Genomic DNA, 115343 nt, shown 5'->3' with positions numbered 1-115343 from the left:
TCTGGAGTTAATTTTTTGAATTGTTCAATTGCTTCTTTGCCATTTTTAGCAGTTCCAACAACATTGATTTTACATATATCTAACAAATCTACAAAAGTGTTCAATACATTCTGATCATCATCAACAACTAGAGCCTGTATTGTCATGATTTTCCAGTATGAGATTTACTTAAAAATGTGTATAACAAATGATGGAAAAATAATGGAATTGTATCTGTAATTAAATTGCTAAAATAATAATTTAAAAAATTGAGGTTATTTTGGGCACATTTTATTCAAGATTCCTGGACTTTTGGCAAATTCCAATTATACTTCATTGCAAGTAATCTAATTGCAGTTGTGATAGATATGCCAACAACGGACGCAGTTTGAATATCTATATCAGATGAAAGTATTGCATAAAACACTACAATACCAATTACACTTGCTACAGCATACACTTCTTTTACAAAAACAATTGGGATCTCTCTGACAAATACATCACGTAGTATTCCACCACCAATTGCAGTTATTACTCCAGCTAACAACATTGGAAGAAATTCCAGACCAACTACTTGATGTGCAATTGAAGCTCCCAAAATCGAAAAGACACCCAATCCAACTGCATCAAAGACTAACCAAGTACCCATTCGTTTTTGGAGTTTTCTATACAAAAAGAACATTGCAATTCCAACTGCTACAGTTAATCCAATGTATATTGGATCAGAGAAGGCATTAGGAAATCTTCCAAATGTCACATCACGTGTTATTCCACCTGCAACTCCAACTACAGTTGCCAAAACAATTATTCCAAAAATGTCAGCTCTATGTGCAATTGCTTTTGAAGCTCCAGTTACTGCAAAAGCAATTGTTCCCAAATAATCTAAAATGGTGATAAACGATCCAAGTTCAGAAGAATAATCTACCATTCAATGCAAACATCGAGATATTGGTAATTAAGAATTGATAAAAATGGAGATCAAAAATAGATTTTGAGAAAAGTAAACTCGTTTAGCCAAATAATGAAGATAATCCTTCCATGGCTGCTTCTTCGGTTTTACCTTCTTCTTTAGGTTTTTCCTCTTTCTTTGCTTCACCACCGGCTGCTGCATCTCCGCCATCTGCGGCTGGTGCGGCTGCTGCTGCGACTGCTACAGGTGCGGCTTTAACTGCCTCATCGATGTTAACATCGGCTAAGGCTGCAACTAGTGCTTTAACTTGGGCTTCATTAACTTCAGCACCAGATGCTTTAACAACTGAGCTGACGTTTGCCTCGTTAACTTCTTTCTCTAGCTTGTGAAGAAGTAAAGCAGCGTAAACATATTCCATTGTATCGGGATTTTCATGCTCGATAATATAAAACTACTGTGAACTTGTGCCTAATTTAGAATTTTGAGGCTTCGACAAACAGAATAAAGTGTTCGTTTTAAATTCTTGTCAATCAGAGTATCCATTCTATTTTTGAGTACACGTTTTGCCTCATCACGTTCTGCACCTGGAGGCAAAGACAAGACAGTATTGATAAACTCAGGTAGGGATTCACGAATCCATCCATCTAGCATAGTATAGACCTTAGGTGGAATGAGATCACATTTGTCTTGGTCAAGATCCAATACATCTGCAAAGTTTTCATGTTCAACTCTGTACACTAGAGCCAAAACAACATTGTCTGGAGTGGGATTCTTTAGAATTTCCAATGAACGTTCTCCAGTCTTTCCTTGTTCTATTTTGTTTTTCAGACCAACTGGATTTACTAGAACTCCACTGACCCCAACTTTTCTGCCCTCAACACCTGTAACTGTTGCAAAGATAAAGTCCTTGAAATCACCATTATCTCTTACAGAAAATACATGAACTCCTTCTTTGAGTTGAGGTTTTCTACCAAACATGCATACATTGTGTCATGTTCTGTATTTATGGGTATCAAAAAGGATTCAATTTATACGGTTTAAAAAAAAGATAGTGTAGATGAAAAAGGCCAAAAACCCATGGGGTTTGATCATATTTTCCATTATTGCAATTATAGTTATTGGAAGTTGGGTATTAGTTGCAACACAAATACTGAAAAATAGTCCTGCAACATTTGAGAATGTTCAGCAATATATTGGAGAAGTTAGATATGCAGGAGAAATAGGAAGAGAATTATCAAAACCAGTTATCTCAAATGATTTTTCAGAAGATAAAATTGTAAATCAAAATGGAAACATCCTGGAAATAGAATCATCTTACGTTGTCACAAACGTCATTACAAGTGAAACAATAGGTGAAAATGAAAATACATACTATGTTGATGTCAACACAAGAAAACATGCAGATAACAACCAATGGTATTTCAAATTTCCACCAAACGTACAAAAACAAGATTATGTTCTATTCCACCCAAATATGGGGGTCCCAGCTATGTTTGTTTTTGAAGGAACAAAGGAGATAAACGATGTTGAGCTTTACAATTTTTCATGTCAAAGTATGAGAGATGATTTTTCTCATGCATATGAAAGGTTTTTACCAGAAATTGTGTATGGTGATCAAACATGCATAACTAGCATAGAACCAGTAACAGGTAAAACTATAGAATTTACAATTTCATGGGATCTGTATGTGATTAGAGATGGAGAATATATTTCAGTTGAACAAGGTGAATCAGAAACTTCAGAATTTTCAAAGAGTACGCAATTACAATCAGCATTAGATACAAAGCAATTATTTTTCATCTATGATTATGTTGTTCCAGTATTTTTGGTTCTAGTCTTTGTATCAGTATTTTTTACAATAATGTACATTAACAAATCAAGCGAGAGAGGACAAATTATCATAGAGCAATTAGAAGAGATGCAAAAAACTGAAAAGATTACTACAATAGGACATTTAGCATCACGTCTTGCACATGACATCCGAAATCCACTATCAGTTATCCAAATGACTACGGATATTCTAAGTAATAACCCAGATATTTCAGAGAAATTCCAAAAATATGCAGGCTCAATTACTGAGTCCATACAGAGAATAAGCCATCAAGTAAACAACGTACTTGATTATGTACAACAAAAGCCTCTAAATCTAACAAAGATACCAGTATCAAGAATAATTGATTCAGCAGAAGGCAGCATAAAGATTCCAGAAAACATAACAATTGAAAAAACCACAACAGATGACGAAATAGTATGTGATTATCATCTAATCGAAATTGTTGTTATCAACATTATAACAAATGCAATCTACGCAATAACTCCTGAAACTGGAAAAATAAAAATCGAGATAAGACGTGAACATCATTTAATCAAAATAGAAATTAGTAATACAGGTGAACCAATACCAGAAGAATCACTAGAGAAAATCTTTGAACCATTATACACTACTAAGCAAGAAGGAACTGGACTTGGACTCGCAAGCTGTAAGAGCATCATAGATCAACATAAAGGAACTATTTCAGTTAAAAACGACCCTACCACATTCACAATAAAGTTACCAAGGAATCTAGAAAATTGATAAAAGTCACAGACTGTTATAATTTGGCAAATAACTAAAATGAATTCTTAATGTATGATAAGATAGATAAGCACAGTATGAGAAACATCATCTTTGTTGTATCTATAATGATTTTACTTGGAGGTACAAGTGCATATGCAGAATCTTTTCCAGAGATTGGGGTAAAAGTTGATGTGATTGCAGACAACCTCAAAATTCCATGGGGAATTGACTTTGCACAAGATGGACGAATTTTCTTTACAGAAAGACCAGGTACAGTAAATGTGATTGAAGATGGACAAGTAAGCCAGATCATGTCTCGAGGTGTGGGAGGAGGAGAAGGCGGAATGCTAGGAATTGCACTAGATCCAGAATTTGAGAAAAATCACTACGTCTATGTGTACTATACGTATAATGAACTACTTGGAATCAAGAACAGATTAGTACAATATGTTGAATCAGACAACAAACTAAATCATGAGAAAATTTTGCTTGAAGATATTCCTGGTGCACCGTATCACGATGGTGGTCGAATAAAATTCGGACCAGATGAAATGTTGTATGTTACAACAGGGGATGCAGTAGAACCAGAACTTTCACAAAACTTGAATTCAGTTGCAGGAAAAATCTTGAGAATCAAGTCAGATGGAACAATTCCTGAAGATAATCCGTTTGGTTCAGCAATCTACTCCATTGGACATCGTAATCCGCAAGGAATTGCATGGGACAAGTCTGGAAATTTAATTGCAACAGAACATGGACCTTCTGGATGGCGTGGAGTTGCACATGATGAAATCAATTGGATAGTATCAGGTGCAAACTATGGATGGCCAGATGTTATTGGTGATGAAACATTAGAAGGTGCAACAAATCCAATTTTGCATTCAGGTGATGATACTTGGGCTCCTTCAGGTTCTACATTTTACTATGGAGACGACATGCCAATGTTTGATGGAAAATATTTTGTTGCAGCACTTAAAGGACAACATATTCACGTCATAGAATTTGATGAGAGTTACAATGTGTTATTTCACGGAGAATTATTTTCAGGAGAGTTTGGAAGAATTAGAGATGTTGCAAATGGTCCGGATGGATTATACTTTATGACAAGTAATCAAGATGGAAGAGGCAATCCAAATCTCTACGATGATAAAATTTTGAGAATTTCTCCATTGTATAACTATGAAAACAATTCATGGGTACAAAACATCTCAGAATGGTACATGAAAGGAGAAATTTCAAAGGAAGAATCAATTAATGCTCATTCATATCTAATTGAAAGAGGAACAATTTCTCAAAATTAAAGACTATCAAATTCAGACCAATCACGACCTAATTTGTTTAGAATATCCCAGGCAAATCGGTCTATGTTTATGCCAGGATTTGCCATTACCAGTACAATATATTTTCCAAAGGGAAAACTCAACATGACTGCATTTTCTCTTCTTGATGCAGAATATTTTACCCTGCCAAGATCTGCATCAAATCCTTGTCTATTTGCAACTCTGTGTGCTAGTTCTTGATACAGATGCTGTCTTTGTTTATCATTTAACATTGGAACTATATTACTAGCAAATCCACCTGCAATCAATTCACCTTTAGGATCAATTAATCCGCAAAATCTAATCTCAGAGTCTAACAAAACGTTATCCATTCTTTTTCGGACATCATCAAGTGAAAATTCTCCCATCATAAGAGATAATCACATTTTTCTATATTTAATGAATGCCTAATTCCAGTTATGGTTTTAAGAATACTTTGAGTGTGTCTGGTTTTTTTGCATGTTGTATAGCATCAGAGAATTTCTCTAATGGAAAAGTAGAATACACCATAGAGTCAACGGATACAATTCCAGTTGCAAGGGCATCAATTGCAGGTTTGAATAATCCACAACGAGAACCAATCAAAGTAATCTCATTTACTACAGTTGGAGTCAAATCAAGATTTTCTCGTGATGCAATTGTTGATTTTAGTATTACAGTCCCACGTGGTTTGACTAGTTTCATAGTGTCTGCAAACCCAGAATTACTTCCAGTAGCTTCTACTACCAAATCATATGATTGTAAATCAGAGTCAATGATTCCAATTTTAGTTTGAATCTTAAATTTTTCCAAATGTGACAGTTTGGTTTCATGTCTTCCAAAACAAGTAACATTAGGACAAGATAATTTTAAGACTTGACAGATCATCTGTGCCAATCTCCCATCACCCACAACTGCAACTTTCCAATCAGGATTTAATGACACTTGTTCTTTGATTTCAAATGCAGCAGCTAATGGTTCTACAAATACTGCTTGTTCATCTGAAATTGAATCGGGAATCACATGTAGATTCTCTTCAGGCAATGACAAAAATTCAGCAAATGCTCCATCTCTTTTCAAAATACCTAAAACAGTTCTATTAGGACAGTGTCTTTGTAACCCCTTTTTGCAAGAATCACACCTATTACATCCAGCATTAATTTCACCCACAACTCTCTTTCCAAGCAAATCAGAATTTTTTGATTTTTCTACCACACCAACAAATTCATGACCCAATACACCATTGTATGCCATATACCCATCTAGAATCTCCAAATCAGTTCCACAGATTCCAGCAAGACTAACTCGTACCAAAGACTCACCAGGTTTTGGGTCTGGGTAATTTTCATCATAGATCATTTTATTTCCATCAAAGGATGTGGCTTTCATATGATTATTTTTCATTCATTCCATTTTAAAATATAGAGATGAGTATTAATCGACAGTTCTTAATATTGGAATATGGCAGGCATCAACGTTGGACAAAAAAGAGATTCTAAAAGAATTTTCAGCAGATCCTGACAAATATTATAATGTCAAACTATTCCAAGAACAGGGATTTATCAGAAAGTCTTGTGCCAAATGTGGCAGATTTTTTTGGACTCTAAATGCAGACAGAGACTTGTGTCCTGATGACGGATTGGATACTTATTCATTCATCGGAGAACCACCAACTTCAAAGCGATTTGATTATACACAATCATGGAAACAAGTTGAAGAGTTTTTTGTAAAAAATAATCACACTTCAGTTAGCAGGTATCCTGTTGTTTGTCGTTGGCGTGATGACTTGTACTTTACAATTGCATCAGTTGTTGATTTTCAAAGAGTAATGGGAAGCAAAGTTGTCTTTGAGTTTCCTGCAAATCCTTTGGTAGTACCACAGACATGTTTAAGATTCAAGGATTTGGAGAATGTGGGTGTAACTGGAAGACATTTTTCATCATTTTGTATGATAGGACAACACAGTGTTCCTGATTTGGGTGGATACTGGAAAGATGAATGTGTTGATTTGGATTATAGGTTACTAACAGAACAATTTGGAATTAACAAAGACGAAGTAGTCTTTGTTGAAGATGTATGGGCAGGTGGGGGTTCATTTGGTCCATCATTAGAATATTTTGTGCAAGGATTAGAGCTTGGAAATGCAGTCTTTACTGAATTCCAAGGCGAATTAGGAAAACATACCACCCTTGACCAAAGGGTAATCGATATGGGTGCAGGTCTTGAGAGATTTGCATGGATTACCATGGGAACACCTACTGCATATGATTGCTGTTTTGGTCCAATTAATGAGAAACTGTTTGGAACAATTGGAATTGATTCGGATTCAGAAATTTTAAGAAAATACTTTACAGAAATTGCAAAAGAGATTGATCATTACGATGACCTCAATCAAGTAAGACGTCTTGCAGTAAAGAATGCAGGAATTACAGATGAGCAGATGCAAAAGATGATCACACCACTAGAAGGAATGTATCTAATTGCAGATCATCTAAGAACTTTGATTTTTGCAATTACTGATGGAGCTCTACCAAGTAATGTAGGTGGAGGATACAACTTGAGAATGATGTTGCGAAGAATCAATGCAACCATATCAAAACTAAATTTGAAATTAAACATTGATGACTTGATTGATTTGCATGTTGATTATCTCAAGGACACATATCCAGAACTTGATGAAAAGCGCGATGATGTGAAATCTATTCTCAAGCTAGAATCTGCAAGATATGAAGAGTCCAAAGTTCACATGAAGAAAAAAGCAGACAAGATCAAAGAGAAAGGAGCACCATCAGTTGATGAATTAATCACATACTACGAATCTGATGGTATTACACCTGAATATCTTAAAGAAGTGGATGCAATTTCAGAAATTCCATCATCATTTTACTCAAAACTATCTGATTTACACCAATCAGACAAGAAAAAGGCAATTGCAGAACTCCCACTAGAAGGATTACCAGAAACTGAAACTCTATTCTACCAAGATGACCCAATGGAGTTTTCAGCCAAGGTTCTCAAAGTGATTGATGATATGATAGTACTTGATAGAACCTCATTCTATGCACGAGGTGGAGGTCAAGAGCCTGACTTTGGCAGTATTGCAGGATTCAAAGTGATTAATGTCGATAAACATGCAGACATTATTGTTCATCAGTTAGAAGGTGGAGTTCCAAAAGAAGGAGAAACTGTTTCATGTAAAGTTGATGAGACAAGACGGTCCAACATTACAAAGAATCACACTAGTACACACATCATCAATGCATCATCACGTAAAGTATTGGGTTCATGGATTTGGCAGCATTCAGCTTTTAAAGACGATGATCATGCCAGATTAGATATTACACATCACTCTTCTCTAAGTAATGACGAAGTGCAAAAAATTGAAGATGAGGCAAATGACATGATAAAGAAAAACTATCCAGTAAAAATCAATTATTATGATAGAGGAACAGCAGAACAAAAGTACGGATTTAGAATTTACCAGGGAGGTGTTGTTCCAGTAAAGTCTGTAAGGATTGTATCAATTGAGGATAAAGATATTGAAGCTTGTGGTGGGACACATGTCAAAAAAACTGGAGACATTGAACTAATTAAAATTACAAAGACTAAACGTATTCAAGATGGTGTAGTTCGTTTAGAATTTGTATCAGGTCCTAATGCATTTGAATATGAAAAACAACAAGAACAAGAATCAAAACGCAAAGCTGAAGAGGCAGTTGCAAAAGAGCAATTAGAAAAACAAAGAGAGGAAAACAAATCTAAAGCTAGAGAAAAAATTCCAGTTCTATTGGAAAAAGTTCTTGCTGGAGAAGATGTAGAATCTGATGGAATCAATACCAAAGGAAAATTGTGTTTTACAGCAAGTTCAGATTATGACGATTATTTTCATCAAAACTTTGGAAAGAAGCTAGTAGGCAAAGATAGTACTGCTGCATTTTGTGGGGTTTTCGAAGCAGGTCCTACAATTCGAGTCATGGTGTTCTCAGGAGAGCAATCAGGCGTAAATGCAGGCGAAATTGCCAAGAAAATAGCCTCAATTTTGGGAGGTTCTGGTGGAGGAGATGCCAAATTTGCTCAAGGAGGAGGAAAAGACACATCTAAAAAAGACGAGGCAATATCCAAAGCAAAATCTATGATTTTAGGGTAAGAAACAATGACGATTAACTGGACTGATATTGAAACAAAGTGGAGAAACAAGTGGCAAGAAAACAAAGACTTTGAAACAAATCCAAATGACAAGCCAAAAAAATTCATTACAGTAGCTTATCCATATCCAAACTCACCACAACACATTGGACATGGAAGAACTTACACACTAGCTGATGTTCATGCAAGATTTTACAGGATGAAAGGATACAATGTGTTGTTCCCAATGGGATTCCATTACACTGGAACTCCAGTACTTGGTATGGCAAAGAGAATTGAAGCTGGGGAGAAAGAAATTCTAGACGGTTTACGAAATATTTACCATGTTCCTGAAGATGCAATCAAAACATTTGTTGAACCAATAAAGATTGCAGATTATTTCCATGAAGAGATTAAATCTGGAATGATTGAGATGGGTTACTCTATTGATTGGAGACGAGAATTTACCACGATAGTTCCAGGTTATCAAAAGTTCATTGAATGGCAGATTACAACACTCAAAGAAAAGGGTAGAATCATTCAAGGTAGTCATCCAGTTGGGTGGTGTCCCGTTGATCAAAACCCAGTATCACAACACGATACAATGGGTGATGTTGAACCAAAAATTGATGATAAGAATTTCTTGATTAAATTCAAGTTGGGTGATTCAATATTTCCAATTACAACATTACGTCCTGAAACAATCTTTGGCATTACGAATCTTTGGGTCAATCCAAACACTGTTTACAAAAAAGTTTCAGTTGATGGAGAAGAGTGGATTGTGTCTGAAGAATGTGCAAAAAAGATTTCGTTCTTTGAGAAAAAAGTAGAGATTACAGGTGAAATTCCAGGTTCCGAGATTATTGGCAAAACTGCAACTAATCATGATGGACGAGAGATTCCAGTATTGCCTGCTGAATTTGTAGAGCCTAGCATGGGTACAGGATTGGTAATGTCCGTGCCGGCACATGCACCTAAAGACTATCAAGCACTAATGGATTTGAAGGCCAAAAATCACGAACTAGCCTCAAAATTAGAGCCTATTCCGATAATAGTTACAGAAGGATACGGTTCCATTCCTGCAAAAGAGATTTGTGAAAAGATGGGAGTCTCTGACCAGTCTGATGACAAGTTAGAAGAAGCCACCAAGGAATTGTATCTTAAAGAATTCACTGACGGAAAACTCAACGACAAATGTTTACAGTTTGATGGAGAAAAAGTACAGTTTGGACGAGACAAGATTAGAGCTTGGCTGCAAGAAAATAATCATTTAGAAAAATTCCCAGTATTAGAGAATGCGCCAGTTAGATGTCGTTGTGGAGCTGAATGTGTTGTTAAAGTATTGAACAATCAATGGTTCTTGAATTACGGTGATGAAGAATGGAAAGAATTGGCTCGCAATTGTCTTGATGAGATGAATATTCTACCTAACAACATCAAGACAGAGTTTGTTGAAGTAATTGATTGGTTGCATGAACGAGCTTGTGCAAGACAACAGGGATTAGGTACTAAACTTCCATGGGATAATGATTGGATTGTTGAATCCCTTTCGGACTCTGTAATCTACATGGCATATTATACATTGTCTAGATTTGTAAATGATGGAACAGTACAGCCAGAGAATCTTACTAAGGAATTATTTGATTATCTGTTGTTAGATAAAGGAGATGTTTCACTGGCTACAAGCACATCAAAACTTTCTGAAGACATAATCAATACAATGAAAAAAGAATTTACATATTTTTATCCAGTTGATTCAAGACATTCAGGTCGTGATTTGGTTCAGAATCACTTGTCATTTTTTGTTTTAAATCATGTTGCAATATTTGAAAAGAATTTGTGGCCACAAGAGATTGTTGTTAATGGTAGTGTAATGATGGATGGAGCTAAAATGTCAAAGAGTATGGGAAACATCATTCCATTACGAGCTGCAATCAAAGATCATGGTGCAGACCCAATCAGATTAGCTATAATTTCATCAGCTGAATTGCTCCAAGATGCTGATTTTAACATGGAATCAGTTTCAGGTATTCAAAGCAAGCTTGAATCGCTTTTAGAGGCATGTTCTAGCCTCAAAACAAGCGAAATTGGTGAGTTGCAGGCTGAAGACAGGTGGATTCTCTCCAAAACTCAGAGCAAGATTGCAGAAATTACAGAAGCAGTTGAGAAGATGAGATTACGTGAAGCACTACACGATATCCTCTTTACATTTGAAACTGATTTGAGTTGGTATCAAAAGAGAATTGCAGCTAAAGGTCGTGATGATGTTTCTGGAATTTTACATCAAATCAACTCATCTCGAGTTGCAATGTTGTCTCCATTTGCACCGCATGTAGCCGAAGAGATGTGGAAAAATCTTGGAAACTCGGAACTAGTTTCAAAATCACAGTGGCCGGAATATTCAGCAGACAAAGTAGATGCTGCATCAATTCAAGCTGAAGAGTTATTGAAGAATACAATTGACGATATTGCAAACATTATCAAAGTTACAAAAATTACTCCAAAAAAGATTGTAATCTATGTAAATTCAGATGAAACAAAGTCCAAAATCTATCGCAAGATGCTAAGCATTATGGTGGGAGGTCAAAACAACATGGGAGTTGTAATGAAAGAACTCATTGCAGATCCAAATACTACAGATGCCAAGAAAATGCCAGACTTTGTACAGAAAACAATTAAGGATTTGCATTCAGAGTCAGAGGAAATCAAAAAGATGAAGCTTGAAGCAGAAAGCTTTGATGAAAAAGAGTTCCTAAAATCAGAAATTGCAAGTATGGGACAAAAAGAGTTTGGAGTAGATATTGAAGTTTATTCAGAAAGTGATTCTAACATTTATGATCCTAAAGGAAAAGCTAGACATGCAAGGCCTTTCAAACCAGCAATACTAATTGAATAAAATTCAAAAAAAATGAAAATAGAAACTCTCAATAAAAAAATAAAATCATGTCAAAGATGTACAAGATTATCGGCATACATTAGAGATGTTGCCAAAAACAAAGTTAGGCGATTTAAAGATGAAACATACTATGGTAGACCTCTATCAGGATTTGGGGACATCAATGCTAAATTACTCATTGTAGGATTAGCTCCTGCAGCTCATGGCGGAAACAGAACAGGCAGGATGTTTACGGGAGATTCTTCAGGAGACTGGCTTGCCAAAGTAATGCATAAGACAGGATTTGCAAATATTCCAACTAGTCAAACCAGTGATGACGGACTAACACTAAACAATGCCTACATTACAGCTGCAGTAAGATGTGCCCCACCTCAAAACAAGCCAACTAAAGAAGAGATGCAAAATTGCTTTTCATTCCTAGAGCAAGAGCTCCAAATTCTAAATAATGTTACAACAATCCTGTGTCTAGGAAAAATTGCATATGATGCAACCTGTAAGCTGTTAGATGTAAAGCCAGGAAAATTTGGGCATAATCAAGTGTTCAAATATAATGAAATGCAAGTTATTACATCATATCATCCATCAAAGCAAAACACACAGACAGGAAGACTACTTTGGAAAGATTGGCATGCAGTTTTCAAAAGAGCAAAAAAATTGTGTACATAATTACGTGAATTAGAAATTTAAATTAATAGGATAATTTTCAAATCACAAGAAACCACAAAACCAATCAAATTAGAAAGACGCGTATCATTATACATGTCAGCAATACCAAATAAAAAAATCAAAAAATCATCAGATTACAAATCCTTGGTAATCATAATAGGAATAGTTTCAAGTATTGGACTTGCAGGATTTGCATACCTGATGTATTATGTTGAACCAGTTGAAGTACTAGAGACCGTAAAAATAGTTGCAGTTACTGATAGTGGCTGTATCGCTGAAACTCTAGACGGTCATGCAGTAAACATTGGAGAATGTAATGCAGAACCTGGTCAATACATTAGTGCTCTAGTTGATCAAAAGGTCAAAGAAAGAGCAGAACTAATGAACCCAACAAACTAATTTTTTCTTTTTTAATTTTCTTTTATTCTTATTTCATCCATACATACAGGACAAATCTTTTCATTCTCATATTCAATCAAATTTCCTCTCATATGAGCAGGTTTGCCACATTTTGCACAAGTAATGGAATAATATTCATCAATCTCTGAAATGCAAGCAGAACAAAGTAGTTTGTCTACTTCATGTTTGTTATATCTAGCAGTTTCATCTACGGATTTACTGCATCTCTCACAGATTTCAGCCATAAATCAAATATCAAAAATTTACAAGATAAAGGCTAGAGTTAATTCTCATCAGTGGTATTTTCTACATCATATCCGCCAAGTGTAGTGTGTGCATCTTTCTCTATTACAAATCTTTTAGATTTTAGAGCATCTTCTGAAATAATCTCTAATCTACCAATTATGATATAGTCTGTCATGTTTTGATAAGTTTTAGAATCTGCAGGATCAGTAGCATATACAATCTGAATGTATGCCCGTAGAGGATTCCACATTGAAGATTTTTTTTCAATCATCTGTTTTATTTTGCCATAGGTTCCTGTCTGACTCATACCAGATCGATAAAGTCCAATATTTTCACCCGAATCAGCCTCTTGGTAGATACAAATGGCATAATTGCCATCATCTTTTTCAATGAATGTAAGATGGATGTCTTTTGGCTTCCATGTTTTAATAATATCTGCAATTTTTTGAGATTCATCTTGTTTTACAAACAATGGAACTGCAATTGGATTTCCAGCATGAGTTCTCCAAGCAATTCCATAAAAGTTACCATACCATGAGAATTTTGCATCAGCCATTAATCATACTAGGAAAAACTGTTAACTTAAGATTGTTGATCATCTATTGCATCTTGGATAGAATCAACCCAACCACCTACATTAAACACACCAAACTTGTAGGTTTTCTCACCATCAGTGGTTCTAGCAGAGATACAAGCTTTTTTCATCAATAATCATTCACGCCAGGTATGAGATATATCATTCAATGGAATGTCAAGTATTGTCTCACCCATGTGTTTTGAAAAATCCATAATTCGAGACCTAGTTTTATCAAATGCAATTCTTTTGTTAGTTAGTGTAAGAACTCCTTGACCAATACCATCCTCATGACAGTCTTCTTGTTTGAGTTTTTTCTCATCCATGTCTTTCCTTGATAATTCTTGTAACTTCAGATACCAGTTCTTCATCTTTTTTCACTAATTCTTGCAAAGCCTGTCGATATTCTTCATCACCCCATTTGTTTTGGGCAAACATTTGTTTTACCAAATTTACGATATCGGATTTATTTTTCTGGTGATCATGTTTTGCGTTATCTAGATTATCCATAATTCTCACACAAACTTAATCAGATTAAATTCCTTCTTCATTGACATCAGGTTCAGGATGCACACTCTCAAAAGTCATTTCTTTTTTCTGACATGATTCACATTTTTCCCACATACCAAACTCGTTTCGTACTTTTCCTTTCCCATCACAACGTAGACAGGGCATAAATTCTATAGAACAATTTTGAACTTAAGGATTTAGGCACAAAAACCTCATCAAATTTCTCATAGATAATAAAAGATCCTCTACAAAGATACGCATCTCTTTATATCAAAAACCCTAAAAAAATTCAATGAATAGTACACAACTTCTAAGCGTTGTTTTATCCATGATTTTGGTACTTGGTGTATCTGCAGGTCCTGCTTTTGCACAAGTAGATGATGACATGGATGATGATAGATACGATGACGATGATAGATACGATGACGATGATAGATACGATGACGATGATAGATACGATGACGATGATAGATACGATGACGATGATAGATACGATGACGATGATAGATACGATGACGATGATAGATACGATGACGATGATAGATACGATAAACATGCAGATCTTGATGACAGATTAGAGCATTTCTGTGAGATGACTGATGAGGAAAAACGTCAGTTCTTTGCAGACCATCCAAGGATTGAACAGTTTGCAGACAGATTAGCAAATTATTGTGAAATGTCTGAAGATGAAAGAGATGATGCCATTGATGAATTTATCAGAGAGAATTTCCCTGGAGAAAAAGAACATGATGGTGAATATGATCTTGGAGATTTGTTAGACAGATTTTGTGCAGCTACCGATGAGGATAAACGCAAATTATTTGCAGACCGTCCCATACTTGAGCAATTCAGAGATAGACTAACAAACTATTGTGAAATGTCTGATGAAGAACAAGATGCAGTTGAGGATCTTTTGGAAAATTACAAAGGAGAAATCAAAACTGCCATCAAAAAATATGCAGCTGACTACAAAAGAGATCATGCAGTAGATTTTAGAGAAAAACTAGAGAATTATTGTGTAATGTCTGATGAAGACAAAAAGGCATACATTGCTGAGCATGACAAAACCGAAGAGCACCAAACAAAGATGAATACATATTGTGAAGCTGACGAAGCTGAACGAAAAACATTCATCAAAGATAATCTAGAGACATACAAAGCACACATGAAAGAAAAAATGCATGAGAAAAAACATCATATGAATTATGACAAACTATGTGCAATGTCTGAATCAGATCGTGCTGCAGAAATTACAGATGCAGTAAAACTCGATAGAATTTCTAATTGGTGTTCTATGACTCCTGAAGAAAAAGCAGACTACAAAAAGAAACATCATGATTCCATGAAGGAGAAAATGATGGAAAAACATCATGACATGAAATTTTCAGAAAAATCTAAACATCTCAAAGCAATGATCATGACAAAATATGACATCTCAGATGAAAGAATGGATGAAATCAAGAAAAAATATCGTGAAAAATATGGTGATCTTGACAAGAAACATTCTGAATTAAAGATGAAGTTCAAAGAACACATGAAAAAGATGAAACACAGTGTCTCTGATGAAAGAAAATCTATGATTCATGATAGAATTGCAGAGATGAAGGCTTTCAAATCAGAACTTCGTGAAAGAGCAGCAGAGATGACTAGTGAAGAGAAACAACAACTTAGAGAAGAATTCATTGAAAAGGCAAAAGACATGCAACTAGCATGGATTTCTCCACGAATTCAGATTGCAGCTGGTGTTGATGCATCAGAGGTAGAATGTCGTGAAGGATACAGTCTTGTCATGAAAACATCAAATGGTGTAGCAATGTGTCTAAAAGCTGATACTGCACTAAAGATGATAGATAGAGGTATTGCAGTTCCTGCAAACTAATCTTTTTTTCTTATTTTTTAAAATCAAACTTTTTGCCAGCAGTTAGTTGCATTACAATGACTGCAACTTGCCTTTTCATTCCATTTTTGAAATGGTTTGTTAGATGGAATTTTGACTACAGTGATTCTTTGGCATCCAGTACATTGTACTTTAACTGGAATGTTCTCAGAATTTCCACCAACAAAAAGGTCCTTGAATCCCATGGTTTAGTTTACACCCTTTCTTCTAGAAAGTTTTTCGCCTGAAAACTTGCTAGTTCTCTCAAACTCTTCAGCTTTTGCCTTGATCTCATCTCTCTCTTCTTGAGTTTGTTCTCTAATAATCACATCCTCAGCATCAGCATAATTTTGACATTTGTTGCATAACCACAAAGTTCCCTTGTCGTCTGCGCTATACTGAGGATAGCGTCTCTCTTCACATTGTTTACAATAAAGGGGCATGTTTCGGGTAAAATATTTCTCAAATTAAGCGTATTGGATTCAATCTAGTTCAGATAAGATGAGGGCACGCTTTTTGTGCAGATTATCCAAGTTTTTCTCCAGTCTACATAATGTTTCAGAATCAGAGTCTGGTTTTTTACTCTCAGATTCTTTATGTTCCTCAAGTTTCTTGATTCTAGAATCAGTGTCATTCAGAGCTTCTCTTAGCGCCGTTACATCCTTTTCAAAAGACAAGTTACAAAAAGTGAATCAATTATCAAATTAAGAGTTTATGGATAAATGTCTCTTTGACTCCATTGCTCCTTTTGATATTCAGTTCCAAATACATCAAGGGATTTTGTAATACATTCTTCCTGATTTATTCCCTGTGGGAATAATTTCTTGCAATCATCTACTGCGAGTTGAAGATTTCTCTGATCACGTTCTGCAACATACACATCATAGTTTGAGCTGCCTAGAATTCCAACAATAGCTGCAACGACAATTACAATAGATAACGGGATTATTGGTCTCATCGTCCTGAAATATAGGCCACATACAATGCTATGGAAACAACACTGGAAATACCAATAATAATTCCAAGTTCCTTTTTAGAAAAAACTGCAGTTCTATAACTCAATGACTAATTTACATCCTAACAGAATTTAGGGTTTAGGGTTCATTGTATTATTTGTGAATTTTTCAATTATGATGATTTAGAAAGAATTTTCAAATGCAATCTCGTTCAAAGGTAGCTGGCCTCCACGTTGCGCTGCATCTTCAGATCTTTTTCCAACTACAACCATCATTACAATCAAGTGATTTTCTGGCAGATTGATTACTTTAGCAAGTTCATCATACTCAAAACCAACCATTGGGCAAGAATCAAGTCCCATATCTCTAGCAGATAACATTATAGTTTGAGCTGCCATTCCACATGAACGAATTGCTTCATCTCTTTGAGCTTGAGTGTCAGTAGAGTATTTTCTTTCAAGACTAGCTTTTACTAGTTCTTGTTTTTCAGTTGGATGATTCTTCCAATAACGTAATGGTTCAGTCTTCCATGCGGTCATATCACCACACAATACAATAACCAAAGAACCGTCTTTTGGTTGTGCTTGTCCACGAGCAGCTTCTGATATTTTCTCTTTGACGTCTTGATCAGTAACATAAACAAATCTCCAGTTTTGTTGGTTGTAGCTAGTTGGAGACAGTATAACATGCTCCATGAGTTTCTTTACGTCATCAGAACTCATCTTGTGATTTGGATCAAACTTTTTGATTGCACGTCTTGTTGATACAGCTTCGAAAACATCCATAGAATCAATTCAAAATTAATCTAAAATAAATTAAACGAAAAGACAATCGAGATTAAGACCAAGACCAAAAGTGTCTTGATGACATCTCTTATCACTTAAGATCAGAAACGGTTGTCCTCTGATGACAGTGATTTCATCTTAAGGTCTGAAACGATTGTTTTCAGACGACAGACTTGTCTTTTCTTAATCAGTTTATGTGAATTTGATATTTAACAGGTACTGATAATTTCTACTAGTGGCAAATAACCTGAACAAATTCAGATAGTCTATTTATTACACCCCAGAGATTCAGAAAATATCTTGAAGATTGCAGTAATGGGAATGGGTGTAGCAGGTTCCTATCTAATGGCCAGGCTCAAAGACTCAGAACATGACGTTACAGGATATGAACTAAATCCAAAAGAAAGGCATGATTCTATTTGCGCATGGGGTACAATCAAACCAATACTTACTGAATACTGCAAAAAAACTGGCAGAGATTTTAACGACTTTCTAATCCACGATGGAAAAAATATGCATGTTAAGATGAACAATGATGTAAAGTTTGACATTGGATTACATGGATTGTGTACATATGACAAGATTGGTTTAATCAAAGATTTTATCAAAGATTCAAAAATTATCTACGGTAAACCACCATCACTTGAAGAATTAGAAAAAGAGTACGACATGATAGTGGATTGTACTGGATTTCATAGAGTGTACTTACCAAAACTCAAGGAAGATTTCTTTTTGCCAACATACGAATACAAAGTAGAATATGAAAATGGAGTTCCATATGATGACTTTTACATTGAACCATTTCCTGGAATGTCAGGATATTTCTGGTATTTCCCTCTAGGAGAAAAATGGGCTCATATTGGAGCAGGGGATTACAATAAAAATCACATCAAAGCAACTGATGACTTTTTGAAAAAACATGGTGGCAAAGTTCTCAAAACAAAAGGAAGACCAATCAGACTTGCAACTCCTGATAGATGCAAACCATACTATTCAGGAAAAGTTGTTGGTGTTGGAGAATCAATTGGGACAGTCTATGCATTATTAGGTGAAGGAATCATTCCATCAATGCAATGTGTTGAATTATTCCTGAAGAACATGAATGATTTCAAAGCATATGAAAAAGCAGTTGAAGAACACTACAAAGTATATGCCAAAGTCTTTAATTTTGTTAGAGCTAAAATCAAGAAAGACTTCAATTTCTTCAAATCATTGCCAGACTTTCTTGCAATCTTCCGTTACATGAAAAAGAATGAAGACAGGTTTGGAATGGATATCAAAATTGCCGATTTGATGAAAGTAGCTAAAGCATAACTTAGAGATTCTTGGTAAAAGAAAGCGAAGATTGTTCAAATCCTAGATGTTTGTAGAATTTGTGAGATTCTTTACGTTGATTTCCAGATTCTAGTCTAATTCTATGACATTTTTTCTCAATAGCAAAAGTAATGCAGGAATTGATCAGTTTTTTCCCTATTCCCTTACCTTGATATTTTTCAAGAACAATTAGTTCTGGAACATACATTTCCAAGGTATCACGATTAAGTCTTGGCAAGAGCATCATACTAATCATACCAACAATTTTCATATCATCAAGAATTGCAACAAGAAGTTTTTTGTCAGATTCTTGAATGTAGGTCTTTACAAGTTTTCTAAATGAATCAACATCAGAATCTTGTTGGGGTTTTGGACGTCCAAGTTCATATAACAATCCAAGAATTATTGGAATGTCTTTATCTGTTGCTTCTCTAATCGTCACGTTTGTCATTTCAACTAAAACTTACAGAACCAAAACCCTCTCTGTTTGTTCTATTTGATGCCATATTGTAATCATAGATTATCTTCGAGTATTCTTTGAACTCTTCTTTCATTGGTTCCAAGTCTTCTGCCAAATAAAATCCAGGACAGTCTCCTGTGAATTGATATGTTGCATGAACACGTGGTTTTCCTTTCTCATTTTCAAGCCAGCTGGAAAATGGATACAGGTAACACACACCAGGTCGGTCTGGATGCATAGAACATCCACCTTCATCATTCAAGAACCTACAAGAAATGTGGGTACCATCATCTGCTTCAGTTTCATCTGTTTTTCTTTTGAGATTTATTGTAGTCATTGTAGTCATCTGCCCAGAAGGTCCTGGCTCAGAATAAGTGACAGTCAAAGTTTCATTTTTAATAAACTCTGAAGGTTTTTGGTATTTCAAACCCTTGCCAATTGTAATCAAATCATCAGAAGTCAGTGGCAATCTTCCTTGTCTATCACAACAATTATGGCAATCAGGCCAAAAACACTTCCACAAAATGAATTTTTTTTCAGAATTTAGATAAGGTACATGAAATACAACATCTTTTACTTTAATTGGTCTATCAGAAACATCGGTAATTTTCCCTAGCATAAAATTTCGAAGTGTTGGATCAACATCCCAATCTTTTTGCAGTAAATCTAATGATTCCTCAATCTCTTTTTGGGACAATAAGTTATAACATCTTTTGCAGATGTTATTAATGTTGAGTGAAAAAGGCAAATATGCTTCAGCTACAGAAAACAGAAGATTTGTTTGGTCAGAAATAATTTGGCCTTTAATTTTAGAATTAAACGATGTTGTGTTTACTCTAAAACAATTCCAGGACAGACGTGATAAAATTTGTCAACAACACAATCTATCAATCAATGTTCCATCACGAGGATTAGCATCATTACAACAAAAAGGAATCATACTCAAAGAAGGAACAATATACTCTATCCACTACAAATTAATTCCATATATGAGATTAAGAGCAAGATGTGATTATGCAACTGCAATTAGAGAAGTTAGACTAAAGTAATTACAACAAATGATTATATTCTGAACATTCAAAATTTCTTTCAAGTAGCCCGATAGTCTAGCGGTCAAGGATTCTGCCCTCTGGATCTCACAAAGTGGATATAGGCGGAGACGGCAGTTCGAATCTGCCTCGGGCTACTGGAATAATTTTTAAAAATTCTATCTTGATGCTTGTGCGATTCTTTCTAATTCATTCTTCTTCTTTACAGAAGGAGCATTAGGATCGTTTTCTGCAGCCAAGATTAGTTGTTCTGCCATGTGTTCTTCAATTGGTTTTGGATTGGAGAATGTTGATTCTTTGATTGCATCAGCAATGAATCTCAAAGCCAAGTCAACTCTTCTAATTGGTGCAACATCAACTGATACGTGGTAAACAGTACCACCATAAACAATTCTAGTTGTATCTTCATTAGGAGCTGAATTTTCAACTGCTCTAACTAATACTTCTACGGGATTTTTACCAGTTTTGAGTTCAATAATTGTAAATGCTGTTCTAACTGTGTTGAGAACTTTGGTTTTCTTTCCAGTCATTCTACCAGTGTTCTTTGCATATTTTTTACCAAAGTGCATTGTCTTGTTGATTAATCTCTCAACAATGTTGACATCTGCCTTGTTGAATCTTTTGAGTGCAGAACGACCAAAAGTGTATGGTAGGATTTGTTTTCTTAGGGAAATTGCAGTTTTAAGACCTGGGTCCTTGACTTCGATGTCAGACAAATCCCATTTTCTAAATAGTAACAAGTTTTTTGTTTGTGCCATTTCTATCTCCTTGGTTTCTCCTTCTTTCCGATTACTAATTCATGAAGTGAAGTACCATTTACTTTGAATACTTTGAATCTAACACCAGGAATATCACCCATTGCACCACCTTGAGTTGCACCCATTCCTTGAATGTGAACTTCATCGTGTTCATCAATAAAGTTCATTGCACCGTCTCTTGGCAAGAAGGCTGTAACTGTTTTACCATTTTTAATTAATTGTACTCGAACACATTTTCTAATTGCAGAGTTTGGCTGTTTTGCTGCAACACCAACTTTTTCTAAAACGATGCCTCTTGCTTGTGGAGCACCACCAAGAGGGTCTGCTTTTTTATCAATACCTAATTCTCTTCTCTTGTAAGTAGAGATTGCCCATCTCTGTCTTTTCTTTTTAGTAGTTAGAACTCTGCCTGCAAATAATCCAAGTGGTGATTTTCTCATATTCTACATCTCCAAAGTTTGTCTTTCAGGACTGTTAATCAAGACACTAGTAATATCAAAATATCGTTTTGCAAGCATTCTTGCCTTCTCAGCATTTCTGCCTTCTCTTCCAACAACAATACCTTTCTTTCTTGGGTCTACCATAACAATTGCCTGTTTTGTCCCGTCTGCCCGTGTATTTATTTTTACTTCAGATACTAGTTTGGAATTAAGCAAATTGGACAAAAATTTTGCAGGATCTTCATCAAATTCGACTAGTTCAACATTTCTTTTTACAATGTTTTGTAATGATTTGATATGCATTCCACCCTTGCCAATTGCAAGTCCCATTTTTCCGGTATTTACTACAAAAATTACTCTATCTTGTTTTTCATCTTCAACGCAATCACGTGCTGTTGCACCAGTAACATTTTGGAACAAAGACATCATTCTCATTTGATCCGTTGTTAGTTTGATTGATTGTGTCATAATTCTTAATGTCTCCAAACAAAAAATGTCTCATTTAAACTTTCAATAGTTCTAATCATTTTTTTCCTCAGCTTCTGTATCTTTTAAAATTGATTTGATGTTTGCGTCATCAATTGATGTGAATGAAATTGTTGAAATTCTAAATTGTAAGCCACACAATCTACCCAATGCGACTGAAGTTCCTTGGAAGTTCACTAAAGGTATTTTTTCTTTTTTTGCATCTGTTTCAATTTGCTCAATCATTTCTTTCTCTACAGATTGAGACAATACAATTAGCTTGGAATTTTTTACAGAGTTCAAGACTTGTTTAGTACCCATTGTTAATTTACCTTCTTTATGGGCATCCTTCAAAGATTTTTCAAGTATCTTACTCATGTTTTTCCTTATGAGCATCGTCTCAACAGGGCTTTATAGGTTTATGGAAAAATTACGCACGCAAAAAACAAAGATCACTCAGTAAAACCAAACAAAGATGAAAATACACGAGTTAATTCTTCAAAAAAGTTTGATTGTGTTTCATTTTTGTTTTCTGTTGAGATTGTTTTTTCAGGGAAAATGTTTTCAGGTGAAGTATTTTCAGGTGAAGTTTCAATTTCAGATTTAACAGTACTTATCACATCAGAAGTTTCAGAAGTTTCAGATTTTAGTAATAATGCAGTATTGAGATTTGTTCTTGCAGTATAGTAATTCGTATTTTCCTCTAAGATTTCATTGTAGAGTAAAATGGCATCATCAAGATTTCCAAGATTAGCCAAGGCATTTGCTTTGTTATTTTTTGCAGGCAGGTATTGGGGATCAAGAGAGATAGCATGATCATAATATGCTATTGCTTCAGAAACAAATCCAATTTTTCCTAGTGTAGACCCTTTATTGACAAGAATTTCAACATTATCAGGATCACTAGTCAAAGACTCATTAAAAAAATTCAAAGAACTATCAAATTGACATAATCTGTAAAGTGCAGGACCCATACCATCATAGTAAGAAATAGTATCAACAAAAGTGCTAGAATCACAATCGAGATTAATTTGATTTAATAATTTTCCAAGCTCAATATCTTCTACAGAAAGATTATCATGTTCTTCATTTTCTAAAATATTTTCAGAATCATTTTTTGTTTGAGTTTCTTTTGTAATAATTTTTGTTTCAGTTTCTGTTTTTTCATTTATTGTTTCAGTTATTGCTTCATTTTGTGAAACTATTTTTTCTTCAACAGATTCTCTAGGTATATTGTCTTCAGTTGTTTGTGTTGTGTCTTCAGTTGTTTGTGTTGTGTCTTCAGTTGTTTGTGTTGTGTCTTCAGTTGTTTGTGTTGTGTCTTCAGTTGTTTGTGTTGTGTCTTCAGTTGTTTGTGTTGTGTCTTCAGTTGTTTGTGTTGTGTCTTCAGTTGTTTGTGTTGTGTCTTCAGTTGTTTGTGTTTCTGTAGATGATTCTGCAGAATATTCAAAGAAGTATTCTACACTAGTTTCAGCATAATGAGCTTTAATCGAGTAAGTTCCTTCAGCTTTAAAATTCACTCCATCTTTGATTAGAAAGTTTGTGGAAAACTCCAAGTTATTGTTTATATTTCCAAAATAAAATCCAGCAGGAGTTCCAAATGGATCATGAACTCCTATGAGAATAGTAGGAGAATCTATGGATGACACAGTTCCAAAAATGTTGACTGTATCACCATCAAAGTAATGCTCTTTTTCAGTATAGAGAGACATAATTTCAAGTGCAACAACCTCCTGAGGAGCAATTTCAGATTCAGAAATAATGTCACCAATTACAAAGTTATGTTCTTCAGTGACTTGTCCATAGTCTAATTTTATGAGATAATCTCCAGACATTTCATAAAATGGAGACTCTAAAGGAATGGTTTTTGAGAAACTACCATCAGAAGAAAGTTCTAAACTATTTGCAGTGAGGATTTTTTCATCAGGATCAAATATACTCATAGCAATGACAGGCATTCCAAAATCAATTATTTGACCAGAAATTACTAGTGTGTCACCAGTTTGATAACTATCCTGATTAAAACTCACATTAAATGAATCAGCAAAAACATCATTGAATGCAAGTGGTGTAAAAGCTGTTAACACTAGGGTGATTCCTAAGATTAATCGCATTACACCAAAAAACACATAATTTTCTATTTAATAATCACGTATAATTGATACTTTTTCATTCAACTGAAATTAATCTTGTAAGTGGATCAGACAATGCAGTTGGATCTTTTAGTGAAGTCCAAACAAATGTTTCAACAAAGTAGTCTCCAGAATTTTTTGGGATCCAAGATTGAGATACATCAAGATTTTGTCCATATGATAATTGACCTTGAATCCAAGAGAGGGATTCAATATAGTTTTGAGAGTTTTTTATTTGAAAGAGATAAACGAATTTTTGATCAAATTCTTGCATGTTTGATAAACTTCCGACAATCTGAATTTGCTGATTAGAAGAAAATGAAGTGAGATAATTTCCAAAACTATCAGAAATATTAATTTCAGAATTTTCCAATCTCATTGTTGAAGGAACAGATGATTCAACTCTTGATTGAGCCTGAATTTCCAAATTATCAGATTCAGAATAGGGCTTTGGTAAAGTATGATCACTGTATCTAGCAGAAATTTCATCTCCAGGAACAGCGTAGAGTCTGTTTCCGCTTGATGCAGAGTTTTGAGTAAGTGATATTGTAGCTACAAAATAACCAGAGCTTTCAGAGGTTTCTATTGCATTTGCAGTAATTCCACCAACATCAGAATCTGAAAAAACTTCTACAGGAACATGATCAATCGCTTCAGGGTTTAGATTCATGTCAAGATCAATTATTCTAACTGTAACAGATTCATCATTAAAGAAAACATCATTTTCAAATTCTATTGTTCCAAGATTCCAAGACACAGGTACAGATTCAGATAGCACTACACCATCAGCAAACTCAAAAGATACCGTAATTGCTGAATCTCTTTCAACCTCCAAAAACCCGCTAGTAGGACCGGTACCAATAGTCCTAGGAGTTGTGTCATAGTCACCATCACCATCTGCATCATGTAAGAAACCAGTTAGGATAATTTCGCCAGTAAATATTCCACTTGACACATCTGTTTCAGTTAGTCTGTATGGTTCTAGCGAGTGACTTCGTGTTGATATTTTTATGGGATTATCATTGTTATCGCCAATTGAATCAATCAAGTCTTTGTCTGTGTTCCAACTAGGAGCAATTATTTTGATTTGTATTTTATCAGTCCAAGAGTAAATTGGTTTATCAAAGAATATTGGAGCATACGGTTTGTCATAATCAGGAATTTCCTGAGCTGTTGCAAATGGCAAAATAAAAATTAAAAATAAAAAATCAAACAATACTTTTCATATAGAAGGTTTCAGATTTATGGTTTGTTAGTTGGATTCTTCCTCAGGAAGAGAAATTGCTAAAATATTATCGCCACGAAGCAAGACTTTGCCTATAGGATTGGGTTTTTCTTCAGAAACATCCTCAGCGTTTTCTAATGTAAGATTCATGTGAATATCAAAATCTTTGAGAGTTCCTTGAACTGTTTTATTATTTCTTAGTCGAAGCAATACAACTTTGTCTTTGGAGTTTGTCATTAGTGTTGAGATTTCATCAGCCATAATTTTCATCCAACTATTTCTTCTTGCTTACTTGCATGTACAAATCAACTGTACCACTTCCAATTGGAATGTTACTACCAACAATTACGTTTTCAGTAATACCTTTGAGTTGTTCAATTTCTCCACCAAGTGCAGCATGTGCAATTGTTGGAACAGTAATCTCAAATGCAGCTCTTGCTAAGACACTATCTTTGGTTCCAGCAATTCCATGTCTTCCAATTTGTTGCATGTAACCGCGTGAACACATCAAGTCAGCTACTAACATGATGTATCTATTATCAACTTCAAGTCCTTGGTCTTCCAGAGTACTGTTAAGTTCATTGATTAATGCATTTCTTGCAGCTTCAATTCCAAGAGTTCCGGCAATCTCAAAGACGTTGTTTGTTCTAACGTTTCTCTTATCAATTCCTTTGACCTCTAAGACTTTGGCAACATTAGAACCAGTTGTTTGAATAACCCACTCATCATCTTTTTGGACAAGGGTTACACGTTCAATGTCAGGTACACCTTTGACAGTGGTGTTGAGAACCTTGTTTCTGATTGCAATTACTGTAGCAGTATCAGATTCCTCAACTAGTTTTAGGGTGATTAGTTCGCCAGTTGTTTCCATCTTGAATTTCTTGTTAGAGGACAAGGCAGCTTCAACTTCTGCAATAGAGCATCCTCTTTCTCTGAGCCTATTTTCACTCAAAATTAGTTTGATTTCAGTAGCATAATCAGTCTCACTATCTGCAATCAAGGCGCTAACTTTGGTTTGCAAAACATTTCTTGCAACCTCAATTGCTTTTTCTCTTGATTTCTTTGATTCATCATCAAGATAAATATCCATAGTTGGTGTTACTGGTTTCTTTCTTGCATCAACGAGTTCAATTAATCTTGGAAGACCTAATGTTACGTTTCTTTCTTTAATTCCTGCAAAGTGGAATGTTCTTAATGTCATCTGAGTACCAGGTTCACCGATTGACTGTGCAGTGATAATTCCAACTGCTTGTCCTGGTTCTACTTTTGCTTTGTTGTAAAGTAACAGTCCTTTCTTACATACTGCTTCAACACCATCTTTGCTTAATTCAGAATTTTGTAATGCATCAGTTACAAGTTTAGTTAATCTTGGATTGAATGTCTTTGTGTATTTCTTAGCTAGTGTTTCAATCTCTTCTTTTGTTGCCTTTTTGCCAGAATCAATAATTTTTTGAGATTCAATTAATCTGCTTGGGTTAAATGCTTCACCGTGATCACTCTTTTGCACATCAATTCCATCTTCACCATAAAGGAATTGTACAATGTGGCCGTGTGGATCTCTTACTGTTCCATCATATTCTAATCTAATGTGCTCTAATGCGTTGATTAATCTACGCTGCATGTAACCACTTTGTTGTGTTCTAACTGCAGTGTCTACAAGTCCTTCACGACCTCCCATTGCGTGGAAGAAGAATTCAAGTGCAGATAGACCCTCTCTGTAATTGGATTTTACAAATCCATGTGCATCAGGATTATCATCATGTTCTTGATAGTGAGTTAATGCTCTGTTGTTGTAACCCTCATGGAGTCTGTTTCCTCTTCTTGATTGTTGTCCAAGAGCCCCGGCCATCTGACCTACGTTAAGTGATGAACCTCTTGCACCTGTTGTAGCCATGATTTTTCCTGCATTGTCTGCTGGAAGACAGTCATTTGCAGAAGAGCCTGCCTTGTCTCTTGCTTTACCTAATTCATTTACAATGTATGCCTCTAAGGCTTCTTCAGGTTTCATACCTCTAGTAAGCTTGAGTGTTCCTTTCTTGTATTGATCAGTCAAATCACTTACAATATCATAAGTTCCTTGAATATCATCAAGAATCTGTTGTTTGTCTTTGTCAGGAACAATAAGGTCACCATAACCATAACTGAAGCCATAGTGGGTGATGAATTGTTTTACCATAATGAGAATAGAGTTGAGGAAACTTTTTCCAACTGCATTACCGTAATCTTTTGCAATTCTGTGAAGAACACTTTCTGGTTCTTCTGCACCAATTGAAGATTTGTCAATGACACCGCTGATTAGTTCACCATTTTTAATTACAACATCTTTTGCTTGTCCTTTTGTTCCCTTTGACCATTTTGATGTAATTACATAGTTGAAGTCTTTTGGTAAGAACAACGAGAAAAGTTGTTTACCAGTGTATGCCGGACCGTCTTTGGTTTTGGTTCCGGGTTTTGGTAAAGGATCTGTATAACCACCAAGCATTGCAAGGTTTGAGAATTCTTGAACAGTCAATACTGTATCGTCTTTAGTTAGAAGATATGCACCAGTTACAAAGTCTCTTAGTGCACCAATAATTGGACCACCATATCTTGGTGAGATTAATTGGTCTTGAACTCTCATTAAGAGAATTGCTTCTGCTCTTGCTTCCTCACTTTGAGGAACGTGGAGGTTCATTTCATCACCATCAAAGTCTGCGTTGTAAGGAGGACAAACGGATGGATGTAATCTGAATGTTTTTCCTGGGAGTACACGGACATAGTGCGCCATGATAGACATTTGGTGAAGTGATGGTTGTCTGTTGAACATGACAATGTCACCATCTGCAAGATGTCTTTCTACCAAGTAACCAATCTCAAGTGTTTCAGCAATTGTAGAGCGATCCTCTACGAAATCAAGTCTAATCTTTACACCATCGGGTCTGACGATATAGTTTACGCCTGGGAATTTCTCAGGTCCATTAATTACAAGTTTTCTCATTCTTTCAATATTCCATTCTGTAACGATTTCAGGAATGGTTAGTTTCATGGCTACTGCTTCTGGGACACCAACCTCACTCAAGTCCAAGTTAGGATCAGGAGAGATTACAGTTCTACTAGAAAAGTCAACTCTCTTTCCAGATAGTGAACCTCTGAATCTTCCTTCTTTTCCTTTGAGTCTTTGAGTTAAGGTTTTGAGAGGACGTCCAGAACGATGATGAGCTTGTGGAATTCCAGATACTTCGTTATCAAAGTATGTTGTAGTGTGATATTGTAATAGGTCGACCAAGTCTTGAACGATTAGTGGAGGGGTACCAGCATCTTTACTTTCTTTTAATCTCTGATTAACTCTGATGATATCTACCATCTTGTGAGTCAAATCATCTTCAGATCTAATTCCAGTTTCTAGAATGATTGAGGGTCTAACAGTTACTGGGGGAACAGGGAATGCTTGTAAGACAAACCATTCAGGTCTTGCAGTTACTGGATCATATGATAATAATTCTAAATCTTCATCAATGATTTGTGAGAATCTTTCTCTGATTGTTATTGGGAGTAATCTGTGCTCTCCAATTTCTGTTTTTTCTACAAAGATAGTTGGTTTTGTAAAGATTAGTTCGTATTGTGTTTTACCACAGTGAGGACATTCTTTTGCTTTCTTTGCTTTTTCAATAATTTGTTCTGGAATACGTTTTTGAGAAATTACAGTATAAGCTGCGTGTTTCTCTTTAATAGTTTTGAAAACATTAAGATCTTCTTGTGGAACTTTTAATCTTGCACAAGAACGGCAAGTTGATTGTAGTAATTTGTAGATGTTATCAATAAATGCAATATGTAATACTGGTTCTGCTAATTCCAAATGTCCAAAGTGTCCAGGACATCTTGCTGCAGTGTTTCCACAAGTGAGACATTTTTGTCCAGGTTCAAGTGTTCCAAGTCTGCCATCCATCAAACCTCCTTGAACAGGCATTCCATCTTCATCATAAGTTTCTGGAGCAGTGATTTCTGCAACAGAGTATTTTCTGATTTCAGTTGGAGACCAAACAGAGAATCTGATTCCATCAATTGCTTTTACTGCTTGAATCGACATTATAGTTTCTCCTTGATTAACAATCTTGGTGCGACGTTGAGGCTCTGCATCTCTTGTAAGAGTAGTTTGAATGCATAAGCAACTGAAACTGATGAGACTTTGGCTTTATCACCACAAACTCTGCAAACATATTTTCTTTGTTTAACATCATGATAAGCAACAAGACCACACCTCTCACATACAAAAATATCAGATTTATCAGACTCGTCAAGTAATCTGTCTTTAAGAATCATAGAAGCGCCATAAGCAATAAGACAATCTCTCTCCATTTCACCGAATCTAAGGCCACCACCTCTTGCTCTTCCTTCTGTTGGTTGTTTTGTTAACATTTGAACTTGTCCACGTGCTCTTGCATGAATCTTGTCTGCAACCATGTGGTGTAATTTTTGATAATATACAACTCCGATGAAAACTTCGACTGGGAATGATTTTCCAGTTCTTCCATCATACATTATTTCTTTACCAGAATATTCAAAGCCATGTGCATCCATTACTTCTCTTACTTCATCCATTTTTTCTCCAACAAATGCAGAACCATCAAATCTCTTTCCACGTAATGCGGCAGATTTTCCACATATGGATTCCATCATCATACCAACAGTCATTCTAGATGGGAATGCATGAGGATTAATCAAAACATCAGGAGACATTCCACTTGCAGTATATGGCAAATCTTCTGCTTTAGCTAAAATTCCTAAGACACCTTTTTGTCCATGTCTTGATGCAAACTTGTCACCAATTTCGGGAATTCTCATATCTCTTGCTCTAATCTTGTACATCTTTCCACCTTCATTTGATTGGGTCATAACTACAGTATCAACAACACCAGTTTCTGAAGGTCTAACACCAATTGATGTATCTCTTCTGTAAGGACCAGATGATTCAAACTCTCGGTATTCTTCCATAAATCTTGGAGGACTAGTTTTTCCAATTAAAATATCTCCACCTTTTACTGGAGCTTCTGTTGCAACAACACCATCTTCTTCTAAGAGTCTGTATGCACGTTCTCCCTTGTAACCTCTGATGTTATCTTCAGCATTTGGAATTTCAAATGCGTCACGCATTCCACCAGGATATTGTTTTGCTTCAGCATCATAGATTCTAAAGAAGAATGTTCTTCCTAATCCTCTATCAACTGATGCTTTACTAAGAACGATGGCATCCTCAATGTTGTAACCATCAAATGGTAACACTGCTACCACACAGTTCTGACCTGCAGGTCTATCTTCTAATCCCAAAAGTTTCATTGCTTTTGTGTTAACTATTGGAACCTGAGGATATAGCATAAAGTGTTGTCTAACATATGTACTTGTATTCATCATAGGGGTTGAGAATCCTAAACTCTGTTTTGCCATTGCAGACTCGTATGTGTTTCTTGGAGATTGGTTGTGTTCAGGATATGGAATGATTGAAGCACCTGCACCAAGGATTGCTGGTGGGAAGACTTCAAGGTGAGTGTGTTTCTTTGTATCCTTTTCATCTAGTGTGACATAACAGTTCTCTTCTTCATTTGCATCAATCATTTCCAAAACACCCATTCTCAAGAGATCAGTCCACGAGATGAGTTTCTTTGAAATTTTGTCTAGTAAATCAGCAGTAAGTAATGGTTTGTTATCTTTAATGATGATTAGTGGTCTTAAAACACGTCCTGCATTACAGTTTACGTAAAGTCTTCGGGTTGAACCTTCAATTTCAGATTTGTGGAAGGATACACCAACATGTGGATGAATCTTTGAGTTTCTTCTTAAGTCTCTAAGAGATTCTGCTAGTTGTTCACCATCTTTGTAATATCCAATTAGTCTACCATCAACAAAGATTCTAGTTCCGTCTTTCTTCAAATCTTCTTTTGCATCAAAGAAGTGGACAGTTCCAAGATCATAGAGTTTCTCTACAATTTCTTCAGATGGTACGTTTACAGAAATTATTCCAGATAATGCAAGATTCTTTACAAGACCACAGTTAGAGCCTTCAGGAGTTTCACTTGGACAAATTCTTCCAAAGTGTGTTGCATGCAGGTCTCTTGCTTCAAAGTTTGGCTGAGTTCTACTTAGTGGAGACTGAATTCTTCTAAGGTGACTAATTGTAGAAAGATAGTTTGTTCTATCAAGTAATTGAGTAACACCTACTCTGCCTCGACCCCAGTTTCCAGTGGCAATTGCGTTGTTTAGTTTATCAGTAATAATTCCTGGACGAATTGCAGCAGCTACTGCATTAATTCCACGTTTTTGTCCAGAACGTTCTAATTGATATTTCATATCACGGACAAGATTTCTAAATGCAGTTCTAAACAAGTCTGCAAGCATCTGTCCTGCAAATTTAATGACTTTGTTTCCATAGTGGTCTTTGTCATCAGGTCTAATCCAGTCAAGTTTTAGTTCTAATAATTTACAAGCTGCTTCTCCCAAGAATTGCGCTTTTTCTTTTCTATTTTCAGGGTGTTTGCCCAAGTGAGGCAACAAACCCCAATCAAGTAAAGTCTCAGCACGTTTAATCTGAAATTCTTCAAGCATTCCAGGGGCAATTCTCTTACTGATGTAAACAATGGCATCTTTTGCAGTTGGAACATCTCCTGCTTTTTCAAAAGATGCTTCTAGTTCATCTTGGAGTTCATCTACCAATGAAACTGCTGCTGCAATCTCTCTATCAGATTCTAAACCTAGAGCTCTCATCAAAGTAACTACTGGAATATCAACTGGAGAACCAGGAATTCTGGCAACAATTAGTCCATCATTTTTCATGACAAGTTCTAATTTTGCACGATAGCCAACAATTGAAGAATAAACTTTGGCTTTGTGTACAATGTTTCCACCTACTGTTTCTCTATCAACAATGATTTTGTTGTAAGAAAGATCTTCTAATCCAACAATTACTCTCTCAGAACCATTAATGATAAAGTAACCACCAGGATCGTTTGGATCCTCACCATGTTCAACTAGTTTTTGAGTAGAAAAATTGTGTAAGATACAAGCGTTTGATTTTGCCATAACGGGAACATCACCAATGTGGACAAATCTTGATTCAAGGATTTTTCCATCTTCAACAACACTTGCTTCCATCATTACAGGTGCAGAATAAGATACGTTTCTCAATCTAGCTTCTGCAGGAGTGATATGAGTAATAGAACCATCAAGTTCCATCATTCTTGGTTGTTGTAATTTGACTTTACCTAGTTGAATTTTGTAAGGGTACTCAGCATTTTCAATATCGATCTGACCAACCTCGTTGATAATACTTTGTAATCCTCTTTCTAAAAATTCATCAAATGAGTTTAGGTGCTGACGTGCAATACCCTCTCTTTTCAAAATATCTTGAATTACTGGCCAACGTTTTGTGGATGAATCTGCCATCTATACTTCCACCACGTATCTATAATAGAGACCTTCACCGGCAGTTGGACTTTTTCTTGTGATCTTTATCATATCACCTGGTTTTACACCAAGTCCCAAAATTGCAGGATCGTTTACAAAGATTAATGGTAATTCGGTTGGTTTACAATTGTATTTTTTTAAAACTTCTTCAGCTTCTGTTTTTGAAATGATTTCATGTTTTGGAACATAGATATGATCAGGTACAAGAATTTGATTTTTCTTAGTTGCCAATTACAAAACCCCCACGTCGAACATTAAATGTAACAGTAATGAATACACACAAACTGTCAAAATCTCACGCTCAGGTTAATATATATCTAATCTGAAATTCGTCAAGAAAGTAGTTATTTTTCTATTTAGTCAATTAATCTTTTCACAACCTTAAATAGGATAAATTCAAGCGTAAAATCAATGAAATCACAATTGATGGTGTTTGCCTTATCAGCAATTCTAGTTGCAAGTATTGGTATGGCACCAGCATTTGGACAAATACAAAGTACGATTATTGTTACTACAGATAAGACATCCTATTCAGAGGGTGAAACTATCATGGTAACAGGTGAAGTCAGAGATCTATATGCAGGAACTCCTGTTAGCCTAATTGTTACATCTCCTAATGGCAGCATTGTAGCCATTGATCAAATAACAGTAGGTGCAGATAAGAAATTCAGTGCTGAAATTACTGCTGGAGGAACAATGAAAGTGGAAGGAACTTACACAGTAATTGTAACATATGGAAGTGAGAATAGATCCGCAGAGACCACATTTGAATTTGGAGGTTCAACAGCACCACCAGTTGAAAATGTAGTCAATCCAGATGTCACAGATACAACCGCTGCAGTACAGGGTTCATCTGATTTGGTAGGATATGAAATCACAGGTGGTAAATTACTTGGAATTATGCCTGATGTGGATGCAAATTCACTAATCGTTTCAATTGATGGTACGGAAGATGGATCAATCACACTGACAATTCCTAGATCGGTGTTGGATGCAACTTTCCCAGATGGTGCAGATGATGATTTCTTTGTCTTAATTGACGGAGAAGAAGTTGAGTTTGATGAAACAAAATCAACAACAGATAGAACACTAACCATATCATTCCCAGCAGGAACTGAACAAATTGAAATTATTGGTACCTTTGTAGTCCCAGAGTTTGGCACAATTGCAGCCATGATTCTAGCAGTAGCAATTATCTCAATAATTGCAGTATCTGCAAAATCAAGACTTAGCATTATGCCAAGATACTAAAATTTCATCTTTTTTCATTTTTTAAATATACATAAATACCAAGGTAACTTGGGGAAAATTAGGATGAATTTTAAACGTTCTACAACATCAATGGCAATAGCCCTTTTGGCAGTGTCATTAATTTCAGTGACCTCAATTCAACAAGATGCATTTGCTCAAACACAAGGAATGACCCTAACAGCTATGGCAGACAGTGGATCTAAAACAATTACCGTAACAGGTAAAACGATTTCAACATTCACTGATGTTTCATTTACTGTAAAGTCCCCAAGTGGAAATAATGTAGTTGCTATTGGTCAGACAACACCAGATGCAGAAGGAATGTTTGGTACTGAATTCAAGATAGGCCCAACATGGACCGAAGATGGATTCTATGAAATCAAAGCACAACAAGGCAGCGCAGCACTATACACAATGGAAGTTCTTGTTGAAGTAAATGGTGGAATGGCAGAAAAAACTGCTGTGACTGAATCCAGTTATAGTTCAGATATCTTTGAACCAATAAAACCAGTTGTTACAATAGATGCAGGAATTGAAATTAGTACCGCCAAAACTGAAATGGGATCTGATACAATTGTAGTTACAGGAAATACAGATAGAGTAAGTGCAGACATTACATTAACCGTAACTGCTCCAAATGGAAATGTAGTATCAGTTGATCAAGTATCACCAATGCTTGATGGAAAGTTTACAGCAACAATCACAACAGGTGGACCATTATGGACACAAGATGGTTTTTACACTGTTACAGCACAACAATTTAACGATCCAAAATATACTGCTTCAGCTGAGGTAGATATTCAAGACGGCGTGGTAGTCCCAGAGTTTGGCACAATTGCAGCCATGATTCTAGCAGTAGCAATTATCTCAATAATTGCAGTATCTGCAAAATCAAGACTTAGCATTATGCCAAGATACTAAAATCACATCTTTTTTCATTTTTTAAATATACATAAATAGAGACAGGTTCAAATCGCAACAAGATGAACAGCCGTACGTCGTTCGCGCTACTAGCCGTTTTGACTGCAGTCGGTACTTTAACCATGTCAGCAGCATATGCAGATGAAATTCCACAAGCATGTGTTGGATGTACCATGGCAGATGCAAGAGCAACAGCAAATGAAATGTTGCGTGCAGATATCCCAGTATCTGTTTGGACAGATAAAACAGGGTATGACCAAGGAGACATGATTTCAGTACAAGGGCAAGTAGCAAATGTAGCATCTGGATTTCCAGTTACAATTACTGTTGTGAGTCCTCTAAACTCAATCATCACAGTTGATCAAATCGCTGTAACAGATGAGGGTAGTTTTGAGACAACATTAAACACAGCAGGTGCAATGTGGAAATACAGCGGTACCTACACCATTAAAGCAAACTATGGCAGTGCTGAAAAGAGCAATAGTGTCAAAGTTCAATTAATGGGAGGAGTTGCATATACACCAACCTATGAAACACCACAAAAGTCCAAACAATGTGGAGCTAATGAGATTACTGCAAATGGTTATTGTGTACCATTTAGTATTTCAGGTGGTGCAGTTACAAGTGCAACTCTCAATACAAATGACAACTCAATTGTTGTCAACATCAGCTCTACTGATGATGGAACATTAACTGTAACACCATCAAAAACAGTCCAAGATGGTATCTTCATGGTACTAGTTGACGGAGAAGAATGGGATGATGTTGAGATTGTTGCAAACAAAGTAACAGTCATGTTCCCAGCAGGAACTGAACAAATTGAAATTATTGGTACCTTTGTAGTCCCAGAGTTTGGCACAATTGCAGCCATGATTCTAGCAGTAGCAATTATCTCAATAATTGCAGTATCTGCAAAATCAAGACTTAGCATTATGCCAAGATACTAAAATCACATCTTTTTTCATTTTTTCATTTTTGATAGTAAAAGAAATATACAAACATACCATTCAAAACTTGTGAATTCTAAAATATTTTATGGTGTAATTTCCTTATTGATAATTTCTACAAGTTTTGTGTATGCACAAGAATCTCCAATTACTGTACAAACAGATGATAATAATTATGATGAAGGAGACACAATTGTTGTTTCAGGAAAAGTAAATACAAAGATAGCAGGGGTAGATGTAGTACTGCAATTATTTAGAGAAGGAAACATGTTAGAAATTGCTCAAATAAAAGTAGCCCAAGATGGAACATTTTCACACACAATTCTTGCAGAAGGACCATTATGGACCAATTCAGGAACAATACTAGTAAGAGCATCATATGAAGTAGCAGGTGGAACTATAGCTGAAACTGAATTTAGTTACACTCCAAAATCAGAAGTGGTGACAACTACAACCAATTTTGAAGTTGACGCTGGAAGTCATGGGACATTTGATGTAGAATATTCAATTAAAGGAGGAGAAGTTGAAGACATGGTGGTCGAATCAGAGAATTTTGCACTAGCAATAAGCATCAATTCTACAGATGAAGGTTCAATCACATTAGAATTACCAAGAGAATTCATAGGTGCTGAAAAACAAGATGGGAAAGATGAAAAATTTATTATCTTAATTTCAAGTCCAGATAATCCAAATGGAATCGAGGCAGATTATGAGGAAGCACCAGTCCATTCAGATCATAGAACAATTACAATTAATTTTGAGCAAGGAGATACAGATATTCTAATTATTGGAACTTATGTTGTCCCAGAGTTTGGAACAATTGCAATGATTGTTTTGCTAGTCGGAATTATGACAGCAATTATTCTAACAAGAAACAAATTTCAGATTAAAATTTAGTTTTTTGAGAAAGAATATTTTTCTTTAAATGGAGACACAGATCTTAGTTCTTCAACAACTCTTTTCAAAATTTCCACAGTTTGTTCAATTTCTTTTTGATCATTAAATATTCCAGTTGTCAATCTTAATGAGCCAGTAATTTGCTCGTGTGAAAATCCCATTGCTTGTAATACATGAGATGCCTTTTGAGTATGAACAGAACATGCCGAACCAGTAGATGCAGCAACACCATACTCATCAAGTTTTATAATCAGATCTTCGCCATTTACACCAAGAAAAGTAAAATGAGCATTATTTGGCAAATGACGTTCAGGATGACCATTAACAGTTACTTGAGAAATTTCATCAGATACAGTTTGGACCAAAAGATTTCTGAGTTTTTTCATATGAGAAATATTCTCATCCAAATTTGATTTAGCAATATCACATGCCTTACCAAAACCAACAATATTTGCAACATTTTCAGTACCAGAGCGTAATCCATGTTCTTGCCCACCACCTAAAATCATTGGATTAAGAAGAGTGTCTTTTTTGATATACAGAGCACCTATTCCCTTTGGTCCATATAGCTTATGAGATGAAATTGATAGTAAATCCACCCCTAATTCATGAACATCAATTGGTACTTTCCCTATTGCCTGTACAGCATCAGTATGAAGTACCACATCGTGTTCATGACATAATTTGGCAATTTCTGCAATTGGTTGAATTGTACCAACTTCATTATTACCAAACATAATTGAAACAACTCTAGTTTTTTCAGATAGAGAATCTTTAAGGTTAGAGAGACTAATCATACCAAAGTTATCTACAGGAAGGTAAACTACATCAAATTCTTCTTGAGATAATTTTTTACATGGCTCTAAAATTGCATCATGTTCAATTGAAGAAGTTATGATTTGACCTGAAGAGTATTTTGTTGCAATTCCTCGTAACGCAGTATTATTTGATTCGGTACCACCAGAGGTGATAAAAATTTCAGAAGGATCTGCATTAATCAAAGACGCAATTTGTTTTCTTGCCTTTTCAATTGCCTTCCGAGATAATCTGCCATAACGATGAATGGAGGAAGGATTTCCATATTGCTCTTTAAGATATGGAAGCATTGACTCTAGTACATCATCGTGAATTTGAGTTGATGCTGCATTATCAAGATAAATCAATCTGCAATCACGTTAATTTTTCCTGGTTTATACCCTTCTGGATCAATTTCAACTGAAGTAAATCCAATCAGCTTTAGTTTTTCTGTGATTTTATCTAATACAAGATTATTAAATTCAGAAATATCGTTTTTTTCTACTTCAATTTTTGCAGAACCATTAAAATCACGAACACGAACTTGTTTAACTTTGGTTAGTTGTTTGACAACAGTCTCACCAAATTCAATTCTAGCTAATCTCTCAGCAGTAACTCTTTGACCCCAAGGTATACGTGAAGCCAAACAAGAGTTTGAAGGTTTGTCATGAACTGATAGTCCGACTGACTTTGCAATGTGTCTAATTTGTGATTTTGAAAGATTTGTTTCAACAAGAGGACTTCTAATTCCATTTTGACGTAAGGCATCAATTCCTGGCCTATATTCACCTAAATCATCTAAATTAGTTCCATCAACAATTACATCTACGTGATGTTCTTTTGCCAATTTTAAGAGATGAACTCCTAATTCGAGCCTACAGTGAAAACATCTAGTTGAATCATTTTTTGTAAATTCTTCATTTTCAAGTTCGTCATAATCTAAGAAAAATTGAGTTATTCCTATTTCAGAGCAAATTTGTTTAGCAGTTTGAAGTTCTTCCTCAGAAAGGGTTTTGTAATCAGCAGTTACCGCAATTGCAAAATCACCTAATTTTTGATAAGCAGCATATGCAACAAGAGCACTATCTACACCACCAGATAATGCAATCATGACTTTATTTTTATCAGCAAACCAATTTTCTAGTTCATTTAATTTTGTCATTTAGTTCTCCAACTTTTCAATTTCTTTTCGAAGTAATGATTCTATTTCTTTAATTGATTTTTCAACGGTGTTTGAAATATCCTTAAGATCATCAAATTCTATTTTGAAATCAGTTTTTCCCTTAAATGTTGATTTTTTGTATCTCACATCAAAGGAATTTCCATCAATTGTTAATGAAATGTTTTCATTTGTTCTTGGTACAACAAATCTATTTGATTCAGATATCCTAATTCCCAAAGTACCAGTTTCTAATACCAATGTATCAACAATTTCATCAATATTTTGATCATCACATATTACAGATACCAAATTTGTAGGTCTTCCTTTTTTTGTAATTCCATGATAAATTGAAACATCTCTAGCACCTTTTTGCATGATCTTTTCAATTAGATTTCCAAGTATTTCTCCTGAAATATCATCAACGTTAGTTTCAAGAATTTTTACTGAGTCACTTTCCAAGTTATTTGTAGAGCCTCTAACTAGTTTTAGCACGTTTGAAAAATTTTGAAAATCTTTTTGCCCTGCACCATAACCAATTGAATCAATTTTCATTGCAGGATAATAATCCATACAAGTATTTGTCAGATTAGCCAAAATACACGCCCCCGTTGGAGTGGTCAATTCCGCATTTGCATCATTACCTTTAATTTTCAGATAAGAATCTTTGAAAATCTCTAAAATTGCACTGGCAGGATTAGACATAGTGCCATGGGAAAAAGTTACGCTTCCACCACCTACAGAAACAGGCATGCAAATAATTTTTTCATCAAATAATCCCAAATCATCTAAGGCAATTGTAATTCCGACAATGTCAACTAGGGTATCAATGCTAGAGGCCTCATGAAAATGCACAGAATCCTCTGGAACACCATGAATTTTAGATTCTGAAGAAATGAGTGAATTGATACATGATTCAGCAAATATCTTTGCTTTATCTGATAGATCTAAATTTGATGTAGAGTCATTAATTGCTTTTTTTATTTCAGAGCCTTTTTTTTCATGAGAATGTTCATCTATTTCTAAAACGAGTTGAATAGCTTCGATTCCTCTTTTTTTGGTTTTTTGAAAATCGATTTTTGTAATAGTAGAATCTGAAAAAAATTGTTCAGATTTTTTAATTCCATCAATTATCTTTCCCTTATCTGCGCCCAAATCAATTAATGAAGAAAGAAGCATATCCCCAGATATTCCTGCAATTTGAGGATCAATTACCAAAACCATTGATTAAAAATTATTGAAAATGCTTATAAATTCGTCTGATCGGTCTGAAATTTCATTAGATTTAATTATTGAAAATTAACAGCGATTTTTATGATTACTATAATTGGTTCAGGAAAAGTAGGCGGAGATGCTGCATTGTTTTCAGCACTAAAACGATTAGATGATCAAATTTTGTTATTAGATGTTGCTGAAGGACTTCCTCAAGGCGAAGCAATGGATATCAACCATATGCTTTCAGAACAAGGAATTGATGTTGAAGTAAAAGGTTCCAATAATTTTGAAGATATGAAAGGTTCCAATATTGTAGTAGTAGTTGCAGGTTCTGGACGAAAACCAGGAATGACCCGTATGGATCTTTTGAAGATTAATGCATCAATTGTAAAAAGCGTGGTAGAAAATGTGAAAAAATATGCAGATGATTCCATGATTATTCCAGTAACTAATCCATTAGACCCAATGGCATACATCACATACAAAGTATCAGGATTTGATAGAAGTAGAGTATTTGGAATGGGAGGTATGCTTGATTTATCAAGATTTAGACAATTTATCCACGAAGCAACTGGACACTCTCGTGACTCAATTAGAGCACTAGTAATTGGAGAACATGGTGAAAACATGTTACCTTTACCAAGATTTTCATCTGTTTCAGGAATTCCACTACCATCATTGCTTCCAAAAGAAAAATTAGAGGAACTAGTTCAAAACACAAAGCAAGTTGCAGCAAAAGTAATTGAACTAAAAGGTGCTACAGTACATGCACCAGGAAATGCAATTTCTGCAATTGTTGAAGCAGTTGTAAGAGACAGAAAACAAGTAATTCCAGTAGCAACTTATCTTGATGGAGAATATGATCACTCTGATGTTACCATTGGAGTTCCTGCAGTAATAGGAAAGAATGGTGTAGAAAAAATCATAGAATTAGATCTAAATGATGAAGAAAAGCAAGTCTTTAACAAAGCAGTAGAGAATGTTAAAGGTGCACTTTCAGGTGTTGAAATCTAAGCCTTTTTTTATCCATAAAACAAAAACCCATTATTGGAAACTCATGAAATTCTTAAAGCCGTAAAAACAGGAAAAATTTCAATAAATGATGCAAAAAAACTTTTGTCAATATATTCAATTGAAGAGATAGAAGGAATTGCCAAAATAGACATCAACAGAAGAAAAAGAAGAGGGATTCCAGAAATAATTTTTGCAGAGACAAAAGAACTGGAAGATATTAGAAAAATCATAAAAAGGACTTTGCAAAAATCAAACTCAGTTATTGTTTCAAGATTAAAGAAAACAGATTATCCAAAGATTCAGACGTTTGCAAAAAAACTGAAAGTCAAAGTCAAGACAGGAAAAAAATCATCTACCCTATTGTTATTCAAAAAACCAATTAAATTTCAGGGAGGAAAAGTAGGTATTCTAACTGCAGGTACTTCAGATATTGGAGTAGCTGAAGAAGCCAGACTAGTTTGTGAGGCAATGAATTGTAAATGCATTACAAGTTATGACGTAGGAGTAGCAGGAATTCAGAGAATTTTTCCAATTTTAAAAGAAATGATAGAAGAAGATGTTGATTGCATCATAGTAGCTGCAGGAATGGAGGGTGCACTAGCCACACTAGTTTCCACACTAGTAGACATTCCAATTATTGGAATTCCAACATCAGTAGGGTATGGGTATGGAGAAAAAGGAATTGCAGCTCTTGCTTCAATGCTTCAGAGTTGTTCATTAGGACTATCTGTTGTAAACATAGACAATGGTATTGCAGCAGGGGGGATTGCAGCCAATATTGCAAACAGAACAATAAGAAAAAAAGAATAAGGAAAATTTACAATTCAAGAGGCAAATTAACCTCGTAAATGATATATAACATAGTTAAACGAAATGTGATAGTTGTCCGGCAAACGTGTTGTACTTACTGCTGATCGTAGTTTAATGACAAATTACAGGGGAAACTTTCTGTATGGATTTATTGCATGTGGACCATATGAAGTTCTGCCAGAATGGGTTTTTGACAAAGTGTTTTGTCCATCAGTTGAAACAGATCCAATCACGGGGGAAGCAAAGGTTGCACAAATTGGATTAAGAAGAATTGAAAGTTCATTGATTCAAGGAGGTTACAATAGAGAAGATGTATTCATTGGACACCCAGATATGTTGCACAAATCAATTGGTCCAGATACCAAAGTTGTAGGAATCAATGTGATGGATCCATTGGGAATGGCACCAGTTACCACAACAATGTCACCAGAAAAATTGTCGTATGTAGCAATGAAATTTAAAAAAATGTGTGCAAGTATAATTCAGCTCAAAAAGAAATATGATTTCAAAGTTGTTGTTGGAGGAAACGGAGCATGGGAATTAGCAAAATCAGATAGAATGAAGATTCATGGAATAGACACAGTAGTAGTTGGAGAGGCAGATGAATTAGCAGTTGATTTGTTCCAAGATTTGGAGAAAAATGATGCACCAGAATTGATGCACTGTTTTGTAAGAAACCTTGAAAATATTCCAGTTATTGAAGGTCCTACAATCAACTCATTGATTGAAGCAATGAGAGGTTGTGGAAGAGGTTGTGATTTTTGTGATGTAAATAAGAGATCAAAAAAAGATTTACCTATAGATAGATTACAACACGAAGCAAAAACTAATTTAGATTACGGTTTTGACTCAATCTGGTTACATTCTGATGAAATGTTACTTTATGGATGTGATAACAGAGACTTTGTTCCAAACAGAGATGCAATTACAGATTTGTGGAAGTCACTAAAAGGACTAGGTGCAAACTTTATTGGAACTACACATATGACATTTTCTGCAGTTGCTGCAGATCCTACACTAATGCAACAAATTTCTCATGTAAATGGACAGGACCAATCAGGAAGATGGCTTGCAACCAATTTAGGAATTGAAACAGTTGCACCAGATATGGTAAAAAAACACCTAGGTGTTAAAACAAGACCATTCTCAACAGAAGAATGGGGCAGTGTAGTTAGAGAAGGTGCAAAAATTCTTAATGAGAACCACTGGTTCCCAGCAGCTACAATCATTATTGGTTGGCCAGATGAAACACCGGATGATATTCAATATACAATTGACATGATGAGCGACTTTAGAGAAATGGACTTTAGAGGATTAGTAGCACCATTATTGTATCAAGATTTTAGTGAAAAGAATTCAATGCACTTTGGAAACTTGAATGAAGCTCAATTTACACTATTTTGGAAATGCTGGGAAAACAACCTTAGAGTAATTAATGACATTATTCCAATTATTCTCAGAAACAAGACCTACGGTCCACCAATGAAAGTTTTCATGTATGGAATTTTGAAGGCAGGAACTTGGGCAATTATGAGATATCTCAGAGGATTGTGCAAGGATCTCTTTAATGGAAGAACTCCTGATGAGATAATTGACAAATATGCTAGAAGTAGATCAGTATCTGCTCCTAAAATTCAAACAAAGAAATTATAGATTTGCAATAGCTGTATCTGCAATCGTATTTCTTTTGGGTGTCAAAGAGATGAAGTAAACTTTGTCTGCTCTTTCAATATTGTCTACTTTTTTGTAAGATTTTGAAGGAACATCAAATTCATAGATTCCAGGTTCCAATGAACCTTTGACATACAACATCAGATATGTTTCCCCAGTAGAAGGACTAAGTGGAATAAATGACATTACATGTTCCTTGTAAGAATTGATTGGAATGGTATTTTTCATGGGTGGGGCAGCTGATGCCAAATACATGAAAAAATCTTCAACAGAATCAAACTCCTCATATTCAATATGCATGAAGTAAGATAATGTGTTTCAGTATAATAACCTAGAGTAATTCTAGAAGATTATTTTCTAGATTTGAGTGATTTGTGGACTTTGAATCCAATTAATGCAGGTGCTGCAATGTACATTGCTAAATTAAGTGCAATAACAGAGATTCCTAATCCTAATACTTCAACTTCTGAACCATCGTCAGCCAATGTCATAATAGACAATGTTGAAATCATTGGTGTGATGAATGCTCTAACTGATTCTTTAAACATAGGATTTTCTCTTTCCCAATCAGCAACAGTTGGGGCAAATGAATAGTATAATGTGTTAAATCCAGTCATAAATGTAGCTCCAGAAGCAGTGGATAATACAGTGTTATCTCTAACTTCTCTAAGTAATTGAATTTGAGGTGCTAATTCAGTTCCATATGCTGCAGTTGCAATAAGACAACCACCACCATCTTCAACACATACTCCATCACGGAATGAGTATCCTGCTGGACATTGTGGTTCTGGTTCGGGTTCTGGTTCAGCAATGACTTGACAAATACCATTAACCATTTCAGTTCCAGCTCCACAGGTTATTGGTTCGGGTTCTGGTGCAGTTGGTTCTGGTTCTGGTTCTGGTGCAGTTGGTTCTGGTTCTGGTTCTGGTGCAGTTGGTTCTGGTTCTGGTTCTGGTGCAGTTGGTTCTGGGGTAGAAGGCGTATCACCACCAGCATAATTTACTGTAGCATCACCTTTAGTAGGACCATAGAAAAATTTGACAGTGTATTCACCAGCGGTTTTCCATAAAGGACCACCGGCAGTAAGGTTCATTTCAAATGTACCATCAGAACCTATGTTACCCATTACTTGACCGATTTGAACTATGCTGTTATCAGGAGATATAATTTGGAAAGTAAGTGCGTGTCCTGCATCTTCATAGTCTACAATGCTCCCAGATATAACAAGAGGATCACCATTGCCAACACTTCCAGAGCTGGATGATGCTTCAATGAATGAATTAGCTGCAAAGGCAGAATTGTTTACACCATAAGATAGAATTGAAATAGATAATAATGTAATTGCTAAAATACTTGCTACTTTCATTTTCATTTTTTTCATGGGTTGTGGGTATTTATGTATTAAATGAAAGAAAAATTGACCAGATCATACCTGAATTATACCTTTTTTGACCAAATATTGAATCGATTTTAAGAACTCATCTTCTGGAATCTGATCATCTGCCCACCATCTTGCAGTATTTTTTATCCAATCGGGAATTTCTTGTTCTGTCGAATTTTGTTCAGAGGAATCAATAGAAATTATTCCTGTCTCAATTAGATGTTCTATTCCACCAATAAATTCATCATCAGATATATTGTTTGAAGACCACCAACGAGCATTATTTTTTACCCAATCAGGAACATTTTCAGAAACTACATCAAATGAGAGAGTTCCAAGGTTTTTACCATCATATGAAAGGGATACAAAATATGTTCCAAGCAAAGTATTTGGATTAATAGTGAATACAGAACGATAACCTCCGCTATTACTTAGAGACGCGCCAAAGTTTTGTTTTGTGTAATCAGGATTTGTAAGTTCAATAGATAATGGAATTCCTCGTTTATGATTTTCAATACTTCCTGTCAGAACTATTTCTTTTGAATCACTCATAGGAAGTACCATTTTTTCTAGGCTTAATTTGGCAGGAGTGTAAAATGATACAGATGACTTTGAATCAAGCAAACTGAAAATATTTGCATTTCCAGAAGCATCACGAGAGTCATGATAACGAACATCAATACTTCCACCAGAGGTATAGATTAGTTTTGAGCCTGTTTTGTCACAAATCTGAGATGGCATTTTGAACACTCCTGCAAATATTCCAGTGCTAGGTCCTGTTTCTACAAGTGTAAATCCAGTAGAGGCTAAACCACCATGCTCAACTCCATTGACAGTACATCGTTTGTAACGAATATCTTTGATTTTAATCTCTAGTAAGATTTCCCCGTCTTTACCTACAGTATCAACGTTGGCAGAGTTTGAATCATTGATCACTGAATAAATTTCAACGGTATCACTTTTCAAATTAAGATCAGAGTCGCTAAGTGTAATTGTTACTGGTTGCCCAAATCGAAATGTTGTTGAATCTAGAGAAACATTTCCTGAATGCGTTGCAGCATCAGATTTACTTGTAGTCGTTGTTGTCACGCCAGATGAATCTAAATCAGCATAGGAGATTGCAATTCCTTCTTCATCAATTAATCTATCAGTAATGATAATTTTTATTTCATCATCGATTGTTTGAATAGTTTGAATAAAATTTGGATCAACTATGTTTAGTTGATTTGTAACTGCATATTCAAGACTACCTTCAAATGTAGATGAATTATCTCGAGTCTCTTCTAGTTCAAAACGATAAATAGAATTGTTTATACTATTATCATTTTTTAATCCAAATGAAAAAAAGTCAAAAACCATTGGAAGTTTGTTTGATTCATTAGAAATTGTAACTGTGTCAGAAGAATCAAAATCAATGATTAGAAAAACATTGCCAGTTTTTGTTTTAATGTTTTCAACATCATCATTATCAATTTGAATAAATCCTTGAGAAGACGACACATCACCATCATCTACAATTACAATCTGAGTAGAATCACGGGTTCCAAATGCAAGGGCAAATGTAGTACTGCTAAAATCAGAAAGTCCTAGTTCATTTTCAAGAGATCTTAGATCATAATTTATCCAGTTTGTTCCATCAGTATTAGATTCTGAAGAATCTATGAGTGAGGATGCCAAAGACAAGGCAGAAATACCCAGATTAATCGATATCATCTCATAAGAAGCATTAGAGACATTTGAGGTGTCAATTAGTAAGATAGCAGAATTTGAATCAGGAACAGATGAATTAGAATCATCACCTCCAGAGATAGTAGGAGAAGTAGAATGGAATTCAACACTGTTTGCATTCTCCAAAGTTATGGGATTCCCTATTGTGAGTGTTGGAATAATTGCAGAGTCTCTAAAGACATCAAGATCATCTCTAGCACCAGTATTCAGATTTTGATCAGGATCAACTAACAATACAGGATATTCAGTACCAGGCCTAAGTGAGTCACCATTTCCTATTGTTAAAACAGGTTTATCATCAAAAGAAACAGAAGCTGTAGAAGAACCAGAGACTACCGAAATAGATTTTTGGTTGTATGTTATTTGTCCAGATTGTCCTCTAGGTGCATCATCTTTGATACCGATTACTGATTGATCATTAGAATCAGAACTAGAGAAGATTCCAGAGTTGGGTCCTTGTTCAACTAGGGTTACAATTTTAGAAAACGTATTTGACACTCCATCAGCATCAATAGAAGAATCAGGTTGGTCATTGTTTGTTTTTAATTCCATAATATTTCCAAGGTTGAGAGATAATTTTCCATTATCGTCAAATCCTAAATTTGAAAGATGTGGAACAAGATTTACCAATCCAGCATTTCCGTTTGCATCATCATTTCCAGAATTATCAAATGCTTGATAAAATGTACTTACAGTAGAATCAACATTAAATGTCCAAGAGTCTTCATCAGTTGGATCTTGGTTTAGCTGAATGTCATTAATAGTTAGAAATACTTCAGAATTTTCAGGATACAGTTCCCTATCAAGTCCTAAACTGATATTCTCAATTTCATCATAATCAAGATACACTTGTTGGGAAGGTCCGCCAGGATTGTATTGTATTGTTACGTCATCAAAAGAATAAAGTTGAATTAATGGCCATGCATCAGCATCTAAACCAATTTGACCAACAGATATGTTAGAATTTGTATTGATTGATTTTGCATTTCTAACGACATTGTTATGATTAGAAGTGGTTGTAGGACTTGAAGTGCATTCAGAAAAAGATGAGTTGCCGTTTGTAGATCCAGTAACAGAATCAGGCCTAGGAATTGCAAAACCATCAGTTTCACTTAGAGATATTCCAAAAACAGATGTTGTAGTATCACGACTACAGAATTCTCCAAAGTCTAATCCTTTACCAGTTAAACCAACAGTAGCATCAGCAATTTTTGCCTTGTCAACATTTGCAAAATATGCATACCAATTTCCATCTGTAGCTTGAACCATACGTAGTGTTTTACCATTAATGGTGACATCAGGTTCGCCTTTGCCTTCATCAGTGTCAGAGATATTGGAATCACGAATAACTACTTCAATTACCATAGATCCTGCAAAAAGATTACCAAATTCTGAATTTTCAGCAGATACTGAAAGATTTGGATTACTAGATGCATCAGCATTCATGGATGGAATTAGAATTAATGAGAAAATTCCTAGCAAAAATAGCCAATTTTTATCCAATATCAAAAAATGAAGTCTCTTTCCAAATAACGTTATCGTATGATTCCTACTTAGAAACTTGTAATACGTGATATAGATTATTAGAAAATAAGATGTTTGTACAAAGAACCAAGGTATTACAGATTTCACTTTTGGCTATTTTTTCAGCATTTTTAGTAGAATTGGTTTTCGGTCTTGTTTCCAATAGTTTGGCACTTATCACAGACAGTATTCATGCATTACTTGACAGTGTAGTAACTCTTGTGTTACTTTTAGCTGCAAGAATGGCAATAAAACCACCAGATGCAGAACATACCTATGGCCATGGAAAAATTGAATCATTAGGGGGATTAATTGGAGGAATAGCAATTTTTCTGATTGCATGTTTTTTCATTTACGAGTCAATTCACAGAATTCAAAGTCCACCACCAAACATACTACCAGGAATGTTTGCAATAATTGGCGGATTATACACAATAGGAGTCGACATATTTAGAATAATTCTTTTGAGAAGATCAATCCAAAAAATAGGAGGTACTACTCTCAAAGCAGATTTCTATCATGCATTTATGGATCTTGGTTCAACACTAGTAGCAATTATTGGAATTGTTTTGGTGTCTTATGGTTTGTATCATGGTGACTTTTTTGCAGCATTAATTTTAGGTGGATTATTAGCAGTACTTAGTGTCAAACTAGTTTACAAAACAGCTCTTGATTTAACAGATATTATTTCACCAGAACTTGTCAAAAATGTTAGAGACATTGCCACATCAACTCAAGGAGTTATTGGTGCAGATCCAATACTAATGAGACGTTCGGGAGATACAACTTTTGCAGATGTTACAATATCATTAAGAGGAGACACAAGTTTTGATAGAGCGCATGAGATAAGCAGTAATGTAGAAAAAAATATCAAAAATAAAATTCCAAATGCTTCAATTACAATCCATTTTGAGCCCAATTGGGAAGATGTTCCATTAGATGCAAAAATTCTAGATATTGCAAAAAGTGTAGAAGGAGTAAGAGGGGTGCACAATGTAAGTACTCATAAAACTAAAGGAAGAACATTTTCAGATTTGCATGTAATGGTTGATAGAGAGATAAATCTATCATTAGCTCACAAAATCTCTGAAATTATAGAACAGAAAATACAAGAAAATATTCCAGAAATAGAACACGCCACAATTCACTTGGAACCATTTGTTACAGTTCCAGAAAATTTTGATCTAGAAGACAAAATTACTGAGGAAAAAATAAAGATAATTTTAGAGAAATATTCTGAAATTAAGAAAATTGGAAGAATAGTCTCACTAAACTTTAAAAATATACTCAAAATTGACATTGATTGTTCATTTGATAAGGAACTATCAATTGAAAAGGTTCACGACTTGACATCAGAGATTGAGCATATTATAAGAGAAGAAATCAAAAATGCGGTAATTACAATTCATCCAGAACCAGAATAAAAAACCTAGAGATCATATCAAGTTGTTGAGTAGTTCTTTGCCTTTTTTTGTCCTAGTACTGTTAGAATTAGATTTCCACTAACATCTTTTTCTATAAATTTTTTTTCTTGAATAAATTCACTTAGTTTTTTCGAGTAATCTATTGTCCACCCTAATGCATTCGATAAAGTTGAAGTGGATACTTGACGATTAGCGCTAAGCTCATCTTGAATGAAAGTTAGAACTATTCCCAAATCTATTTCGAATCTTTGTTTTGTAATACGTCTCCATCTGCTAATCAAGCCTCGATTTGGTGCAAATACCCAGATTAATCCAAATATGGCACCAGCAATTGTGGCCATTGAGCCTGCTATCGACACATCAAGTAAGACTGCAAACAGATAACCTGCAATAGCACTAATAGTTCCCAGTGTTACAGATAGTGCTATCATATGAGATAATCTATCGGTTAACAGATAAGCTCCAGACGCAGGAACTATGAAAAATGCAATGACAAGTATTGCACCAACTGATTCAAAAGCAACAACAGCAGTTGTAGCTACCATTATCATTAACAAATAATGAATCAACATGGGCATCAATCCAACACTTACTGCAACTGAAGCATCAAAAGTGCTAATTTTTAGTTCCTTGTATAGAATTGCAATAAAAGAAATATTTGCAATTGCTAAAACGCCAAGAACCCAAAGAGATTTTGAACCTATGTTAATTTCATCAAGATATAGTGTGTCAAATGGTACAAATTCAATTGAACCATACAGTACATGTTGTGCATCAATGTGTACATTACCAGCTTGTGTGACAAGTATCACACCAATTGCAAAAAGAAATGGAAAGACGATGCCAATGGAACTGTCTTGTTTTAGTTTACCTGTACGATAAAGCATCTCTACAATTGAAACAGTCAAGATACCAGACAGTACACCTCCAACTATTACGGGAATAGTTTCTCGACCTCCAACCATAAACACGGCAATTACTATTCCTAATAATACAGCATGACTAATGGCATCAGACATCATGGCCATTTGTCTTAAAACTAAGAAAGTTCCAATTGATGCACAATTTGCTGCAACTAGTACAGCAGTTCCAATAATAATTAGATCATTAGATATCTCTATCAATTTGAGTTTTCTCCTGAAATAGTATTGATTTCATTAAAGTTACTTTGACGCTGTTTTCTCTTACGGATGTATTGGAAAAGATATCCATTTTTTGGAGAAAAGAAAAGAGAGATGCCCAATATGGTAGTAATTGTAATTACAATAACAGGGCCTGTAGACATTCCTTCTGTAGTACTACTAATCATAGAACCAATCACACCACTTACACCTCCAAATATAGCAGAAAGAATCAACATACTTTTCAAACTAGATATCCATTGCCTTGCTGCAGCCGCAGGAGCTATAAGCATTGAAACCATTAAGACTACACCAACAGTATGCAGACCAATAACAACTGCTACAACTATTACAGATGTTAATAATGCACTAAAGTATTTTGTTGGAAAACCTAAACTTTGTCCAAATACACTATCAAATGTTGCAATTTTTAGCTCTTTGAAAAATATTATCAGAACTACAAAACATCCTGCTGCCAAAATTCCTAGATTTATGATATCTGTTTCTATCAAAGCAGCTGCTTGTCCAAAAAGAAATCTATCCAATCCACCTTGACTTGCACCTCCAATACTCTGCAAGTATGTAAGAAGAACAATTCCAAGACCGAAAAAAACTGAGAGGGTTATTCCAAGTGCTGCATCTTGCTTTATTCTTGTAGTACTTGTAATTGTCAATGTAACAATTCCACCAAACCATGCAAACACTGCAGCTCCCAACATCAAGAGCAGTGAATCTTTTGTTCCAGCAAAAAGATACGCAAATCCAATACCTGGTAATGCAGCATGAGCTAAAGCATCCCCAAACAAGCTCTGTTTTCGTAGAACAGTAAAACATCCCAAAGCACCACTAGTTATTCCTAAAATAGCAGAACCAAGAGCAACATACCTGAGAGTATAATCAGTAAAAATCCCTACAAAGATAGTCAGTATTTCTTCTAAAACCATTCTACATCTTTTATGTTATTGAATAGACATGCGTTGTTTTTCTTGATACGCAATATCCAAATTTTCTTTTGTAAATACTTCTTTTATTGGTCCAGCAGATATCAGATTCCTATTTAGCATTACAACCCAATCAAAATACTTGTCCACAGTTTGCAGATCATGATGAACCATCACAATTGTCTTTCCTTCTTTTTTTAGATCCTCAAGAATTGAGAGTATTGTCTCTTCTGTAATTGCATCAACTCCGTTTAATGGCTCATCCATAAGATAAATTTGAGGATCCTGGGCCAAAGCTCTTGCAAGGAATACTCTTTGTTGTTGGCCTCCAGACAACTGACCAATTTGTCTATCTGCATAATCCTTTAACCCAACTTTTTCCAAACATTCTCTTGCTTTCTCTTTTGTTTGAGAATTAGGACGACGTAACCATCCAAGTTTTCCATAAAGCCCCATCTCTACAACATCTAATGCATCAGTAGGGAAATCCCAATCAACAGTTCCACGTTGTGGAACATACGCCACTTTGCTTCTTTGTTTTGAATATTGTTTTCCATAAATGCTTACTTTGCCTGCAGTGATTGGAACCAATCCCATTACTGCTTTTATCAAAGTAGATTTACCTGCACCATTTGGACCAACAATTGCAATTAATTGTCCTTCAGGTAGATTTAGATCTAAATTCCATAATGCAGGTTCAGTACGATAGGTAACAGAAAGATGTTTGATTTCAATTGGAAATGTTTGTTCGTCATTCATGTTTCTTCGAACCGATTTTTGCTCCATCATTTCAATGCATTCACAATTGTCTCAACATTGTGTGTAAAAGCTCCAACATAGGTTCCTTCACTAGTTCCCTTTTCACCTATGGCATCTGAGAATAATTTGCCACCAATCACAACATCATGTCCTTTATCCTGAACTGCAGCAGTCAAAGCCTCAATTGTGGCAGGAGAAATAGTAGTTTCTACAAATACGGCTTTTATCTTTCTCTCAGATATTTCATCAGCTAAATTTTGAATCTCTCTTATTCCAGCTTCACTATCAGTGCTCCATCCCTGAATTGCCATCTCCTCTAAACCATAAGCATGACCAAAATACTGAAAGGCATCATGAGCAGTTACAAGAACTCGTTGTCCTTGGGAAATAGAATTCATCTTCTCTAAACTATCTTGATCAAGTTCTTCTAATTGTGTCAAATACTCTTGAAGATTTTTTTCATATGCTTGGGAATTTTCTGGATCATATTCACTTAATCCAGTTGCAACAACTTTAGCTGCCTCCATCCACAATTCTGCATCCCACCAAATATGGGGATCAAAATGACCTGTATTATCAAGACTCAAGAGTGATTCATGGGAAATATTTTCAGATACAGCCCACACTGCTGTTCCTTCTCGTCCTATTTTTACAAATATGTCACCCATTTTTCCTTCCAAGTCTAAACCATTGTAAAATACAATATCAGCATCCTGAAGTTTTTTTACATCATTTGCGCTGGGACGATACAAATGAGGATCCACGCCAGGTCCCATTAATCCGGTAACCGACACATTGTCTCCACCAATATTTTCAACAAGATCGGTTACAACATTGGTGGTAGTTGTAACCATAATTGTTTCAGTATTGCCAGCAGATTGTTCTGCATCACTAAGAATAATTTCATCAGAACTGTTGTTTTGAGTAAAAACAGTAGATGACAATCCTGCAATTATTGCTGCAATTACTACAGTTGTAATAATGATCGGTTTTTTCATTTCTAAAAAGAAGTTGTGAAAAGTTTATTTAAATTTAACCTAAGCTAACTTTCTTAGCCCAATCTAACTTTGTTAAACAGGGCTAAATTTTGAAATTAGAAAAATTAGGTTTAAAGTAAAGAAAAAGGTGCCAAAAATATGGAAAAGGCTGGAATCATCCTAGTTGTTTCAGGCACATTAATTGTGGTTGGATTAATTTTGCTTGCAGCTGGAAACCAGGTAATTCTAGAAGGTGTTTTCCAAGGTAATGGGAAAATCAATTCAAGTCAAGATCTGACTATTTCAGGAGAATTTAATTCAGAAGAATCTGCCACAGGGGTTTTTGCAGTACAAGTAATGGAGTTTAAGGAGAATACAGTTTCAGCCAAAATTTTAGATCCGTTTGGTAATGAAATAGTATCAAAAAATGTAGATGAAGAAACTATTGAAGAAGAATTTGACATTACGGACACAGGATCTTACAAATTAATCATTCAAACTGATTCAAATGAAGATATTCAAGTATTTGGTGCAATAGGACCACTTCCAGATGCTGGAAAGAAATCACTTAGTTTTGTTTCAGCATATATTTTGATAATTGGAATGGTTGGATTGGTAGGTTCTGGTATTTACAAAATTAAAAGTAAGAAAAAATCAGTTTAGATAACTATCCATTTTTTCAAGACTGCTAATGGTTTCATCAAAGTTATCTCCACTCTCAACGATACTACTAAGTTTTTCAGAATTTGCAGAAAGAGTAGTTTCACCATCAGTATTTTTTATGATAAATTCATGTTCTATCAAATAAGACAGTCTTTCCAAAACCTCAGATTCAGAAATAGATGCTTGTTGTGCCAAAGATGAACATGTTTTTTCACCGTCTTCTAATTCTGCTAAAATTGAAGATGTCACAGGATCAAACATGCAATCTACAACTTTTTCGCGATCAAAAGTATCTGCCATTTCAATAGAGATGAGAATATTGAAAGTTATAACTTTTCAAAATTCAATAAGATAATTAAGAAAAAAGCCCCATTACCACAGTATGCAAAAACTTTGTCAAAATGACCCATCAGGGAAAGGAGAACATTGTTACTGCATAGATATTGATGCCCAAAGAGGGGTCAAAAAATGTTGTCAGTGCAATCAGTGGAACGTACAAGGGAATGATTGGACTGAAGATGAGGACTTTAGATAATCTAGCAGATACTTGTAGTCAAGCATATAATGCATAAAATCTGAAAATCAACCTAAAATGGTGCCTAGCATGGTTTTTATCGGGGTTTTCTTGAATTTTGGAATACTTGAGCACTCAAGAATATAGACACATTGTTAGGATTGTGGGAAACGATATCCCAGGAGAGAGAAAGATGCTAGTTGGACTCACTCAGATCAAGGGGATTGGATATAATTTTGCCACAGCAATTCTAGACACATTAAACATTGATTCAAACTCAAACATTGGTCACCTTACCGATGAAAATGTTCAAGCAATTGAGAAACTAATTACAAATCCAGCTGAAGGCAACTTTCCAACATGGTTCCTCAACAGAAGAAAAGACATTGAAACTGGCAATGATTTGCATTTGCTAACATCAGATATTCCATTTACATTAAGAAATGATATTGAAAGAGAAAGAGTTACTGCAAGTTGGAGAGGTTATCGTCATCTTAGCGGTCTCAAAGTAAGAGGACAAAGAACAAGAACATCAGGTAGAAAAGGTGGAGCAGTCGGTGTTGCAAAAGGTGGTATGGCAGCTCCTGCAAAGAAATCATCATCTGATGCGCCAGCAGCCGCAGCAGCTCCAACTACAGATGCACCAGCTGCAGAAGCAGCACCAGCAGAAGCAGCACCAGCTGCAGAGGAGAAAAAAGAATAGGTGTTTTGAATGGGAGATCCAAAATATCCACGTAGAGTTTGGAGAAAACCAAAGAGACCTCTTAATTATGAATTAAAAATGGAAGAGTTGAAAACTCTAGGAACTTTTGGATTAAGAACTAAAAGAGAATTATGGAAAGCACATACAGAACTATCCAGAGTCAGACATCAAGCAAGATCATTACTTGCATTAAGACAAGAAGTTAGAGCAGAAAAAGAACCAATTCTAATGAAATCATTAGCTAGAATAGGACTGGTTAGTTCAGATGCAACACTAGATGATGTACTTAACTTGACTGCAAATGATTTGCTTTCAAGAAGATTACAAACTATTGTTACAAAGAAATTAGGATTCAAGACACCATACCAAGCAAGACAAGCAGTTATTCACGGTCACATTATGATTGGTGAGAGAAAAGTAGACATTCCTTCATACACAGTTACAGTAGAAGAAGAAAACAGTATTCACTTTGCACCAGAATCAAAGATTCCACAAGTTTTAGAAAAGACAAAGAGTGAGGCTCCTGCTGAAGAGACAGTAGAGGCTCCTGCTGAAGAGACAGTAGAGGCTCCTGCTGAAGAGAAAAAAGAAGAAAGTCCTTCAACAGAATCATAGAATAATTAGATTTTTCAGTGAAATAACCACACCGCGATAAAATAATAATTACTTAAGCAGTAAATAACCCCCAATTACAGGTAGAATAGACATGTGTTCAATTATCGGCTATTATGGAAAAGAAACTGCAGCACCCATAATCGTAAAGGGTCTAAAGAGAATGGAGTATAGAGGATATGATAGTGTAGGAGTTGCAACAGAATCAGAAAACCAAATTGGATTGAAAAAAGGGACTGGAAAAGTACAAGAAGTCAATTCAAAAGTACAATTAGAAACATTACCTGGAAGAGTTGGAATTGGTCATACCAGATGGGCAACACATGGAAAGGTAACAGATGTAAATGCTCATCCACATCCTAGCAATTCAGGAAAAATTGCAATTGTTCATAATGGAATTATAGAAAATTTTGAAGAGTTAAAAAAAGAATTAGAAAGTGATGGATATGTTTTCAAAAGTGAGACAGATAGTGAAATAATTTCAAATTTACTCCAAAAACATCACGACCAAACAAAGAATGTCAAAGAAACAATTCTAAAAACAGTTTCTCAACTAAAAGGACATTATTCATTTGTTGCAATGTTTGAAGATGGGCAATTAGCAGCTGCAAGATTTCATGAACCATTAATTATTGGAGTAGGAAAAGATGATTACTTTTTGTCAAGTGATGTACTAGGATTTATTGAATTTACGGATAATGCAATCTATATGGAGAATGGAACTTTTGTAATATTTGATAAAAACAAATTCCAAATTTCAGATTTTAATGGAGAACAAACAGGGTATGAAATTACCAAAGTTTCAAAAGAATTTGGAGATGCATACAAGGGAGATTATGCACATTTTACACTAAAAGAAATTTACGAACAGCCTGAGACAATTTTGAAGGCAGGAGAAAAGACATCTAGTGAGATAGAAGCAGCAACAGACTATATCAGACAGGCAAAAAATATCTACATTACTGGTAGTGGAACAAGCTACAATTCAGCACTAATTGCAAAGCAGATTTTGTCAAAATATGTCAAAATCAAGACTGAGTCAATCATGTCTAGTGAGCTTCAGTTTGATCCAAACATTATTGAAGAAAATTCCATCCTAATTGCAATATCTCAGAGTGGAGAGAGTGCAGACGTTTTAGAAGCAGTAAAAATTGCAAAAAATGCAAATTGTAAGATTATTGCAATTGTTAATCTAGTGACATCTTCGCTTGCACGAGAAGCAGATGTTGTGATTGGTTTGAATTGTGGTCCAGAGATTGGGGTTGCTGCAACTAAAAGTTTCACATCACAACTTGTAATCTTGTACAAAATTGTGCAAAAATTAAGCAATAATGACATTACAATTAATTTTGAAGATTTCTCAAAGTCAATTTCAAAAACATTGGACAACCCAACCAACATTCAAAAAATTGCAAAAGAATTGAAAGAAATTTCAGACATTTACATTCTAGGTCGAGGAATCAATTATCCAATTGCAACAGAATCTGCACTAAAACTCAAAGAACTGACATATATTCATGCAGAAGGAATTGCAGGTGGCGAACTAAAACATGGACCTCTTGCCTTAATGGATTCCAATGTATTTGTGATCATACTAAATCCAAATGATTCAACATATTCAGATACTCTTACCAGTGCAAGAGAAATTAAAGCTCGTGGTGCAAAAATTATTGGTGTGTCAGATGTGAAAAGTGATGTTTATGATTATTGGATTGAAATGCCAAAAATTAATGAAGTGTTATATCCAATTTCAGAGATAATTCCAATTCAGTTGTTGTCATATTATGCAGCACTTGAAAAAGACACAGATCCTGATTATCCAAGAAATCTTGCAAAATCAGTTACAGTCAAGTAAATAGTCGTTGGTATTCTTTTTCAGCTAAATTCAACAAAGTTTCAGAGTTATTACCAGTTTTCAGCATTGAAGAAATAATACTGCCACCTGCTCCAACTCCTTCTTTCGCAAATCCTTCAGAAAATGCCCTTAAACCAGAAAATTTGGAATTTTTCATGCCTGGATCTACAGAAAGAATAGGGATATCTGAGATTTCATGAATAAGTTCTTTGAAGTTTGCAGTTTCATCATTTGTAATGTAAGATGTAGTTCCAATTGCAGTGTTTTCTTCATTAAATCCAATTTTTGATGCAAATGCCAAAACTGCAGCCATTTGTGTACCACCTGCCAACATTACTTTAGACACACTAGAAGCAGAACTTAACATTCCAGCAACAAAAGGAATCATCGGATCACCAATTTTTGCAACAATACTGTAGGGATGTTCTGAATCAATTCTTTCAAGTGCAGATGTTACAATTTGATTTTTTAATTCAATAGGATTTTCAGGAATGCTCGAACTAACCTTTGCGTCATAATCTAATGCTTTTAACAATGCTAAAGCAGTAGTTGTTCCACCAGGGATACATTCGCCAATCAATAAACAATCAGTTAATGATGCTAAGATTCTTCCAAGAATTTGACCATATTCAACTGCATGAGATACAATTGTATCATTCATTGCATCTTGAACTAAAATATTTTTTCCAAAAGGCAATCCGGATTCAATAAAAGGTAATTGAGGAACGATTTTACTACCAGCATTAATTGTCAAATGAGAAATACTTGCAGATTCTAAAGCAGTTTTAGTTAATAATCCAGGAGTGGGTTTTCCGTCAGGAGTCATTGGAATTTTATCAATAGTTTTACAATACCCATAATGGAGATATTCTGCATCAGCTGGAGGAGTATATTGAATTGAATCCTTATCAGCACCTGCAAAAGTTATTCCAGGAATTTCAGAAGTTTCAGTATATGAAATAACAAATGAAAAAAGAAATCTACCAGATTTTACAGAATCAATGAAATTTTGAGCCAGATCAACATTTCCATATAATTCAAAATCTTTCAACAAATCACTAACCCATCATATCAAGAAATTGTTGTTCAGTTCTCTTTTGCATTACCATATTTGTTATCTTTTCTTGTCCAAGTGTAGAAATCTCTTTGTGACCATAATTGTGCCCAGAATATAGGACCAAATTATCATCTAATGAATAAAGGATATCAAATAGGCTGTGATAGAGTTCTTTTGCGCTGCCACCAGGTAAATCAATACGGCCACAGTTTCCAACAAACAAAGTATCACCTGAGAAAATTTTTCCATCACCTATCAAACAAATACTATCCTTGGAATGGCCTGGAGTGTGAAGTACTTTTAATTTTGAATTTCCAAATTCTATGACATCACCATCTTTGACTGTGATATCATGTTTTAATTCAGAATTTTCATGTTGAATAATTGGTGCTTTGGTAGATTCTGCCATTGCTTCGTTTCCAATGGTGTGATCAAAGTGATGATGAGTATTAACAATGTATTTTATTTTCAAGTCATTTTCTTTGATTACCATCTCTAACTCAATGAGATCCCAAGATGGATCAATTATGATAGATTCGCTTGTGTCTTCATCTACAACAATGTAAGAAAAATTTTGCATGTTTCCAACTTGGATTTGATGAACTATCATAGAATTCCCTCTTCTGCTTCTGGAGGAATTCCAATTTTTTCTGCAAATAATTCACCAGTCAAGTCCTTTCTTTTTGGAATTCCTTGTTTCATTTTGTGAAATGTCACAGTCATGTCACACTTTGTAAAGATATTTGCAGTTTCACCTGTTTGAGGATCCAATCCAGATGGGACATCCACAGCAAATTTGTAACAATCAGTCTGATTGATGTAATTAATTGCAGATGCGTATGGTTCTCGGATTTCTCCAGATATGCCAGTTCCCAGAATTCCATCAACAATCACATCGGGTTTAAAATCAAAATTAGTAGTTCCTCCAGTCATTAGTTTTACAGAAGGCATTTTCTCTAGAATTGACCAATTCCAATTACTTTCTTCAGTTTTGATATTTTCAGGATTTCCAAGAAGCATAACTGTAACTTTTGCATTGTATCCAGCAAGGTGTCTTGCCATGACTAATCCATCACCACCATTGTTTCCCATACCAACAAAAATCAAAATATTTTTTGAATCTACATTTCCAAGTTTTTCAACTAATCTTTTTACTGCGGCAGCACCAGCATTTTCCATCATGAATTTTTTTAAAAATCCCATATCATGACCTTTATTTTCAATATTGTACATTTGATCAACTGTTATTTCCATAATTTACGTAAGAATCATATCCAAAATAAGAGTTTAGAAAACGGCTTTATCCAAGGTATTATGAACACCAGATATGACATTAAAAAATGTAAAACCATCATTGAATAAAATTTCAAAGACTTTAGGAAACGTTCAAGATTCAAGAGAATTTTTACTGAAAAACACTAGAGAGATAATCGTTCTTTGTAGTAGATCAATAATTGCAATTCATAAAAATGATACAAAGACAGGAAAGAACAATCTAAAAAAAGCAGAATCACTATTAAAAAAATACAAGAAAAAAGCTACAGGAGATTTAAGAAGATATATCATTACTCCCGAACAAGAATTTGTTGAAGCTGCATGCCTAATTGCAATTGTAGAAAAAAAAGAAATCCCATCAGATAAAAAATTAGGAGTGATGCCAGAATCATATGTTTTGGGATTACTAGATTGTATTGGAGAATTAAAAAGAATGGTTTTTGATAAAATCAGAATTGGAGAAATTGAAGAAGCCACAAGAGTTTTTGAAGTAATGGAAAACTTGTATCTGCAACTTTACACTTTCTCGATGTATGATAAAGTGGTAAAAGAAGCAAGAAGAAAAATCGATGTAAATAGAATTTTAGTAGATGATGTGAGATCTGCAATTACTGAAGAAAAAAGAAGGACTGAATTAATTAAAACACTCAAAAAATTTGAAAAATGATTTTCAAAGTTTGTATGCGGGCGATGGGATTTGAACCCACGAACTCCTGAGAGACTAGCCCCTCAAGCTAGCGCCTTTGGCCAGGCTGGGCGACGCCCGCAAAGAAATTTCCATGTATGGTTTTTATAATCCTTGATTACTTTTTCGTTCGTATGTTAATTCCTGTTAGATGTTTTACATGTGGAAACCTAATTGCAGACAAATATGACGATTATCAAAATAAAATCAAAGCTGGAGAAGATCCAGAGAAAACTCTAGAATCCCTTGGAATCGAGAGATATTGTTGTAGAAGGATGTTACTAACTACGGTTGAAACAATTCAACAAGTAATTCCATTCTATGAAGCAATTCAGAGAAGAAAACAAGAAGTTCAATCTGAGTTAGAATAACTTGGCCAAGATCACTTCGATTGAAGGACGTATTCTATACAATAGTAGAGGCAGCAAAACAATAGAAGTAGATGTTGAATCTGAGGGAAAATTTGTAGGAAGAGTTTGTGCCCCATCAGGTGCAAGCGTTGGCAAATATGAAGCAGTTAGTTTCCGCAATGGAAGGCCTGAAGACAGTCTTCAAGTTTTGAAAGAAAATTCTCAAAAATTTATTGGGTTAGAGTCATCTGATCTAAAAGGAATTCATGATACACTGAAAAGTTTTGATAATTCATCAAATTATTCAGAAATTGGTGGAGCACTTGCTTTTGCAGTAACAATTGCATCCATGGAATCAGCATCAAAAGCACTAGACCAACCACTATTCAAAACACTATCAAATGAATCATCATTCAAATTTCCATTTCCTTTAGGAAACATCCTAGGTGGAGGAGCTCATGCAGGGCCAGGTACACCAGACATTCAAGAAATATTGATTTGTGCAACCGGAGCAAAAACTATTGAGGAATCAATTGAAACTAATTTGGCAGTACATAAAGAATTGCGTAGTGTTTTAGAAAAAGAAGATCCTAATTTTACAAATGGAAGAGGAGATGAAGGGGGATGGGCACCAAAGTTAGAAAATCAAAAAGCATTAGAAGTTTCTGCAATGGCTTGTGAGAATTTAGGATTTACTTTAGGAAAAGAAGTATCTTTAGGAGTAGATTTTGCATCATCAACACAATGGAATGAAGAAAAATCAAAGTATGTTTATGACAGAGCAGGTTTTGAAAACACAACATCAGAACAAATTGATTTTGCAGCAGACATTATTGAAAAATTCAAATTAATTTATGCAGAGGATGCAGTTCACGAAGAAGCATTTGAAGACATGTCAGAATTAACAGCTAAATTTCCAAATACGCTAATCACAGGAGATGATTTGACAGTAACAAACAAAGGTATTCTTTCAAAAGCCATAGACAAGAAATCATGTAATGCAGCAATTTTGAAAGTTAATCAAGCAGGAAGTCTTTATGATGCACTAGAATTTGCAAACTTGGCAAATGAAAATAACATTAGATTAATCACATCACACAGATCAGGTGAATCTACGGATTCACAAATTTCCCATATTGGTCTTGCAACAAAGTCAAAAATGCTCAAAGTTGGCGTTGTTGGAGGAGAAAGAGTGGCAAAATTAAATGAATTATTACGCCTATCAGAGCATGATTTAATACGCGGTATGGCAGAGGTTTAAAATCGCTATGAGCCAACAAGCAGAAACAACAGACATCAAAAAGAAGATCCTATCTACAGGAATCAGAGTGGGTACACAAGTTAAAACAAAATTCATGAGACCATTCATCACCAAGGCTAGCCCAGAAGGACTTTACATGCTTGATTTGGATATCACACTGGACAAAATTAAGACTGCTGCTAAATTCATCAACAGATTAGGTGTAGAGAATCTTATTGTATGCTCAGGCAGACAATATGCAGAAACACCAATTGAAAAATTCTGTGAAACATTAGGTTCAAAGAAATTACTTGGAAGATTTATGCCAGGAACTCTAACAAACCCATCATTACCATATTACATTGAACCAAAATTGGTTTTAATTTCCGATCCTCAAGTTGACGAACAAGCAATTACTGAAGCAACTAATGCAGGCATTCCAGTAATCGGAATTGCAAATACAGATAATATTACATCAAATCTAGATGTAATCATACCAGCAAACAACAGAGGAAGAAAAGCGCTAGCTACAGTTTACTGGTTATTGGTACGTCAAATTCTCATTGAAAAAGGAGAACTAAAAGAAGAAGACCCAATGAATATTGAAATTGATGATTTTGAAACAAAGATTACCGAAGAGGAAATCGAATAAATAAATCAAAACTCTAAAGCATTTACTTTTGAAATCTAAAGCCTCTGCTCCTGGAAAAGTTATTCTTTTTGGAGAACATTTTGTTGTGTATGGAGTTAAAGCGATTCTTTGTGCAATTAACAAAAGAATCGCAGTTACTGCAGAAAAAATTGATGAAAGAAAAATTTCAATCAAATCTAATATTGGTCACCTTGAATTAGAACCAAACAAACCAATTTCAGAAATTAATTCACCGCTAAAACCATTTTATTATTTGGCAAATAAAATAATTCAAGATAAAAATTTTGGAATCAAGATAGACGTTGAATCAGAAATTCCATTAGGTGTTGGTTTAGGTTCATCATCTGCTTGTTGTGTAGCAGGAGCAGCTGCAATTTCAAATCTATTTGAAAATAATTCAAAAGAAGAGATTCTAAAACTTGCAATAGAGGCAGAAAAAACAATTTTTCAAAACACATCAGGTGCAGATTGTACGGTTTGCACTTTTGGAGGATTAATGGAGTACGACAAGGAAAATGGGTTTTCCAAAATAGAATCTGAGCCTAATTTTCATCTAGTTATAGCAAATTCAAATGTTGAACATTCAACAGAAAGTGTTGTGGCAGGAGTAAGAAAATTCAAAAAAAACAATGAAGCAGAATTTTCAAAATTATGTAAAGATGAATCACATCTTATTGAAAATGTATTAGAATTGTTAAAAGAAAATAACATTAGAGAACTTGGTGAGAGAGTAATTAAGAATCAAGAGTACTTGGAGAGAATTGGAATTTCAAATGCCAAACTCAGAGAGATGATTCAAACTGGACAAAATTCATCATTTGGTGCAAAAATTACAGGTGCAGGAGGAGGAGGATGTATTTTTGCCCTTACAGATGAATCAAATTTAGAAAATACGATCAAAGAATTCAAAGAAAAAAATCACGAATGTTTTTCTGTAAAAATTGATTTCAAAGGACTGGATACTTTTTAATTATATAGATAGTTTGGAACAAATATGATTCTAATAAAATTAGGTGGTTCAATTATTACAAATAAGGAAAAACCACTGTCAGCAAGAAGAAAGACAATAGATAATCTTGCAAAGAGTCTAAAAAAGATCCAAGAGCCAATAATAATAGTTCACGGAGGAGGATCCTATGGACATTATTGGTCTGTTAAGTATGACATGCACACTAAAGAAAGAAAATACGATTTGAGAGGAGTTTCAATTGTAAAAAATTCCATGATTGAACTAAACAAGATAATTTTAGATTCATTTCTAAAAAATAAATTAAAACCATACTGTCTACCACCCACAGATTTCATGACAGGGAACAAACCAATACCAAAAAAAGTAAAAGAAATTGAAAAAATCTCAAAATCAGGCTTGATTCCAGTCACTTTTGGAGATGCATTATGGTATGGACAAAACAAGACATTCATTTTATCAGGAGATAAAATAATGACACATCTTGCAAAAATTCTAAAACCCAAACTTTGTATTTTTGCATTAAATGAGGACGGAGTGTATTCAGATCTTAAATCTAAAAAATTAATTCACGAATTAAAAGGAGAACGTCCATCAATTTCTGAAAATAAAATGGATGTAACAGGAGGAATGACTAGAAAAATAGAAGAGGCATCAAAAATTTCAAAGATGGGAATGAATGTATTTTTTGTCAATGGGAACAAACCTGAAAGAATAGTGAAAGCGGTTAAAAATAGGAAATTTGAAGGAACATTGTTCAGAGGGAAATAATGGCTGAAGAATTTGTTATCTTAGTAGATGAAAACGATAATCCGATTGGAAAAGAAGAGAAAGTAAAATGTCATTTGCCAAATGGAAAACTACACAGAGCATTTACTGCATTATTGTTTGATGATAGTGGAAGACTGGTACTAACAAGAAGGGCAAAAGAAAAAATGTTATGGCCAGGAGATTGGGATGGAACATTTGCAAGCCATCCTAGAGAATCAGAAACTTATGTCTCATCAGGTGAAAGAAGAATGCCTGAAGAATTAGGTATTGAAGGAAAATTAGATTATTTACACAAATTCGAATATCATGTGCCATACAAAGATGTAGGTTCAGAAAATGAAATTTGTGGAACATTAATTGGAGTAATTGACAAATCGACAGAACTAAAAGAGATTGAAGGCGAGATAGACGAAATAAAATGGAGTTCAGCTGATGAATTACTTTCAGAAATCAAAACAAAACCTGAAATTTATTGTCCATGGATGTTAATTGCATTAGAATTACTTGAAAAATCAGATAAATCTGTGCTTGAAAAACATGCAAATATCTTATCTACATGGATGACGAATGAGGTTCATGAAGGATTGCAAAATGCAATCAAAACACATTTGCCAGAAGAAAAATGGAGATTAGTAAATGAAAAAAACTAAACAAATTGAAAAAAATGCAAAAACTGTAAACAAGTATCTTAAATCAAAACTAAAAGGTAATCCAAAAAAACTCTATGATGCTGCAGGTCATCTTATAGTTCATGGAGGAAAAAGACTCAGGCCATACATGGTAATTAGAAGTTGTCAAATTTTGGGAGGAAAATCTTCCAATGCAATGCCAGCAGCTAGTGCAGTGGAAATGGTTCATAATTTTACTTTAGTTCACGATGACATTATGGATAATGATGAAATGCGTCACGGAGTTCCAACCACACATAGAAAATACGGCATGCCGATTGCAATTCTTGCAGGAGATGTGTTATTTTCAAAAGCATATCAAGTAATTTCAGATACAAAATTATCACCAACTGCAACAACACATCTTATCTCACGACTTGCAAAAGCATGTGTAGATGTTTGTGAGGGACAACTACTTGATGTCAAAATGGCTGAAGAAAAAAAAATTCCTACACAATCGCAATACATTACAATGATTGGAAAGAAAACTGCAGCATTGTTTGATGTATCCTGTGCAATGGGAGCAATATGTGCTACAAATAAAGGCAAAGACATTTCAAATCTTTCATCATTTGGAAGAAACCTAGGAATTGCATTTCAAATTACTGATGACTTGATTGGTGTGATGGGAGATCCAAAAATTACAAAAAAACCAGTAGGTAATGATCTTCGAGAAGGTAAAAAATCACTTCCAATACTAATGGCAATAAAGCTCGCAAAAGGCAAAGATAAAAAAATTATTTTAAAGGCATTTGGAAATTCAAAAATTTCAAGAAATGATCTGAACAAGGCAGTAGATGTAATTCGTTCTCTTGGTATTGAAGACAGTGTCAGGAGACAGGCACTAAAATACGCTGAAAAAGCCGAAAAATCACTCTCAAAATACTCTGGTTCAGCAAAAACTGAACTTATTGCATTATTAGATTTTGTAGTTAAGAGAAGTGTCTAGACATCATATCAGGTAATTACAATGGATGAAGAAATAAAACACGAGATTAGAAAAATGGCTCTTCAGAATGCTTTTGAGCATGGAGGGCAAACTCAGGATAAAATAATTTTAGGGAAAATTCTTGGAACAAAACCAGAATTTAGAACAAAAGTAAAAGAAATTTCAGGAGAGATTTCAGAAATTGTTGCATCAGTAAATCAACTATCACCAGAAGAACAACAAAAAGAGATGGAAGAGAAATTCCCAGAAGCATTAGCACCTAAAGAAAAAATAGAAGAAAGGGAAGGATTACCAGAACTGAAAGATGCAATACAAGGAAAAGTTGTTACACGATTTCCTCCAGAACCTAATGGTTATCCACACATAGGACATGCAAAAGCTGCAATAATTAATTCAGAATATGCAAAGATGTATGGAGGAAAATTTATACTCAGAATGGATGATACTAATCCTGAAGCTGAAAGAATGGAGTATCATGCTGCAATCAAAGTAGGGTTAGAATGGTTGGGAATTGAATTTGATCAAGTAAAAAGTACTTCTGATGACATGGAAGTATTTTATGAAAAAGGAATTGAATTAATTAATTCTGGTAAAGCATATGTTTGTACTTGTAAAAGAGAAGACATTAGTCAAAATCGTAGAGAAAGAAAAGCTTGCAAATGCAGTATGGAAGATGTTGGGAAGAACAACAAAAATTGGGAAAAGATGCAAAACAAGTTCAAACCAGGTGAAGCAATAGTTAGATTTCGTGGAGATATGAAAGCAGATAATGCAGTTATGAGAGATCCCGTACTATTACGAATCATTGATGAAAAACATTACACAGTAGGTGACAAATACAGAATTTGGCCTAGTTATGATTTTGCAGTGGCAATTGAAGATAGCATAGATGGTGTCACACACGCATTTCGTTCAAAAGAATTTGAGTTGAGAAAAGAACTCATAGATGCAATTTTAGATGCACTAGGCATGAGAAAACCTCAACAAGGTTTTTTTTCCAGGCTCGAATTCAAAGGAATGCCCATATCAAAGAGAATAATCAAGCCCCTAATTGAAGAAGGTAAAGTTTCATGGTATGATGATCCTAGACTTCCAACTCTAGAGGCACTAAGAAGAAGAGGAATCAAACCTGAGGCAATTAGAAAATTTATCATGTCTTTGGGACTAACAAAAGCAAATACACTTGCACCATTTGATGCTCTTGAGGCATTCAATAGGAAATTTGTAGATGCAGATAGTATGCGATTGTTTATGGTTAAAAATGCTAAAAAATTGAAAATAAAAAATTTGCAATCAACAATAGTTGAAGTTCCTAATCATCCAATAAATGATTTGGGTAAAAGAAAAATCGAAATCACTGAAGATTTTTACATTTCTGGAGACGATTCAGAAGCAATCAAAGAACAATCAACAATCAGACTTTTAGGATTAGGTAATGTCAAGATTACAAAAATCGGTAATGAATTAGAAGGAGAGTTTGAGAGAGATGGAGATTCATCAAATATATTGAAAATTCAATGGGTTCCACAAAAAACAGCACATGAAATTAAAATGATTATTCCAAAAATTTTATTCAATGATGAAGAATTTAATGAAGATAGTTTAGAAGAATTAGACGTTTATACAGAACCCCAGTATCTTCAATTAAAGGAAGGAGAAGAAATTCAATTTGTTAGGTTTGGATATTGTAGAAAAGATTCACAGAATCAGGCAATTTTTACACACAAGTGATTGACATGAAAATAGCACGATTAGTACATGAGAATAACGAAACGTATGGATTTGTTAAAGAAGATAAAGTTGCAACAAAAGACGAGATAACATACCTGACAGGTGTTCCAATTCCACACAATGTCAAAGATTTTCTTTTTGATGGATGGTTTGATGAAATTAAAAATAAAATACAAGATTTGCCTTATGAAGAAAATCTCTCTAAATTCAAATTATTAGCACCGATTCCAAATCCCAATAAGATAATTTGTTTAGCATTCAACTATGTAGATCATGCAAAAGAACAGGGATTAACAGCACCAGAGGATCCTGCCATTGTCATAAAACCAAGAACTGCCCTTAATGGAAATAATGCCAATATTGAATGCCCAGATTTTGTTACACAGTTAGATTATGAGGTTGAATTAGCCTTGATAATTGGGAAAAATTGTAAAAATATCAGTGTCGAAGAAGCACAAAATGTAGTTTTTGGATACATGGTATTCAATGATGTGTCAGCCAGAGACATTCAGTTTAAAGACAAACAATTCACTAGAGGGAAAAGCTTTGATTCATTTGCACCATGCGGACCATGGATCACAACTGCAGATGAAATTCAAGAACCGCAAAATTTGAAATTAACAACCAAAATCAATGGAGAACTAAGACAGAATTCTTCTACAAGCAACATGTTTATCAAAATACCTGAAATAATTTCAAAAATCTCAAAAGTAATGACATTAGAGAAGGGAGACATTATTTCTACAGGAACACCTGCAGGAGTTATGTTAAACAAACCAAATGCAATCTTCTTAAAAGATGGGGACAAGGTGGAGATGGAGATTGAAGGTTTGGGAGTTTTAAACAATACAATTAAAGTTATAAAATCAATCTAGAGTTTTTCTCAACAAATGAAAAGAAAGCTTATGATCTAAAAATTCTAAATCAAATAATTTTTCTGTACTCAATATTTGAATTCGATTATAGTTATTTTCTATAGCATAGTTTTGTAAGAACAAGATTATTTGTAAAGATGTTTTTTCTGAGCCTGAAAATAACGTAACAATCAGTGTATTATCAAAATGCTCAGAATCAGAAAGAATTGCAGTGGAAACTTCACCATTAATTTGTGATTGAATTATTTTATTTTGTTGTACAAGTTCAGACACTATTGTATTATCAATTGGAAGCCATCTCCACGACTTTACGTAATGAGGGTAAAGAGAAGCATCTAAAGATTTTGCAAAGATGATATCAAAATTAGAGTTTTTTTTAGGCTCAAGTGAATAAAAATTCCAGATTTCTAAGAGTTGATATTTAAGAGATTTAGCCATAGAAAGCGAAATTGAATTTTCAACATCTATCAGCATGAATGAAAATAATGCATTATTTTTTTGTCCTATCGATTCAACATGACTTACAAGTTCAGATGCGATTTTCTGTTTTCGAAAATTTGAGTCTACCCTAATTCCTTCAATCCATATTTGGTTCTTTGAAAAAAATGCATGACAAATACCAACAGGAAATTGTTTTTCATAAACAAATAGCAAATCCTCATTTAACCAATAATCCCAAACATGTTCTACATAATCACCCCAAGAAAAAGTATTTTGGCAAAATTTCAAAACTTGAGATTTGTCAGAAGGTTTTGCATTTCTAATCATGTATTACGAAAAAATATTAAGCATTATTAAATAAAAACTTCAATGGGAAAAATTATTGCAGGAAAAATATCAGATATTCCTCCTGGAAAAATGATCAAGGTATCTATTGACGGAAGAGACATACTCGTTGCAAATATCGACGGAGAGTATTGTGCAACAGATGACTCGTGTACTCATTCTGGTGCAAGTCTTTCAGAGGGAAAATTAGACGGCTGTGTTGTTACATGTGGATGGCATGCTGCAGAGTTTGATTGTAAAACAGGAAAACTAGTAAAATTTCCAGCAAAAATTAGAGATTTAACATCATACAACGTGACAGTTGAATCAGATAGCGTATTTGTAGAGATGTAACTATATACTTCTAATTTTTAAGAAAAGGTGGAAAAATGGCAGACGAGCAACAAAACAAAGAATCAATGAAAGAAGCAATTGAAACACTAAATCAGATTATTGGCAGTAACTCAACCCCAAAAACAATAAAAAAATCTATTACTGATTTGATTGCTGATTTGAATAATGAAGAATATTCGTTGTCAGTGAGAGCTGCAAATACAATTAGCTTGCTTGATGATGTAACACAAGACCCCAATATGCCATCATATGTTAGAACCCAATTATGGCAAGCAGTTTCCAAATTAGAAAGCATAAGAGAATAAATTCTCGTTTTTAAAACAAGTATTATTGAGAATTGATGAGTATTTAGATACATTACCAGAAAATTTACTGAACGGGGAGGATGTTCAACTACCAGAAAAGTCTCTAAGAAGCATTTTCAAATTTGTAAAATTGACAAAAGATGATATTTTTTATCATCTAGGATGTAGTGATGAAAAAGGAATAGAGATAGCAGTAAAAGAATTCCAAGTAGAAAAAGCAGTAGGAATAGACAATAATTGTGAAAAAATTGAAAATGCAAAAAAAAATCTTGAAGAAAAACAAACCAAAGCTGAATTAAGATGTCAAGATATTTTGGATTCAGACATTTCTGATGCAACAGTAATTTTGTTTTGGTTTACAGATGAAAATATTACAAATCAAATGTTAAAAAAATTTGAAGAATTAAAATCAGATACAAGAATAATTACTATTTGGGGGCCATTACCAGATTGCATTCCAGATAAAGTAGACTTTCCATACATCGTAAACAAAGTACCATTTACAAAAGCAAAGAATATGCAAGAACAGTTGCTAGCAGTGTTTGGTGTAAAATGTGTAGATTTTGTTACAGCGTGGGAATTTGCAGAAAGATACACAAAAGCAATTGGTTCACCTGAAATCAAAAACGATCGATTTCTCACAATTATTCAAACTCTAGTAATCTGGATCAATGCAAAAAAATTAGGAGTTGCTTGCGGAGAAGAGATTCCAGAGTCAATTCAGACATACATTAAACTCATGAAAATGAATTTTGACATAGATTTTGAACCCATGTTAAAAGAATAATTCGTGTAATCCTTTTATTTTGTTTAAACACAAATCAATTATGGACGAAAGAATGCACATTAATGTATCAGCAGTAGATTATGACAAAACAAGCAAGGCACTAACTAGACAATTATCTCTATTAGAGGAGATGGTTCATAGTGAGGAAGATTTTGTTATGACAGATTCAGAATTTGCATTTGGATGGCATTTTTTTGTATTAAGTGTGAATAAGTCACTAGTTCAGAAATTAGTAGATATGATGGGTCCTGATTTTGACAAATTGAAGGGCAAAGGTACTGAAAAGAAATTCCTGACTTGGTTAACCAATAATTTGGAAAATAAATCACCTAGATTCAAGTTGGCCATAAAAGAAGAGATGGAATCAAGTAAATTTGGAATATTCTAAAATTGTCGAAAATGGGAAATTCAAGATATGTATTTTAGTGATTAAGTGAAAATGAGATGGTGGAAGATTACAAGAGCTTTTTAGAAGTTTTAATGGTGTCAAATAAGAATATCAGATTTTCAGCCATGTGTAATCTAAAAGGGGAATTATTGTTTCAAAAACGTCGAGATGACATTAGAGAATTGTTTTCTTTAGAAGAAACTAAAGAGCAATTAAGTCGAACAATAGAGTCATGGAAATCACGTGTAGAAATCAAAGACAAAGTTGGAAGACCTCTATACTCAGTTACATCATATGAGAAGATTAAGAGAATGACCATCCCGATTGATGAAGAGCATTTACTCTTTATCAGTATAGATAACAAGGAAGAAGAAGTAGAGATGTTCAAAAATATCAACATAAAAAATATTTCATCTTTGTTGGATATTGGACCAACAAAATCCTAGTTCCATAATCAAATAATCTGTTTAGAATCATTCTAATTCATAAAATAAAAGGAGGGCCCTCGAGGGGAATCGAACTCCTGTCCGAGGATCCACAATCCTCTATACTAACCACTGTACTACGAAGGCCACAGATAAAGAAAAGAGATCATCCAGTAATAATCTTTGATTTTTTATGAAAATTAGACTGTAGATTTATTATTAACCATGTAAAATTTCTATTATGAGATTTTGGTGGGTTGCAATGGCCATTACAATCGGACTGACCTATTACGGTGGAATGTATTTACTTCCTTACAAGTAGTAGAGCCTAAAATTTTAGCACAGTTCTTTATTTTATAATCAACTATAGATTTTATGTAGGCTTTAGCGATCGCTTTAAATTTGTTGTATCAGGGTACCTTTCGACATGAGAAAAGGATTCATCTCAAATAGATTACGCTCAGGTAGGAAGAATATAGAGGATTCTATTGAGAAAAAAATTGAAACAATACATGCAGAGAAATTTGTATGGATTGATCTACAGAATCCAGATAGAGAAGAAGTTGAAGAATTGGCTGAAAAGTACAATTTCAATGCTTTAAACATTGAAGACTGTATGACAAAATTCGAACTTCCAAAATTAGACAGTTATGATGATCATTTCTTTGTAATTCTTCACTTTCCACCACTTACTCAGAAATTAGGAATTTCAAAAAATAGTCAATTATCAATATTTGTAGGAAAAGACTTCTTGGTAACAGTTCATCAAGGGGATCTCAAACCACTTGTAGAGTTAGTAGATATTTGTAAATCAAATTCAGATGAACAAAGAAAAAATAGAATATTACAAAAATCATCAGGATTATTGCTTCACGAAATCATAGATGTGTTAGTAGACGACCTTTTACATACTTCAAGAAAGATCATTGCAAATCTAGATGAAATTGAAGATAGAGTATTTGATGAAACAAAACCAGTAGCAAGAAGCATTGCATTACTTAGACGAGAAATTAACAGACTAAGAAGAATAGCCAATCCATTAAAGAAATTTGTATTAGAAATTACAAAAAATGTAAAAAAATTTACTGAAAGAAATGAAGAAGATCTTTCATTGTATTATGATGATATTATAGATCATATTGATAAAGTAATTGAAACACTTGAAGAGTCAAGAGAAACAATGGAAATTTACAAAGATACTGATTTTGTACTAAGTACAGAAAAAACAAACAAGGTATTGGCAGTATTGACAATAATATTCACACTGGCAATACCAGCAACAGTAATTGGGACATTTTATGGAATGAACGTAAATTTGCCAGGAGGAGTTGATGAAAATCCAATGTTCTTAGGTCCATTTACAACTTTCATAATTGTAATTCTTGCATCAGCAATCCCTGCAATTATGATGTTTACATACTTCAAGAAATTAGGTTGGATCAACAACTAGTAGTACTAAGATCTGATCTTATTCAAAAATGAGCTTAGATAAATACCAGAGAATTTAACTAAATTTATGGGCAAAATCAGAATACGAACTGGAAGGGGAACAGGAACTATTGAAGTTGATAATGACCCCAAAAAATGGTCCGGTGACGAATTTAAAAAAATTCAAGAAGCAAGAAAGAAGGCTGCAGGTAATACTAGAGTATCATCTGGTAGAGGAACCGGCACAAGAAAACTTAGCGATATGCCTGATCCAAAAGCTCGTCCAGATACAAAAGGAATGACTAGAAGTACTGGTAGAGGAACTGGTTCAAGAAAAAGCAGAGGCTAATAAAATCCTCTCAAATTTCATTTTTGTAATTTTATTTGTATTAGATTTTGATATCAGGATTTTCAGCTTTGACTTTTTCCCAATCTTTGAGGAAATTTTCTAAACCAATTTTTGTCAATGGATGTTGAAGCATTTTATCTAAAACTCCAGGAGGTAAAGTCACCACATCAGCTCCAATTTTTGCAGCTTCAACTACATGCATTGGGTGACGTACACTTGCAACCAGAATTTCGGTTTTTAGATGAGGGTAGTTTTTGAAAATATCTTTAATATCTTGAATCAGATTCATACCATCTTGACCAATATCATCTAATCTTCCAATAAATGGGCTAACATATTTTGCGCCAGATTTTGCAGCAAGTAGAGCTTGGTTTGGTGAAAAAACTAATGTCACATTTACAGGAATACCTTCAGATGAAAGTGATTTACAAGCTTTCAAGCCATCAGGAGTCATAGGAACTTTAACAACAACATTGTCACCATATTGACGTAGTCGTTTTCCTTCATCAACCATTCCAGAAAAATCAGTGCTGACAACTTCTAGACTCACATCACCTTTGATGATTTTTGTAATCTCTTCCATTGCATCTTTAGGATTACCTTTTTCTTTAGACATAAGAGATGGGTTTGTAGTGATTCCATCAAGTAATCCCATGTCATTGAATTTTTTTATTGATTCTAAATTGGCAGTATCAAGAAATATTTTCATAATTTTTTGCTCCTAACTTCTTTGACTTGTTTTACCATATTAAAAGATGTTATTCCATGCTTTTCTAAAAGTAAAGGAATCTCTTTGTCTCGGGCAGATTCACCAAACATATCTTGAGCACCAATTCTCTTTATGGGTACAGGATATGATTCAGAAACAGATTCTGCGACTGCAGAACCCATTCCACCTACAATATTATGCTCTTCTGCAGTAACAATACATCCAGTTTCACGAGCAGCTTTTTCTAAAGTTGCATTATCAATTGGTTTTATAGAAAACATATCCAATACTCTACAAGAAATTCCCTCTTGTTGGAGTGATTCAGCAGCTTCCAATGCCATTCTCACAGTGATTCCACAAGCAGCAATTGTACAATCAGAACCGTCTCTCAAGGTTATTGCTTTTCCAGTTTCAAAGTTTTGAGAATCTGAATGAACCAAAGGTGTTTTGGATCTTGCCATTCTCATGTAAAATGGTCCATATTCATTTGCCATCAAAGAAGTTAGTTTAGAAACTGCAATTGTATCTGCAGGAATGAATACTCGGAAATTTGGGATAACTCTCATTATTCCAATGTCCTCAATTTGTTGGTGTGAACCACCATCAGGTCCAACTGAAAGTCCTCCATGAGAAACAACAAATTTTACATTAAGACCTTTTTTTCCAGGTGGGGAAGGATACGCCACATTGTTTCGGATTTGATCAACTGCTCTTCCTGGTAGAAATATAGCATATGTACTTGCAAAAGGTATTTTTCCAGATACTGCCAAGCCGGCAGAAGTTGTAACAAGATTTGCTTCAGCAATTCCAACATTAAAAAATCTATTTGGAAATTCTTTTCCAAAACCAGATGTTTTTAATGAATCAGTAGTATCAGCTCCCAATACAACAACATTTGGATTCTCTTTTCCAAGTTGAATCAGAGATTTTGAATATTCTGAACGCATGTCAGTCATTACTGGTTCATTCAAAGGTATCCTCTCTCCTCTGCAATTTTTTTAATTTGTTCTTGTTTTTCACCAACAACATGCAATCCAATCCATTTGTTAACTAATTCAGTGCCCCCTAGATCATTTGCTTTGTCAAGCAATAGTTGTCTTCTAGAAGACAATACTTCAGTTCTAAAGTCTCTAATTGCAGCACGAACATCTTGTTGTCCGATAATTGCTCCTCCTCCAACAAAAGCACGTGCTCCATCTGCAAAAACCGAGCCTATATTTTCAAGATTTACTCCGCCATCAGCCTCAATGTATCCGGAAAAATTATGCTCGTTTAGAATAGTATTCAATCTAGCCATTTTTGCATGAGTTTCCTCAATGTATTTCTGACCAGATTTTCCGGGAACTACAGACATCACAATAAGCTGATCAAGTGAAGGTATGAATTTGTAAGACCATTCAGGTAATTCCGTATCAGGATTTATTGCAAAACCAATACCAACTTGATTTTGTTTTAATACATCATGAATTTCTCCAAAACTAGATTCATCAGTTACTTCTGCATGTACAGTAATGATATCACTACCTGCATCAATGTAATCTCTAACATGTTTTACAGGTTCGTTAATCATCAAATGAGAATCAAATGGGATTACGGTAAGTGGACGTAATTCTTTGATTTTAATATGATCAAATGTTTTGTTTGGAACAAATTGACCATCCATGACATCTAGATGAATGTAATCAGCTCTTCCAGAAACACATCTCTTAACTTCATTTTCAAGATTTGACATATCACCAGCAATAATTGATGGTGCAATCATAAACTGAGAATCTAATTCCATGTTGATAATTGGAACAACATCAGAATCAGGTGCCTTTCCATGCCATGCAGGATTATCTTCCATATGTTCAACAGCTTTTCCTTTAATTGTTCTTGAGATAATTATTGTTGGGACACCTTTTATCGTATTTGCTTTTGTAATAGCTGCATCAATCTGTTCAACTCGATGACCATCAATTTCAATTACATTCCAACCAAAAGATCTCCATTTGTCACCTGTTTTCCATCTAGAAGCATCTTTCCACATTTCAGAAAGATCATCAGTTTCTAACTTTTTGTCAAGTGGCATAATTTTTTCAGTGTAAGAATCTTGTTGGATAAAATTCCTGTCAAGAAAAACAGTAAGATTATCAACTTTGTATTTTGCTGCAGTCATCGCAGCTTCCCAAACCTGACCTTCATCGGATTCTCCATCTCCAATAATTGTATAGACATGATAGTCTTTAGAATCAATTTTTCCTGCAAGTGCAATTCCAACAGAATAGGATAAACCAGTACCTAACGAGCCACCACAAAATTCAACACCAGGACATTTCAAATCAGGATGACCTTGTAGTTTACTTCCAAATTTTCTCAAAGTTTCAAGTTCTGATTCTGGAAAATATCCTGCAACTGCCATATTTGAAAATAAACCCGGGGCAGCATGACCTTTTGATAACACTAAACGATCTCTATCTTCCCATTGTGGATTTTTAGGATCAAATTTTAGATATTTGTTGAATAAACAACCTAAAATTTCAGCCATAGAAAATGAACCGCCTGGATGACCTGAACCAGCAGTATTTGTGGCTTTGATAACTAATTTTCGAGCTCTCAGAACATGTTTCTTAATTTGATAATAATTGAGCCCCATATCGATCGTTTTGACTCCAAATTTAATAAAAATCTACTTCTAAAACACATTAACGAAAATCTAAGAGAAGATCACGGTATTAAAAAAAGAATAACCATAAGAAAATATCAGGAGTTTACAATAGTTTAATTACAGTATATTGTTTCAAATTTTTGAAAGATATGTCCTTTGGAGAAGAAAGAGAAATGCACACAGCAACATGTGGTGATTGTGGAAATGAATGTCAAGTACCATTCAAACCTAAAGAAGACAGACCTGTTTATTGTAGAGAATGCTTCCCAAATCACAGACCTCAGAGACGTAGTGGGGATAGATTTGGGAGATCAAGATTCAATAGACAAAGAGAGATGCACACAGCAACATGTGGTGATTGTGGAAATGAATGTCAAGTACCATTCAAACCTAAAGAAGACAGACCTGTTTATTGTAGAGAATGCTTCCCAAATCATAAACAAACTCCTAGTGTTTAAAATTAGAATAATTTTTAATTTAAACCAATTTTTTGTGCGTAAAATATACAAAATTTGTTGATTTTTTGCTAAAGGGAAATGTATAACATTTAATGAAAAAACTTTGCAGGTATTTTTTCATTGATAAGAGTTATTTTTCAAACAAAAAAAATCCCAAAAATGGAAACAATCAATCAACATACAGAAAATTGTAAATTAGTCAAAGCAGTTTTACTTAGAAAAGTTGATTTTATTTCCAAAAGTGGAAGTATAAAAATTGAAGATGAAGTTCACATTTGAATACTAAAAATAGGTTTTAATAATTAAAAACAAGATTTTATTCAAATGGCAGAACGAAGAACAATAATGATTGATGACGATGTAGCAAAAAAAGTAAGAAATCTTCAAGCAAAGAAAATTAAAGAAACTGCTGGAACTGTAAGTTTTTCTGCAGTGATTAATGAAATGCTAAGAGAATGCACATAATCATAAATCTAAATATGACTATGAAAATCATACATACGTATGAAAATTAAAGTACAAAACACCCCAAAGAAAACACAACTTCTTTGTGCATTTGCATTAGAAAAATCAGATAAAGTTTTAGGATTACCAAAATTAGACGCAAAAACATCATTTGTAGTTAATCAATCTCTTAAAGACATAGAAGGAAAATTAGGCAAATTAATGGTTATTCCATCTACAGGGAAAAAACAATTTCAAAGAATCTTAATTGCAGGAATTGGAAAAAAAGAAGACATTACAAAAGATACTTTCAGACAAATTTCAGGTAAAATTGCTCAAAAAGCACGTGAATTAAAATTAAAAGAATTTTCAATAATCATACCTCCGACATTTGTCATAGAGCAGGTTTCTTCTACAACACAAGTTGTAGAAGGAGCAAAGATGGCATTATACAAATTTGAAAAATTCAAGGCTGAAAAAGAAGAAAATTCACCAGATATGACAATAATCGTTCCAAAATCAAACAAGGTTCTAAAATCAATAAAGACAGCAGAGATTGTTGCAGAGGGGGCAATATTCACAAAAAGTATTGCTAATTTACCTCCAAACGAGTGTACACCATCAACACTAGCAAATTTTGCAAAAACTATATCAAAAAATAAAATGAAATGTAAAATTATTTCAAAACCAGAACTGAAAAAGAAAGGGTTTGGAGGCATTACCGCAGTTGGACAAGGAAGTAAAAATGAACCAAAATTAATCATCATGGAACATAATCGAGGTTCAAGAAATGAAAAACCAATTGTACTTGTTGGAAAAGCTGTGACATTTGATACTGGAGGAATTTCATTAAAACCTGGAGCAAATATGGATGAAATGAAATTTGATAAATGTGGTGGGTGTACAGTATTAGGAATTATGAAAGCAATTTCAGAATTAAAATTACCAATTAATGTAATTGGAATAGTTCCATCTGTTGAAAATATGCCAGGAGGAGAATCGTATAGACCAGGAGACATAATAAAACTGTACAATGGAAAGACAGCAGAAATTCTCAACACGGATGCTGAAGGAAGATTGATTTTAGCTGATGCATTAGCATATGGAGAAAAACATTACGCACCCAAGGCAATTATTGACTTTGCAACATTAACTGGAGCATGCATCATAGCATTAGGAACTAATGTAGCCGGAATGGTTTCAAATAATGAAAAGTTATCAAAGAAAATTTTTGAATCATCAAAAAATACTACAGAACAGATTTGGGAGCTTCCATTAAATCAAGAATTTATGGATATGATAAAATCAGATGTAGCAGATATGAAAAATATGGGTATAGGAAGAGCAGCTGGAACAATAACTGCTGCAGCATTTTTGAGAAATGCAATTGAAGATACCCCTTGGACACATTTGGATATTGCAGGTGTAGCTTGGACACAAACAGCTACAAAAGAAAAATCATACAATCCAAAAGGCGCAACTGGTTTTGGTGTTAGATTAATTTTAGATTATTTACAAAAGTTGTAAACTAGTAACCTCTACTGTTTCTATCAGGTTTTCCAACATTTGGATTTCTCCATCCATGTTTTTCCATCATGTGATTCATCAATCTAATATCGTTATCACATATTTCTCCACAAACAGAACAGTTTGGCATGTAAGGTTTTGAATAATTTCATTATTAATAGATTGTAAATGAGAAAATGCCAGCACTGTTGCTTCCCAAGGGCTCTCGCATCTTAGTAGCACAACAGCGACGTCAGGTTTGACTTCCAAGTTCGGAAAGGGATTGGGTCGCACCCTAACGCTATGGCCGGCTTGAAAATCAATGTTAAAATCTCAATTATTAACGTAACGAAACCGGATAATGGCTCCAAAATAGGTATAAAACAAAGAGATGACCGCTCTAGCACATGACGCATAGAGTCGGAGTTTTAGATCACGAACTCTGTCAGCCTAAAAAATGTGGTTTAGAGTGCATAAAATACTGTCCAGTGAACAAATCAGGCGCAGATTGTATTGTACTAAATGAGGAATCAAAAAAAGCTCAGATTGATGAGGATATCTGTAATGGGTGTGGAATATGTGTCAAAGTATGTCCATTTGATGCAATTACAATTGTTAATTTAGCAAGTGAATTAGCTACTGATAAAATTCACCAATATGGTCCAAATTCATTCCGATTATACAAATTGCCAACTCCGAAGAAAGGAGAGGTAGTCGGATTACTTGGAAGAAACGGTATGGGGAAAAGTACTGTTGTAAATATACTATCAGGTAATCTAAAGCCAAATCTTGGAAGATATGAAAATCCTCCAGAGTGGGATGAGATATTGAAATACTATAGTGGAACAGAGTTAAAACAACATTTTGAAAAAATTAAACAAAATCAAATTCGTGCATCAATAAAACCTCAACAAGTTCATCAGATTGCACAAGCATTTGATGGAACCGGTAAAGAACTCATTGAAAAATATGATGAGAGAGGTGTATCAAGAGAATTAATCAAAGAACTTGGATTACAAAACTCTGTTGATCAAAGCTTAAAGGAGTTAAGTGGTGGAGAATTACAAAGAATTGCAGTAGCTGCTGCAGCTTCAAAAGATACAGAATTTTACTTTTTTGATGAACCATCATCTTACAATGATGTTTTTCAAAGAACAGGAGTAGCACGGGTTATTCAAAGTCTTGCAAAACTTGGAAAAAGTGTTATGGTTGTAGAACATGACTTGACATTACTTGATTTTCTTAGTGATTATATTGAAGTACTTTATGGAGAACCATCAGCATATGGAATCGTATCAAATATTCTTTCAACCAAAGTTGGAATCAATGTTTTTCTTGATGGATATTTACCAAACGAAAATGTAAGATTTAGAGACAAAGCATTTTCCTTTGATGTTTCATCTACATCTACTGATGAATTTCAAGAAGGAAGTGAAATTGTAAAATATCCAAAATTAACAAAAAAATATCCTTCATTCTCAGTTGAAGTTGAGCCTGGTCAGGTAAGGAAAGGAGAAGTTCTTGGGATTATGGGTGCAAATGCACTTGGAAAAACAACAATGATGAAGATGATTGCAGGTGTGGAAAAACCAGATTCAGGAGAAGTTGATAAAAAGATCAAGATAGCATACAAACCACAATATCTTCAAAATGATGTAGATGTAGAAGTTGTTGCATTACTAGATAAAGCAAATGGAAGTCCAGTAGAAGGAAGTATGGAAGAAGAACAAATCCTTGATCCTCTAAAAATCAAAAAACTCTATACCAAATCAGTAAAAAATCTCTCAGGAGGAGAATTACAAAAAGTAGCAGTTGCATCTTGTCTTTTACAAAAAGTTGATTTGTATGCATTAGATGAACCATCAGCATTTTTGGATGTTGAAGATAGAATTGCAGTTGCAAAATTCTTACAAAAGTTTGTTCGTTCATTTGGAAAATCAGCTATTGTCATTGATCATGATTTACAGTTAATGGATTTGATTTCAGATACGATGGTAATTTTTGAAGGTGAATCAGGGGCTGCAGGAAAAGCTACATCGCCACTACCAAAATCAGATGCAATGAACAGATTTCTAAAATCACTTGACATGTCATTTAGACGGGACGAAAAGAGTCTTAGACCAAGAGTAAACAAGTTAGAAAGTCGATTAGACAAAGACCAGAAATCATCTGGAAATTTCTATTACAAAAATTGACTCGAATGCTAAAAAAATCACTGGAAAGTATACTTTCACCAAAAGAAAGCGAAGAATTGATTTCAGCCTTTGATCAAATTGGCGAGATAATCATTGTAAGAATTCCAGATTCTCTACTATCTAAGAAAAAGATTATCGGAGAAACTCTATTGAATGACGTAAAGATTGTAAGAAGTGTATTTTATCAGGCATCAGCAGTAGAAGGGGATTTTCGTACAAGGAATCTTGAGATTATTGCAGGGGAAGATAATACCGAGACAGAATATCGAGAATTTGGCTGTAAATTCATTGTAGATGTAGAAAATGCATTTTTTTCTCCCAGATTATCTACTGAAAGGGATAGAATTGCCAACCTGATTCAAGAAGAAGAAATCATGACAAACATGTTTGCAGGTGTTGGAATGTTTTCAATAATAGCTGCAAAAAAGAAAAAATGTACAGTGTACAGCCTTGACATCAATCCAATTGCATCAGAATTGTGTGAGAGAAACATAAAACTAAACAAACTTGCAGGAGAAGTTATTTCCATTAACGGAGATGCAACACAAACAATCAACGAACAATTGGTAGATAAATCAGATAGAACTTTGATGTTGCTTCCTGAGCGTTCTGATGAATTTTTAGAATCTGCAATTAAAACCACAAAAGATGGTGGTATAATTCACTATTATTCTCACATACATGCAGACAAAAAATCAGATGCAGGAAAACTTTCAGAAGAACATTATCTAAAAGTTTCACCAATAAAATCAGAGATATTAGGATCAAAAATTGTCAGACCTGTTGGCCCAAGATATTATCAAACAGTTGTAGATGTTAAAATTTTCAAGTAATCTAGTCGTCTGAAGTAATTGATGCAGGAGAAGGTTTTGTTGTTGCCATAACATATCCTATCCATGCAACAACTCCAAGAATTCCTCCTGCAATCATTAATACAGATAGTTGTAAAACAATTGGACTCCATTCAGAAAGCATCAATAAGTAAGCATATAGAAAAAATCCACCAATACAAAGAACAAAAATTGTGATTCCCATTCCTTTGCGTTTGTCCATGGCGGGAAATTTTTTGAGAGTTATTTATTGGTTTTATCTAAGTTAATTCAATTGCCATAAGGTATGCGTCTTCGCCATCACGATAATAGGCGTTTAGTTGTTGTCTTATTACAAATCCAAGTTTTTCATATAGCCTTACAGCCTCAACATTACTACATCTCACTTCCAAATAGAATTCATCACATTTTCGCAATTTGACTCCATTTACAGACTCTTCAACGAGTGCTTTTCCTATACCTCGTTTTCTATAATCATCAAGAACAGCAACTGAAACAACATGTCCTTTTTTTACAAACCCGAGTTTTTTGAAATTTGAGAATCCATATTCAGTTTTACACATTATGTATCCAACATGTTTACCTCCAATCTCTGCAACAATAAATGCCTCAGGTAGTTCTGCAAGTAAACTCTCATAGAAATAATCAGAATAATGTTCAGGAAGTGTTTTTAGATTGATTTCCATGACAGGTATAAGATCGCTTGATTCAGCACGTCGTATATTACAATCACCTAATTGCCTTAGAATTACTTGCATACTAAGAGATAAGACCATCAATATTTAATTTTAAACCAAAAGACCATTTAATGGAAAGAATTAGTCATAAAGAATGGACGAGGAATCTCAAGACGACATAATTTCTTTAGTAAATTCCATCTTTGATGTAAGTGATTTTATAAAAACTGAATTTTCAATGGAGTTTCGAATTGAAGATATTGAGTTCAAATCCAAATTTGAAAAATTAGCAAGAAGATTAGAAGGAATGAGTTTTGCATGTAGATTAGAGCAAAAAGATGGTGGAAAGTTTGTTATTATTCAAAAGTTTGCGATAAAAAAACAAAGAAGGTGGATGAAAACTGCATGGACACCAAGAGCTTTGTTTGCAATTGTAGTTGCATTTGTTATGGTTGATGGATACTATAGAACATCTGGAACAAATTCTATTGTTGAAATTGGAGAACCACTTGAGATGGCAGCAGTTTACACATTATCTTTGCTAGGAATTTTAGGAATTCATGAACTAGGACACATAATTGCAGCAAAAGCCCACAGATTAAAAACTACATGGCCATACTTTATTCCAGGTCTACCAGTAATAGGAATCCCAACATTTGGGGCATTTATTCAATCAAGGGGATTGACCATCAACAGAGAAATTTTGTTTGATGTTGCAATAGCCGGTCCAATAGCAGGATTAGTGATTGCAGTAATTGTTTCAATATATGGAGCATATACTGCACCAATTTTAGAACCTGAAATTGCTGCAGGGTTATTTGAAGAATCTAGACTAATGGAATGGGAGCAAGGAGAGCCATTGTTAATGACTGCAAGTCTTGCAATGTTTGGAAAAGGAGGTTCAGGACATGAAGTAATTATGACTCCAATAATGTTTGCAGCATGGATTGGATTTCTAATTACATTTTTGAATTTACTTCCAGCATGGCAACTAGATGGAGGTCATATGGCCAGAACTTTGTTGGGTCCAAAATTACATAGATATGCAACTTTTGGCAGTATGGCAATTCTAGTTTTGTTAAATTATTGGTTAATGGCAATTTTAATTCTAATAATGAGTTCAAGAAATCCTAGTGCAATGCCATTAGATGATATTTCGCCACTTTCAAGAAATAGAAAATTAGCATATATTGGAATTATTGGATTGGCAATTTTATGTGCACCATTACCATCAGATTTTTTGCCTAATTTCCTACCTTAGCAACAGTCTAGCACCGTCTGCAACTACAGCAACTTTTTGTCTTGGACCTTGTGTCTTTAAGATATAATCCATAGAATATTTTATTCCAGGCAAAGAAATCATGTTTAGTTTCTTTGCATAAAATTCAGGTAGAATTGAAACTAGACCAATCTGAAAATTTTTTTGTGTTTCTGAAAGGAACAGAAGATCTTCCATACCACTAACATATTTGGTAGGATTTTTCAATTGTTCTAAAGTCAATCTATCTTCAATATACTGTTGAATTGCATCAGAACCTAATCCACCTTTACATTCAGCAACTAAAATTGCAAGTCCATCTTTTTTAATTGCATTTGAACAATTCCATAAAGATGAAAAGGATTTTCCAAGATTATCATTGCTTGCATCTTTACCAGTACTAATTATCATTGTTTTATGTTGACCAACATCTTTGATTGAATTTGATTCTAGAATCTTTGTGTTAGACATAGTTTCTGAAGGATGTCCAATTGAAAAATCTACAATGCCCTGAGAATTTGCAACAATTTCAATTCCTTGAATTTCAAAATTATCAGAAAATTTCTTTGCTTCTTGAAGATTTTCAGGATATTGTCCAGGAACAGGAAGATTTCCTTGTCTTTTTGCATATGCAGAAAGCATGGATTCCAACCCAAATTTTTTGATAAGACGAGTAGAAACTGTCTCATAACCAAAAAGACCATCAAATTCCATTTCGCCCATAAATACAAGATTAGAATTGGTGTTTTCCATATTATCAAATTCATTAATTGAGCTGCCCTCTGGAAGTCCTGCTTTGACTTGATTCAGTATTTTTTTATCAGTAAGGATTTTTGGAAAAGGTTTTGATTTTTGCTCACATAATGTAAACATAGATGAGATTATTTTTTGAATAGATTTTGAATTATGTAAAACCACAAGTTCCATTGGTTTTGAATAATCTATTGTACTCAGTTTTTCATTGATCGCTGAATCATCTAAAATCTTACCATCAGAATCAATTTTTTGCTCTAAATTCTCGGCTCTTATGTCCAAAACGACGTCTGTAATACCATAATTTAACCAAATTTCAGGCATAATTCATTCATAATACAAACCAAAATAAATCCAGTGTAGTTAATTTTGGTATGGAATTTGTAAAAGAGTTTGCAACCTTTTTGCATCAAAAGGGCATCATAAAATTTGGAGATTTTACACTAGCCAGTGGAAAAAAGAGTTCATACTATGTAGATCTAAGACTAGTTCCAAGTTATCCTCAAGAATTTAGGAAAATGGTCAAATATCTAGAAAATGAGATTGCGCAAAATATAGGATTAGACAAGTTTGATTCAATAGTTTCAGTACCTACAGGAGGTTTGGTTATTGCATCAGCACTGGCAATTGAAACAGTAAAACCATTGATCTATGTTAGAAGTAAACCAAAAGATTATGGAACTTCAAAATCAGTTGAAGGTAAAATTCATGATGGAATGCAAGTAGTTATGATAGATGATGTTGCAACAACAGGAGGTTCTGTTGTGAATGCAATCAAGTCATTAAAAGAAGTCAACATTTCAGTAAAAGATGCTTATGTGATTGTAAACAGAATGGAGGGAGCAGATGAAGCCTTGAATGAATTAGATGTAAAAATGCATTCAATTCTGAATATTTTACAAATTACAGAAGCATTACATGAACAGAATCTAGTAGATGACGAGATTTTGGAAAAAGTGAAAAATCAAATTGCTAAATAAGTTTGGCAGCTCAGACAAATGCCTTCCAATCATCATTCAGATATAACTCTGATTCTTCATTGCAGCCAGTAAAATTTGATTTTGCTTATTTTAAAACTAATTGAAAATAATGGGCCCGAAGGGCTTCGATCCCTTGGCTCACCGGTTATGAGCCGGTTACTCTACCAAGCTGAGTTACGGGCCCTAAGCAGATGAATTTTTTCTTAGGTATAAAATGTTATGAGATTAACAGTATTCTTCAAAACAACTGTCCAATAACAAATTTTGTGCTGAGATAGATTTTTCTGCTATCTCAATTAATTTGTCATAATCAGTTGAAGATTTTTCAAGAATGTTTCTCCATGATGCTGCGTGTCTAATGTCAGCTTCTGTATGTAGTTTGAAGTATTCTGTTGCTTCATCACTAGTCATACCATAGAATTCTGCTAAACCATCAAGTTTTGTTTGACTGATTTTTGGAATTTCTTTTTCAAATGCATACATTGCACATGCGCCACCTTCAAAAGTATCCATTAATTCATTCAAATCAGATACAGCTTTTCTTGTTTTTGGTAAACCGGAATATGATAGTAATTCTTCTTCAGAGATTCCAAGTTCGCCTGCAAAAGCAATCCAGGGTTTAATATGATCAGATTCTTCTTGTTGATTTTCAACTAATTCTTTTACAACTGACTCTGGAGCTTGTTGAATAATTGGAGCCATAAAAGATGGAACCTCTTTTACTAGTTGGAAATATTCTTTAGAATATCCGGCTAGAGATTCTTTTGTTAATTTTCCATCAGACCATGCTTGGTAAAATGGATGTTTTAGTAAACTTCTTTCTTCAATCATTTCATCAATTTTTTGAGTTATGTTCATGGTTTGACTCCAAATTTGCCAATAAAAAAATCTTTGTGGTTTACAAAAGATTTTATGGTCAAAATACAGAATTTTCTTGGGTTCCAGTGGTGTAGACCGGTCAAGCATACTGCCCTTTCAAGGCAGTGATCCCGGGTTCAAAATCAATCGATGAAAATCCCGGCTGGAGCACCAAGATTTAATTAACAATGAGAAAATTTTTTCAATAGAGGCCATCTTGGACAGAAAAAACATCGAGATTAATCCTTTACTTGAGACATATGGAGAATATATCAAAAAAATTGATCAAGCTCTAGATAAAGAACTAGATTTGTATTCAGAATCAGAGTTCATTGAGCCTTTGAAATATTCTCTAGAAGGAGGAAAACGAATCAGGCCGATTATCCTCACACTATCAGCCGAAAGTATCGGGAAGGTTGATGATAATACGTTTGCAGCATCATGTGCAGTTGAATTTTTGCATATGGAATCCATTATCCATGATGATATTATTGACAATGAAACAATGAGAAGACAAAAGGATCCATTCCATATCAAATATGGATATAATACCAGTGTGCTTACTGGAGATTTTGTTTTAGGATTAATTTTAGCAGTATGTTCTAGATTAGATAATCCTAGAATAACAAAAGATTTGGCAACTACTGCAATGCTAATGAGTGAAGGAGAAATGATTGAAAACAGGTTAGAAACAAGTGAAGATGTTACATTTGATGATTATCTCAAAGTTATAGAATACAAAACTGCAACTGCATTTGAAGTAGCAGCTAGAACAGGTGCAATCATTGCAAACGGAACAGAAGAACAAATTGAAGGATTAACAGAATATGGAAAAAATATTGGAATTGCTTATCAAATTAGAGATGATTTGTTAGATTGGAAAAACGAAGACAAATTGTTCAATATATTGATTAAAAAAAGTTCAGACCCAAGAGATGTCTTTAACAAAATGGAAGAGTTGTTAAAGGAATATTCTGAAAAAGCAAGAACAAGTTTAAGAAAGATTCCAGATAGTGATGCAAAAATAAATTTAGATAATTTAATTAAATTTACTTCATTTAAGGCATAAGTCCTAAACTAACGACTGGTGTTGCAAACTCTACAAATTTGAGTAGTGGTTCTGGATAAACACCGAATCCTACTAAGAAGATGATTGAGAATATCATTACTGCTACAATTGATTTTGGTTCAGAAACTCTCTTTTCGGTTTCTCCTTCAAAGTACATCTTTCTTGTAATCCAACCATAGTAAGCAAGTGATAATGCACTGTTAAGAACACCTGCAATTGCAAGCCATGGAGCCCACCATAATGCAGTACTAGCATCTAATGCACTTCCAAACAACATCAATTTACTCCAAAATCCTGAAAGTGGAGGAACGCCTGCAAGAGCAAATAATGAAATCACCATACCTAAAGCAGTGATAGGCATTCGTCTTCCAAGTCCTTTGAGTTTATCAATATGAGTTACAGCAAGGGTTGTTACAATTCCTGCAATTGCAATAAAGGCAGCACCTTTCATCACGGCATGGTTGAATATTTGATACAAGGAACCTTGTAAGCCAAGAGAGCTGTATGGAGCAACTGCTAATCCAATCAAGATGTATCCAGCATGTGCAATACTAGAATAAGCCAACATTCTTGAGAGATTCTTTTGCATGATTGCTGCAACATTACCGATTGTCATAGTCATCACAGCAATAATTCCGAGAGCTAAAGTCCAATCAAGATTTAGAGCCATCATTCCAAGTACTATGATTCTGATAGCAGCAGCAAATCCTGCTTTTTTGGTTGCAGCTGCAAGAAGTGCAGTAACTGGAGATGGTGCACCTTCATAGGTATCTGGGAGCCATTGATGGAATGGAACAAGTCCCATCTTGAATCCAAATCCTGCAATAAACATTCCAACTGAGAGTAATGCTAATGGCAATAGGGATGGATCAAGTGTTGAGTATCCTTCAATAACTTCTCCAATATTTGTAGAACCAGTTAATCCATAAGATATTGCAATTCCGTAAACGATTATTGCAGAAGACAGTGCGCCAAACAAGAAGTACTTTAATGCGGCTTCATTTGAGCTTGGGTTCTTTTTCATATATCCAACCAAAATGTATGTTGGAATACTCATGAGTTCCCAAGCAACAAACAACATTACCAAATCAGTTGAATATGCAACAAGAATCATACCGATTGTTGCAAGTAAGATTAGTGAATAGTAAACAGCAGGAGAGTTGTGTTTTCTCATATAATTAAAGGAGCCAACTGTTGTGAACAATGCAACAATCAACATTGCAATTGCAAAGAATCCACCAAACGCATCATCTACAATTACATCATCAGAAAATAGAGCAGATGCAGCAACGTTTTCATTAATGAATTCATAGCCAACATAGGCCATTGACACGATTAATGCGGCAAATGCAATTACAGCATAAAATGAGTTAGAGCCTTTTTCTTTTCTTGCAATGCTAATAATTGGAAGAATAACTCCAACGGTTCCTAAAATTGCAATTAGTATTAATGGTGTGGAAGTAATTTCTAACATCTCATATCTCTCCTACATCAACAATATCAGAACCACGAATAGTAATCCTGCTCCAAATACGAATAGATATGATTGGGAAACACCAGTCTGAGTTCCTTGTACAACTTTTGCACCCCAGGCAGTTGCTTTCTGGAATCCGTCATTCATACCGTAATCGATAGCTGTCTTTTCAAAGTATCTGAATACACCTCTTGCTAACCATAATGGGGCTATTACAAAGCACCAATACACTATTGCATTGAGATACCATCTGCTTAAGATAACTTTGTGAATTGCGTAAAAGAAAATGTTTGAATTTACAAATTTGACAGGATCAACCCATCTACCAATATAGAATATGTAACCTAATCCAATACCTATTGCAAATGCAACAAGTGAGGCACCAAGTGCTACTGGATTAATTCCTTTCAAGAATTCTGGCAATATTGAGGCTTCAGCTTTTGCATGTTCACTGTGAATTCCAAATGAATCTTCAAGATATACCTCAAACATATGGTGCAATCCATGTTCTGTAGATAATCCGATTAATCCAATTCCAATAGTTAGAACTGCAAGAATTCCGTATGGAGCCCACATCGATAATGATGCTTCATGGATGTGATGTCCTTCTTCTTCCATCTTTTGGATATGTTTGCTCTTGTTACCAAAGAAGACCATACCAATCATTCTTGTAGTATAGAATGCTGTAATTATTGCAGTTAACACTGCAATTGCAAATAGCGGTAATGCCCATTCATTTCCAGAGGTATAAACTGCTGCAAAGATTGCATCTTTACTCCAGAAACCTGTTGTGATAAATGGCGCTCCCATTAAACCAAGACCGGCAGCCCACATGAAAGCATACGTCTTTTTCATATGTTTTCGCAAACCACCCATATCTGTCATGAAACGAGAACCAACAATGTGTAACAGAGAACCTGCTGCCATGAATAATGAGGCTTTGAACATTGCGTGAGAAATTAAGTGGAAGAATCCTGCAGTATAACCATCAACATATTGATGAGACAGTCCTGCAACACCTAATGCCATCATCATGTAACCAATTTGTGAACCAGTAGAATATGCTAGAACTTTCTTGATTTCTGGATTAACCATACCTTGAGTTGCAAGTAATAATGCAGTTATTGCACCAACCCATGCAACAATCTCAAAGAATTGGTCTGCCATAATTCCTGCAGCGCCTAGTGCAAATACAATTGGTCCAATTCTTGCAACTAAGAATACACCAGCTTTAACCATTGTTGCTGCGTGAATTAATGCTGAAACTGCAGTTGGACCAGTCATTGCTTCTAAGAGCCATTCGTTTAATGGGAATTGTGCAGATTTACCTATTGCACCACCAAATAGCAACACAAATGCAGGAACCAACATACCTTGAGCATTCATAGCAATAGCCCATTCATGATCTCCCATCAGTTCCTTGAAACCAAATGTTCCAGCAAACAAAAATATCAAAAGCATACCCGCAATCATCATCACATCACCGACTTTGGTCATGATGAATGCCTTCATACCAGCATGTGTTGGAGCATAATAATCTAACAAACCAAGAACGGTACGTCCTTCTTGTCCAACATGATCCTTCTTTTTATCACGATACCAAAAGCTGATCAATGCATAAGATGCAAGACCTACACCCTCCCATCCAAAGAATACTTGGAGTAAGTTATCAGATAACACAATAATTTGCATTGAACCAATAAAGAACATCATCCAGAACCAGAATCTTGTTATATCTTTATCGCCTTTCATGTAACCTGTACTGTAAATCATAATGAGGAATGAAATCCATGCAACAACATTTGCCATAATTACTGAAAGTGGATCAGCTAATACACCACCTTTCAAACCAATTGCCTCAATCCACATAATTTGATGATGAATTTCTGAAGCTTCAATTGCAACTGGTAACAAAGATGCAGCTGATAGTGCACTCATTAATGCAAATCCAACTGCGACGTAACCTGTTGCTCTTTTTGAGATTTTTCCAATACCAGGCATGATGAGTGCGGCAGCAAATGGCAGAATCCAAACTAGCCATGCTGCAGCAGATGTTGCTTCAAATGGTAAACCGATAGATTCAGTTGCCATATTAGATTCCCAACACTCCGTTCATGTAAGGTAAGATTGTCTTCAAGAAAATATCTGGATAAATTCCAAGTACAACAGTAAATCCAGCTAGTACCATCATTGGTGCTGTCATATACCAACTTCCTTCTTTGACTTTCTCTAGATGTTCAGGTGTCTTACCAAAGAAGACACGTTTTAGCATCCATAACATGTAAGCCATTGTTAGTGCAGTTGCAACAAGTCCAAGACCAAATGTTACTGCTCTAAGTGTAGAACCTTCTTCAATAGCAGTTTCTAATGCTCCGTAAAATAGAATCCATTCTCCCATAAATCCACTGGTTGGTGGAACACCCATAATTGTAAGTGCACCAATAACTGCACAAACTGCAGTAATTGGCATCTTTCCAGCAAGACCACCAAGTTTAGAGATACTACGTGTACCGACTTTGACAATTATAATTCCAGCCATCATGAAGAGAATACCTTTTCCAAGTCCGTGAGTGATGTACATCATCTCAGCACCTGCAAGACCCATTGCAGACATGGAGCCAATACCAAATAGCAGGTATCCCATCTGACTGATACTAGAATAAGCAAGTAATCGTTTTAGATCATCTTGCATCAAGGCCATTGCACCACCATAAAGCATTGTAACAAGACCCCAAATGTGGAACCAAATAGACAACTCTGCAAATGTGGACGGTAAGAATTCAACAATTAATCTAAAGACACCATATGCACCAATTCCGATCATTGCAGGGGACAAAAGTGCACTAATTGGTGTAGGTGCTGAACCGTGGACATAAGGTAACCAAACATGGAACATAAAGACAGCCAGTTTTACTCCAAGACCAATCGCAATAGCAATTGCAGAAATCATTACGACATCTTGAGGAATTTCAGATTCTTTGATATCAGCAAAATCAAAGCTACCAATCGTCAGTCCAATCATTAAGAATCCTAATAGTAAAACAACTGCACCAGCGTGAGTCCAAAAGAGGAACATTAAACCAATCTTTCTTCTTGGACCATCACCCCAAAGAGCAACTAAGAAGAAACCAGGAATCAACATAACCTCAAAGAATATGTAAAATTCAATCAGGTTTGTGGACATGACAGTTCCAAGCATTCCCATTGCAAATACAAGATAAAGTGCAAAGTAAAGACCAGATTTTGCATTTACATAATTAGAAAGAGCAGAGGATTCAACAACAGAACTTTGTCCACTTGAAGAAGGATTGATTTTTTGTTCTTCTTCAAATTGTTCATGGAATTTGTGAATCATGTATGGTTTTGAATAAAGTACCAAAATTGTGGATAACACATAGATGATTATTGCAAATGGAGATGCCAAACCATCAAGTAAGAAACCAAATTCACCAAATTGTTCAGTCCATGGATAGTGTTCTTCTACAGTTCCAGATAATGCTGCATTAACTACAAGGATTGTGGTGTAAAGTAATATTGCAAATGTGAACCACATGGCAGGAGTTGGTCCTACTTTTCTTCCCAAGATGTAGGCTATTGGAGATAAGAGTAGTGGCAAGAAAACTGCCTGTAATAATGCGTATTCCATTATCCTTTCAAGCTCCTAAAGTCTGCAATATCGACATTTTGATACATACGATATGCTACAATGATTAATGATAGTCCAACTGCCACTTCTGCAGCTGCAATTGCAATAGAGAATAATGCTAATGTTTGACCACCACTATGTGGCAAAAATCTACCAAATGCTACTAAACTGAGATTTGCAGCGTTAATTACAATCTCAACTGCAAATAGCATTCTGATAAAATTACGTTTAACTGCAAGACCATAGATGCCTATACCTAACAAGGCAACAGATACAAGGGTAAAATCAATCAGTTCGTTGGTCATTTTCCACATCCTCTCGTTTTGCTAATACAAGTGCACCAGTAACAGAACCAGCCAGAATTAATCCCATCAAAATTAGTGCAGGCCAGTAGTATGTTACAAAGTCTGTACCAATGTCTCTAAAGTCAACAGGTGGTTCATCAGTTGTTATTGTTTTAATTCCAGAATCTAAAAAGACTGCACCTAATGCAACCATAATAACAAGCATCAATCCAATTCCGGCAAACTTTCTTCTTTTATCTTCAATTTTTTTGAATATGAGTTCTCTTTTTACCAACATTACAGTAAACAGGATAAGAACAGCAATTGAACCTACATAAACTGCAAGTTGGAACAATGCAACAAATGGAGCATCTAGTAAAAAGAAAAATCCGGCAATACCGCCAAGAGTTCCCATTAATGCAATAGAGCCATAAACCAATGATCTTAATTCAAGTGCAGCAATTGCAGAACCAATTGTAATGACAGTAAGGGCTAAGAATGCAGCATCAGCCATGTGTTGCACCTCTATCAGTAATTTGAATTTCACTGTCTTGTGTGAGATATGGTTTTACTGCAAGTTGTGCAGGAGTGTAAATCAGACCTTCTTTAGTAAATGAAGATAATTCATAATCATTTGTCATGTAAAGCGCATAGAAAGGACATGCATCAACACAAAGACCACAGAAAACACATTTTCCATAATCAATTTGAGGCATGATAGATTTTTTATTTTGTTTTTGCTCTTCAGGAACTTTTACCATTGCAATGGCTTCTGCAACACCTTCACAAGCAATTGAACATAATTGACATCCAGTACAGTGATCATGAAATAACATGTGTCGTCCTTTGAGTCCAGCTATACCAACACCAGTTGAAGGATCAAATTGGTAACCATCACCTACAAACTTGAGTTTCTCTTCAGGATAACGAAGTGTAAATCGTTTAATTGCAATATGTTTGATTCCCGAGTTTAATGCACGAATAATTCCCGTTGCAGTTCCCATTATTGTAATCCTCCTGGTCCCAAGACTCCAGCGTAAAGCAAGCCTAGTGCAATAAAGATGTTAACGAAAGCAAGTCCAATTAGTTTGGTCCAACCAAGACTCAACAACATATCAATTCTAATTCTTGGGAAGACACCTCTTGGTAAGAGAATAAAGAAGATAACTCCAACAGTTTTGAGAACAAACCATAATGTTCCATTTAGCATTTCTTGATCAAACAATGGCAATCCAGGGAATGGACCTACAGTAAGTGGACCCATTTCAACTCCAGTAAGGAATTCTTCTGGGAATGGAGGAACAACCATTGGACCGTTCCAGCCACCTAAGAACAAAACAACAAACAATCCTGCAAATGCATAAAGTTTCAGATAGGTTCCTAATTGAACTAGACCATACATCATTCCAGAGAACTCAGTTAACCAACCGGCAACAATTTCACTTTCTGCTTCTGGCAAATCAAATGGAATTCTTTCTAGTTCTGCAAGCATTGTGATAAAGAATACAATTGCGCCAACTGGCAAAAATATAATCCATGGGAAGTTTGATTGGCTAGCTGCAATTTCAGATAAGTTAAGAGTACCTGTAAGAATTACAACTCCCAACAAGGACAATATCAGTGGAATTTCAAATGAGACCATCTGGAATAGTGCTCTAATACCGCCAATGAATGGGAATTTACTGTTAGCAGACCATGCTGAAAGAATTGTTATGATTGGGAAGAAACCAATTACTGCAAAAACACCTAGCAATCCCAAGTCTACATCTGCAACTACCCAACCAGGAGCTACAGGGATTAACGCAACAAATGCTGCAGCGGTTGCAACAAAGATTACAGGAGCTGCCCAAAATATTGGCTTGTCAGCCTTTGCTGGAATAATAATCTCCTTTGAAATTAGTTTTAGACCATCACCCATTAATTGTAAAATACCTTCAATCTTTCCACAATAGAAGGGACCAACTCTAAGTTGTAATTTAGCAAGCATTTTTCTTTCAACAAAAATTGTTGCAGCAGCTATGAGTGCTGCAAATCCAAATCCTGGAAATGCCATTACTCTAAAAATATCAGTTGCCATGAATGCTTTGAGAATTGGTAAACTACGTGTAGGATCTGCCAACCAAGTCATTGCAAGGAATGGTGTAAGTAATTCGCCATTGATTACAGGCATTTCAATGTAGAAGAATGCTACTTGAATTGCAGGTAATCCAATTAACGATACTAGCAGAACTACCCAAAATGCATTATCAAGAAGAGATTTGATAAACTCACTTAGTTTGAATTTTGGTGCCAGAGCTGACATTTATCTATCTGCCTCCACTGGCCAATAATTAAGACTCCAATATACTGATGGCATGTTACCAAGTTTTTCACCAATCAAAAGATTTGGCATTGCAAGTAAGTTTCTAAATGAAGGAACACTCATTTTTACTCTGTAAGGTTCAGTTTTACCATCAGATACAATATAACATCCAAGAGAACCTCTGCCAGATTCTACGCGTTTGTATACTGTAGCAGGTCCTTTTGTCTTTGGGTTTGGTTTTAGTTTTGTTCTAACAGAACCAGACTTTGGCATTTTTTGTAGTGCTTGTCTAATGATATTGCAACTTTCCATCATGTCAAGCCATGGTACTTTAGAACGAGCATAGGAATCTCCTTCTTTCAATACGTTAGTATGAACATCTAATTCATCATAGACATCATATGGTGCTTTAACTCTCAAGTCATAATCTACACCACTTGCTCTAAGAACTGAACCAGTTGTTCCATATCTGATTGCATTTTCACGTGACAATACACCAGTGTCTTGTGTTCTTGAAATCAAAATAGGATTATCATAAAACACTGCAGCATATTCTTTGATACGTTTCTCAAAGTAATTTACTTGACGTAAACAAACATCTTCAAAGTTTGCAGGTAAGTCATTTCTTACTCCACCCGGAATAAAGTGTGCATGTGTTACTCTAGCACCAGATACTTTTTCCATGAGATCAATTAAGAGTTCTCGGTCACCTGCAGGCCACATGAACATTGTAGAGTGACCTAAGAAAATTCCATAAATTGCAAGCCAATACATTGTATAGATACATCGATTTAGTTCTGAACAGATTACTCTAACATATTTTGCACGTTCTGGAACTTCAATTCCAAGAATTTCTTCAGCACCTAAAACGTATGGATAAAGAACATTACATGAATCATGAATAACAGGTCTTTCTAAGTGAGGCACATTGGTAATGTAGTTTCTATACTCTGCCATCTTTTCTTCTCCACGATGTACATATCCTGGATCAGGATCACATGCAACAATATAGTCACCATCAATTTGAACAACAATTCTCATGTGACCAGAACCTGGATGTTGTGGTCCAACATTAAGAGTCATGATTCTCTCATCAACTTTTTTCAGTGCTAATCCTGGTGGCATTATATCAGTCATTGTCATCTACCCTTTATTGCAAAGTCCTTTCGAAGTGGTGGCAAATCTGCCCAATCTTCAGGCAAAAGTAATCGTCTATTATCTGGATGACCATCAAAGTAAACACCTAACATTTCAAAAACTTCTCTTTCACCAAATTCCACACTGTAGAATACATCTCTAAGACTTGGTAATTTTGTAGAATCTTGTCCTGGAATTGGAGAGGATTCTCTAGGAGCACGTGTAGATAATGTAAGAACTTGCCTTGCAAGAGAAGAATCAGTATAAGAGCCAAGATGATAAACTACCTCAATTTCATTATCTGCAGGATAATCTACGCCTGAAACAGATTCTGCATGGTCATAATGTAAGTCATCACGAATGAATTGTGCCACATCATGAACGCTTTCTTTACTTGCTTTAATTCCAACTCGGTCTTCTTTTACAAAGTCTACTTCAATTTTATCGCCAAATTTTTCAACTAGTTTATCAGAAATTCCTTTTTCAAATGCAGGAAGTTCTACAGGTTTTTCTTCAGTCTTTGCTGCAGGTTTTGGTGCAGGCTTAGGAGGAGCTGCTTTCTCTTCAGGTTTTGCTGCTGCTGGTTTTTCAGAATCACTACTCATTATACAAACTTCCTAGCCTTCATTCTCTTAATTTTCTCTTGTAACAAAATACATCCTTGTATGAGAGTTTCAGGTCTAGGTGGGCAACCTGGAACATAGACATCAACTGGAATTACTCCGTCAATTCCTGGAAGTACATTGTATGAATCGAAATACAATCCTCCAGTAATTGCACAAGCTCCCATAGCAATTACGTACTTTGGTTCTGGCATTTGATCATAAACTAATCTGAGACGTGGTGCCATCTTTCTTGTAATAGTTCCTTGAACAACAACTAGATCACATTGTCTAAGTGATCCAAATGCTTCGATGATACCAAATCTTTCAACATCGTATCTTGGACTTGATGCTGCGCCAAATTCTACACTGCAACAAGCTGTTTCAATGTGGACAGGCCAGAGTGACCAAATTCTACCCCAATTGATGGCGTAGCCCAATGGTTTATCGATTGCTTTTTCTAAAATATCTCCGAGTTTTCCTACAAAGACATTTGCGTTTTCTGGTGTTACTAAGTCTTTAAGCAATCTTATCTCCTATCCCCGTTAATTTGATTTGTATAAAAAACTACCATATTCTTCGTCTCCCTGATTGGTATAACGCAAATGCCATTGCACCAAACATTATAGCTAAAAATCCTATCATTGGCAAAGTTGCACTCTTTGGAAGTTCTAACAGTGCACTTCCCCAAGCATACAAGAAAATTGCCATTACATCAAAAACAACAAACATGAGAATGTACGGATAATACTGCATCATAAAATGAGTTCGGCCTTCACCAGACGGAACTTGACCACATTCCATCGGCAAGAATTTTACAGGGTTACTACGTTTTCGAGGAGAAACCATTCGTGAAATAATCAATGCAGGTGCCATTGCTGCTATACCAAAGGCAAACATCAATACCACAGTACTGTAATTGCCCGCTAATTCCCCGACCAATTTAGCTTTTCACCCTGATTTTTGTATAAAAAGGTATGTTTCAGATTTGGGGGTTTGGATCGAAAAAAAATATTTTTTGTAAACTACTTTATAGAACATTGGCAAAATGCGATCATGTCATTGAATGTTGGAGATACTGCTCCAAATTTTGAGCTTCCAGATACAGAACTAAAATTGCGGACTTTGGATGAATTCAAAGGAAAAAAGATCGTTCTCACATTCATTGTGGCAGCAAGCTCTCCTGTTTGTGAGACAGAATTGTGTACACTTAGAGATTCTTGGCAAGAAATTGCAGATACAGGTGCACAAATAGTTGCAATTAGTAACGATGGACCATTTGCAAATAAAGCATTTGCAGAAAAACACAACTTCAATTTTCCATTGTTAGGGGATTACAACAGCAAAACAATTAGCGACTATGACATTTTGATGAAAGACTTGCTTCACATCAAAGACTACAACGCAGCAAAACGTTCTGTATTTGTAATTATGGAAGACGGAAAAATTGGTTACAAATGGGTTTCAGAAGATCCATTAAAAGAGCCAAACTATGAAGAGATTAAAAATTTCCTCAAGTAGGAAAAAAATTTCTTTTTTATTCTAAATCTGCAATAACGTCGCCTTTTGCGACAGTTGCACCTTCTTTAATTTTGAGATTTTTAACTTCACCATCTTTGTGTGCCTTTATTCCAACTTGCATCTTCATTGATTCTAAAGTACAAACTACATCACCTTTCTTGACAGAGTCACCTTCAGCAACTGCAATTGACACAACTTTACCAGGGATTTGACTTTTGAGTGCTACTTGAGCACCACCTGCGCCACCACCGCCAGAGTTTTTGTAAACTATTTCGTCAAAGTGAGTATTCATGTTTAATGTAACTGGAACATTATCAATTACAAGATTCATTTCATTAGTTGCAGTCTCAAGATATTTTGCTTTATGATATTGTTGATCTAAAATGAATTCTATACCTTTTGCATTCATGCTAAGGATTTTCAATTGATGTTCTTTGTCATTGATCTTAATCACATAATCATTATTACCTAAGTTTTCAGTAATTTTTCCTTCAAATGATTTTTCAACATCAGCTATCTTATAGTCCATTAATCATCAATCCAATTTATTTTTCCAAGTTGCACTGCTTGCGTTATCATTTTGAACTCTGTTCTTAAAGTATTCAGAATGAATAATGGCTGCAGCCAAAGCAGCTTCACTCTTGTCTTCTTTTTCTTTCTTAAGGTCTTCAGATAGTTTATCAATCATGCCATAACGTTTCAAAAAGTCAGTTGATAGTTCACCGTTTTTGTATTCTTCAGAGTTTAGAATTGTTTTGTAAAGTGGAATTGATGTTTCAACACCTTGAACATACATATCATTTAATGCAGTAAGCATTCTAGTTCTAGATTCTTCAAATGTTGGTCCCCATGTACAGAGTTTTGCCATCAATGAATCGTAAAATGGAGATACTGTACATCCAGGATATAGATAAGTGTCACATCTGACATTTGGTCCTGCAGGAATCGTTACATCTGGAACAGGTCCAGTTGAAGGTGCAAAGTCCAAAAATGTGTCTTCAGCATTGATTCTACATTCAATTGCATAACCATTCATCTTTAGATCTTTTTGTTTGAATGGAAGTGTTTCACCGTTTGCAATATCAATTTGTAATTTTACAAAGTCTAATCCTGAAACCATTTCACTGATTGGATGTTCTACTTGGAGTCTTGCATTAATCTCAATAAAGTAAAACTCACCATTATCTGCTCTAAGGAATTCTGCAGTACCAAGGTTAGTATAATTGACAGCTTCTGCTGCTTTAACAACTAATTCACCAATCTCTTCTCGTTTTGCTTCATCTACAACAGGGGAAGGAGTTTGTTCAATTAGTTTTTGATTTCTTCTTTGAATAGAACATTCTCTCTCAAAGAGGTGTACAGCATTACCATGATGATCTCTACACATTTGATATTCAATGTGTCTTGTTTTTTCTAGGAATTTTTCAACAATGATTGCAGATTTTCCTACAGCAGCAATAGATTCAGAAGTTACTGTTTCAAAACCTTCTCGTAGTTCTTGATCAGTGGTAACTAATCTGATTCCACGACCTCCACCACCATAAACTGATTTCAAGAGTACAGGATAACCAATTTCATTTGCAATTTTTTCTGCTTCTTCTGCGGTATCTACTAATCCTGGACTTCCAGGTACTGTTGGAACTTGAGCTTTTAACATTGCTGCTTTACATTCCATCTTATCACCACATAGATTCATGGAGTCAGCAGATGGACCAATGAAATTAATTTTATTTTTTTCACATAATCTTGCAAAGTCATCATTTTCAGAAAGGAAACCATAACCTGGATGTACAGCATCTGCACCAGATGACAGCATCACTTCAAGAATTTTTTCTTGATTAAGATAAGATTTTGCAGGAGCTGCTTCCCCAATGTGATAAGATTCATCAGCTTTCTTTACATGTAAAGAATTGTAATCCTCATCAGAGTATACTGCAACAGTCTTGATACCTAATGCATTACATGTTCTAATTACTCTGAGAGCAATTTCTCCTCTGTTTGCAATAAGTACTTTCTCAATCATTTTAATCACAAATTGATATTTCCATGTTTTCTAGGAAGTTGTTTTTCTCTTTTGTTTGCAAGCATTTTGAGGGCTTTAATCAACATAGGTCTTGTTTCTGCGGGATCAATTACATTATCAACTGTTCCGTGTGATGCTGCAACGTATGGGTTTTCGAATTTTTCTGTAAACTCATCAATCAATTTCTTCTTAAGTTCTTCAGGATTATCTGCGTCTGCCAAATCTTTTCTGTTCATGATTTTTACAGCAGCTTCACCACCTAGTACAGCACAACGTGCAGTTGGCCATGCATAATTAATGTCAGTTCGAAGGTTCTTACTTCCCATTGCAATGTATGCGCCACCATATGCCTTTCCAATTACAAGTGTAATTCTTGGAACGGTTGCTTCACAGTATGCATAGAGCAATTTACTACCATGTCTAATGATACCGTTGTGTTCTTGATTAGAACCTGGCATGTAACCTGGTGTATCTACTAAAGTGATAATGGGAATGTTAAATGCATCACAGAATCTAATGAAACGTGCAGATTTATTTGATGAATCAATGTCAAGTGCTCCTGCTAAATGCATTGGATTGTTTGCAATTATTCCAACTACTTGACCATCCATTCTAGCATAACCTACGACAATATTTGGTGCAAATAATTCATGAACTTCAAAGAACTCATGATTATCTACAATAGAATTGATAATTTCTTTCATATCATAAGGTTGTAATGGATTTTCTGGGATAACATTAATGAGATTATTATCTAATCTGTTTGGATCATCATCGGTTTTTATTTTTGGTGGTTCTTCAGAATTATTTTGTGGTATGTAAGAGATTAATTTTTTGATGTAATCCATACATTCGTATTCGTTTTGTGCAACAAAATGTGCAACTCCACTTTTTGAACCATGTGTCATAGCTCCACCAAGATCATCCATTGAAATTTCTTCACCCAAAACTGTCTTTACAACATCAGGACCAGTAACAAACATTGATCCTGCCTTTTCCACCATTACGACAAAGTCTGTCATAGCTGGTGAATACACTGAGCCACCTGCAGAAGGACCAATACTTGCTGTAATTTGAGGAACAACTCCTGAAGCTAATTGATTATGATAAAAAATATCTGCAAATCCATCAAGACTCATTATTCCTTCTTGAATTCTTGCACCACCAGAATCCATGATTCCGATAACTGGACATCCAGTTCTAACTGCATGATCCATTAATTTAGTAATTTTTTTGGCACCCATTTGACTTAGAGTTCCACCAAGAACAGTGAAATCATAAGCAAATACGAAGATTTGTCTACCGTTGACATTTCCATAACCACCAACTACACCATCAGTAAAGAACTTCTTTTTCTGCATATCATATTCATGATAATGATGAGTTACCATTGGGTCGATTTCGGTAAAACTACCCTCATCTAATAGAAGATCGATTCTTTCTCGGGCAGTTAATTTGCCTTTATCATGCTGGGCTTTGATCCTATCCTGACCACCGCCTTGTTGAGAAGTTTTGTGTTTGTTGTTATAATTTTCGAGTTTTTCAGAATGCATGATAGTGATCTAGTCCAAAACGATTTCCTATATTAATTTAGTTTACAGAAATTTATTTTAAAAAAATTTAGAAAATAACAGACAAGTTTGAAAAAAAATTGTAAAATTATGAGTTAATAATTGGGAATTTTTTGTTGGTTGTTTTCTGGTAGGAGTCAAAGGGGGTTTTTTGCTCACTGCAATTCTTACACATACAAAATTGAGATACATTTGCAATATCACAGATTTCCTGAAACTCACACTGTTGACATCCTGCAGGACCACCACATACTATACACTGTAATTCATTGATTTCAGCACATTTTTCATGTTTTACTCCTAGTCCTTTAGCCCAAAGACCGATTTCATTGATCTCAATTTTTTCATTACATACAATACAAGTTCCTGGGAACTTCATTGGTATTTTTCTCCAACTCATTGTATCAATTCAATCTCCTTTTCAATAATATCACCAAACGTTTCTTCTAGTTCCAGTTCCAACGCATTATTTTTTATACAAAATAAAACAAAAGGCAATCCAAATGTAACAAATGCACTAGATGACAAATGTAATTTTTTTGCCATAACAGATGAAAGTGATTTTATTTTTGAACCATCCCAACGAATTCTATTAAGTAAAGGCCACGAAAGATTGTATTGTGCATATCTAACCCTATCATCATCATGATAAAGTTTGATCAAAATGTCGTTAAGATATCTGAGTAATCTCCAATTTTGCGTTCTAACAATTTTTCCATATAACATATCAGCTTCAGAAATTATTTCCAAATATTTTGCAAGAGTTTCAGGATCTAAACTACTCATAACAATGCTAGAATAAAATGCATTAATTTTTTCTCTAGGATCAATTTGCATAGAATATAAAACACCTCTAGCTTCATCAACAGATTTTGATTTGAAAAATGCATTAACTCCATCTTCAACATCAATATTTTCAAATGTTGTTTCTGTTTGGGGATTAAATCCTGTAACCATGGATTGTGTTAAATTGATCATTGAACGTATGTCGCCTCTAGATTTGTCGATTACTTTGATTAATGAACCAGGACTAAGTTTAGCACTTTCTTTTTTCAAAATATTTTCTAAATAAACTCGAAGAAGACGTGGAGGAATTTTTTTGAAAGAAATTGTTTTAACAACTTTTTTGATATTTTTCATTTTATCAGAAGTGTCATCATTTGCAGCAAGAATAATTGGAACAGTTGGTTCTTTTAGAATATCAACAAGTGCTGCAACCCCGCCATAGTCTCCACGACCATGAATTCCATCTACTTCATCAACAAATATCATTGGAGTTCCAAGAACGCTTACATTTCCTAATACAGGAGTAAGAATTTCATTAATTCGTGATTTACTTCTAACATCACTTGCATTAAGTCCAATCATATCGTAGCCAAATTGTTTGGCAACAAGAAATGCCATAGTGGTTTTTCCTATTCCAGGAGGGCCAGCCAAGAGTAGAGGTTTTGTGCCTTTTTTCCATTTGGCAAACCATTCCATGATTGCTGCACGAGACTCTTCGTTTCCAACCATGTCAGAAATAATCTGAGGTCGATATTTTTCAGACCACATCAATTTTATCACTTTCTTGGAAGATTTTTGTTCAAATCTGACCAAATGTTTTCTTCTTGTAATTTCTTATACCAAAATTGATTATAATGTTCTACAGTAAGAAATAGGAATTCTAAAAATTTAGTATGTGAAAAATTATCAGGTAATTTTTCTAGAGCATCTCTTGCTTCTCTCAAATAAGATTCACTATGTTTCATTGTTTCTTCAAATCCACGTTTTGCATCATTCATTTTCAATGAATAAAATAATGGCCAAGAAGGAATTTTTGCAGCTTTATCCCTAATACTATCTTCAATTTCATTTCCACATCCTACAGATTCAGCAGCTTTTGCCATTCCCGTGTAAAAAATATCAGCTAAAGGTGCTCGATTTAAAGCCATATTTCTACCGGCAGTTCCCATAACAGAACGATATTTTTTGTAACTTTCAATTAATTCTTCTTCAGTAATTTCAGTAGGTTTTTCTTTTAATTTTGTATCAAGATATTGTCCAATTCTTGCTTGTTTAAAACCCTCTTCAAATTCTTTGAGTACATCTTCGCCACCTTTTGAAATTTTTTCTCTTGCAAGTTTCAAAATATATGGATTCATCAATTTGTAATCATCCAAGTATTCCAAGTCTTCATCTTTATCTACAATTCTATCCATTGGTTCACTAAGATCAATTGCAATAATGTGACCATCAACAATATCTTCTCTCATTGTAGTGTTTTTATCATCTTTGAAATAATCTGTAGATGCGTCAAAAAGACCATTAAAAACAGGAAATGTCATTTTGACAAAATTAGAATTTAAAATTCTAAGTACTCTATCATGTAAGGTGTCAAAATCTTGTAATTTAGATTTGATAGGCTCAATTTCAGATGCATTCAAAATAATTTCAGTAGAACCTACTTCTTCAGCAAATTGTTGTTGTGTGGTATTTGGAGATTGATCAGCATTAATTTGTTCAAAGAGATTTTTTGCAAATCTTTGAGCAAATGGAGTGAATCCATCTTCGGCCTCTTGCTTATATTGATTAAATAATTTGAATCCTTTGGATTTGAATAAACCTTGTTTGATGATTTGTTTTCCAGGTTTTGTTCCCATTAAAGCACTTTTACTAAAAATTGATTCATCTTTTCCGCTCACATTCAAAATTCAATGTGTTGTTATTTATGCTTTCAAAACAAATATTTTCTTCACTTAAATTACGAAGCAAAAAATATTGTTTGTGGAAGTTATCGAAATTCTTCGTGAAGTTTCAAACAAGATTTACGAAAATGTAAAAGATCTTGCAGGAACTGAACATGCTGCAGGGGATTTTGGAAGAGGTGCAGGTGGAGATATTTCAAGAAACATAGACATTATTGCAGAAAAAACGGTTCTAGATTTTTTAAAAGAAATTAATTTTCCATGCGTAGTTTTAGGTGAAGAATGTGGTAGAGTTGAATTATCAAAAGAACCAAAAGGTTATGTAATTATGGATGCAATTGACGGTTCTGCAAATGCAGTGAGAGGAGTCCCTTTCTTTTGTAGTTCATTAGCTTTTGCAACAGAAAACAAACTTAGCTCCATCACTGATGGAGTTATCACGAATCTACATAATGGTGAAATGTATTGGGCATCAAAAGACAAGGGTTCGTATTTCAATCAAGAACAAATGAAAGTACATAACAAAGATCCAATTTACAAAATTGTTGGGATTAACACATCAGGTGCATCAACTGAATTAATGAAGAAACTTCATCCAATATTTGAAAATCATAATCATACAAGACATTTTGGTGCTAACGCGCTCGAAATGGCATTATTTGCAAGAGGATTAATGGATATTTTCATCGATTTACGGGATAAAATTAGAATTCAAGATATTGCAGCAGGTTATTTGATTGTCAAAGAAGCTGGAGGATTATTACTGGATGCAAATTTGAATCCACTAGATGCGGATCTAAGCTATGACACAAGAGTTTCTTTTATTGCAGCTGCAAATCAGAAAATTCTTGATGAAATAATGTCACAAATGAACGAATAAAGTTTCAAATTTTCGTTAAGAAATTAATTTTTTCATCAGATATAACAGAAATATATTTATCCAAAGTAGCGAAAAAACTTGTGGTATGGTTAGTGAGACAAAGGCTAAGGTAATTTACAGAGAATTATTAAAAGAAGATCTTGTAATTATCAGACTACTTCCAGAAGGAGGAATGCCAGAATATCATACAGGTCAATTTTTGACAATCGGTGTTCCAATACCAGCAGAAAAAAAAATTGTTAGAAGAGCATATTCCATTGCATCACATGCAGAAAACAGAGATTATTTTGAATTTGTAATTAGATGGGTAAGAAAACCACTTCCAGGAAGAGTTACTACAGAATTATTCTATGCAAGTGTTGGTGATGAAGTTTGGTTAGGTGATCCTAGTGGAACTGCATTACAAATTAGTGACACGCTTCCAAATGGAGAAGAAGATAAAAGAAGAGTAATTTGTGTTGGTGGTGGTACAGGTATTGCACCATTTGTTGCATTTGCAAAACATTTCCACGATGTAAATGACAAAAGAGAAGTGGTTGTTTTACATGGTGCTAGTTATGTTGATGAGTTAAGCTACAAACGTCTCTTTACAGATTTAGAGATGGAAAGCGAAAGACGAGGAAGAGATCAATGGAACTTTAGATATAGAGCAGCTATTAGTAGACCAAAAGAATTTTTCAATAGATCATGGAATGGTCATGTAGGCAGAGTAGAATCATTCTTTGCACCTGATAAAAAGACAGGAATGTCACCTGTAGAAGAAATGGTGGGAGAAAAAATTACACCTGAAAATACTATCATCTACATTTGTGGTTATCAAGGCACTATTGATGGAGTAATTGATTCTTTAGGACCACAAGGATTTGTTACAGAACACGAAAAGAAGCCAGACGGAAGTTTTGGCATCAAGTTTGAATCCTACGGATAAAGAACAAGTTTTCTTTCCAAGATCTATTATCACTATACCAACATTACCTGTGGATTTTTATAGTGAGACTTTTTTTCCAAAAGCATGACAGAACTCAAGTGTAGAGATTATGGTTTTGAATGTGATTTTGTAGCTGATGGGGAAACAGAACAAGTTATTGAAAACTTTAGAAATCACACTGAAGAGGAACATGGAATCGACTACTCTAAGGAAGCTATTATGCAATTCCTATTGAGAAAACAGGGTCTTTAAGAAAATTAATTTTCTAATTTTTGCATTCTAACTGACAAGACAGGAAGTTCTTTGTCTATGATTTTTTCAACTGCAGGAACAATGCCTTTTCTAGCTTTAACACTTTCTTCGTAGAGTTCAGCAATTTGATCTCTAAATAATAATTTGATTCCTGGAAGAGAGGTGATATCCTCATTAACAGCTCTTGGTTCTGAAATATCCATGATTAGAGTACCTTTCTTCTTTTCTTCCATAACTAGTCTAATTCTTTCATGAGTGATTATGAAATAGTCGGCAGTTGTTGCAACAAATACAATATCATACTTGTCTAAACCTGCCAATGCATCATTAAAATCAACAGGAGTTCCACCCACAACAGTTGAAAAACCTGTAGCCCTATCAAGAGTTCTGCTAGCAACATCATAAGGAACTTCTTTCTTGTTGAGAGTCTTTGCAACTTGTGCTGCAGATTCACCAGTTCCCATTAACAATACCTTCTTTTTAGCATCCAAGCCAGCTTTTTCATCTACCAGTTTTACTGCAATATCACCAAGAGAGATAACATCTTTTTCAATTCCAGTAGCATCTCTCATTTTTGTGGCTAGTCGAACAACGCTATCAAATAATTTATTCAAAATCTTACCAGAAGTTCCTGCTTGTTTTGCTTTCTCAAGAGATTGAACTATTTCATCATACACTTCTCTCTTACCTACAACGAAAGAATCAAGTCCTGCAGCTAAACGTAATAAATTAAGATAGACATCATTGCCTTTGTAAACCTCAATTGTTTGATCAAAATGATCAATGTCTATTTGTTCTAAAGAAGATAATGATACCCAAGTGTCTTTAACTTGATTTAAGATAAGACCTTTTGCTTCATCTCTTCTTGCATCAGGAGAATCATCATCTTCAACATTACTTACTGTAAAGATTTCAACTCTACTTGCAGTTTGAATAATTATACATTCATCAACGCCAGGAATTTTTTTGAATTCTTCACATGCAGCAGACACATCTTTGAATTCAAATTTTGATAAAGAGTGAATTGGTACATTTTTGAAAGTTACTCGTGCATTCATTACATCAAAACTTACGTTACCCAAAGCACATCATCCTCATTTAGCTGTTATTTTACTTCTACCGCCGTGAGCTGTTCTAAATACATTCATTCCAATAAAGTAATTTTCATGTAAAGATTCTAAATAAGTAATTTCATCTTCTGTGTCTTTGATATCTTTTTCAGTTGCATCAGGATTATTCTTTAATGTTTCAAGTTTTAATTTTGCAACTTCTAAAATTTCACCTACACCTCGTTCATAATTTGATTTTCCTTCAAATTCCGGACTAAGAACATTTTCTGGATTATAAGCAGGAGTTTGATCTTGTGGAATTTCTACTTGTCTAGTAACAGATTCTTGTTGTTCAGCAGTTAAAATTGGTCGTGGGAAACGATCCTCTTTTTCTAACCAAAATTCAGGTTCTCCCATTTCACGTCTAAAGATTTCTTCACCTTGTCGCTTAAAGGTGTAATTAGCTGCTTTTGCAGCATCTGCTTTTACTTCAGCTGCAATTGCTTTGTATTCTTCTTCCGCAGCAGCTTCAGCTTCTTCTTTTGCAGCTTGAGCTTTTGCAAGAGCTTCTTTAACAGCGTTTTCAGCTTCTTCTACTGCTTTTGCTGCAGCTTCTGCTTTTGCTGTTGCATCAGATGCTTTTTTTGCATCTTCAAGGGCTTTTTCAGCTTCTGCTTTTGCAGTGTCTTCAGCAGATGGTTTTTCTGATGCGAAATCTTCAGCAGGTTTTGCTTCTACTTCAGATTCTTTTTTCTCTTCAGACAACAAAATAATCAAAAATTTGCCTGAATTTTAATATTCTTGTGATATAGACTACAAATCATTAGTTTTAGAACGAAAAAACAATTGTGATCGGTTTGAAAATGATTAAATGAAAATAATGGCGCCCTCGGCGGGATTTGAACACGCGTCTCAGCCGTGACAGGGCCGAATTCTAGACCGGGCTATACTACAAGGGCACAAGTTCAATGAATCAGATTGCCAGATTAAAAGTTTCTGTCACAACAATAAATTTTGTAAAAGACTAAATTATACACGTAAAGCATTTTTCGTGAGGGTCTATGGCGCAGCCAGGTAGCGCACCGGACTTTTAATCCGGTTGTCAAGGGTCCGAATCCCTTTAGACCCGCTACTTTTCTTTTTCATTAAATAATTTCATCAATTTGTTTTTTCAAATCTTCAAGAGAAGAATTGATTTTGTTTTCTCTATGAGTAAGATCAGTTCTAAAATCATTAATTTTTTTGAGTCTATCTGAAATCATTCGTTTTTGTTCATCGTATCCTGAAGAACCATATGATTTTCTCTCCTTTAAAGAGGATACCACAGTTATAGAAGAAATAATTTCTAAGACGAGTTTAGGATCAACTTTGGTGTCAGCCACAGATTTTTTGATATCAGATGGAGTAAGTTTTGAAATCGGTTTTTTTGATAAATGTGCCAATTGGGTTAAAGAGCCAGCAATTTTATGAGTTACACGGAATGGAATTCCTTCTTGAACTAATTTTTCTGCAATATCTAAAGCAATGAGATTACTAGATTCTGTTACTTTTTTCATTTGTTTTTCATTTACTTTCAAAGTAAGAAGCATTGATTTGAAAATTAAAAGAGCACTGATTGAAATCTTTGAGGTAGACCAAATTGAAGATTTTATCTGTTGTAAATCACGTCCATAACCAGAGGCCAGTCCTTTAACAGTAGTTAAAATTGCAGTAAGATTTCCAATAACTTCAGATGTTTTTCCACGAGTTAGCTCTAAGATGTCAGGGTTTTTCTTTTGTGGCATTACACTTGATGGTGATGTAAATTCATCAGATAATTCAATAAAAGAAAATTCAGAAGTAGACCAAATTACAAAATCTTCAGCAATTTTACTAAGATTAGTCATTAAAATTGAGACCATTGAGACATACTCTGCTACAAAGTCACGTGTGCTAGTTGCATCAATTGAATTTTCAACTACATCATCAAAACCTAACATCTTTGCAGTGCTGCGTCTATCAATTGAAATACTTGTTCCGCCAACAGGTCCTGCACCTAATGGACTTTGATTAATTCTTTCAAATGTTCCATAGAGTCTTTGGAAATCTCTTGATAAAACATCTGCATGTGCAAGAAGATAATGAGAGAATAAACCAGCTTGAGCTTGTTGAAGATGAGTATAAAGTGGCATGATTGTTTTTTGGTGATTTTTAGCCACAGAAACTAGTGCTTCAATAGTATCTAAAAGACAATTACAGATAATATTGATATCATCTCTAATTTTCATTCTAATATCTAAAACAACTTGATCATTTCTTGAACGTGCAGTGTGCATTTTACCTCCACTGGACATTCCAGCCCTTTTGATTACTAGTGCTTCAATTAATTCATGAATATCTTCAGCACCAGATGATGAATCAAATGTTTCATCTTTCAAGCTCTCCAAAGAAGAAAGAATCTTCTTTGCATCACTTTTTGTGATTATTTTTTGTTGATATAACATCAAAACATGAGCTTGACTTCCAACAATATCATAAAAAGTGATTGCAGCATCATCATCAATGGATGAAACATAATCTAAAGTAATATCACTCAAATCATTTCCAAGACGTGAACGATACATTACCTAAGGTTCTAGAATGGTTATATATAGCATCGACGCTTTTGCCCACATGAGTCAAGATATCAAACAGCTTCGAGTAAAACTATTCGACGAGTTATCAAAGATTGTAGATCCAGAAATTAACACATCAATTGTAGAACTAGAATTAATTGATGAAGTTGATATCAATGGTAGCGATGTTAAAGTTGATTTGCACTTAACAAGTCCATTCTGTCCAGCAGTGTTTGGTTTTAAAATTTGTCAAGATATACATGACAATCTTTTGAAAGTAGATGGCGTTGATGATGTTAAAGTGAATGTATCAAATCACTTTATGGCAGAGCAAATTAACAATCAAGTTAACAATAGTCCAAATCCAAAAAAACTTGGTTAACTTCTAAAACCAAGCATATATCCTCTAAGAAGTTGAATTCCCATTGCAGGGTCAACACCTTTTGGACACACCTGACTACAAGAGCCTGCGAAATGACATCTCCAAATTCCGTGAGATTCATCAATGATTTTTAGTCTAGAATCTTTTCCTTTGTCTCTACTATCTGCCACATAACGATAGGCTTGAGCAAGTGCTTGTGGACCTACAAATGAAGAATCAGTAGCCATAGTAGGACATGCAGAATTACACAATCCACATTTGATACAATTTGCAAATTGGATGTATTGTTCTAATTCTTCTGGAGATTGCAAGAATTCTTTTGCATCAGATTCTAATTCAGTATCATCCCTATCAAGATAAGGTTTGATTTTATGATGAGTGTCAAATAGTCTTTCAAACTTAACAGCCAAGTCACGAATAATTGGGAAGTTGTTCATTGGTTCTACAGTTACAATATTTGAATCAAGTTCACTAATTTTTGTAAAGCATGCTAGTCTTGGTTTTCCATTAATTATCATTCCACATGAACCACATGTTGCTTGTCTGCATGAATAACGAACTGCAACAGAATGATCAAAGTGTTTCTTTACATCAAGAATTGCTTCAAGTACAGTAGTCCACTTTTCATAGGGAACAGTGAATTCCATGAATTGTCGTTCACTGTCTTTTTCAGGATTGTATCTTGCAATTCTAAGTGTGATTGATTGAGAAGATTGGTCATCTGCAATACTAGAAACTTGTGCCATCTCTATACCATCCCCATGTTAGTCATAATAATTGTTCGTGAACCATATGCAATTAGTGCAAACATTGCTGCAAGACAGCCATAAGAAACTGCTTTTTCATATACACGTCCTTGTTTAAGTTCCAATAAGATCACTCTTAGTCCATTAAATCCATGCACTGAAAGCAAAACTAGGATTAATTCTAACATTATAGCATAAGGAATGAATTTGTAATTTGCAAGAACAGTTTCATATTCTAAAGAGTCAGCAAAATTCATAGTCATACGCATCAATATGTGAACAGCAACTAAGGCAACTGCTGCTAAAGCAGTTCCATAGTGGATTTTCATAATAGTACTTTCTCTCATTTTACTCACCAAACATTACGGCTAATCCGTACATCATAGCAATTGCAGCAAGAATTATTGCAGAATAGATTCCTATCTTGTGTCTGTAATTTTGAGATGCTGGGTCATATGGATAATCAGGTCTTGCAGGTTTTCCAACACCAACTCCACCATGTCCCAACATTACTCTAATTCCATTAACGGTATGAAAAACACACATTGCAATTACAATTGCCAAAACAATGTGTCCTTCAGTGGTTTGAGTTAATTCGAGAAACTCATTCCATCCTACACGTCCGCGTAAAATATTACTAGTTTCATAAATGTGACCGATAAAATATGCTAATAATCCTAAACCACTTAATCTCATTAACCAATAAGCTACTCTTTCAATTCCATAACGACTAGGATTAGCCATTCCCTTGAAACCTTCTTTGTGTTCGTCTTGAGTCATCTAGTATTTCCTCTCCACAGGCTGATACTTAGTGATTGTCACTGGATGCGTCTTCATGATTGGTTCATTTGGATCATAATATGCTAATGTGTGATGCAAAAAGTTTGCATCATCTCTTTTAGTATAATCAGTTCTTGCATGAGCACCACGAGATTCTTTTCTATTAATTGCACCAATTAATACAATTTCAGCTACTCTGAACATAGAATCAAGTTCCATAACATTTGAAAAGTTAGTGTTGTACTCTTTTGCTTTATCATCAACATGTTTCCAAGTTTGTGCTTTTAGTTCACGAATTCTCTTAAGACCTGCAACAAGATCAGTTTCGTTTCTGTAAACATATGCTTTGTCATTCATGACATCAGTTAACTCTTGTCTAATTTCATATGGATTTGCATCACCATTTCCTCTAAAGATGCCATCATAGATTCTCTTTTCTTCTGCTGCAACCAAGTGATGTGGCCATTGATCTGCAGTTGTGTTTTTCATAGCATACTCAGCTGCAAGTTCACCTGTGATTTTACCCCAAACAATGCACTCAGAGGTAGAGTTTGCACCTAGTCTGTTTGAGCCATGAACACTGTTACATGCAGCCTCACCTGCAGCCCAAACTCCTTGGATTTCTGTTGCTCCATCAATATCAGTATGAAGCCCACCCATCATGTAATGGCAAACAGGTCTAATGTCAAGTAATTCTTCAGCAGGATCAATTCCTGAGAATTTGATAGAAATTTCTCTAATTCCACCTAACTTTTCTTTGATTTTTTCATCACCAAGATGTCTCAAATCAAGTTTCATACAATCAACTCCTGTTTCATGTTTGAAACCACGACCTTCTTGAATTTCTGTCATAATAGAACGAGAAACAATATCACGTGGAGCTAATTCCATTTTTCCAGCTGCATAAGTTTTCATGAATCTTTCACCTTTGTTGTTAAGAAGATAACCACCTTCTCCTCTTGCACCTTCAGTGATCAAAATACCAGATGGCAAGATACCAGTAGGATGAAATTGTACAAACTCCATATCTTTTAGTGCCATACCGGCACGCAATCCCATGTCTAAACCATCAGGTGTTGATGATAAAGCATAAGTTGAAAAACTGTACAATCTTCCAGCACCACCAGTTGCAATGATGAGAGCTTTACCTTTGATTGTGTAAAATGTTCCAGAACCTAATTCAATTGCCGTAAGACCCATGAATTTTTTACCATCATGAACAATAGATGTTGCAAACCATTCGTTAAGATATTCTATATTTTCATGTTTTTGACATGTGTCATACAATGTTTGCATTTCAAAGAAACCAACTTTGTCAGATGCATAAGTTGCTCTTGGAAAACTATAACCACCAAAGTTTCGCTGATCAATTCTTCCATCATCTTTTCTAGACCATGGCATGCCCCAATGATCTAACTGATGGATTTCTTGTGGCATCTCAACACAAAGTCTTTCAGCAACATCTTGGTCTGCAAGAAAGTCACTGCCCTTTACAGTATCATAAACATGGGATTCAATGGTATCACCTGCATCTTCTTGAATAACTGCAGCAGTTCCACCTTCTGCAGAAACAGAGTGAGAACGCATTACTTGTAATTTTGATACAATACCAATTTTCAGATTAGGTCCTTTTTTCGCAGCTGCAATTGCTGCCCTAAGACCAGCTAAGCCAGAACCACAAATTATCAAATCAAACTCAATTGAATCGACCATTTTAAGACAAACTTGCTTAGGGCGGGATAAATATGTAGTAATTGCTAGGCGTGATCCAAAATGCTCATATATATCACTAGTGATATCACTAGTGATGATTTCTGAGTGGTTTCAAAGAGTAGGAAGTTCAGTTCCAAGAGGATTTTCAAGATACTTCATTCTAGAATTATTGAAGAAAAAAGAGCAAACTGGAAAAGAGATTATCGATTATGCAGTTGAACAAAGTAATGGAATTTGGAAACCATCACCAGGTCTGATCTATCCATTGTTAGGAAGATTGTTAGATGAAGGATTAATTCAAGAAACTAAAGATGGAAAGTATCAACTAACAGAGAAAGGTGCTGAAACTGCACAAGACGTAGACAAAGTCAATGACATTGTAAAAAAGCAATTAGATGTTCTTTTCAGATTAGGAAATGTTGGAAGATTT

General features: G+C 34.8%; 128 protein-coding genes, 7 tRNA genes and 1 rRNA gene (2 of these 136 only partly in view). 55 read left to right on the top strand and 81 right to left on the bottom strand.

The window, feature by feature from the left end:
• From NMAR_RS02020 to NMAR_RS02005, 4 genes are all read right to left on the bottom strand, one after another.
• Positions 1 to 146 carry the 5' portion of a response regulator gene (locus NMAR_RS02020; protein WP_012214759.1) on the bottom strand. The gene continues 232 nt to the left of window position 1, outside the view, so 146 of the gene's 378 nt are visible here — the first part of the coding sequence; its start codon is at positions 144 to 146; its stop codon lies beyond the left edge, outside the window.
• Positions 147 to 274: 128 nt separating this feature from the next.
• On the bottom strand, positions 275 to 907 hold the full coding sequence (locus NMAR_RS02015) for a trimeric intracellular cation channel family protein (RefSeq protein WP_012214758.1): 633 nt from the start codon (positions 905 to 907) through the stop codon (positions 275 to 277).
• 82 nt (positions 908 to 989) lie between these two features.
• On the bottom strand, positions 990 to 1307 hold the full coding sequence (gene rpl12p, locus NMAR_RS02010) for a 50S ribosomal protein P1 (protein ID WP_012214757.1): 318 nt from the start codon (positions 1305 to 1307) through the stop codon (positions 990 to 992).
• Between the two features lie 50 nt (positions 1308 to 1357).
• The gene (locus NMAR_RS02005; protein ID WP_012214756.1) at positions 1358 to 1867 is read right to left on the bottom strand and encodes a hypothetical protein; all 510 of its coding nucleotides are present in this window, start codon (positions 1865 to 1867) and stop codon (positions 1358 to 1360) included.
• A 79-nt stretch (positions 1868 to 1946) separates the two neighbouring features.
• On the opposite strand from NMAR_RS02005, the gene NMAR_RS02000 reads away from it, so the two are divergent.
• Positions 1947 to 3464, top strand: coding sequence for a sensor histidine kinase (locus NMAR_RS02000; protein WP_012214755.1), 1518 nt, complete (start codon positions 1947 to 1949; stop codon positions 3462 to 3464).
• A gap of 50 nt (positions 3465 to 3514) precedes the next feature.
• Positions 3515 to 4747 carry a PQQ-dependent sugar dehydrogenase gene (locus tag NMAR_RS01995; RefSeq protein ID WP_012214754.1) on the top strand — a complete coding sequence of 411 codons (1233 nt, stop codon included), beginning with the start codon at positions 3515 to 3517 and terminating at the stop codon, positions 4745 to 4747.
• On the opposite strand, the gene NMAR_RS01990 is transcribed toward NMAR_RS01995, so the two are convergent.
• A complete protein-coding gene (locus NMAR_RS01990; protein WP_012214753.1) occupies positions 4744 to 5136 on the bottom strand; it encodes a DUF6659 family protein in 393 nt (130 codons plus the stop codon). The genes NMAR_RS01995 and NMAR_RS01990 overlap by 4 nt on opposite strands.
• Positions 5137 to 5182: 46 nt before the next feature.
• Entirely contained in the window at positions 5183 to 6133 is a 951-nt protein-coding gene (locus NMAR_RS01985) for an MDR/zinc-dependent alcohol dehydrogenase-like family protein (protein ID WP_148680034.1), read from the bottom strand.
• Between the two features lie 88 nt (positions 6134 to 6221).
• Between NMAR_RS01985 and alaS the strand changes: the two genes are divergently transcribed.
• The 4 genes from alaS (at position 6222) to NMAR_RS09920 (ending at position 12830) form a co-directional block, all read left to right on the top strand.
• A complete protein-coding gene (gene alaS, locus NMAR_RS01980) occupies positions 6222 to 8891 on the top strand; it encodes an alanine--tRNA ligase (protein WP_012214751.1) in 2670 nt (889 codons plus the stop codon).
• A 6-nt stretch (positions 8892 to 8897) separates the two neighbouring features.
• Positions 8898 to 11765 (top strand): leucine--tRNA ligase, encoded by a 2868-nt coding sequence (gene leuS / locus NMAR_RS01975; protein WP_012214750.1) that lies wholly within the window; start codon positions 8898 to 8900, stop codon positions 11763 to 11765.
• A gap of 12 nt (positions 11766 to 11777) precedes the next feature.
• Positions 11778 to 12431, top strand: coding sequence for a uracil-DNA glycosylase (locus NMAR_RS01970; protein WP_012214749.1), 654 nt, complete (start codon positions 11778 to 11780; stop codon positions 12429 to 12431).
• Positions 12432 to 12524: 93 nt separating this feature from the next.
• A complete protein-coding gene (locus NMAR_RS09920) occupies positions 12525 to 12830 on the top strand; it encodes a hypothetical protein (RefSeq protein WP_012214748.1) in 306 nt (101 codons plus the stop codon).
• 11 nt (positions 12831 to 12841) lie between these two features.
• On the opposite strand, the gene NMAR_RS01960 is transcribed toward NMAR_RS09920, so the two are convergent.
• From NMAR_RS01960 to NMAR_RS09645, 6 genes are read right to left on the bottom strand one after another with little or no spacing between them, the layout of a single operon-like run.
• Positions 12842 to 13075: a hypothetical protein gene (locus tag NMAR_RS01960; protein ID WP_148680033.1), complete on the bottom strand. Its 234-nt coding sequence runs from the start codon at positions 13073 to 13075 to the stop codon at positions 12842 to 12844.
• Between the two features lie 38 nt (positions 13076 to 13113).
• Positions 13114 to 13632 (bottom strand): hypothetical protein, encoded by a 519-nt coding sequence (locus NMAR_RS01955; RefSeq protein WP_012214747.1) that lies wholly within the window; start codon positions 13630 to 13632, stop codon positions 13114 to 13116.
• Positions 13633 to 13658: 26 nt separating this feature from the next.
• Entirely contained in the window at positions 13659 to 13781 is a 123-nt protein-coding gene (locus NMAR_RS09980) for a hypothetical protein (protein WP_274377691.1), read from the bottom strand.
• Positions 13782 to 13787: 6 nt separating this feature from the next.
• Positions 13788 to 14021: a PH domain-containing protein gene (locus NMAR_RS09915; RefSeq protein WP_238523184.1), complete on the bottom strand. Its 234-nt coding sequence runs from the start codon at positions 14019 to 14021 to the stop codon at positions 13788 to 13790.
• Positions 13969 to 14160 (bottom strand): hypothetical protein, encoded by a 192-nt coding sequence (locus tag NMAR_RS01945; protein ID WP_148680032.1) that lies wholly within the window; start codon positions 14158 to 14160, stop codon positions 13969 to 13971. The genes NMAR_RS09915 and NMAR_RS01945 overlap by 53 nt, the downstream gene beginning before the upstream one ends.
• A gap of 24 nt (positions 14161 to 14184) precedes the next feature.
• On the bottom strand, positions 14185 to 14325 hold the full coding sequence (locus NMAR_RS09645) for a hypothetical protein (protein ID WP_187146550.1): 141 nt from the start codon (positions 14323 to 14325) through the stop codon (positions 14185 to 14187).
• A 127-nt stretch (positions 14326 to 14452) separates the two neighbouring features.
• On the opposite strand from NMAR_RS09645, the gene NMAR_RS01940 reads away from it, so the two are divergent.
• A complete protein-coding gene (locus tag NMAR_RS01940) occupies positions 14453 to 16039 on the top strand; it encodes a hypothetical protein (RefSeq protein WP_012214746.1) in 1587 nt (528 codons plus the stop codon).
• A gap of 23 nt (positions 16040 to 16062) precedes the next feature.
• On the opposite strand, the gene NMAR_RS01935 is transcribed toward NMAR_RS01940, so the two are convergent.
• The 5 genes from NMAR_RS01935 to NMAR_RS01915 all read right to left on the bottom strand — a co-directional run bounded on the left by NMAR_RS01935 (position 16063) and on the right by NMAR_RS01915 (position 17777).
• Positions 16063 to 16242, bottom strand: coding sequence for a hypothetical protein (locus NMAR_RS01935; RefSeq protein ID WP_148680031.1), 180 nt, complete (start codon positions 16240 to 16242; stop codon positions 16063 to 16065).
• 3 nt (positions 16243 to 16245) lie between these two features.
• Positions 16246 to 16479: a hypothetical protein gene (locus NMAR_RS01930; RefSeq protein WP_012214745.1), complete on the bottom strand. Its 234-nt coding sequence runs from the start codon at positions 16477 to 16479 to the stop codon at positions 16246 to 16248.
• Positions 16480 to 16518: 39 nt separating this feature from the next.
• Positions 16519 to 16713: a hypothetical protein gene (locus NMAR_RS01925; RefSeq protein ID WP_148680030.1), complete on the bottom strand. Its 195-nt coding sequence runs from the start codon at positions 16711 to 16713 to the stop codon at positions 16519 to 16521.
• A 35-nt stretch (positions 16714 to 16748) separates the two neighbouring features.
• Complete coding sequence (locus NMAR_RS01920) at positions 16749 to 16994, bottom strand: hypothetical protein (RefSeq protein ID WP_012214744.1); 246 nt, start codon at positions 16992 to 16994, stop codon at positions 16749 to 16751.
• Between the two features lie 180 nt (positions 16995 to 17174).
• On the bottom strand, positions 17175 to 17777 hold the full coding sequence (locus NMAR_RS01915) for a nitroreductase family protein (protein ID WP_012214743.1): 603 nt from the start codon (positions 17775 to 17777) through the stop codon (positions 17175 to 17177).
• Positions 17778 to 18077: 300 nt separating this feature from the next.
• Here NMAR_RS01915 and NMAR_RS01910 point away from each other — a divergent pair, with 300 nt between their 5' ends.
• Entirely contained in the window at positions 18078 to 19091 is a 1014-nt protein-coding gene (locus NMAR_RS01910; RefSeq protein ID WP_148680029.1) for an NAD(P)/FAD-dependent oxidoreductase, read from the top strand.
• Position 19092: 1 nt separating this feature from the next.
• Here the strand turns inward: NMAR_RS01910 and NMAR_RS01905 are convergent, their stop codons facing one another.
• Together NMAR_RS01905 and NMAR_RS01900 are read right to left on the bottom strand one after the other, a co-directional pair.
• On the bottom strand, positions 19093 to 19542 hold the full coding sequence (locus NMAR_RS01905) for a GNAT family N-acetyltransferase (protein WP_012214741.1): 450 nt from the start codon (positions 19540 to 19542) through the stop codon (positions 19093 to 19095).
• A 1-nt stretch (position 19543) separates the two neighbouring features.
• The gene (locus NMAR_RS01900; protein WP_012214740.1) at positions 19544 to 20248 is read right to left on the bottom strand and encodes a YkgJ family cysteine cluster protein; all 705 of its coding nucleotides are present in this window, start codon (positions 20246 to 20248) and stop codon (positions 19544 to 19546) included.
• Positions 20249 to 20279: 31 nt separating this feature from the next.
• Here NMAR_RS01900 and NMAR_RS01895 point away from each other — a divergent pair, with 31 nt between their 5' ends.
• Together NMAR_RS01895 and NMAR_RS01890 are read left to right on the top strand one after the other, a co-directional pair.
• A complete protein-coding gene (locus NMAR_RS01895; RefSeq protein ID WP_148680027.1) occupies positions 20280 to 20600 on the top strand; it encodes a hypothetical protein in 321 nt (106 codons plus the stop codon).
• Between the two features lie 46 nt (positions 20601 to 20646).
• Positions 20647 to 20737: transfer RNA gene (locus NMAR_RS01890), tRNA-Gln, on the top strand.
• Positions 20738 to 20758: 21 nt separating this feature from the next.
• Here the strand turns inward: NMAR_RS01890 and NMAR_RS01885 are convergent.
• From NMAR_RS01885 to NMAR_RS01840, 10 genes are all read right to left on the bottom strand, one after another.
• Positions 20759 to 21358 carry a 30S ribosomal protein S7 gene (locus NMAR_RS01885; RefSeq protein WP_012214738.1) on the bottom strand — a complete coding sequence of 200 codons (600 nt, stop codon included), beginning with the start codon at positions 21356 to 21358 and terminating at the stop codon, positions 20759 to 20761.
• 2 nt (positions 21359 to 21360) lie between these two features.
• Entirely contained in the window at positions 21361 to 21798 is a 438-nt protein-coding gene (locus NMAR_RS01880) for a 30S ribosomal protein S12 (RefSeq protein ID WP_012214737.1), read from the bottom strand.
• A 3-nt stretch (positions 21799 to 21801) separates the two neighbouring features.
• Positions 21802 to 22266: a NusA-like transcription termination signal-binding factor gene (locus NMAR_RS01875; RefSeq protein WP_012214736.1), complete on the bottom strand. Its 465-nt coding sequence runs from the start codon at positions 22264 to 22266 to the stop codon at positions 21802 to 21804.
• 51 nt (positions 22267 to 22317) lie between these two features.
• On the bottom strand, positions 22318 to 22641 hold the full coding sequence (locus NMAR_RS01870) for a ribosomal L7Ae/L30e/S12e/Gadd45 family protein (protein ID WP_012214735.1): 324 nt from the start codon (positions 22639 to 22641) through the stop codon (positions 22318 to 22320).
• 74 nt (positions 22642 to 22715) lie between these two features.
• Positions 22716 to 24377, bottom strand: a complete 1662-nt coding sequence (locus NMAR_RS01865) for a tetratricopeptide repeat protein (RefSeq protein ID WP_012214734.1) — start codon at positions 24375 to 24377, stop codon at positions 22716 to 22718.
• Between the two features lie 55 nt (positions 24378 to 24432).
• Entirely contained in the window at positions 24433 to 25611 is a 1179-nt protein-coding gene (locus tag NMAR_RS01860) for a hypothetical protein (RefSeq protein ID WP_012214733.1), read from the bottom strand.
• 36 nt (positions 25612 to 25647) lie between these two features.
• Positions 25648 to 25881: an LSM domain-containing protein gene (locus NMAR_RS01855; protein WP_148680026.1), complete on the bottom strand. Its 234-nt coding sequence runs from the start codon at positions 25879 to 25881 to the stop codon at positions 25648 to 25650.
• A 13-nt stretch (positions 25882 to 25894) separates the two neighbouring features.
• Positions 25895 to 29686 (bottom strand): DNA-directed RNA polymerase subunit A', encoded by a 3792-nt coding sequence (locus NMAR_RS01850; protein WP_012214731.1) that lies wholly within the window; start codon positions 29684 to 29686, stop codon positions 25895 to 25897.
• Positions 29686 to 33033, bottom strand: coding sequence for a DNA-directed RNA polymerase subunit B (locus tag NMAR_RS01845; protein ID WP_012214730.1), 3348 nt, complete (start codon positions 33031 to 33033; stop codon positions 29686 to 29688). The genes NMAR_RS01850 and NMAR_RS01845 overlap by 1 nt, the downstream gene beginning before the upstream one ends.
• Complete coding sequence (locus NMAR_RS01840; protein WP_012214729.1) at positions 33034 to 33285, bottom strand: DNA-directed RNA polymerase subunit H; 252 nt, start codon at positions 33283 to 33285, stop codon at positions 33034 to 33036. It lies immediately after the preceding gene.
• Between the two features lie 180 nt (positions 33286 to 33465).
• On the opposite strand from NMAR_RS01840, the gene NMAR_RS01835 reads away from it, so the two are divergent.
• The 4 genes from NMAR_RS01835 (at position 33466) to NMAR_RS01820 (ending at position 37070) form a co-directional block, all read left to right on the top strand.
• Positions 33466 to 34305 (top strand): PEFG-CTERM sorting domain-containing protein, encoded by an 840-nt coding sequence (locus NMAR_RS01835; RefSeq protein WP_012214728.1) that lies wholly within the window; start codon positions 33466 to 33468, stop codon positions 34303 to 34305.
• Between the two features lie 63 nt (positions 34306 to 34368).
• On the top strand, positions 34369 to 35226 hold the full coding sequence (locus NMAR_RS01830; protein WP_012214727.1) for a PEFG-CTERM sorting domain-containing protein: 858 nt from the start codon (positions 34369 to 34371) through the stop codon (positions 35224 to 35226).
• A 122-nt stretch (positions 35227 to 35348) separates the two neighbouring features.
• The gene (locus NMAR_RS01825; RefSeq protein ID WP_148680025.1) at positions 35349 to 36173 is read left to right on the top strand and encodes a PEFG-CTERM sorting domain-containing protein; all 825 of its coding nucleotides are present in this window, start codon (positions 35349 to 35351) and stop codon (positions 36171 to 36173) included.
• A 105-nt stretch (positions 36174 to 36278) separates the two neighbouring features.
• Entirely contained in the window at positions 36279 to 37070 is a 792-nt protein-coding gene (locus tag NMAR_RS01820) for a PEFG-CTERM sorting domain-containing protein (protein WP_012214725.1), read from the top strand.
• Here the strand turns inward: NMAR_RS01820 and NMAR_RS01815 are convergent.
• The 3 genes from NMAR_RS01815 to larC are packed head-to-tail and all read right to left on the bottom strand — an operon-like array spanning position 37067 to position 40248.
• A complete protein-coding gene (locus tag NMAR_RS01815) occupies positions 37067 to 38233 on the bottom strand; it encodes a cysteine desulfurase family protein (protein WP_012214724.1) in 1167 nt (388 codons plus the stop codon). The two genes, NMAR_RS01820 and NMAR_RS01815, sit on opposite strands and share 4 nt — an antisense overlap.
• The gene (larE, locus tag NMAR_RS01810; protein WP_012214723.1) at positions 38230 to 39027 is read right to left on the bottom strand and encodes an ATP-dependent sacrificial sulfur transferase LarE; all 798 of its coding nucleotides are present in this window, start codon (positions 39025 to 39027) and stop codon (positions 38230 to 38232) included. Before larE ends, NMAR_RS01815 begins: the two co-directional genes overlap by 4 nt.
• The gene (gene larC, locus NMAR_RS01805; RefSeq protein ID WP_012214722.1) at positions 39028 to 40248 is read right to left on the bottom strand and encodes a nickel pincer cofactor biosynthesis protein LarC; all 1221 of its coding nucleotides are present in this window, start codon (positions 40246 to 40248) and stop codon (positions 39028 to 39030) included.
• A 90-nt stretch (positions 40249 to 40338) separates the two neighbouring features.
• On the opposite strand from larC, the gene NMAR_RS01800 reads away from it, so the two are divergent.
• The 3 genes from NMAR_RS01800 (at position 40339) to NMAR_RS01790 (ending at position 43716) form a co-directional block, all read left to right on the top strand.
• A complete protein-coding gene (locus NMAR_RS01800; protein ID WP_012214721.1) occupies positions 40339 to 41253 on the top strand; it encodes a malate dehydrogenase in 915 nt (304 codons plus the stop codon).
• A 33-nt stretch (positions 41254 to 41286) separates the two neighbouring features.
• Entirely contained in the window at positions 41287 to 42063 is a 777-nt protein-coding gene (larB, locus tag NMAR_RS01795) for a nickel pincer cofactor biosynthesis protein LarB (protein ID WP_012214720.1), read from the top strand.
• A 72-nt stretch (positions 42064 to 42135) separates the two neighbouring features.
• The gene (locus NMAR_RS01790; protein ID WP_012214719.1) at positions 42136 to 43716 is read left to right on the top strand and encodes a B12-binding domain-containing radical SAM protein; all 1581 of its coding nucleotides are present in this window, start codon (positions 42136 to 42138) and stop codon (positions 43714 to 43716) included.
• Here NMAR_RS01790 and NMAR_RS01785 read toward each other — a convergent pair.
• Genes NMAR_RS01785 through NMAR_RS01770 form a run of 3 tightly spaced genes read right to left on the bottom strand, consistent with a single transcriptional unit; the run spans position 43711 to position 48347 of the window.
• Positions 43711 to 44034 carry a hypothetical protein gene (locus NMAR_RS01785; protein ID WP_012214718.1) on the bottom strand — a complete coding sequence of 108 codons (324 nt, stop codon included), beginning with the start codon at positions 44032 to 44034 and terminating at the stop codon, positions 43711 to 43713. The genes NMAR_RS01790 and NMAR_RS01785 overlap by 6 nt on opposite strands.
• Positions 44035 to 44084: 50 nt before the next feature.
• On the bottom strand, positions 44085 to 45107 hold the full coding sequence (locus NMAR_RS09640; RefSeq protein WP_187146574.1) for a CFI-box-CTERM domain-containing protein: 1023 nt from the start codon (positions 45105 to 45107) through the stop codon (positions 44085 to 44087).
• A gap of 54 nt (positions 45108 to 45161) precedes the next feature.
• A complete protein-coding gene (locus NMAR_RS01770; RefSeq protein WP_148680023.1) occupies positions 45162 to 48347 on the bottom strand; it encodes a peptidase in 3186 nt (1061 codons plus the stop codon).
• Positions 48348 to 48439: 92 nt separating this feature from the next.
• On the opposite strand from NMAR_RS01770, the gene NMAR_RS01765 reads away from it, so the two are divergent.
• A complete protein-coding gene (locus tag NMAR_RS01765) occupies positions 48440 to 49792 on the top strand; it encodes a cation-efflux pump (protein ID WP_012214715.1) in 1353 nt (450 codons plus the stop codon).
• A 17-nt stretch (positions 49793 to 49809) separates the two neighbouring features.
• Here the strand turns inward: NMAR_RS01765 and NMAR_RS01760 are convergent, their stop codons facing one another.
• From NMAR_RS01760 to NMAR_RS01745, 4 genes are read right to left on the bottom strand one after another with little or no spacing between them, the layout of a single operon-like run.
• Positions 49810 to 50916: a metal ABC transporter permease gene (locus NMAR_RS01760; RefSeq protein WP_012214714.1), complete on the bottom strand. Its 1107-nt coding sequence runs from the start codon at positions 50914 to 50916 to the stop codon at positions 49810 to 49812.
• The gene (locus tag NMAR_RS01755; RefSeq protein WP_012214713.1) at positions 50913 to 51857 is read right to left on the bottom strand and encodes a metal ABC transporter permease; all 945 of its coding nucleotides are present in this window, start codon (positions 51855 to 51857) and stop codon (positions 50913 to 50915) included. The genes NMAR_RS01760 and NMAR_RS01755 overlap by 4 nt, the downstream gene beginning before the upstream one ends.
• Before the next feature lie 15 nt (positions 51858 to 51872).
• Positions 51873 to 52643, bottom strand: a complete 771-nt coding sequence (locus tag NMAR_RS01750) for a metal ABC transporter ATP-binding protein (RefSeq protein WP_012214712.1) — start codon at positions 52641 to 52643, stop codon at positions 51873 to 51875.
• Positions 52640 to 53611 (bottom strand): metal ABC transporter solute-binding protein, Zn/Mn family, encoded by a 972-nt coding sequence (locus NMAR_RS01745; protein WP_012214711.1) that lies wholly within the window; start codon positions 53609 to 53611, stop codon positions 52640 to 52642. The genes NMAR_RS01750 and NMAR_RS01745 overlap by 4 nt, the downstream gene beginning before the upstream one ends.
• Positions 53612 to 53749: 138 nt before the next feature.
• On the opposite strand from NMAR_RS01745, the gene NMAR_RS01740 reads away from it, so the two are divergent.
• Entirely contained in the window at positions 53750 to 54253 is a 504-nt protein-coding gene (locus NMAR_RS01740) for a hypothetical protein (RefSeq protein ID WP_012214710.1), read from the top strand.
• On the opposite strand, the gene NMAR_RS01735 is transcribed toward NMAR_RS01740, so the two are convergent.
• Positions 54245 to 54553, bottom strand: coding sequence for a hypothetical protein (locus NMAR_RS01735; protein ID WP_012214709.1), 309 nt, complete (start codon positions 54551 to 54553; stop codon positions 54245 to 54247). The genes NMAR_RS01740 and NMAR_RS01735 overlap by 9 nt on opposite strands.
• A 341-nt stretch (positions 54554 to 54894) precedes the next feature.
• Between NMAR_RS01735 and NMAR_RS01730 the strand changes: the two genes are divergently transcribed.
• The 3 genes from NMAR_RS01730 (at position 54895) to glmS (ending at position 57937) form a co-directional block, all read left to right on the top strand.
• On the top strand, positions 54895 to 55470 hold the full coding sequence (locus NMAR_RS01730; protein WP_148680022.1) for a 30S ribosomal protein S13: 576 nt from the start codon (positions 54895 to 54897) through the stop codon (positions 55468 to 55470).
• A 9-nt stretch (positions 55471 to 55479) separates the two neighbouring features.
• Positions 55480 to 56085 (top strand): 30S ribosomal protein S4, encoded by a 606-nt coding sequence (locus NMAR_RS01725; protein ID WP_012214707.1) that lies wholly within the window; start codon positions 55480 to 55482, stop codon positions 56083 to 56085.
• Positions 56086 to 56176: 91 nt separating this feature from the next.
• Entirely contained in the window at positions 56177 to 57937 is a 1761-nt protein-coding gene (glmS, locus tag NMAR_RS01720; protein ID WP_012214706.1) for a glutamine--fructose-6-phosphate transaminase (isomerizing), read from the top strand.
• Here glmS and cobT read toward each other — a convergent pair.
• The 3 genes from cobT to NMAR_RS01705 are packed head-to-tail and all read right to left on the bottom strand — an operon-like array spanning position 57930 to position 60248.
• Positions 57930 to 58988, bottom strand: a complete 1059-nt coding sequence (gene cobT, locus NMAR_RS01715; RefSeq protein WP_148680021.1) for a nicotinate mononucleotide-dependent phosphoribosyltransferase CobT — start codon at positions 58986 to 58988, stop codon at positions 57930 to 57932. The two genes, glmS and cobT, sit on opposite strands and share 8 nt — an antisense overlap.
• A 7-nt stretch (positions 58989 to 58995) precedes the next feature.
• A complete protein-coding gene (locus NMAR_RS01710) occupies positions 58996 to 59604 on the bottom strand; it encodes an MBL fold metallo-hydrolase (protein ID WP_012214704.1) in 609 nt (202 codons plus the stop codon).
• Positions 59601 to 60248: an NAD(P)H-hydrate epimerase gene (locus tag NMAR_RS01705; protein WP_012214703.1), complete on the bottom strand. Its 648-nt coding sequence runs from the start codon at positions 60246 to 60248 to the stop codon at positions 59601 to 59603. The genes NMAR_RS01710 and NMAR_RS01705 overlap by 4 nt, the downstream gene beginning before the upstream one ends.
• 73 nt (positions 60249 to 60321) lie before the next feature.
• Between NMAR_RS01705 and NMAR_RS01700 the strand changes: the two genes are divergently transcribed.
• The gene (locus tag NMAR_RS01700) at positions 60322 to 60936 is read left to right on the top strand and encodes a translin family protein (protein ID WP_012214702.1); all 615 of its coding nucleotides are present in this window, start codon (positions 60322 to 60324) and stop codon (positions 60934 to 60936) included.
• 15 nt (positions 60937 to 60951) lie between these two features.
• On the opposite strand, the gene NMAR_RS01695 is transcribed toward NMAR_RS01700, so the two are convergent.
• Positions 60952 to 61036 (bottom strand) — tRNA-Leu (locus NMAR_RS01695).
• 52 nt (positions 61037 to 61088) lie between these two features.
• On the opposite strand from NMAR_RS01695, the gene NMAR_RS01690 reads away from it, so the two are divergent.
• From NMAR_RS01690 to NMAR_RS01650, 9 genes are read left to right on the top strand one after another with little or no spacing between them, the layout of a single operon-like run.
• On the top strand, positions 61089 to 61325 hold the full coding sequence (locus NMAR_RS01690; RefSeq protein ID WP_148680020.1) for a DNA-directed RNA polymerase subunit N: 237 nt from the start codon (positions 61089 to 61091) through the stop codon (positions 61323 to 61325).
• Between the two features lies 1 nt (position 61326).
• The gene (gene eno / locus NMAR_RS01685; protein ID WP_012214700.1) at positions 61327 to 62565 is read left to right on the top strand and encodes a phosphopyruvate hydratase; all 1239 of its coding nucleotides are present in this window, start codon (positions 61327 to 61329) and stop codon (positions 62563 to 62565) included.
• A gap of 7 nt (positions 62566 to 62572) precedes the next feature.
• Positions 62573 to 63196: a 30S ribosomal protein S2 gene (gene rpsB, locus NMAR_RS01680; protein ID WP_012214699.1), complete on the top strand. Its 624-nt coding sequence runs from the start codon at positions 62573 to 62575 to the stop codon at positions 63194 to 63196.
• A gap of 28 nt (positions 63197 to 63224) precedes the next feature.
• Complete coding sequence (gene mvk / locus NMAR_RS01675) at positions 63225 to 64166, top strand: mevalonate kinase (RefSeq protein ID WP_012214698.1); 942 nt, start codon at positions 63225 to 63227, stop codon at positions 64164 to 64166.
• 24 nt (positions 64167 to 64190) lie between these two features.
• On the top strand, positions 64191 to 64934 hold the full coding sequence (locus NMAR_RS01670) for an isopentenyl phosphate kinase (RefSeq protein WP_012214697.1): 744 nt from the start codon (positions 64191 to 64193) through the stop codon (positions 64932 to 64934).
• Positions 64934 to 65584 (top strand): isopentenyl-diphosphate Delta-isomerase, encoded by a 651-nt coding sequence (idi, locus tag NMAR_RS01665; protein ID WP_012214696.1) that lies wholly within the window; start codon positions 64934 to 64936, stop codon positions 65582 to 65584. Before NMAR_RS01670 ends, idi begins: the two co-directional genes overlap by 1 nt.
• On the top strand, positions 65571 to 66551 hold the full coding sequence (locus NMAR_RS01660) for a polyprenyl synthetase family protein (protein WP_012214695.1): 981 nt from the start codon (positions 65571 to 65573) through the stop codon (positions 66549 to 66551). Before idi ends, NMAR_RS01660 begins: the two co-directional genes overlap by 14 nt.
• A gap of 21 nt (positions 66552 to 66572) precedes the next feature.
• Complete coding sequence (locus tag NMAR_RS01655) at positions 66573 to 68282, top strand: glutamate--tRNA ligase (RefSeq protein WP_012214694.1); 1710 nt, start codon at positions 66573 to 66575, stop codon at positions 68280 to 68282.
• A gap of 5 nt (positions 68283 to 68287) precedes the next feature.
• Positions 68288 to 69157 (top strand): fumarylacetoacetate hydrolase family protein, encoded by an 870-nt coding sequence (locus NMAR_RS01650; protein ID WP_012214693.1) that lies wholly within the window; start codon positions 68288 to 68290, stop codon positions 69155 to 69157.
• Here NMAR_RS01650 and NMAR_RS01645 read toward each other — a convergent pair.
• On the bottom strand, positions 69149 to 69925 hold the full coding sequence (locus tag NMAR_RS01645) for a GNAT family N-acetyltransferase (RefSeq protein ID WP_012214692.1): 777 nt from the start codon (positions 69923 to 69925) through the stop codon (positions 69149 to 69151). The two genes, NMAR_RS01650 and NMAR_RS01645, sit on opposite strands and share 9 nt — an antisense overlap.
• A gap of 42 nt (positions 69926 to 69967) precedes the next feature.
• On the opposite strand from NMAR_RS01645, the gene NMAR_RS01640 reads away from it, so the two are divergent.
• Genes NMAR_RS01640 through NMAR_RS01620 form a run of 5 tightly spaced genes read left to right on the top strand, consistent with a single transcriptional unit; the run spans position 69968 to position 72202 of the window.
• The gene (locus NMAR_RS01640) at positions 69968 to 70276 is read left to right on the top strand and encodes a Rieske (2Fe-2S) protein (protein WP_012214691.1); all 309 of its coding nucleotides are present in this window, start codon (positions 69968 to 69970) and stop codon (positions 70274 to 70276) included.
• A 35-nt stretch (positions 70277 to 70311) separates the two neighbouring features.
• Complete coding sequence (locus NMAR_RS01635; protein ID WP_012214690.1) at positions 70312 to 70581, top strand: stationary phase-response protein; 270 nt, start codon at positions 70312 to 70314, stop codon at positions 70579 to 70581.
• Between the two features lie 25 nt (positions 70582 to 70606).
• Positions 70607 to 71368, top strand: coding sequence for an SAM-dependent methyltransferase (locus NMAR_RS01630; RefSeq protein ID WP_012214689.1), 762 nt, complete (start codon positions 70607 to 70609; stop codon positions 71366 to 71368).
• A 40-nt stretch (positions 71369 to 71408) separates the two neighbouring features.
• On the top strand, positions 71409 to 71756 hold the full coding sequence (locus tag NMAR_RS01625) for a hypothetical protein (RefSeq protein ID WP_012214688.1): 348 nt from the start codon (positions 71409 to 71411) through the stop codon (positions 71754 to 71756).
• Positions 71757 to 71812: 56 nt separating this feature from the next.
• Positions 71813 to 72202 carry a hypothetical protein gene (locus tag NMAR_RS01620; protein WP_012214687.1) on the top strand — a complete coding sequence of 130 codons (390 nt, stop codon included), beginning with the start codon at positions 71813 to 71815 and terminating at the stop codon, positions 72200 to 72202.
• A 54-nt stretch (positions 72203 to 72256) separates the two neighbouring features.
• Here NMAR_RS01620 and NMAR_RS01615 read toward each other — a convergent pair.
• Positions 72257 to 72328, bottom strand: a tRNA-His gene (locus NMAR_RS01615).
• Positions 72329 to 72608: 280 nt separating this feature from the next.
• On the opposite strand from NMAR_RS01615, the gene NMAR_RS01610 reads away from it, so the two are divergent.
• Positions 72609 to 73631 (top strand): magnesium transporter CorA family protein, encoded by a 1023-nt coding sequence (locus NMAR_RS01610; protein ID WP_012214686.1) that lies wholly within the window; start codon positions 72609 to 72611, stop codon positions 73629 to 73631.
• A 66-nt stretch (positions 73632 to 73697) separates the two neighbouring features.
• Complete coding sequence (locus NMAR_RS01605) at positions 73698 to 73958, top strand: hypothetical protein (RefSeq protein ID WP_012214685.1); 261 nt, start codon at positions 73698 to 73700, stop codon at positions 73956 to 73958.
• Positions 73959 to 73998: 40 nt separating this feature from the next.
• Here the strand turns inward: NMAR_RS01605 and fsa are convergent, their stop codons facing one another.
• The 3 genes from fsa to NMAR_RS01590 are packed head-to-tail and all read right to left on the bottom strand — an operon-like array spanning position 73999 to position 77302.
• Positions 73999 to 74667 carry a fructose-6-phosphate aldolase gene (fsa, locus tag NMAR_RS01600; RefSeq protein WP_012214684.1) on the bottom strand — a complete coding sequence of 223 codons (669 nt, stop codon included), beginning with the start codon at positions 74665 to 74667 and terminating at the stop codon, positions 73999 to 74001.
• Positions 74664 to 75638: a transketolase family protein gene (locus tag NMAR_RS01595; protein ID WP_012214683.1), complete on the bottom strand. Its 975-nt coding sequence runs from the start codon at positions 75636 to 75638 to the stop codon at positions 74664 to 74666. Before NMAR_RS01595 ends, fsa begins: the two co-directional genes overlap by 4 nt.
• A complete protein-coding gene (locus tag NMAR_RS01590) occupies positions 75635 to 77302 on the bottom strand; it encodes a ribulose-phosphate 3-epimerase (protein WP_012214682.1) in 1668 nt (555 codons plus the stop codon). Before NMAR_RS01590 ends, NMAR_RS01595 begins: the two co-directional genes overlap by 4 nt.
• Positions 77303 to 77463: 161 nt before the next feature.
• Here NMAR_RS01590 and NMAR_RS01585 point away from each other — a divergent pair, with 161 nt between their 5' ends.
• The 3 genes from NMAR_RS01585 to NMAR_RS01580 all read left to right on the top strand — a co-directional run bounded on the left by NMAR_RS01585 (position 77464) and on the right by NMAR_RS01580 (position 79743).
• Positions 77464 to 77772, top strand: a complete 309-nt coding sequence (locus tag NMAR_RS01585) for a CxxC-x17-CxxC domain-containing protein (protein WP_012214681.1) — start codon at positions 77464 to 77466, stop codon at positions 77770 to 77772.
• A 324-nt stretch (positions 77773 to 78096) separates the two neighbouring features.
• Positions 78097 to 78237, top strand: a complete 141-nt coding sequence (locus NMAR_RS09635) for a hypothetical protein (RefSeq protein ID WP_012214680.1) — start codon at positions 78097 to 78099, stop codon at positions 78235 to 78237.
• A 39-nt stretch (positions 78238 to 78276) separates the two neighbouring features.
• On the top strand, positions 78277 to 79743 hold the full coding sequence (locus NMAR_RS01580) for a leucyl aminopeptidase (RefSeq protein ID WP_012214679.1): 1467 nt from the start codon (positions 78277 to 78279) through the stop codon (positions 79741 to 79743).
• Between the two features lies 1 nt (position 79744).
• Here NMAR_RS01580 and NMAR_RS09975 read toward each other — a convergent pair whose 3' ends face one another.
• Positions 79745 to 79873, bottom strand: a complete 129-nt coding sequence (locus NMAR_RS09975; protein ID WP_255430846.1) for a hypothetical protein — start codon at positions 79871 to 79873, stop codon at positions 79745 to 79747.
• A 44-nt stretch (positions 79874 to 79917) separates the two neighbouring features.
• Positions 79918 to 80037, bottom strand: a 5S ribosomal RNA gene (gene rrf / locus NMAR_RS01575).
• A 92-nt stretch (positions 80038 to 80129) separates the two neighbouring features.
• Here rrf and NMAR_RS01570 point away from each other — a divergent pair.
• Together NMAR_RS01570 and NMAR_RS01565 are read left to right on the top strand one after the other, a co-directional pair.
• A complete protein-coding gene (locus tag NMAR_RS01570; protein WP_012214678.1) occupies positions 80130 to 81917 on the top strand; it encodes a ribosome biogenesis/translation initiation ATPase RLI in 1788 nt (595 codons plus the stop codon).
• Positions 81918 to 81922: 5 nt separating this feature from the next.
• A complete protein-coding gene (locus NMAR_RS01565) occupies positions 81923 to 82750 on the top strand; it encodes a class I SAM-dependent methyltransferase (protein WP_012214677.1) in 828 nt (275 codons plus the stop codon).
• 1 nt (position 82751) lies between these two features.
• Here the strand turns inward: NMAR_RS01565 and NMAR_RS01560 are convergent, their stop codons facing one another.
• Both NMAR_RS01560 and rimI read right to left on the bottom strand, forming a co-directional pair.
• On the bottom strand, positions 82752 to 82970 hold the full coding sequence (locus NMAR_RS01560) for a hypothetical protein (protein WP_012214676.1): 219 nt from the start codon (positions 82968 to 82970) through the stop codon (positions 82752 to 82754).
• A 37-nt stretch (positions 82971 to 83007) separates the two neighbouring features.
• Positions 83008 to 83505, bottom strand: coding sequence for a ribosomal protein S18-alanine N-acetyltransferase (gene rimI, locus NMAR_RS01555; RefSeq protein WP_148680019.1), 498 nt, complete (start codon positions 83503 to 83505; stop codon positions 83008 to 83010).
• A 73-nt stretch (positions 83506 to 83578) separates the two neighbouring features.
• Here rimI and NMAR_RS01550 point away from each other — a divergent pair, with 73 nt between their 5' ends.
• Complete coding sequence (locus tag NMAR_RS01550) at positions 83579 to 84685, top strand: site-2 protease family protein (protein WP_012214674.1); 1107 nt, start codon at positions 83579 to 83581, stop codon at positions 84683 to 84685.
• On the opposite strand, the gene NMAR_RS01545 is transcribed toward NMAR_RS01550, so the two are convergent.
• Positions 84677 to 85759, bottom strand: a complete 1083-nt coding sequence (locus NMAR_RS01545) for a nickel-dependent lactate racemase family protein (RefSeq protein ID WP_012214673.1) — start codon at positions 85757 to 85759, stop codon at positions 84677 to 84679. The two genes, NMAR_RS01550 and NMAR_RS01545, sit on opposite strands and share 9 nt — an antisense overlap.
• Positions 85760 to 85809: 50 nt before the next feature.
• Here NMAR_RS01545 and pyrE point away from each other — a divergent pair, with 50 nt between their 5' ends.
• Positions 85810 to 86415 carry an orotate phosphoribosyltransferase gene (gene pyrE, locus NMAR_RS01540; protein ID WP_012214672.1) on the top strand — a complete coding sequence of 202 codons (606 nt, stop codon included), beginning with the start codon at positions 85810 to 85812 and terminating at the stop codon, positions 86413 to 86415.
• A gap of 110 nt (positions 86416 to 86525) precedes the next feature.
• Here the strand turns inward: pyrE and NMAR_RS01535 are convergent.
• Positions 86526 to 86599: transfer RNA gene (locus NMAR_RS01535), tRNA-Ile, on the bottom strand.
• A 41-nt stretch (positions 86600 to 86640) separates the two neighbouring features.
• A complete protein-coding gene (locus NMAR_RS01530) occupies positions 86641 to 87273 on the bottom strand; it encodes an iron-containing redox enzyme family protein (protein ID WP_148680018.1) in 633 nt (210 codons plus the stop codon).
• Positions 87274 to 87353: 80 nt separating this feature from the next.
• On the opposite strand from NMAR_RS01530, the gene NMAR_RS01525 reads away from it, so the two are divergent.
• Both NMAR_RS01525 and NMAR_RS01520 read left to right on the top strand, forming a co-directional pair.
• Positions 87354 to 87447, top strand: a tRNA-Glu gene (locus NMAR_RS01525).
• Between the two features lie 43 nt (positions 87448 to 87490).
• Positions 87491 to 88342, top strand: a complete 852-nt coding sequence (locus NMAR_RS01520; protein ID WP_012214670.1) for a polyprenyl synthetase family protein — start codon at positions 87491 to 87493, stop codon at positions 88340 to 88342.
• Here NMAR_RS01520 and NMAR_RS01515 read toward each other — a convergent pair.
• From NMAR_RS01515 to NMAR_RS01465, 11 genes are read right to left on the bottom strand one after another with little or no spacing between them, the layout of a single operon-like run.
• Positions 88332 to 89816: an NADH-quinone oxidoreductase subunit N gene (locus NMAR_RS01515; RefSeq protein ID WP_012214669.1), complete on the bottom strand. Its 1485-nt coding sequence runs from the start codon at positions 89814 to 89816 to the stop codon at positions 88332 to 88334. The two genes, NMAR_RS01520 and NMAR_RS01515, sit on opposite strands and share 11 nt — an antisense overlap.
• A gap of 12 nt (positions 89817 to 89828) precedes the next feature.
• A complete protein-coding gene (locus NMAR_RS01510) occupies positions 89829 to 91907 on the bottom strand; it encodes an NADH-quinone oxidoreductase subunit 5 family protein (RefSeq protein WP_012214668.1) in 2079 nt (692 codons plus the stop codon).
• Between the two features lies 1 nt (position 91908).
• Positions 91909 to 93462, bottom strand: a complete 1554-nt coding sequence (locus tag NMAR_RS01505; RefSeq protein ID WP_012214667.1) for a complex I subunit 4 family protein — start codon at positions 93460 to 93462, stop codon at positions 91909 to 91911.
• Positions 93462 to 93767 (bottom strand): NADH-quinone oxidoreductase subunit NuoK, encoded by a 306-nt coding sequence (gene nuoK / locus NMAR_RS01500; protein ID WP_012214666.1) that lies wholly within the window; start codon positions 93765 to 93767, stop codon positions 93462 to 93464. Before nuoK ends, NMAR_RS01505 begins: the two co-directional genes overlap by 1 nt.
• Complete coding sequence (locus NMAR_RS01495) at positions 93748 to 94260, bottom strand: NADH-quinone oxidoreductase subunit J family protein (RefSeq protein WP_012214665.1); 513 nt, start codon at positions 94258 to 94260, stop codon at positions 93748 to 93750. The genes nuoK and NMAR_RS01495 overlap by 20 nt, the downstream gene beginning before the upstream one ends.
• Entirely contained in the window at positions 94253 to 94750 is a 498-nt protein-coding gene (locus NMAR_RS01490) for an NADH-quinone oxidoreductase subunit I (protein WP_012214664.1), read from the bottom strand. Before NMAR_RS01490 ends, NMAR_RS01495 begins: the two co-directional genes overlap by 8 nt.
• Complete coding sequence (gene nuoH / locus NMAR_RS01485; RefSeq protein WP_012214663.1) at positions 94750 to 96048, bottom strand: NADH-quinone oxidoreductase subunit NuoH; 1299 nt, start codon at positions 96046 to 96048, stop codon at positions 94750 to 94752. The genes NMAR_RS01490 and nuoH overlap by 1 nt, the downstream gene beginning before the upstream one ends.
• Positions 96049 to 97185 (bottom strand): NADH-quinone oxidoreductase subunit D, encoded by a 1137-nt coding sequence (locus tag NMAR_RS01480; protein ID WP_012214662.1) that lies wholly within the window; start codon positions 97183 to 97185, stop codon positions 96049 to 96051.
• A 2-nt stretch (positions 97186 to 97187) separates the two neighbouring features.
• Positions 97188 to 97790, bottom strand: a complete 603-nt coding sequence (locus NMAR_RS01475; protein ID WP_012214661.1) for an NADH-quinone oxidoreductase subunit C — start codon at positions 97788 to 97790, stop codon at positions 97188 to 97190.
• Complete coding sequence (locus NMAR_RS01470) at positions 97790 to 98314, bottom strand: NADH-quinone oxidoreductase subunit B (RefSeq protein ID WP_012214660.1); 525 nt, start codon at positions 98312 to 98314, stop codon at positions 97790 to 97792. Before NMAR_RS01470 ends, NMAR_RS01475 begins: the two co-directional genes overlap by 1 nt.
• Positions 98315 to 98354: 40 nt before the next feature.
• A complete protein-coding gene (locus tag NMAR_RS01465) occupies positions 98355 to 98687 on the bottom strand; it encodes an NADH-quinone oxidoreductase subunit A (protein ID WP_012214659.1) in 333 nt (110 codons plus the stop codon).
• A 156-nt stretch (positions 98688 to 98843) separates the two neighbouring features.
• On the opposite strand from NMAR_RS01465, the gene NMAR_RS01460 reads away from it, so the two are divergent.
• On the top strand, positions 98844 to 99308 hold the full coding sequence (locus tag NMAR_RS01460) for a redoxin domain-containing protein (RefSeq protein WP_012214658.1): 465 nt from the start codon (positions 98844 to 98846) through the stop codon (positions 99306 to 99308).
• Positions 99309 to 99324: 16 nt separating this feature from the next.
• On the opposite strand, the gene NMAR_RS01455 is transcribed toward NMAR_RS01460, so the two are convergent.
• From NMAR_RS01455 to NMAR_RS01430, 6 genes are all read right to left on the bottom strand, one after another.
• A complete protein-coding gene (locus tag NMAR_RS01455) occupies positions 99325 to 99837 on the bottom strand; it encodes an acyl-CoA carboxylase biotin carboxyl carrier protein subunit (RefSeq protein ID WP_012214657.1) in 513 nt (170 codons plus the stop codon).
• A gap of 6 nt (positions 99838 to 99843) precedes the next feature.
• Entirely contained in the window at positions 99844 to 101331 is a 1488-nt protein-coding gene (locus NMAR_RS01450; RefSeq protein ID WP_012214656.1) for an acetyl-CoA carboxylase biotin carboxylase subunit, read from the bottom strand.
• Positions 101332 to 101336: 5 nt separating this feature from the next.
• Positions 101337 to 102884, bottom strand: coding sequence for an acyl-CoA carboxylase subunit beta (locus NMAR_RS01445; RefSeq protein ID WP_012214655.1), 1548 nt, complete (start codon positions 102882 to 102884; stop codon positions 101337 to 101339).
• Between the two features lie 106 nt (positions 102885 to 102990).
• The gene (locus tag NMAR_RS01440) at positions 102991 to 103281 is read right to left on the bottom strand and encodes a hypothetical protein (RefSeq protein WP_012214654.1); all 291 of its coding nucleotides are present in this window, start codon (positions 103279 to 103281) and stop codon (positions 102991 to 102993) included.
• Positions 103282 to 103298: 17 nt separating this feature from the next.
• Positions 103299 to 104456: an AAA family ATPase gene (locus tag NMAR_RS01435; RefSeq protein ID WP_012214653.1), complete on the bottom strand. Its 1158-nt coding sequence runs from the start codon at positions 104454 to 104456 to the stop codon at positions 103299 to 103301.
• 8 nt (positions 104457 to 104464) lie between these two features.
• Positions 104465 to 105586 (bottom strand): hypothetical protein, encoded by a 1122-nt coding sequence (locus NMAR_RS01430; RefSeq protein ID WP_012214652.1) that lies wholly within the window; start codon positions 105584 to 105586, stop codon positions 104465 to 104467.
• 82 nt (positions 105587 to 105668) lie between these two features.
• Between NMAR_RS01430 and NMAR_RS01425 the strand changes: the two genes are divergently transcribed.
• The 3 genes from NMAR_RS01425 to NMAR_RS01415 all read left to right on the top strand — a co-directional run bounded on the left by NMAR_RS01425 (position 105669) and on the right by NMAR_RS01415 (position 107649).
• A complete protein-coding gene (locus NMAR_RS01425) occupies positions 105669 to 106469 on the top strand; it encodes an inositol monophosphatase family protein (RefSeq protein WP_012214651.1) in 801 nt (266 codons plus the stop codon).
• Positions 106470 to 106554: 85 nt separating this feature from the next.
• A complete protein-coding gene (locus NMAR_RS01420) occupies positions 106555 to 107397 on the top strand; it encodes an FAD-binding oxidoreductase (RefSeq protein ID WP_012214650.1) in 843 nt (280 codons plus the stop codon).
• An 84-nt stretch (positions 107398 to 107481) separates the two neighbouring features.
• Positions 107482 to 107649: a DUF1059 domain-containing protein gene (locus NMAR_RS01415; RefSeq protein ID WP_012214649.1), complete on the top strand. Its 168-nt coding sequence runs from the start codon at positions 107482 to 107484 to the stop codon at positions 107647 to 107649.
• A 5-nt stretch (positions 107650 to 107654) separates the two neighbouring features.
• Here the strand turns inward: NMAR_RS01415 and NMAR_RS01410 are convergent, their stop codons facing one another.
• The 3 genes from NMAR_RS01410 to NMAR_RS01400 all read right to left on the bottom strand — a co-directional run bounded on the left by NMAR_RS01410 (position 107655) and on the right by NMAR_RS01400 (position 109657).
• Entirely contained in the window at positions 107655 to 108731 is a 1077-nt protein-coding gene (locus tag NMAR_RS01410; protein ID WP_012214648.1) for a glutamyl-tRNA reductase, read from the bottom strand.
• Positions 108732 to 108743: 12 nt separating this feature from the next.
• Positions 108744 to 109463, bottom strand: a complete 720-nt coding sequence (locus NMAR_RS01405; RefSeq protein WP_148680017.1) for a hypothetical protein — start codon at positions 109461 to 109463, stop codon at positions 108744 to 108746.
• A gap of 116 nt (positions 109464 to 109579) precedes the next feature.
• Positions 109580 to 109657: transfer RNA gene (locus NMAR_RS01400), tRNA-Asp, on the bottom strand.
• Between the two features lie 96 nt (positions 109658 to 109753).
• Between NMAR_RS01400 and NMAR_RS01395 the strand changes: the two genes are divergently transcribed.
• A tRNA-Lys gene (locus NMAR_RS01395) sits at positions 109754 to 109827 on the top strand.
• Between the two features lie 16 nt (positions 109828 to 109843).
• On the opposite strand, the gene argH is transcribed toward NMAR_RS01395, so the two are convergent.
• The gene (argH, locus tag NMAR_RS01390; protein WP_012214646.1) at positions 109844 to 111301 is read right to left on the bottom strand and encodes an argininosuccinate lyase; all 1458 of its coding nucleotides are present in this window, start codon (positions 111299 to 111301) and stop codon (positions 109844 to 109846) included.
• Between the two features lie 49 nt (positions 111302 to 111350).
• Between argH and NMAR_RS01385 the strand changes: the two genes are divergently transcribed.
• Positions 111351 to 111674: a metal-sulfur cluster assembly factor gene (locus NMAR_RS01385; RefSeq protein WP_148680016.1), complete on the top strand. Its 324-nt coding sequence runs from the start codon at positions 111351 to 111353 to the stop codon at positions 111672 to 111674.
• Here NMAR_RS01385 and NMAR_RS01380 read toward each other — a convergent pair.
• From NMAR_RS01380 to NMAR_RS01365, 4 genes are read right to left on the bottom strand one after another with little or no spacing between them, the layout of a single operon-like run.
• On the bottom strand, positions 111671 to 112420 hold the full coding sequence (locus tag NMAR_RS01380) for a succinate dehydrogenase/fumarate reductase iron-sulfur subunit (protein WP_012214644.1): 750 nt from the start codon (positions 112418 to 112420) through the stop codon (positions 111671 to 111673). The two genes, NMAR_RS01385 and NMAR_RS01380, sit on opposite strands and share 4 nt — an antisense overlap.
• A gap of 2 nt (positions 112421 to 112422) precedes the next feature.
• Positions 112423 to 112767: a succinate dehydrogenase/fumarate reductase transmembrane subunit gene (locus tag NMAR_RS01375; protein ID WP_012214643.1), complete on the bottom strand. Its 345-nt coding sequence runs from the start codon at positions 112765 to 112767 to the stop codon at positions 112423 to 112425.
• Between the two features lies 1 nt (position 112768).
• Positions 112769 to 113200 (bottom strand): succinate dehydrogenase/fumarate reductase transmembrane subunit, encoded by a 432-nt coding sequence (locus NMAR_RS01370; RefSeq protein WP_012214642.1) that lies wholly within the window; start codon positions 113198 to 113200, stop codon positions 112769 to 112771.
• Entirely contained in the window at positions 113201 to 114913 is a 1713-nt protein-coding gene (locus tag NMAR_RS01365) for a succinate dehydrogenase/fumarate reductase flavoprotein subunit (protein WP_012214641.1), read from the bottom strand.
• Positions 114914 to 115007: 94 nt separating this feature from the next.
• Between NMAR_RS01365 and NMAR_RS01360 the strand changes: the two genes are divergently transcribed.
• Positions 115008 to 115343, top strand: partial view of a PadR family transcriptional regulator gene (locus NMAR_RS01360; RefSeq protein WP_012214640.1) — the 5' portion only. 174 nt of this gene lie beyond the right edge of the window; the window shows 336 of its 510 coding nt (coding positions 1-336); the start codon lies at positions 115008 to 115010; its stop codon lies beyond the right edge, outside the window.

Source organism: Nitrosopumilus maritimus SCM1, from assembly GCF_000018465.1.
Classification (GTDB): domain Archaea; phylum Thermoproteota; class Nitrososphaeria; order Nitrososphaerales; family Nitrosopumilaceae; genus Nitrosopumilus; species Nitrosopumilus maritimus.
Note: the sequence above shows the minus strand (reverse complement) of the source record. Positions and strands in the feature narration are given on the sequence as shown.

Bases quoted from the DNA above. Each gene is read 5' to 3' on its own strand.
- NMAR_RS02015 (WP_012214758.1), bottom strand. From the start codon at position 907: ATGGTAGATTATTCTTCTGAACTTGGATCGTTTATCACCATTTTAGAT.
- rpl12p (WP_012214757.1), bottom strand. From the start codon at position 1,307: ATGGAATATGTTTACGCTGCTTTACTTCTTCACAAGCTAGAGAAAGAA.
- NMAR_RS02005 (WP_012214756.1), bottom strand. From the start codon at position 1,867: ATGTTTGGTAGAAAACCTCAACTCAAAGAAGGAGTTCATGTATTTTCT.
- NMAR_RS02000 (WP_012214755.1), top strand. From the start codon at position 1,947: ATGAAAAAGGCCAAAAACCCATGGGGTTTGATCATATTTTCCATTATT.
- NMAR_RS01995 (WP_012214754.1), top strand. From the start codon at position 3,515: ATGTATGATAAGATAGATAAGCACAGTATGAGAAACATCATCTTTGTT.
- NMAR_RS01990 (WP_012214753.1), bottom strand. From the start codon at position 5,136: ATGATGGGAGAATTTTCACTTGATGATGTCCGAAAAAGAATGGATAAC.
- NMAR_RS01985 (WP_148680034.1), bottom strand. From the start codon at position 6,133: ATGAAAGCCACATCCTTTGATGGAAATAAAATGATCTATGATGAAAAT.
- leuS (WP_012214750.1), top strand. From the start codon at position 8,898: ATGACGATTAACTGGACTGATATTGAAACAAAGTGGAGAAACAAGTGG.
- NMAR_RS01970 (WP_012214749.1), top strand. From the start codon at position 11,778: ATGAAAATAGAAACTCTCAATAAAAAAATAAAATCATGTCAAAGATGT.
- NMAR_RS09920 (WP_012214748.1), top strand. From the start codon at position 12,525: ATGTCAGCAATACCAAATAAAAAAATCAAAAAATCATCAGATTACAAA.
- NMAR_RS01960 (WP_148680033.1), bottom strand. From the start codon at position 13,075: ATGGCTGAAATCTGTGAGAGATGCAGTAAATCCGTAGATGAAACTGCT.
- NMAR_RS01955 (WP_012214747.1), bottom strand. From the start codon at position 13,632: ATGGCTGATGCAAAATTCTCATGGTATGGTAACTTTTATGGAATTGCT.
- NMAR_RS09980 (WP_274377691.1), bottom strand. From the start codon at position 13,781: ATGAAAAAAGCTTGTATCTCTGCTAGAACCACTGATGGTGAGAAAACC.
- NMAR_RS09915 (WP_238523184.1), bottom strand. From the start codon at position 14,021: ATGAAGAACTGGTATCTGAAGTTACAAGAATTATCAAGGAAAGACATG.
- NMAR_RS01945 (WP_148680032.1), bottom strand. From the start codon at position 14,160: ATGGATAATCTAGATAACGCAAAACATGATCACCAGAAAAATAAATCC.
- NMAR_RS09645 (WP_187146550.1), bottom strand. From the start codon at position 14,325: ATGCCCTGTCTACGTTGTGATGGGAAAGGAAAAGTACGAAACGAGTTT.
- NMAR_RS01940 (WP_012214746.1), top strand. From the start codon at position 14,453: ATGAATAGTACACAACTTCTAAGCGTTGTTTTATCCATGATTTTGGTA.
- NMAR_RS01935 (WP_148680031.1), bottom strand. From the start codon at position 16,242: ATGGGATTCAAGGACCTTTTTGTTGGTGGAAATTCTGAGAACATTCCA.
- NMAR_RS01930 (WP_012214745.1), bottom strand. From the start codon at position 16,479: ATGCCCCTTTATTGTAAACAATGTGAAGAGAGACGCTATCCTCAGTAT.
- NMAR_RS01920 (WP_012214744.1), bottom strand. From the start codon at position 16,994: ATGAGACCAATAATCCCGTTATCTATTGTAATTGTCGTTGCAGCTATT.
- NMAR_RS01915 (WP_012214743.1), bottom strand. From the start codon at position 17,777: ATGGATGTTTTCGAAGCTGTATCAACAAGACGTGCAATCAAAAAGTTT.
- NMAR_RS01905 (WP_012214741.1), bottom strand. From the start codon at position 19,542: ATGACAAACGTGACGATTAGAGAAGCAACAGATAAAGACATTCCAATA.
- NMAR_RS01895 (WP_148680027.1), top strand. From the start codon at position 20,280: ATGTTGAGTGAAAAAGGCAAATATGCTTCAGCTACAGAAAACAGAAGA.
- NMAR_RS01885 (WP_012214738.1), bottom strand. From the start codon at position 21,358: ATGGCACAAACAAAAAACTTGTTACTATTTAGAAAATGGGATTTGTCT.
- NMAR_RS01880 (WP_012214737.1), bottom strand. From the start codon at position 21,798: ATGAGAAAATCACCACTTGGATTATTTGCAGGCAGAGTTCTAACTACT.
- NMAR_RS01875 (WP_012214736.1), bottom strand. From the start codon at position 22,266: ATGACACAATCAATCAAACTAACAACGGATCAAATGAGAATGATGTCT.
- NMAR_RS01870 (WP_012214735.1), bottom strand. From the start codon at position 22,641: ATGAGTAAGATACTTGAAAAATCTTTGAAGGATGCCCATAAAGAAGGT.
- NMAR_RS01865 (WP_012214734.1), bottom strand. From the start codon at position 24,377: ATGCGATTAATCTTAGGAATCACCCTAGTGTTAACAGCTTTTACACCA.
- NMAR_RS01855 (WP_148680026.1), bottom strand. From the start codon at position 25,881: ATGGCTGATGAAATCTCAACACTAATGACAAACTCCAAAGACAAAGTT.
- NMAR_RS01850 (WP_012214731.1), bottom strand. From the start codon at position 29,686: ATGTCGATTCAAGCAGTAAAAGCAATTGATGGAATCAGATTCTCTGTT.
- NMAR_RS01845 (WP_012214730.1), bottom strand. From the start codon at position 33,033: ATGGCAGATTCATCCACAAAACGTTGGCCAGTAATTCAAGATATTTTG.
- NMAR_RS01835 (WP_012214728.1), top strand. From the start codon at position 33,466: ATGAAATCACAATTGATGGTGTTTGCCTTATCAGCAATTCTAGTTGCA.
- NMAR_RS01830 (WP_012214727.1), top strand. From the start codon at position 34,369: ATGAATTTTAAACGTTCTACAACATCAATGGCAATAGCCCTTTTGGCA.
- NMAR_RS01825 (WP_148680025.1), top strand. From the start codon at position 35,349: ATGTCAGCAGCATATGCAGATGAAATTCCACAAGCATGTGTTGGATGT.
- larE (WP_012214723.1), bottom strand. From the start codon at position 39,027: ATGACAAAATTAAATGAACTAGAAAATTGGTTTGCTGATAAAAATAAA.
- larC (WP_012214722.1), bottom strand. From the start codon at position 40,248: ATGGTTTTGGTAATTGATCCTCAAATTGCAGGAATATCTGGGGATATG.
- NMAR_RS01800 (WP_012214721.1), top strand. From the start codon at position 40,339: ATGATTACTATAATTGGTTCAGGAAAAGTAGGCGGAGATGCTGCATTG.
- NMAR_RS01785 (WP_012214718.1), bottom strand. From the start codon at position 44,034: ATGCATATTGAATATGAGGAGTTTGATTCTGTTGAAGATTTTTTCATG.
- NMAR_RS09640 (WP_187146574.1), bottom strand. From the start codon at position 45,107: ATGAAAATGAAAGTAGCAAGTATTTTAGCAATTACATTATTATCTATT.
- NMAR_RS01765 (WP_012214715.1), top strand. From the start codon at position 48,440: ATGTTTGTACAAAGAACCAAGGTATTACAGATTTCACTTTTGGCTATT.
- NMAR_RS01755 (WP_012214713.1), bottom strand. From the start codon at position 51,857: ATGGTTTTAGAAGAAATACTGACTATCTTTGTAGGGATTTTTACTGAT.
- NMAR_RS01750 (WP_012214712.1), bottom strand. From the start codon at position 52,643: ATGATGGAGCAAAAATCGGTTCGAAGAAACATGAATGACGAACAAACA.
- NMAR_RS01745 (WP_012214711.1), bottom strand. From the start codon at position 53,611: ATGAAAAAACCGATCATTATTACAACTGTAGTAATTGCAGCAATAATT.
- NMAR_RS01740 (WP_012214710.1), top strand. From the start codon at position 53,750: ATGGAAAAGGCTGGAATCATCCTAGTTGTTTCAGGCACATTAATTGTG.
- NMAR_RS01735 (WP_012214709.1), bottom strand. From the start codon at position 54,553: ATGGCAGATACTTTTGATCGCGAAAAAGTTGTAGATTGCATGTTTGAT.
- NMAR_RS01725 (WP_012214707.1), top strand. From the start codon at position 55,480: ATGGGAGATCCAAAATATCCACGTAGAGTTTGGAGAAAACCAAAGAGA.
- glmS (WP_012214706.1), top strand. From the start codon at position 56,177: ATGTGTTCAATTATCGGCTATTATGGAAAAGAAACTGCAGCACCCATA.
- NMAR_RS01710 (WP_012214704.1), bottom strand. From the start codon at position 59,604: ATGATAGTTCATCAAATCCAAGTTGGAAACATGCAAAATTTTTCTTAC.
- NMAR_RS01705 (WP_012214703.1), bottom strand. From the start codon at position 60,248: ATGGAAATAACAGTTGATCAAATGTACAATATTGAAAATAAAGGTCAT.
- NMAR_RS01700 (WP_012214702.1), top strand. From the start codon at position 60,322: ATGACATTAAAAAATGTAAAACCATCATTGAATAAAATTTCAAAGACT.
- NMAR_RS01690 (WP_148680020.1), top strand. From the start codon at position 61,089: ATGTTAATTCCTGTTAGATGTTTTACATGTGGAAACCTAATTGCAGAC.
- rpsB (WP_012214699.1), top strand. From the start codon at position 62,573: ATGAGCCAACAAGCAGAAACAACAGACATCAAAAAGAAGATCCTATCT.
- NMAR_RS01670 (WP_012214697.1), top strand. From the start codon at position 64,191: ATGATTCTAATAAAATTAGGTGGTTCAATTATTACAAATAAGGAAAAA.
- idi (WP_012214696.1), top strand. From the start codon at position 64,934: ATGGCTGAAGAATTTGTTATCTTAGTAGATGAAAACGATAATCCGATT.
- NMAR_RS01660 (WP_012214695.1), top strand. From the start codon at position 65,571: ATGAAAAAAACTAAACAAATTGAAAAAAATGCAAAAACTGTAAACAAG.
- NMAR_RS01655 (WP_012214694.1), top strand. From the start codon at position 66,573: ATGGATGAAGAAATAAAACACGAGATTAGAAAAATGGCTCTTCAGAAT.
- NMAR_RS01650 (WP_012214693.1), top strand. From the start codon at position 68,288: ATGAAAATAGCACGATTAGTACATGAGAATAACGAAACGTATGGATTT.
- NMAR_RS01645 (WP_012214692.1), bottom strand. From the start codon at position 69,925: ATGATTAGAAATGCAAAACCTTCTGACAAATCTCAAGTTTTGAAATTT.
- NMAR_RS01640 (WP_012214691.1), top strand. From the start codon at position 69,968: ATGGGAAAAATTATTGCAGGAAAAATATCAGATATTCCTCCTGGAAAA.
- NMAR_RS01635 (WP_012214690.1), top strand. From the start codon at position 70,312: ATGGCAGACGAGCAACAAAACAAAGAATCAATGAAAGAAGCAATTGAA.
- NMAR_RS01625 (WP_012214688.1), top strand. From the start codon at position 71,409: ATGGACGAAAGAATGCACATTAATGTATCAGCAGTAGATTATGACAAA.
- NMAR_RS01620 (WP_012214687.1), top strand. From the start codon at position 71,813: ATGGTGGAAGATTACAAGAGCTTTTTAGAAGTTTTAATGGTGTCAAAT.
- NMAR_RS01610 (WP_012214686.1), top strand. From the start codon at position 72,609: ATGAGAAAAGGATTCATCTCAAATAGATTACGCTCAGGTAGGAAGAAT.
- NMAR_RS01605 (WP_012214685.1), top strand. From the start codon at position 73,698: ATGGGCAAAATCAGAATACGAACTGGAAGGGGAACAGGAACTATTGAA.
- fsa (WP_012214684.1), bottom strand. From the start codon at position 74,667: ATGAAAATATTTCTTGATACTGCCAATTTAGAATCAATAAAAAAATTC.
- NMAR_RS01590 (WP_012214682.1), bottom strand. From the start codon at position 77,302: ATGGGGCTCAATTATTATCAAATTAAGAAACATGTTCTGAGAGCTCGA.
- NMAR_RS01585 (WP_012214681.1), top strand. From the start codon at position 77,464: ATGTCCTTTGGAGAAGAAAGAGAAATGCACACAGCAACATGTGGTGAT.
- NMAR_RS09635 (WP_012214680.1), top strand. From the start codon at position 78,097: ATGGCAGAACGAAGAACAATAATGATTGATGACGATGTAGCAAAAAAA.
- NMAR_RS01580 (WP_012214679.1), top strand. From the start codon at position 78,277: ATGAAAATTAAAGTACAAAACACCCCAAAGAAAACACAACTTCTTTGT.
- NMAR_RS09975 (WP_255430846.1), bottom strand. From the start codon at position 79,873: ATGCCAAACTGTTCTGTTTGTGGAGAAATATGTGATAACGATATTAGA.
- NMAR_RS01570 (WP_012214678.1), top strand. From the start codon at position 80,130: ATGACGCATAGAGTCGGAGTTTTAGATCACGAACTCTGTCAGCCTAAA.
- NMAR_RS01565 (WP_012214677.1), top strand. From the start codon at position 81,923: ATGCTAAAAAAATCACTGGAAAGTATACTTTCACCAAAAGAAAGCGAA.
- NMAR_RS01560 (WP_012214676.1), bottom strand. From the start codon at position 82,970: ATGGACAAACGCAAAGGAATGGGAATCACAATTTTTGTTCTTTGTATT.
- rimI (WP_148680019.1), bottom strand. From the start codon at position 83,505: ATGCAAGTAATTCTAAGGCAATTAGGTGATTGTAATATACGACGTGCT.
- NMAR_RS01550 (WP_012214674.1), top strand. From the start codon at position 83,579: ATGGACGAGGAATCTCAAGACGACATAATTTCTTTAGTAAATTCCATC.
- NMAR_RS01545 (WP_012214673.1), bottom strand. From the start codon at position 85,759: ATGCCTGAAATTTGGTTAAATTATGGTATTACAGACGTCGTTTTGGAC.
- pyrE (WP_012214672.1), top strand. From the start codon at position 85,810: ATGGAATTTGTAAAAGAGTTTGCAACCTTTTTGCATCAAAAGGGCATC.
- NMAR_RS01530 (WP_148680018.1), bottom strand. From the start codon at position 87,273: ATGAACATAACTCAAAAAATTGATGAAATGATTGAAGAAAGAAGTTTA.
- NMAR_RS01515 (WP_012214669.1), bottom strand. From the start codon at position 89,816: ATGTTAGAAATTACTTCCACACCATTAATACTAATTGCAATTTTAGGA.
- NMAR_RS01510 (WP_012214668.1), bottom strand. From the start codon at position 91,907: ATGGCAACTGAATCTATCGGTTTACCATTTGAAGCAACATCTGCTGCA.
- NMAR_RS01505 (WP_012214667.1), bottom strand. From the start codon at position 93,462: ATGGAATACGCATTATTACAGGCAGTTTTCTTGCCACTACTCTTATCT.
- nuoK (WP_012214666.1), bottom strand. From the start codon at position 93,767: ATGACCAACGAACTGATTGATTTTACCCTTGTATCTGTTGCCTTGTTA.
- NMAR_RS01495 (WP_012214665.1), bottom strand. From the start codon at position 94,260: ATGGCTGATGCTGCATTCTTAGCCCTTACTGTCATTACAATTGGTTCT.
- NMAR_RS01490 (WP_012214664.1), bottom strand. From the start codon at position 94,750: ATGGGAACTGCAACGGGAATTATTCGTGCATTAAACTCGGGAATCAAA.
- nuoH (WP_012214663.1), bottom strand. From the start codon at position 96,048: ATGTCAGCTCTGGCACCAAAATTCAAACTAAGTGAGTTTATCAAATCT.
- NMAR_RS01480 (WP_012214662.1), bottom strand. From the start codon at position 97,185: ATGACTGATATAATGCCACCAGGATTAGCACTGAAAAAAGTTGATGAG.
- NMAR_RS01475 (WP_012214661.1), bottom strand. From the start codon at position 97,790: ATGAGTAGTGATTCTGAAAAACCAGCAGCAGCAAAACCTGAAGAGAAA.
- NMAR_RS01465 (WP_012214659.1), bottom strand. From the start codon at position 98,687: ATGTTTGCCTTTGGTATAGCAGCAATGGCACCTGCATTGATTATTTCA.
- NMAR_RS01460 (WP_012214658.1), top strand. From the start codon at position 98,844: ATGTCATTGAATGTTGGAGATACTGCTCCAAATTTTGAGCTTCCAGAT.
- NMAR_RS01455 (WP_012214657.1), bottom strand. From the start codon at position 99,837: ATGGACTATAAGATAGCTGATGTTGAAAAATCATTTGAAGGAAAAATT.
- NMAR_RS01450 (WP_012214656.1), bottom strand. From the start codon at position 101,331: ATGATTGAGAAAGTACTTATTGCAAACAGAGGAGAAATTGCTCTCAGA.
- NMAR_RS01445 (WP_012214655.1), bottom strand. From the start codon at position 102,884: ATGCATTCTGAAAAACTCGAAAATTATAACAACAAACACAAAACTTCT.
- NMAR_RS01440 (WP_012214654.1), bottom strand. From the start codon at position 103,281: ATGAAGTTCCCAGGAACTTGTATTGTATGTAATGAAAAAATTGAGATC.
- NMAR_RS01435 (WP_012214653.1), bottom strand. From the start codon at position 104,456: ATGTGGTCTGAAAAATATCGACCTCAGATTATTTCTGACATGGTTGGA.
- NMAR_RS01420 (WP_012214650.1), top strand. From the start codon at position 106,555: ATGGTTAGTGAGACAAAGGCTAAGGTAATTTACAGAGAATTATTAAAA.
- NMAR_RS01415 (WP_012214649.1), top strand. From the start codon at position 107,482: ATGACAGAACTCAAGTGTAGAGATTATGGTTTTGAATGTGATTTTGTA.
- argH (WP_012214646.1), bottom strand. From the start codon at position 111,301: ATGTATCGTTCACGTCTTGGAAATGATTTGAGTGATATTACTTTAGAT.
- NMAR_RS01385 (WP_148680016.1), top strand. From the start codon at position 111,351: ATGAGTCAAGATATCAAACAGCTTCGAGTAAAACTATTCGACGAGTTA.
- NMAR_RS01380 (WP_012214644.1), bottom strand. From the start codon at position 112,420: ATGGCACAAGTTTCTAGTATTGCAGATGACCAATCTTCTCAATCAATC.
- NMAR_RS01375 (WP_012214643.1), bottom strand. From the start codon at position 112,767: ATGAGAGAAAGTACTATTATGAAAATCCACTATGGAACTGCTTTAGCA.
- NMAR_RS01370 (WP_012214642.1), bottom strand. From the start codon at position 113,200: ATGACTCAAGACGAACACAAAGAAGGTTTCAAGGGAATGGCTAATCCT.
- NMAR_RS01365 (WP_012214641.1), bottom strand. From the start codon at position 114,913: ATGGTCGATTCAATTGAGTTTGATTTGATAATTTGTGGTTCTGGCTTA.